Source organism: Paenibacillus sp. M-152 (assembly GCF_003856555.1).
Classification (GTDB): Bacteria; Bacillota; Bacilli; order Paenibacillales; family Paenibacillaceae; genus Paenibacillus; species Paenibacillus polymyxa_C.
In genome coordinates, this window is the sequence record NZ_CP034141.1 from 4,972,844 (window position 1) to 5,088,186 (window position 115,343).

The following is a 115,343-nucleotide window of genomic DNA, read 5'->3' on the forward strand; positions in this document are numbered from 1 at the left end:
CCCACCACCAGCACTGGGATCATGACAATCAGTACGTAGGAGAAGAGCAGCTTATTCCGCATACGCATATTATTCATCAGATGCCGGACTCCACGATACATGCCATCCCTCCCGCGAAATAAGCGCTTACATGTTTTCAGTTTAAAGCTTCACAACATTTATATCCATATTTTCTTGCAAAATAAAAAGGTGGTGAACGGAGTCACCACACTTTACAGATCACGAACTATTTACGTACAAAAGGTTCGATATGCACTCCCTGTGGCAGCTTATGCGGATCTTCCGGGTTGATACGGTCATAAAACATAATGCCATCCAGATGGTCCATTTCATGCTGTACAACAATCGCTGCATAACCCTTAAACGTTAACAACTCCTGAGTCCCGTCCGGCAAATTGGCCTTGATGCGAATCTTCTCGTAACGCGGTACATATCCGGGTATATACCGATCTACAGACAAGCATCCCTCCCCCTGTTCCAAATAAATCATGGATGTAGAGTGGCTGACCAGCTTCGGATTAAACAGGGCATATTCTACCATTTGGTCTCCGTCCTCATAATAAATAGCACACATTCTTTTATTTAACCCAACCTGGTTGGCGGATAGCCCTACACCCGGGCGCAGCTCATAGCGGGTGGCCAGCTCTTCATTTTGGCTATTTTTCAGATAATCCAGCATCCATTGCATCTGTTGAAGATCCTCTTCAGACAGCGGCAGACATACCGGATCAACCTTTTTGCGCAAAATCGGTTCCCCTTCACGCACGATATCCTTCGTGAGAAGCATGTCCATCGATTGATTGCTCATTCGTCAGCCTCGATTCATTTAAATAAATATACGATCATGTGATGTACAGCAAAAGCTGGAGAATTCCGCGCTTTTCTGCAAGTTTTATCCCATAAATTATATCTATTCATGAAATGAATTGTCAAAATAGAGCGAAAATATCCTCTCTTATAGATTAAGTCATTAAAATATTCATTACCTTAATTGTTTATCTAATTAAATTATACTTATGCTCTTTGTAGTACTGAACCAAAAACCTCCTAAACCAATGAAGTGTTCAGGAGGTCTTTAACTAGCTTTTCTTACGATTAAGACGGCTGCTCTAATGCTTCAGGTGTTTCACTGAACAGCTTTGCCTTCGGATTCGGCTGTGTCCAGGTATTATAATATTGCGAATTCTTGCCGTAAGAATTATCGATGACAACATGCGGCATATCAAGCAGACAGGCCAGAATGTGACCGTGCAACCGTGAAGTGCGAACCTCACGGTAAGAACTGAACAGCGTAACCGCCTTGTTCATGAGATGGTCAGTGTACTTGTACCAGAATGTACGGGTAGGCAACGGGCCGCCAATTTTCTTATTCAGACGGTAAAACTTTTGGAAATAGACGATCCCCTTCACTTCCAGCGGAGTGAATAAAGTATCCCAGTCCAGACGGTGAGAGGCATCAGCCTCGTCATCGAATTTCTTTTGCCCCCCCACCGTTTCAATATCCGTACGCAGGAAGTACAGTACATCCTTCACGGTTTCCGTAGTTGGCTTCAATGGCCAAAGCTGGTGCGCCATATCAGGACATAATGTGATGCTGCACTGGTTCAGCTTATCCTTAGCCCACTGATAAGAGCGTGTATCCCGCACAAACATATGTAGATCCGGGTGAGCATTAAACAGGGCAGCCACCTCATTAGCCTTCTGTTCAGACTGGAAGTGGATCGTCTGCGGCATGATTACAATTCGGTGGTTAGGGAAATCACGAACGATGCGTTCTCGCAAATTTTGGTGATTTGAATATAAGTCGCCAAAGTTGCCACCACCGTGGCATACGATAATCCAGTCGCCCGGAATATGAAGCTGATCGGGAATATCCATGGCGCTATAACGGGCACGGACACGAATATCATTATCCTTAAAGAACGCTTCGGTGCCTTTCATGATCAGTACATCCCCACCGTTATTATAGACGGGATAATCGACATAAATAATATTCGAACCTTGAGGGACTACGTCGAGAATGACGCTTAGCTTATTTTTTAGTTTAGCCATGGGATGCGAATTCGGCATCTTTCAGTTCTCCCTTCCTGCGCTTCTTTTGTATAGTCTGCAAGACAAATGTAATATCACTTTTATCAAAAATGATCCGGGATAGCGGAACATTGAAAAACATGGGGAACGAGAACAGCGAGAACGCCAACCGTACACAAGCACCTACAAGCAAAGCAATAGCAATGCCGTCCAGACCGAAGATCGGTGTACAAATAAAAAACAGACCGACGGTGATCGCATAGGCTACAATTTGCCGGAACAGTACCAGTCCCGGACGACCGAGTGCGTTAAAGGCCGAAGCCAAAATCCATGAGCCACCACCAATAATACATTCCAGTGACAGCAGGTAGAACGTTAGCGATGCTTCCAGAAAAGCGGGACCGTACAGTAATCCCAGCATGTATCGTCCAATGAAGAGAGCCGGTACAATGACGATTAGCATCGCAGCCATAGAGATGCGAAAAGCACGACCCACCGTTTCGACAATTTTGCTGTGTTCCATCCCTGTCACCTTCGGGAAGGTTACATTAGTGACAGCATTTTGCACCACATTGAACACACGGGACAAGGCGTAGACAACAGAGTACAGACCGAACGCTTTGGGCGACAGCAGCGCCACAATGACGATTTTGTCCGTTTGTGTGGACAGCGTCCCCATCAACTCCATCCCGTACACCCGCGCTCCATAGCTATAATAAGGGCGCAGCACTTGGCGGCTGGTCAACGGACGAAATGCGCGCAAATTCATATGCTTGCGCAAACGGAGGAACGCCCACATGAGCGCAAGGAAACTCGCAGCAAAATTCACTGCCCCCGCCAGTTGCACATTGAGTAAGCCCATCAGCCACAGGGTCACTAGACCGATGAAATTCAGTAACGGATAGTAAAACAACAGGCCGTTATATACGCTAAATCGATCCAGTCCTTGCGATAATGCCGTCGTGAGTGCTGTAAGTACCGCTAGCGGTACTGCTGCCGCACAATAAATCTGCGACAGTTGGATGATGTCTGCACCATAGCCATTCAGCCACAACGGCATACATATCCAGGCCACCGCTCCCGCCAACAGACTGGAAGGCAACTGAATCCAGAGCGACAACGCCAGCAGTTCTTCCGTCGTGCCTGTTTTCTTCTTGAGGTTATAAATTAACGATGTTGGCAAGCCGAAGCTCAATACACTGCCGATCAGCGTAGGCCAGAACAGAACAGCCGCCAGTTCACCTTTCCCCTCTACTCCGAGCATACGTGCGGTCAGGATGGAAGTCAGGGTCGTGACGATTAGCACAAAAAAATTATTAAAGCTCGTGCGCATGATCGTTTTGGCGAGACTGTCACCCGTGAATACTTTCCTTGCTGCTGTCCATGTGCTCATGTTACGTCCAACTCCTGTTCCTTATTAAGCCTCTCGTCTCTATGCTCACATCGCGTCTTTTGACGCACCTCCATCAGCCCACCGTTTTTTTGGAATTGCGCTCAGACAACTGTCCTCCGCTAACAGGCTCCTTCGTACTTGAGAAAATTTCTTTCAGTGCTCTTCTATAGCCTTGAATGGCTTTATGATTTTTTTTGGGTCTTTCCCTCAAAATCTGATACAACGTCGTCCAATATAGTGCTGCATAACCGATCGGCCCAGACCCCTCGTCACGTAGTAGATGAATATGATTCATCACCCGCATATAAGTAACCTGTTCCATATTGTCGCGCGAGGACGGCGATTCGTGATGAAGCAGCGTAAGCGCCGGATTAATATACAATGGACCGCTTTTCATGGCGATACGGGAAAGTAATAAATCCTCGCCGACGCTATAGCTTTGCAACCAAGGTACCGGCTCCAGACTTAGAATCGCATCACGGCGAAATGACATATTACAACCATGAAAAAACTGGGTCTTAAACGTCTTCTTGGCCTTATGCCAGTTGTACATCGAGCCGGACTGACCGCTGAGGGACAATCTCCCTTTGGACAAGGATTGCTGGAACGAAAGCAAGCAGCGAATCGTACCCATGAAACTGTTACTCATTCCCTGTGCTATGCCTCCAACACCAGCTGCCTGCGGATACGCCTCATAGGTGCGCATTAACTCATTCAAGTAGTTGCCCGGCAGCTCAACATCATCGTCAAGGAACAAAATGATGTCACCTTGGGCAAGCTCCACCGTTTTTACACGTGATAACCATAGTCCGGGTTGCTCCTTACGATGATATCGGTAGGCAATTCCCGCTCTGCCCAACTGACGCTCATAACGTTCCAGCACATGCTTTGGCAGTTTTCCGTCATCAATAATCCACAGCTCGGTTTCACATGCCTCTGGTGCTCCCCCCATGGCAATTGAATTGATGCATCGGGTCAGATCGTCAACCCGATTGCGGGTGCACAGAGCAATGGACAAGCTTAACATCATACTCCCCCTTTATCCTGTCAATGTGTTTAAAGCAGATTACTGAACCGCCGGGCCTAAATATTCGTTATATTTTTGCTTACGCGGGTTCAGAATGAACAACACCCCCTGCTTGTATCCATCTGCTGCGTTAAAATTACGGCGCAGCGTTTCTTTGAGCATCAAGTAGGTTAAGGTCCATAAAAGAGCTCCATACTGGATAAATCCCGCCTTTTTCAGGGCAAGAAAATAATAGTGGTTAATTGCTGTCGCCTTGGCTACTTTGCCCGCCTTATCGCGCGAGCTTGGAGATTCATGATGGATGATTTTTAAGTCAGGATTAATCACCAGTTTGCCGTAACGGCTCGCTAACTGGCACATGTACAAGTCGTCAGCCACCGCATAGCTGGTCATCCACGGATACGGCTTCATGTCCCGAAGCGCATCCCTCCGAAATGACATATTGCAGCCATGGAAAAATTCAGTGTCAAAAGTCTCAGTTGCTTCGCTCCAACGCAGCAAAGAACCTGCCAGACTACTGGGTGAGAGCTTGCCAAGGGAAGAAGACATCTGAAAAGTCAAAACGCCAAGCAGCTTTCCTGCCCGGCTTGAATGTAGTCCCTTTGCAATCCCTCCAACACCTACAATCGTTTCATCCTGTTCGTAGGTATCGAGCAAGCGCCGGATATAGAGTTTATCGTCCAGTTCAGCATCATCGTCAAAATACAGCACAATATCATACCGTACGAGAGACAAGGCCTCATAGCGGGATAACCAAACGCCGGGACGACTTTTTTTATAATATTTGAGAACACCTTGAGGCAATCCGGATACCATGTGACGGTACTGTTCAATCTGTTGGTCGGAAATATCGCCGTCATCAACAATCAGCAGTTCTACAGCTGTATGCTCCAATTGCTGTTGTGCAGCAATAGATTGTATACAGCGTGTCAGGTCTTCGATCCGGTTGCGGGTACAAATGATGATGGAGACATCGGACATGCCATTACCTCCTGTGTGTGTATCCAGATGCTTTGGAAGAGATATTCAAAGTTTTTCCAATTGCTGGATTATATATGTTTATTGTATCTTTGACAGCGTTTGAGTGTATATACCTCTTTTGTATACTTTTTCAGTCTCCAAAAGGGTAGACAATCCTCAAAAAAGAGCAAAAAAAATAGGATCGGCCTCTTGCGCCAATCCTAATCTATCCTTGAAAATCCAAAAATAATGTCGCATTCACATACCGACGCGCCATCGACAAAAAATAACTATTTTGCACCGATACCGCTGCTACCAGCAAAGTATTACGCACTGCTTCACACTGGTTGGGGGTCAAGTGCTGTAAACGACAAGTATATTGATCTGCAGCCTGTACCAGCAGTTCTTCTGTCGCAGCTTCCTGCCGCTTCTGTCCTGTAGCAGAATTTCCGTTGTCTTTGGCATACCCTGCTCCTGTCACATCAAGCAGTTGGTCTCCGTTCGCATCCAGTTCTTCAAATAAAGTTGAATATGCAGCGTACAAATCGACCGGCTGAATCAGATCATCCGTATCATCTTCAGGCTGTTGGAACAGGATATAAAATAGCTGACGGATGGACTCAAAATCAAGACATGATTTTAAATCTTCCACGATAAGCAATATGGCTGCCTGGTTGACTGAGTATTTTTTGCCGATCTTCGGAGCGCCGAGAAACTCCTTAAAATCACGTTTGACCCAATTTTGCATAGAGGCGAGTGAGACATGACTATATTCCACCAGTTGGCCTAGAGAAACAATTTCCTGCAGCGAAAAGGCTGCGCTGTGCTTGCCCTTGATGATTTTGTCCAGCACAGGCGTCACTTCGGTATATAGAAATGTCGGCATGGTGCTACCGGAACGGGCAAGATGGCTATGAGTGCGCCTCCAAGCGTCTTGGAGAACAGCCAAAGGCTGCAAATCGCTGCGACCTTCCATGGCCAGCAGCAAATGGGCCATATCACGGCGAGTGAGGGTAAAAGACTCCATCTGCTTTCCTCCCTTTGTTACATTTCAAGTTCATTCGAACTCATCATACGCCCTTAAACTAGGCTTGTAAAGTGAAGCAATGAGCCGTGCGGGTTCTATTATGCCTTATTTTTCGTGTAAATTAGAGGTAGGTGACCTGCTACGATTCCATATGAACCTTGTATATTTTCTTTTAAGTTCTTAAAATAAGTTCAAGTGAACTCAAAATAGAGTTTCTTAAAAAATTGAACGAAAAAGGGATGAGTGAAAATTATATGGGTATAGGTGTCAGTCTATTTTTGTTTGCGGTGTTGATTTTATTTAGTGCTTTCTTCGTGGCTACCGAGTTTGCGATTATTAAAATCCGTTCCAGCCGGGTAGATCAGCTGGTCGTGGAGAACCGTAAAAACGCACTGGCGCTACAAAAAGTCGTCAATAATCTGGACGGCTACCTGTCCGCCTGTCAGCTTGGTATTACGATTACAGCGTTAGGACTCGGTTGGCTCGGTGAACCGACTGTAGTCAAATTGCTGGAGCCTCTCTTTCAACAGCTCAACATCAATGGGGAGTTTTCACATATCCTGGCCTTTATTATTTCATTTGTCATTGTAACTTACCTGCACGTGGTAATCGGGGAACTGGCTCCCAAAACATTGGCGATCCGCAAAGCGGAAGCTGTCAGCTTGTTAACCTCTCCAGTCATCGTGTGGTTTAACCGGATTATGTATCCGTTTATCTGGCTCCTTAACGGCTCGGCCAATCGCCTGGTTCGTCTGTTTGGTCTTCAACCGGCTAGTGAGCATGAAGAAGCGCACTCTCAGGAAGAAATTCAGATCATTTTGTCCGAAAGCGTGGAAAGTGGTAAGATCAATAACACCGAATATGGCTACGTGAATCGTATCTTCGCTTTTGACGAGACCGTTGCCAAAGAAATTATGGTGCCACGTACAGATATGGTATGCTTGTTTACGAATCGCTCGCTCAAAGAAAACATGCAGACTATTCACGAAGAACAGTATACCCGTTTTCCGGTAGCGACAGACAGCAAGGATCAGATCATTGGTATGATTAATACCAAGCAGCTATTCCTTGAGTATGATCGCAATCCCGAGCTTGTTTTCGATAGCCTGATTCAACCGATCCTGACCGTTCCGGAAGTTATTCCCGTCAACACGCTACTGAAACGTATGCAGAAGGAGCAGGTTCATATCGCTCTCCTGGTCGATGAATATGGTGGAACCTCTGGTCTGATTACCATTGAGGACATTTTGGAGGAGATTGTTGGCGAAATCCGGGACGAATTTGATAAGGATGAACGGAAGGAAATCGAGAAACTGACGGAGAACAGTTATTTGATGGATGGTAAAGTGATGCTTTCCGATCTGAGTGATCTGACGGGCTTGGCATTGGACGATGAAGACGTGGATACTGTCGGAGGGTGGGTGTATAGCCGGGTTCCGGAACCGAGACAGGGCAAGGAATTCATAGAAGATGATGTGAAATTTATCATTCGTGAAATGGGTAAAAATCGTATTCGTCGGGTGGAAATTATTTTACACCACAAATCCCCGACCTCGGAAATGGAGTCGGAATCGGACACTTCTTCCCAGGAGTGAACCTTTGTGATCTGAGCGACCAGCATACTGCACTTGGCACTTGCGTTCACTCCTACTGAAATGACATATTTTTAGGGCAAACGACTCAGGTTGTTTGCCCTACATGCGTGTAAGGAGGAGCTAGTAAATTGGATATTTTATCATCTATTATTATGGGAATTATTGAAGGGCTGACAGAGTTTTTGCCGGTCTCTTCGACGGGTCACATGATCCTTACGGCTGATCTTCTAGGGTTGAACACCGAGAATGATACGGTCAAAACATTTGAGGTTATCGTACAATTAGGTGCTGTGATGGCGGTCGTTGTATTATACTGGCGCAGATTCCTCAGCCTGTTTGATTTCAGACGCAAAATCTCATCCCAGCCACGTCTAAACCTGTTACATATTATTTTAGCCATGATCCCTGCGGGATTAATTGGTGTACTGTTCCGTGATGTAATCAAGCAATACTTGTTTGGTCCTGAAACGGTTTTGTACAGTTTGGTCATCGGGGGCTTGCTCATGATCGCGGCTGAAAAATTCCATCCGCCTATTAGATCACATACGTTGGATGAGATCACGTACAAACAAGCCTTTACCATCGGTGTGTTCCAAGTCCTAGCTCTATGGCCAGGCTTCTCTCGTTCAGGCTCAACTATGTCTGGGGGCCTATTCGCACGTGTAAGCCATACGGCAGCCGCAGAATTTACATTCCTCGTATCTGTTCCGGTCATGCTGGGTGCATCAGGGATTGATATGATTAAAAGTATGGATCATCTGTCTATGAGTGATTTCCCGGTGTTCGCAGCCGGCTTTATTACTGCATTTATCGTCGGTATGCTGGCAATCAAAACGTTCCTCGGTCTGCTCAAACGCTTGAGCTTGACTACGTTTGCCATCTATCGTTTCGTGCTGGCAGCTGTGTTCTTTTTCATTATTTTGTAATCATTGTTTGGTATCCTACAACCAAAAAGGGATATCCAAGTGGCCTTAAGGTCAGCCTTGGATATCCCTTTTGCTATTTCGCGGGCTTCAATAGATCATCCCGATCTAGATCTACCATGCGAACTAATTACTGTTTGGATTCCAGCGTAGTCAGATATTCCGAAACTTGAGCTGGCGTTTTGGCGTATTTGCTGTGCAAATGAGCAATTTTCTCGCCATTACGGAACACGAGCAGGCTCGGAATGCCGCGTACTTGATTTTGTTCAGCAATCGGCTGAAACTTCTCGGCATCCAGCGCAAAGAAACGCTTATCCGCGTTCTCCTTCATAATGCCGTCCATAAATTTATCCAGCGTCTTGCAATCTGGACACCAGCTGGTATCAAATTTCACGACGGTTAGACCGTCACCGTTAATTAAATCCTGATATTGCTGCTCAGATTCGATGCGTTCCATTTATTGGTCCCTCCTAGAGTGAATTGATAATATCTTCACATTCACATATGAATGATAAATCAGTCTTATTCCTATATTGTAATGATTCTTGTATATATTGCAACTGGGATGAGTACATGTTCGAGTGTGTACTTCACTTATTCTATTATGCTCGGATCAGCGGTATTGCGCGTCATAACGATTGGCTCGGCTGATTTGCTGTAGCGTCTCTCGATCATGCTCAGTTAGCGGTGCAATATCTGCTGCAGAAATATTATGCTCCAATTGTCCCAAAGAGCTTGCACCCGGAATCACAGCAGCGACAGCCGGATGAGACAGGCTATAACGGATTGCCGTCTGCTCCATACTACGCTCCAGTCCTGCAAATGCCTTTAATTGCTTGCGCACGTCCAGTAGCTCTGCCTCTTCGTAGTCTAGGTATCCCTTGGCCGCCTTTTCTTCCCCCTTGTCAGCCAATACACCGCTCGCCACGGGTCCACGTGCAATCACGCTAATTCCCCGCTCCTGCAGCAAAGACAATACTTCTTCCTCTGCACGCCGGTCTAGTAAACTATACTGATTCATAACACTAACGATATTCGAGCGTTCCACATATTCACGGATGACATGCGGACGAATGGAGGAAATACCATAGTAACGGATAACGCCCTCCTGTTGCAGTTGTTCGAAAGCCTCAATCGTTTCGTCTATCGGATCGTTAATCGTCCCTCCGTGCAACTGATACAGGTCGATATAGTCCGTTCCCAGGCGGCGCAGACTCTCTTTAACGGCTGACAGGATATATTTCTTGGATGGGTCCCATTCCCATCCCTCCTGCCCTGGTATACGCCGATTGCCGACCTTGGTCGCCAGGATGACATCCTGCCGCCGTCCACGGATTGCTGACCCTACAATTTCTTCATTGCGCCCATGCTGGTACAAATCGGCCGTATCCAACAGATTTACACCCCTGTCTAACGCTTCATGAATCAAGTAAACGGCTTGCTGCTCCTCCGTACCGACCGACATACATCCCAAGCCAATCTCACCTACCAGCAAATCCGAAGATCCCAGGCGGTTTTTCTTCATTGTTGTCCCCCCTCACTTCCATGACGCATAACTTAAAATTTTAACATTTCTCTATTATACGAAAAATACATACAAAAAAAACAACCCCAAGGACATAGAGACTCCATGCTCTCCAATCCGTTGAAGTTGTTGTATGAAATCTGTATTCCATTTTATGCTATCCGAACAGCCACTGTATGGCCTTAGGAAACTGACGCTGAAAACAATCCACACGATGTACCGCATCTTGATCCAGCTCAAGCAGCACTTCTTTGGCATCCAATCCCTGTGTCAGCAGCACCTCGTATGCCTGGAGGGTCAACGGAACCATATCTTTTTGTACATTCGTCTTCCCTTCACCTTCACGGGTCCCAACAGATATATATATACGGTGTGTCCCAGCCATTACAGTGGCAAATGATGCAGATTGCATATAATTGATCATACCGGGAAACCAATACGAACCCGAGATCGAACCAATACGTCCAAATATATGCTGATAACGGAAGGCTGCATACATGGAAATCAGTCCACCCAACGAAGCACCAATCATCCCAGTATGCTCTAGCCCAGTTTGCACTGGATATTTTGCCTCGACGTATGGCATTACTTTTGTAACCACAAACGCCAGATACGCATCTCCTTCACCGCCAAAAGCAGGTCTTCCCTCTACTAAAGCAACTGCCTCCCAAGGCGTATAATCGTCCAGCCGATTCACAGGCTGAATGCCCACCAGCATTACACGGGGCAGCTCTCCCGTAGAAAAACCTCTTTCCAGCTCATCCAACCCGCTTAGAAATAAAGAGCTGCCATCCTGTACATACAGCACAGGATACAGCTCATTATGATTCACAGATACGGGAGGTGTATAGATGTGCACAAGATACCCATCTAATGAAATTTCATCTACATGACCCTTCATCCTACATAGTCCCCCATGATGTGAATGTATGCATTACAGTGCAGCATCTATTTCCTTGATCATTTCAGATACGGATTCCAGACCATTACCTGACAGGTACCAGTAGTTAGGATCCAGGTATACAATATGACCGTTTTTATATGCATTCGTTTTCTTCACCAGTTCATTCTCAATGGTTTGTTTACCTGTAACCTGTTCCTTGCCTTCCTCGACCACCACAGCCCCACGGTCAACGACAAAAATATAATCTGGATTTTTTTGCTGTACATATTCAAAAGAAACCTTTTGTCCATGCGTCGATACTTTAATGCCAGGATCTACAGGAGTTACGCCAAAAGCATCATGAATGATACCGAAGCGGGATTGTGAGCCGTATGCACTCAGGCTTCCTTCATTTGTCAGTACGATCAATCCTTTAGCCTTGCTCGCTACAGCCTTGTCATGTACAGCCTTAATGGAGCTATCAATCGCAGCCAGTTCCTGTTTGGCAGCTTCCTCTTTGTCGAAGATTTGCCCCAGGGTTACAACGTTTTTCTTAAAGGAATTGATATAATCCTTGGTGTCTACAGCCATCGAAATCGTGGGTGCAATTTTGCTCAATTCTTTATATGCATCAGCTTGTCTGCCACCAATGATGATCAGTTCAGGAGAGAGATCACTGATTTTCTCGTAATCCGGCTCAAACAGCGTGCCCGCACTTGCATATTTGGAATCTTTATATTTGTTCAAATACGTAGGAAGATCCTGCTGCGCTACCGCCGCAACGTCTACGCCCAGCTTATCGAGCGTATCCAATGAACCAAAATCAAAAACAACGACATTCTTCGGATTGACTTTGACTTGGACCGGGTTTTCATCCAGTGCGTGTTTGACCGATACAGTTTTGGATTCCGTTGTTGCAGTTGAGGAGACATCGCCAGTCGCTTCCTGTGTTGCCGGAGCCGCTTTGCCACAGGCCGATACGATCAGTACCAGTGCAAGCATCAGTGTTAAAAACATCAAATTTTTCTTCATTTTACATTCCCCCTAAGTGAAGTACACACAAATTTTATGATCACCGATCTGTTGAATCGGAATATCCATATCGTACAAATCCTTTAATACCTGACTATCGATCATCTCGTCAGCCGTTCCTTGTTTCAGCAATCTGCCATTCTTCATCCCGACAATATGGTCCGAATAGCAGGAAGCAAAGTTAATGTCGTGAAGCACCACCAGAATCGTTTTGCCCAGATCATCCACTAAATTGCGTAGCGTCTTCATAATCTGAACCGAATGCTTCATATCCAAATTGTTCAGCGGCTCATCCAGCAGTATGTATTCCGTGTCCTGTGCCAGAATCATAGCAATAAACGCCCGCTGCCGCTGTCCCCCACTGAGCAAATCAATATGTTTGTCCTTCATATCCTCCAGTCCCATGTAGGCCATAGACTGCTCTACCATTTTGCGATCCTCGCTGTTCAATCTGCCCTTGGAATACGGAAAACGGCCGAAGCTGACCAGTTCCTTCACGGTTAAGCGGATGTTGACATCATTAGTCTGTTTTAAAATGGATATCTTCCGGGCTAGCTCCTCACTTTTGGTCAGGCTCACGGCCTGTCCGTCAATGAGGATTTCTCCCTCATCACTATCTGTTAGGCGACTGATCATCGACAACAGGGTGCTTTTCCCAGCGCCGTTAGGTCCAATAAAGGAGGTAATGGTGCCTTTAGGTATAGTGACGGACACCTGCTCCACCACATTTTTATTCCCGTAGCGTTTGGTTACGTTTTTGACTTCTACCATGATTTATTCTCCCGTAGCAAAAGGTACAGGAAGTACACCCCCCCGATAAAGTTAATAATGACGCTGACTGTTGTCGATAAATCGAATACTCTTTCCGCCAGCAGTTGGCACCCTGCCAAAGCAATGACACTAACACAGATGGAGGCCGGAATAATATAACGGTGCTGATAGGTCTTCATTACCTGATAAGCCACATTGGCCACAATTAATCCGAGAAACGTGATCGGTCCAACAAGTGCCGTAGATATGGAGATGAGAATCGCTACAATAATCAGCAATCTTTTGATGATATAACTGTAAGGGAGACCTAAATTAATCGCATGCTCCCGTCCGAGCGACAGCACGTCCAGGTACTTAATAAATCTCCACGCATAAGCAAATACGAGCACAAGCACGAATACAGAAAGCCATAACAGTTCGGTGTTTACATTACTAAAGCTGGCGAAGCTCTTGTCCTGAATTTTCGCAAATTCGTTCGGATCAATCAGTACCTCCATAAAGGTAGACAGACTGTTAAACAGCGTCCCGAACACCAGACCGATCAGCAGAAGTACATAAATACCCCGTCCATCCTTGCGGAAAATTAACTTGTATAGCAATCCCGCGAACAACACCATCATCCCCACTGACAGCAAAAAGTTTAATTCTTTGCTGGTCGAAATCAATGGGACGGAACCAAATGCAAAAATAATCGTCGTCTGAATCAGCATATACAGTGAATCCAGCCCGATAATACCCGGAGTCAAAATCTTATTATTCGTAACCGTCTGGAAAATAACGGTCGCAAAAGCAATGGAGCCACCTGTCAGAATGAAAGCTGCGACCTTTTTCAATCGTCGCGGCAACGCGTAATGCCAGGTGTGCGGAAGATCGATAAACACAAAAGCAGCAATCAACACAAGCGCGGCAGCGGCTAATATTCCGATTTTTAATTTAGGATTCATAAGCCCTTCTCCTCAGCAGCAAATACAAGAACAACGCGCTCCCGATCACACCAACCGTAAGCCCTACAGAAATTTCATATGGGTAAATGATCACCCGTCCCAAAATATCGCAAAACAGCACAAAAACGGCGCCCAAGATCGCTGTATGAGCCAGGCTTTTTTTCAGATTATCCCCCATATACATACTGACCAGATTGGGTACAACCAGCCCCAAAAAGGGAATCGTACCAACGGTTAAGATGACAACAGAGGACACCAAAGCCACGATCACCAAACCCACATTGACGGTGCGCTTGTAATGTACGCCCAAGTTGGCTGCAAAATCCTCACCCATACCTGCAATTGTAAAACGATTCGCATATATATACGCCAACGCAACCAAAGGAACACTAAGATACAGCATCTCGTAGCGGCCACTCATGATTAGAGAAAAATCCCCCTGCATCCACGAAGAAATGCCCTGGATCAGATTATATTTGTAGGCAAAAAAAGTCGTCACCGAATTTAAAATGCCCCCAAACATCAGACCAACAAGCGGGATAAATACCGGGTCCTTGAAACGGATTTTATCCAATATCTTCATGAAAATCAGCGTTCCCCCTAGAGCAAATCCAAAAGCCGTCAGCATCTTCGTCCAAAATCCCGCCGCTCCAAACACCATAATGGCCATCAGCACACCTAATCGTGCCGCATCCATCGTCCCTGCGGTGGTGGGCGATACAAATCGGTTTCGGGTAAGCTGCTGCATAATCAGCCCGCAGATACTCATACTCGCCCCTGCGATAATGATGCTGATCAAACGTGGGAATCTGCTAATCAGGAGCACCTGCGCTTGATCGTTGGTTAAGTGGAACAAATCAAGTGGAGTCACATCATGAACACCGATGAACACCGAGGCGAAGGCCAGTACCAGAAAAGCTAATATTAAATAGCGCAATTTCATCTCTAACTAAGGGAGCCTGTCCAATAACTCGTGCCAAGCTTCGGCCCTCTCCTCCCCTCCAATAATGATAATCATTATCAAAACAACTAGGATAAATTATAGCAGTGATATTGTATCTGTCAAATTCTTTGAATTGTTTTAAGCATGACCAAACAGCCGTGCGATAACCAGTGAGCAAATACGAGCAAAATCCAGTAAACTAGAAAGAGAGCCCGTGAGTCCAGCTATATTTAGTTGTGAAAGCATATAGGAGGAAAAAGATGAACCGCATATTAATCGTTGAAGATGATTTAGCTTTGAGTAATGGCATTATTCTCGCTCTTAAAGGACCTAACAACGAATTTGTGCAAACACATGACCTTAGTACTTCAAAAGAACAATTGGCAAGCGCTGCTTTTGACCTAGTGATTCTTGATCTAAATTTGCCAGATGGAAACGGACTAGATTTTTTAACCGATATTCGTAAAACAACAACTTTGCCGGTCATTATTTTAACTGCACATGATATGGAAACAGATATTGTAACTGGTTTGGAATTGGGCGCCGATGACTATATCACTAAGCCCTTCAGTCTGATGGTATTAAGGGCACGAGTAGACGTCCAGTTAAAAAAGAACAAGCGTATTCTTGCAGAAACCATTCAGATAGATGCTTTTTCTTTTTCATTTGATAAGATGGCGTTTGCTAAAAAGGGTACACCTGTGGAGCTAAGCAAAACGGAGCAGAAATTGCTTCGCCTCTTAATTGATCATCGTGGGAAGATCATTACCCGTGATCATTTGGTAGACAGCATCTGGACAGATGGCGCTGAGTATGTGGGCGAAAATGCCTTGTCAGTCACCATAAAAAGGCTACGTGACAAGCTGGAGGACCTTCCTTCCTCTCCTCAGTACATTAAGACTGTGTACGGTATCGGATACACTTGGGCGGTGAAATGAATGACGACCCTGAATTATGCGTGTTTTGGAATTGCTATTACTGCTCTTTTCATAGCCGGGGTTACCATTCTTCTCTATCGTAAGAACGTACATAAAACAATGAAGACTATGGATCATATGATTGAAACTGCAATTAGTGGCGAGTTTTCAGAGCGTGTTTTTGACGAATCCGTCTTATCAGCAGTAGAGGCCAAGCTTGCGCAATTTCTTTCCATTTGCTCCGTTTCCTCGAAAAATTTGTTGGCAGAAAAAAATAAAATAAACGAGCTCATTTCTGACATCTCGCATCAAACGAAAACACCTATTGCTAACATCATCCTCTACTCACAACTGCTTAATGAATATGATTTGCCACCGGAAGGCTCCACTTGTGTAAAGGCTTTATCCACACAAGCCGAAAAGCTTCATTTCCTGATCCATTCCTTAGTAAAAACATCACGGCTTGAAACAGGGATTATTAAATTGTCGTCAAGGCAGGAGTCAGTTCAGAAGCTACTAACTACTGCACTGGAACAAATTATGCCGAAGGCAAACGCTAAAGGGATTTCGATTACTATGGAGAGTAAAGAAGAAATCCAGGCCTGTTTTGATTTAAAATGGACGGTTGAGGCGATCTATAATATTTTGGACAACGCCGTCAAATATACAGAAATTAGCGGGAATATATTCATTAAAGTGAGTGCTTATGATTTATTCTGCCGAATTGATATTACTGATAATGGCATTGGGATTGCTGAGGAAGAACACAGTAAGATTTTCAAGCGCTTCTATCGGTCACAAACTGTAATCTCGCAAGAAGGTGTCGGGATTGGACTATTTTTAGCAAGAGAAATTGTTTCGGCTGGGGGCGGATACATCAAACTATGGTCACGCCGAGGCCGTGGTTCCACCTTCTCGATTTTTCTCCCCATAGACAAGTAATTCTTACAACACTGTTAGATTTCAGAAAGATTGTAGAAAGATTGATATGGTAAAGTCTGTATTGCGAAGTATTGGTGTACAGACTATTTTTCATGGAGGAGAAATGAATGACTCTGTTAAAAACTCAGGAGTTGAAGAAGTATTATGGTAACGGGGATACCGCTGTTCATGCCCTAGATGGAGTGAACCTGGAGGTGGAAAGCGGAGAATTTGTGGCCATTGTCGGTACGTCCGGGAGCGGCAAATCTACCCTTCTCCATATGCTGGGTGGACTTGATCGTCCGACAAGTGGAAACGTTACGATTGACGGTAAAGATATTTTCACATTGAAAGATGAAGAATTGACTATATTTCGCAGACGAAAAATTGGCTTCGTATTTCAAAATTACAACCTAGTGCCTGTTTTAAATGTCTACGAAAATATTGTGCTTCCGATTGAACTGGATGGTAAAGAACCGGACAAAACCCACATAGATAAAATTGTACATACCTTGGGTCTGGACCAAAAGTTGAATAACCTGCCCAACAATCTATCGGGGGGCCAGCAGCAACGCGTAGCTATCGCCAGAGCATTGGCAGCAAAACCTGCAATTGTTTTAGCAGACGAACCCACCGGGAACCTGGACAGTAAAACCAGTCTGGATGTGATGGGGCTGATCAAAGTATCCAGTCAACAGTTCCGCCAAACGATGGTGATGATTACGCACAACGAGGAAATTGCCCAAATGGCAGACCGGATTATTCGGATTGAGGACGGTAAAATGGTCGGTGGTGAAGGCAAATGATTCAGGTTAGAAATAAAAAAACGATCCGTAATCTGGCAGATAAGAGCTTTAAAGTAAACAAAGCCCGTAACCTCATTGCTATTGTTGCTATAGCACTAACCTCATTGCTATTTACAACACTGTTCACTATGGGGATTGGCGCTGGGGAAAGCTTACAACGGGCGACCATGCGTCAGGCAGGTGGAGATGGGCATGCCGTACTTAAATATATAACGGATGACGAATTTAATCATGTCAAGAATCATCCGTTGATCAAAGAAATAGCTTATAACCGTATATTAAGCGACGAAGTTAAAAACGATAAATTTCTAAAACGTCACACAGAGTTCTGGTATTACGATGATGTAGGGATGAAGCTCGGTTTTATTGAGCTTAAAGAGGGGCACAAGCCTGTCGCAGAAAATGAAGTGATCGCAGACTCCAAGACGTTACAGCTATTGGGTGTTCCTTTGGAGGTTGGAGCACCTTTGAGGCTAAAGCTTGACATACGAGGTAAAGAAGTGCAGCGTGATTTTATCCTTTCCGGCTGGTGGAAAAGCGATCCTGTGTTTAACACAGGACAAATATTCGCCTCCAGATCCTATGTCGATGCTCATGCAAAGGAATTACAAAGCACCTATAAAAAAGATCATTTCTATACAGGAACCATTAGTGCATATATGATGTTCGACAATAGCTTTGATTCGCGAGGAAAGCTCAATAAAGTGATTACCGAAAGTGGATATTCGCTTGACGAAGATGCACCGAACTATATCGCGAGTAATGTAAATTGGGCATACATCTCAACCAATTTTAGTCTAGATACAGAGACCATCATAGCGTTAACTTCTGCCCTGTTACTGATCATGTTTACCGGTTATTTGATCATATATAATATATTCCAAATATCAGTGATGCGAGATATCCGTTTCTATGGTCTTTTAAAGACGATTGGTACAAGCGGCAACCAGATTCGTCGGATCATTCGCAGACAGGCGTTAGTTCTTTCAGGGATAGGAATCCCGATTGGATTAATAGCAGGTTTTTTTATCGGTAAATCACTCGTGCCTTTTATTATAAATATGAGTGTATATAACGGTACTGAGATATCGGTATCCCCTAACCCTTGGATTTTTGTCGGATCTGCTCTGTTCGCGCTCATTACTGTAATGATCAGCACTTTCAAGCCAGGCAGAATTGCGGCAGCTGTCTCGCCAGTTGAGGCAGTAAGATACACAGACGGAAATACCAAGGGCGGCCGTAAGCTGAAAAAATCCACTGAAGGCGCTAAAATGATCCACATGGCTCTCTCCAACTTGGGGCGCAATAAAAAACGCACCGTGTTGGTAGTCATCAGTCTTTCGTTAAGCCTTGTACTTCTTAACACGGCCTTCACCCTGTCTCAGAGCATTGATATGGATAAGTTTGTATCCAAATTCAATGACACTGACTTTCTCATTGCTCATGCTGAATATTTTCATCGCCCCTATTTTAGCGGCCCTAAAAATGGGACCTCCGAGAGTTTTATTCAGGCTGTACAGACACAGCCCGGCTTTGAAGAGGGCGGTCGCTTGTACGGCGGCAGATTAGTGCTTACTGTCGAGAATGGAAAATACACCAATGAGGACGATGAGACAGATTCTCGCGGCAACTTCATCGCGGCAGTATATGGGCTGGAAGATTTACCACTGCACCGGTTGCGATTACTAGACGGTGAGCTTAATTTTGAGAAGCTGGCTTCCGGTAAGTATATATTGGAAGGGGTAGATTTAGATGACCATGACATCCCCCAGATGGAAAAGGCTCTGTATAAGGTGGGTGAAAAGGTCACGCTTCACAGTTATATGGGAGCAGCAGAAGCTCCGCTGGATAAAGAGTATACTACGCATGCATTCACAGTACTTGGTCATGTTGCAATTAAATATAGTACCAATTCTGATCGCCGTTCAAGTAAGTATAACTTCTATCTTCCGGCGAATATTTACAAGCCGCTTGCGGAGCAGCCTGCTGTGATGAGCTACGCCTTTAATGTATCCCCTGATCAGGAAGATGCCATGGAGAGCTTTTTAAAAAGTTACACCGAAACTACAGAGCCAGTAATGAACTACACATCCAAGTTTACTTCAATGAATGAGTTTTCAGGTATGCAAAACACCATCATGATGATCGGAGGCACGCTCAGTCTGATTATCGGCCTGATTGGTATCCTCAACTTTGTAAACGCAATTCTGACGAGTATATTGACACGGCGTCAGGAGTTTGCCATGCTGCAAAGTATCGGCATGACCAAAAAGCAATTGCGGGGTATGCTGATTTATGAAGGGCTATATTATGTTCTCGGCACCGCCCTATCCTCCATTTTATTAGGGATCATATTCTCTATTTCAATTGTGAAACCCCTAAGCAGTATGATGTGGTTTTTGAGCTATCACTTTATAATCTGGCCACTTCTAGTCTTGTTGCCTTTACTGTTCTTGCTTGGGATACTTATACCAATAGCAGTCTATTCTATGAATAACAAACAAAGTATTGTGGAGCGACTTCGAGAATCAGAGTAGATGCACTTAAAATATGAAAGTAAAATACCCATGAGCGCCAAAAAAGATGACTCCTGATCCATTCAGAGGTCATCTTTTTATGCTTAGAAAGGTTCTTATTTGCAGAACAACTATCCCCTCCACTCTTCCCGTAAAAGCCCCATTCGGATCGAATCATAATACTTTCCATTATAATATCTGCATTTGCGAAGCCTGGCTTCGAGGGTCATGCCCAGCTTCTCCCCGACCTTCATCATCCGATGGTTTCCTGACCAGGTTGTAAAGCCTACTCTTACTAGAGGCAATGTATTAAACAAATGGTCGATCCACAATCGAAGTGCTCTCGTACCATAGCCACCACTCCAATACCCCGAATCATAGATACCTATCCCCATTTCAAGCCACTGAGACGGCTTATGCTCCCAGTAGTAACTCACGGATCCAATGACCTTGCCTTCCACTTCAATGAGCCAAAAGTCATCTTGTCCGATTCGCTTTTCCTTCTCTTTTAAATACTCCTCCAAAGAAAGCTTCTTATGTTCATAGTAGGGTGCATCCCACTGCTTCCATTCCGGTGCTTCTTCCTTAAAAGTTAACGTCCAAAGGGCATGTAGGTTTTCTTCTCTAACGGGCCTAATCGTTAAATCCTTATCCGTATACATTTAGTAAACTCCTTTTATAATAAAATTCATTCTATCTACTTTGGGCTATATTGAGCCTTATTGTATCTGCTTTTGCATTATTTCGAATTTCAATTTTTGTCCGTCACGAAACTGTATTGTAGGAAGATCGTAATTCATGTTGACAAACAATCAAAAATAATATATCTTAATATCAAGATAATAAATATAAAGAAAAGTTTACGACGACGGTTTATTTTACTTTGAAAAACCTAATCATATAAAAACCAAGGAGGGCAAATAACATGAAATTGTTAGGATTGCATCACGTTTCGGCGATTACAGCAGCAGCGGCTAAAAATGTTGAATTTTATACTCAGGTATTAGGACTTCGGCTGATCAAGAAAACGGTGAACCAGGACGATGTTAGTGTGTATCACCTCTTTTACGGAGATGAGCGCGGAACCGCGGGTACGGAAGTCACTTTCTTTGAAATTCCACATGCTGGACAAACGCGTACAGGGAATAACAGTATTTCGGCGCTCTCCCTACGGGTACCGAACGACAAGGCTCTGAATTATTGGAAAAACCGCTTCGAGCAGCTGGATGTGAAGCATGGCGAAATTATAGATCAAGCAGGACGCTTGGCGCTTTCGTTCGAGGATTTTGAAGGACAACGCTTCTTCCTCGTTTCAGATGAGCATGATCACGGAATGCGCGGCGGCACGCCTTGGGAGAAGAGCCCTGTTCCTGCGGAATACGGCATCGTTGGACTTGGTCCGGTTCATCTGACCATTCCCAAAGCGGAGAATACCATTCTTATTCTTGAACAGGTTATGGGCTTCCGCAAAAAGGGCTCCTACCCTTCCCCTGTTGCCGGACAACCGGATGTGGTTATCTACGAAACAGGTGAAGGCGGTACAGGAACTGAAGTTCATCTGGAAGAGCGCAACGATCTGCCACAAGAGCGACCAGGACGCGGCAGTGTGCATCACGTCGCTTTCCGTGTTGAAACCGAGGAAGAGCTCAAACAGTGGGTAGAGCGTATTGGTCAGCTGCAAATTTCCAACTCTGGTTTTGTAGATCGCTTTTACTTCCGTTCCTTGTACTTCCGTGAGCCGAACGGCATTCTGTTTGAATTGGCTACCGATGGACCTGGCTTTGACACCGACGAGGAACTGGAGTTTCTGGGCGAATCTCTGGCACTGCCTCCATTCTTGGAGCCGCGCCGTGCATCAATTGAAGCCAATCTCAAACCACTCAACACCAAACATGAATAAAGTTATATTTACTCTAAAATAAACACAAAGCCGGGGCTTCTACATCATGTAGGGTTCCCGGCTTTTTTCGTGCAACTGCTCTGCTTTCATTAAAAAAAGCATCTCATCTACAAGCTTTTAGCTAGACAGGTAAGTGAAATACCCTTTTTGGCTATGCTTATAGCTTTTTATCATCCACGCTGGTCAGCCATGCTTCGATTTCTCCGATTACAGAGGCGATGCAGCCGTCTTGGAACGGCGAGATCAATCCAGCCAGCTCAACCAATCCGGTAAAGGATCGGCTTCCTCCGGCACGACACAGCTTCAAATAATCTTTCCATGCTGCTGCGCGGTCTTCACCCATGCGTTTCCAAAACTGGAATGCACACAATTGTGCCAGTGTATAGTCAATATAATAGAACGGAGATTGAAAAATATGTCCCTGCTTGTGCCAGAATCCACCCTTTTCGAGGTACTCGTTGCCTTCATAATCCAGATGCGGTTTATACTTGCGTTCAATGGAACGCCATGCACTTTTACGTTCGGCCGGTGTCCAATCCGGGTGTTCATATACGGCATGCTGGAATTCGTCTACGGCTACGCCGTAAGGCACGAACAGCAACGATGAAGATAGGTGTTCAAAGTGATATTTGTCCGTGTCTTCCTCGAAGAACAGCTTCATCCAAGGCCATGCGAAAAACTCCATACTCATCGAATGAATTTCAGCCGCCTCCATGGTTGGCCAGTGGTACTCGGGAATTTCAAAATGTCGGCTTTCATAGACCTGGAAGGCATGACCTGCCTCATGAGTCAATACGTCGATATCACCGGATGTCCCATTAAAATTGGAGAAAATAAATGGCGTGCCATATTCGCTCAAAAATGTACAGTAGCCTCCGCTTTGCTTGCCTTTTTTACTGATTAAATCCATCAGTCCACGCTCGACCATAAAACTGAAAAATTCATGTGTTTCCGGTGATAGCTCTTCATACATACGCGCTCCATTACGAAGAATCCAGTCCGGGTCACCTTTTGGCGTAGGATTGCCTGACAAGAAGTTGAAGCCCTCGTCGTAATAACGGAGCTGATCTACTCCGATCCGCTCGCGTTGGCGCTCTTTCAGCTTGGTTGCCAGAGGAACAATGTGCTTCAGCACCTGCTCGCGGAAATTGGCTACCATTTCTGCGTTGTAATCTGTACGTCCCAAGCGGGCATAGCCCAATTCTACGAAGTTGTCATAGCCCAGCTTGTGTGCCATGCGCGTACGTACCTTGACCAATTCATTATAAATTCGATCCAGCTCGTCCTCATGCTCACTCATAAATTGATACTTGGCCTCGGAGGCCTGTTTGCGTGTCTCGCGGTTGGTTGCCATTTCAAATGGCAGGAGCTGTGACAATGTGCGTTCTTCTCCCTCGAACGGGATCTTCGCTGAGGCAATTAATTGGGCATATTCCGAAGTCAACTTATTTTCCTGCTGCAAATCCTCAATGATATCCGGGTGGAACGACTTGAGCGCCACCTCGGCAATACTGAAAAGCTGGCTGCCCCATTGGCTCTCCAACTCAGCTCTAAATGGAGAATCTACCAATGCGCGGTAGTAATCGGTTACATACTCCTGAATAACCGGCATGAAATCATCAGCGTACTCTTGCTCCGCTTTGTAAAAAGCATCTTCCGTATCAATGGAGTGCCGAACTTCCACCAATTGCAATTGCGTTTCCACGTTACTGCGCAGCTTGTTAATGGCATGAATAACTTCATTTTGACGTTCTACACTGTCCGCTTCACGAAACTGCTGTAACAGTGTTTTAAACCGCTGTTCAATTTCAGGCTGCTCTGGTCGGCTGTAAGCCATTTCGCTGAATAATGTCATTGCTTCGTTTCCCCCTTTAATGTAATAAATCTGATGCCTATTATACAGTACGATTAGACCAAACTGGAAGCTGGAATTCCAAAATAATACAACCTCAAAAGCCGCAATACCATGTATTGCGGCTTTTGAGCCTAATCTAACGCTATATAACGAAGACATAGTTGGCTATACCAACCTGATATATATACAGTCTAATGGAGATTTATAAGTCCTCTTTATTGATTTTGCAAACGGTGTGCCACATGCAGGGTCGGACCGACAAATTCATTTAGCTTGAAGCCACCTTCAATGGCCTGTGTAATGAATTTCTTGGCCTGATCCACAGCTTCACGTACAGTCAGCCCTTGTGCCAAACCAGCCGTTACCGCAGCCGAAGTGGTACAGCCTGCACCGTGGGTAAAGTTGGTTTGTACAACATCCGCTTCAAACCAGTCAAAAGTGATTCCGTCATACAGCAGATCCATCGCTTTACCTGCGCGAATTTTGCCACGGTCCTTGATCAGCACATGCTTAGCACCACGCTCGTGGATAATAGCAGCCGCTTCCTGCATCTGCTCCAGTGTCGTGATCGGTCCTTTCTTCGCCAGCTGCGAAGCCTCGAACAAGTTCGGTGTTACCAGATCAGCGCCAGGAATCAACAATTCCAGCATGGCCTCTGTATTTTCCGGCTGAAGCACTTCATCCGTGCCTTTGCAGACCATCACTGGGTCAATCACAATCCGTTTCAGATCATGCTTTTTCAAATGGCTGGCAACCAGTTCGATGATATCTACAGAACCCAGCATCCCGGTCTTCATTGCATCAAAACCGATACCTTCCAATACAGTACGCAGCTGCGCCTCAACCACGTCCAACGCAACAGGATATACAAGATGGTTCCAAGTTTTAGGTTCCATCGCAACTACGGTAGTCAGTACAGTCATGCCATATACACCAAGCTCCTGAAAGGTTTTCAGGTCCGCCTGAATACCTGCTCCGCCGCTTGTGTCGGAGCCGGCTATCGTTAGTGTTTTGGGAATCGTCATTAGTATATGCTCTCCTTCACTTTCTGTGCTGCATTTATCCTAATCCTGCATGCGAAACTTGTCAACGCGCAAAACAGTCCTTTCCATACGAAAAGTCACAAGAACCAGCAACAGCTAAAAAACGAGAATATCCCCCTTTGAAATGAGAACATCCTCGTAAGTACGTGTTATATGAAGAATTTGAATGAATTTTAGACTTATAAATACCCACCCGTACTGTGATCATAGGCATGATTTTTTTCATTTGCCCGTACGCCGAGGCAAAAACTCTGATACAACTGCTGCTGTCTTGGGGTAGCAAAATTCCGGTGCTGCTCAAATAAAGCCATACAACCAATGATATGCTCGGTATAGCTGTTATCGACAGACAGTTGCAGGCAATGTAGTGTTTGTTCCAACCCTTCGGGGTAATCGCCTTTTCGAAAATAATATTCCGCATACACCTTACAAAAGGAGGCAAAGCGAAATGCATTAAAGTGCTTGCGATAATGTGTGTCCCATTGTTCCGGTGCAAGCTCCCAGAAACTCTTGAGTTGCTGGCTGAACAGCTCCAGCTCGGCATCCACGAAATAACCAAACCGATTCGCTGATTCGAGCAACGTATTCAAGCCTTCCAATGTCTCATCCGGATGCTCGCGCAGGTAAGTAATATATTCATAGATTGCAGAAGTGTTGCCCATTTTGATTTCAATACAAAGTCTGTTGCCCTGTGCATATACACGATGCAGGTTGACTACTTTCCAGCCTTCCTCGTCCAGACCCTCAAACCAGCTCAAATCTGCATAACCTTCAATCCATTGCTTGGATTCCTCATATCTACCCTGAAACTCATAGCAGCTGGCCTTGAGCAGATGCCCTTGAGCATAGTAATAAACGAGCGGCTTAAGCAGCTCCAGGTGCTCATCTCCAAAACGGTTCCGATTGCGATACAATGCCTGCGCCAGCTCTCTTAGCTCGTCCGCATACATTTCCATCTCGGACCATTGCATTTTTAAAGCAAACACTTGAGATAGCATATGTAAGCCTTCCAGTGCATAAATTTCCGGTAGACGACTACGGTATAAATGGAATTGTACAGCAGCCTTCAAGTTCCGTTGGTTATCCTTAATCTGAATCTGGAATATGCGAAAATAGCTAATCGCCAACCGTTCGGAGTGGGTATACTTCTCACTCTCAATAACACAATCATACAAAAGCATGGAGGCTTCATGTCGGCCATCCTCAAACATCGCTTCTGCAGTCTCAAAAATAGCCGGAATATTCGATAAATCGTCCATCAAATAGCCTAGCACACTGCGTATACAGTCCAGCTTGTTCAACTCTGAGCAACGAAGAAGAAATGGACGCAACCTTCTCCAGTGGGGCAAGGAATGAATAAAACACTCATCTACATACATCTCGAACAAAGATCCTTCTTCCAATCCCATCGCCTCAGTAATCAGATCAAGCTGATTAACTGAAATAGGCCGTGGTGGGTTTCGGTTAAGTATACCGCTAAGTGTACCCGGATTTACCTTGGAAGCATCTGCAAAACATTGCATCGAAATACCTTCACTTTGAATATACTTTTCTATCTGTGCGCGGATCGTGGTGTTTTTTTCCAAAGGGACACCCCCTCAAACGAATGATGGTGACTTTTTCATTACCTTTTAAACCAAAATTTGTTTAATCAAAGTATATGTCTAATTATACGAGAGGTCAATAACTTTAAACACGACTCAGGACATACAAAATCACGAGTTTCGTACGATTTTAAATCTGTTTTATGAAAAAAGACCGTCCTCTGAGAGACAGTCTTTCTCTATTATTTTGATGCTGTGGGCTTAGAAGATCACAACTTGCAAAATGATTTAGAATCACCGAAAATCAAGAGCAAACTTAGCGTATCCTTCTACCGTCAGCCCTTCATAAAGCAACTCAGAATAAGCATTGGCGACATGCGTTGCTTGCGGCGAGGTTAGGAACGTCACATGTGGACGACCCGACCATGGGGCGAGGGACCAGTGACCGTCAGCCTTTGGCGTCAACGTCTTCATATGCCGCACATACTCAGTCAGCACATGCCGGTTCTCATCCGGTGAAGCCAGTACAATTCGCTCCCCACCTGGATTAACCAACGCAGAGGAGAACGCGCGATAGTTATTCGTAACAACCAGATAACTCCGCTGCATATCCATCGGTTCCCCTTCAAAAGACATATGAATGATTCTGTGCGCATCTAGGTCCTTTAGTTCCCCGGCAGCATCATATCTGGCTGGCTGTGTTACATCAATCTGGTACTCGATGCCATCGATGATATCAAAATTAAAGCTTGGAAACTCAGAATTAATCAGCTCTTGCTCCTCCTCTGCCGAAGGATCAATTTGCCGGAATTGACCGGCAGACCACTCAAGCCATTCCCGAATTTCTGCCCCACTCAGTCGAACGACATGCAGCGTATTCGGAAAATTGTACAGATCGGCGATATGTTTGATCGCTATCGTCCCTGCGGGAATATCGGTATAATACGCCGGACCATATCTGCCCCCTGTTTTAAAAGGAGCTGCTGCCGACAGAACGGGCAACCCCTCATACTCGCTCCCTTGTAGCTGCTGTTTCACATACCAAATTTGTGCATCATTCACAAGCTGAACCGAAGCATCATCCATCACCTGGGCAAAAAAGCTGTTCACTGCTACCGTCGTTCGACCTACAGGTGCACGAATATAATCCAGGGTTCCAGCATGTTCATCTGCTACCGCCTGCTGAATAGCAGTATCTGGTTGGACGAGTGCTTCCTTGCGTATCGGGTCATACACCGGGCGTACCTCGGCAGCAGATGCAGCCACTTGCCACTTTCCTCCAATAAGGGCCAGATCCAGATCAATGATACCCAGATGATCTCCCCAGAAGCCCGGCTCTACTGCTGGAATGCCATGAATGGTGCCCTGCTCTGCATTAACACCTGTCATACCTATAAACGAAGGGCCAGGAAATACTTTATGTGCATGACCAAACACAATGGCATCGATCCCTTCCACCCTGCTCAGATGCAGCACCGCATTTTCCATATTCGGGGTTTCGGGAATATCCTCAAAGCCTGCATGAGGCATAGCAATAATGAGGTCGGCTCCGGCCGACTGCATTTCTGGAATAAACCGTCTGGCGGTTTCCAGCATATCTTTGACGATAAGTTTTCCTTCCAACCATGCCTTGTCCCATTGCATAATTTGCGGAGGCACAAAGCCGATGACTCCCACCTTCAGCAGATGCTTACCGCCTGCTTCATCCTCTACCGTCTTATCCAGCAATAGATAAGGCGTGAAGTAGTTTTGTTCTTCCTCTCCCGCTATATAGATGTTGGCATTCACATAAGGAAACTGTGCTCCTCGAAGGCAAGTCTGCAAATATTCCAACCCATAGTTAAATTCATGATTACCAATACTGCCTGCCTCATACCCCAGCAGATTCATTGCTTTATAGACGGGATGCACCTCGCTTGGGTCCCGTTGGAGCCGCTGTACAGCATAATCTCCCATCGGATTCCCCTGAATCACATCTCCGTTATCCAGCAGCAGGTGATTGGGCACTTCTGCCCGAGCCGTGTGAATCAGACTAGCGGTTTGCGTCAGACCGTAATGCAGTGTTTCCTGATCTGTATAATAATCATAATTCCACAAGCTAACATGCAGATCGGTGGTAACCATAATGCGGAATTTCACCTTCACAGCACCTGCATATTCCCGCCCTGTCTTATCATTAACGTCCAAAATATCCAATCTTGTTCTCTCCCTCAGCTTCGGTCATAGAGCTTGAATAAGTCTAACAAAGCACTGTTAAGAGAATGTTAAAATAAGCAATTCGCTTAAGTACAGTCTACGGCCTCTAGCAAATGATAAATTTTACATCATTTTTACCAAAGTCAGGAGTGCTTTTTACCCTACCTGTGGGACTAGCTGTTAAGATTTGGTTTGTCACTGAATTTACAGGTTTTTTAAATTTTCGTTATTACGATGTTTAGGGGGAAATTATTTTGTTCAAAAAAGCACTGACCTTGTGCATGACCTTCACACTGGCAGCGGGTTTAGCCGCTTGTGGCTCAAATGCAAGCAATAACAACAGCGCCTCCACTCCGGGTACAGATGGCTCTAAAAACGAAAGCACAGCCTATGTTCCTAAGGAGTTAAAGGTACAATTCGTTCCTTCTCAAAATGCAGATACCCTCGAAGCCAAAGCTAAACCGCTCGAAAAACTGCTGGGGGACAAGCTCGGAATCCCGGTGAAAGTAACCGTATCTCCTGACTACAATACGATTGTGGAAGCCATGTCTTCCAAACAGGTAGATGTAGGGTTCCTTCCGCCTAATGCTTATGTACTGGCACATGATAATCGTAAAGCGGCCGACTTGCTCCTGCAAGCTCAACGCTATGGCATTGAAGATGCCACAGGCAAGGACACGACTGAAAAAGTAAACTTTTATAAAGCAATGATCGTGGTGAAAAAGGATTCTCCAATTCAAAGTCTGGCTGATCTGAAAGGCAAGAAGGTTGGCTGGCAAAATGTAACCTCCTCCGCAGGCTATGTGTACCCCGCAGCAGAGCTGAAAAAAGCTGGCGTGGACCCGGACACAGATGTGCAGGGTGTGACGATCAAAGGCCACGACGCTGCTATTCTGGCGCTGCTGAATGGTCAGGTTGATGCTGTCGCTGTCTTCCAGGATGCACGTAACACAGTGAAGAAGGAAATCCCGGACGTATTTGAAAAGACACGTGTCATTCATTACACAGCTAAAATTCCAAATGACACCGTCAGCGTACGTTCCGATATGGATCAAACGTGGAGAGACAAAATCGCCCAAGCCTTTATTGACATTGCCAACGATCCTGAGGGCGGCGAAATCATTAAAGAAATTTACACCCATGTAGGTTATGAAAAGGGCGACGATAAAAACTTCGATTCTGTGCGTGAATACGCCGAAGCTGTCGGCCAAGCGGTAAAGTAACAGGTACGAAACAGGCTTTACGAATGACAGGGCAGCACCGTCCATGTATTCATGGCGGTGTTGTTTTCATTCCACCCCATCAGGGAGAAAGTTGGGAGCATATGATCGAATTTCGAAACGTATCGAAAACATACCCGAACGGCACCAAAGGGTTGAATAATATTAATTTGACGATTCAGGAGGGAGAAATGGTCGTCATTGTCGGCTTATCCGGTGCGGGTAAGTCCACCCTGCTGCGTTCCATTAACCGACTGCATGACATCACGTCTGGCGACATCGTTGTAGGCGGCAGGTCTGTCACATCTGCCGGAGGCAGCGAGCTGCGGCGTATTCGCCGTGATATCGGCATGATCTTTCAAAGCTTTAATCTGGTTAAGCGTTCGACGGTGCTTCGCAACGTACTTTCCGGCCGCGTTGGTTATCATTCGACGCTGCGGACCATTCTCGGTCTCTTCCCGAAGGAAGATATCGAGCTGGCACTAACGGCGCTAGAACGCGTGAATATCCGGGAAAAAGCTTACAGCCGAGCCGATGAGCTGTCCGGTGGCCAACAGCAGCGTGTATCCATCGCGCGTGCTCTGGCGCAGGAGGCTAAAATCATTCTGGCAGACGAGCCTGTCGCGTCGCTTGATCCACTGACCACCCGCCAGGTGATGGACGATCTCCAGCGAATCAACCGTGAAATGCAGATTACGACCATTGTCAATCTGCATTTCATTGATCTGGCGCGCGAATATGCAACACGGATCATCGGATTACGCGCTGGAGAGGTCGTCTTTGACGGCACACCGGAGGAAGCTACGGATGAAGCCTTTGCGGAGATCTACGGCCGGGCCATCAAGCATGATGAACTGCTGGGAGTGGGATCATGAAGCCCGACTCTACTGTCCAGCCGCTCTCTTCGACGCAACCGTCACCATCTGCTGGACCGCCCCAGCCAAGTAAGCCGCCCGCAGGGCCACCTTTGCCAGGACGCTACAAGCGTTACGCCACCTGGATGATTTTTATCGTGGTGCTGGTAGCCTGCTCCATTCATACAGATGCCACGCCTTACCAATTGATCGTTGGATTACCGGAAATGGGCAAATTGCTGGAGGAAATGTTTCCTCCAGACTGGAGTTACCTGCCTACCATCTGGAAACCGATGCTGGAAACGATCCAGATCGCTATTGTCGGCACGACACTGGGAGCCATATTAGCAATCCCTGTCGCGTTGCTGTGCGCCTATAATGTGATGCCGCGCAAGCTGATCTCGCTGCCGATGCGCACGATCCTGAATCTGGTACGGACGATTCCCGATTTGCTGTTTGCCTCGATCTTTGTGGCTGTATTCGGCATCGGACCGTTTGCAGGGATGCTTGCCCTGCTCTTCTTCTCCTTCGGAATCATAGCCAAGCTGACCTTTGAGGCGATTGAAGCCATTGATCCCGGACCACTGGAGGCTATGACTGCTGTTGGTGCAAGCCGCATTCAAGTTATCGCCTTTGGTGTGGTTCCGCAGGCATTGCCTTATTTTGTGTCGTACTTGCTGTATACCTTTGAGGTTAATGTGCGTGCAGCATCTGTTCTGGGGCTCGTTGGCGCTGGCGGCATCGGTCTGCTGCTTGACCGTTCCCTTGGGCTGTTCCGATATGACCGGGCAAGCATTATTATTCTACTGACCCTCGTCATCGTCCTTGCGATTGATTACGGCAGTAACCTGCTACGGAGGAAGTTATTATGAATGATCCTACGCTTCGCAGACCTATTGGCTCCCGCCTGCGCTTTTGGGCGTTAGCTATTCTGCTAATTATCATTTACATTTGGGCTTTTCGCGGGATGCAGTTTGAAGGATTACAGGGGACGGCCAAAAGCGTCTCTGTCGCGATATTGGGCGGTTTCCTTCATCCCGACTGGTCGTTTGTCTACATCCCTGAGGGGGAGGATTTGCTGCGTGGGTTGCTGGATACGCTGGTCATTTCAGTACTCGGAACCTTCGTGTCCGCATTTGTCTGCTTGCCGTTTGCCTTTTGGGCATCCAGCAATATGAGCCGTCTACGCCCTTTATCAGGTAGCGGGAAGTTTGTACTTAGTGTCATCCGGGTATTTCCCGAAATGATCGTCGCCATTCTATTCATTAAAGCCGTAGGTCCCGGCTCGTTTGCAGGTGTGCTTGCCCTCGGCATTCACTCCATTGGCATGCTGGCCAAGCTTTTCTCAGAAACGATTGAAAGTGTGGATCACGGGCCGCAGGAAGCTCTGATCGCGTGCGGTGCCAACCGTTGGCAGGTCATTTTCTTCGCCGTGCTGCCGCAGGTGATTCCACAGTTTCTTTCCTATTCGCTCTATCGTTTTGAAATTAACATCCGGTCCGCAACCACGCTCGGTCTGGTTGGTGCAGGTGGTATTGGTACTCCGCTGCTGTTTGCACTCCAAATGCGCAACTGGAACCGTGTAGGCGTCATTTTACTCGGCATTGTAGTCTTAATCATTTTGACGGATCTGGTATCCGGCTGGTTGCGCAAACGGATCGTGTAATTAAAAGTCTCTAAATCAACAAAAGCCTCTCCGGTGTAAAAGGGACCTGCTATGCTCCCATTCACTCGGAAGAGGCTTTTGCTGTTCAACAACTCCCAGCTAATTCATCTATGACCCGCCGGACTTCCTCTGCCGTATTGTAAAAATGCGGAGCCACACGGATAATATCCTTTCGTGCCGAAACAATCATATTTCGGCTCCGCAAACGCCTCTCTACCGCCGACACATCGGCTACTTCAACAGCGAGCAGACTTGGTAAAGTGCCTCCTCGATCAGGTATACGTATGTGTAGCCCCTTGCTTCGTCCATATTCAACAGAAAAGTCCAACAGTTCATTCATATAGGTCTGAATGTTCATGACCCCAATTTCCAACAGTAGCTTTAAGGCTGCATTAGCGGCAAAAATGCTAATGAAGGAAGGTAATCCTGTCTCAAAGCGGCGGGTTCCCGCCGCCGGAACCGGATGAGCAATATCAAACCGGGAGGCGGGCTCCTGTCCGAGCCAGCCCGTAAGACGGGGCTTGAAGCGTTCTACTCGGTCCTTGCTTATATAAAGAAAAGCCACGCCCGGTATCCCCAGCATATATTTGCGTGCTCCCGCGACCAGAATATCTATGCCCATCGCCTTTACATCCACCGGAATCATTCCTGCAGACTGATAGGCATCCACGAACAGTAACGCCTGATTTCGGTGAGCTATATGTGCAATGGATTTGAGATCTTGCTGAAATCCGTTGGTATAATTCACATGGGACACCATAATAAGCGCAGTATTCTCCGTAACATGCTCCTCATACTGCTCTATGGTTACTTCTCCCTCCGTAGAAGGGATACAGCAAATATGATCACGGAACATCTCCTGTGCCTGCCAGATGTGTCCTACCGTCGGAAAGTCGGTATCTGCATACACAATCCCTTCTTTTCCCGGTACATAAGGAAGGGCAGTAGCCACACCAGCAATCGCCTCAGAGGCTGAGGACATCACCGCAATTTCGTCAGGCTCCGCCCCGATGAGCTTGGCAAAATGCCCTCTGGCTTCTTCCAAACGTGCCATAGATAGGTCGCCGTTAAGACCGTGTTGCAGCAAGCTTCGATGATATTCCTCAATGGCAGCAGAAACCGGTCTCGATATCGCCCCCTGGGAACAGCTCCCTACATGGATATGTGAGGACAGCACCGGAAACAACTGACGGTAGGACTGAAACGGATGTTTCATATTTCCCTTCGCTCCTCTTGGGCACACCAACGTGCCTTGATATGATCATTTTATTATCCATATAAGCCACCTTAGAACAAGGGCCTCTCTTCCCATCTTCTCGCCGTTAACAGACGATAGACACAAAGAGAGGCCCTGTTGGATCATATACACAATTATTAATTAATGCACGCGTTTGCGTCCAAACCAGCTTTTAAGCACCAAGGTTGCCAAAGCAAGTAGCAGCAACAACGAGGCCACTGCAAAAGATGCCGAGAACTGATACTCGTTATACAAAATCTCCACATGCAGCGGAAGTGTATTTGTCTCTCCCCGAATATGTCCCGAGACGACGGACACTGCACCAAACTCGCCCATGGCTCTCGCATTACACAGAATAATGCCATACAGCAAACCCCACTTGATGTTCGGCAGCGTCACTTTCCAGAAAATGCGCCAGCCGCGCGCACCCAGCGTGACCGCCGCTTCCTCCTCCTGCTGCCCCTGATCTTCCATCAGCGGAATAAGCTCACGCGCCACAAAAGGAAATGTAATGAACAGCGTTGCCAAAATAATGCCCGGCAAAGCAAATATAATTTTAATATCATGCTCGTCCAGCCACGGCCCAAGCCAGCCCTGTGCGCCAAACACTAATACATACATCAGACCTCCGACGACAGGCGAGATCGCAAAGGGCAAATCAATCAAGGTGACCAGCACACCTTTGCCGCGAAAATGAAATTTTGTGATCAGCCAGGCGGCCGCTACACCAAATACCGTATTCAGCGGAACCGTTATCGCTGCCACCAGCAGCGTCAACCGTAATGCAGACATGGCATCCGGGTCCCGTAGCGCTTCAACGTATACACTCCATCCCTGCTTGAGCGCTTCGGTAAGCACGACAATTAGCGGCAATACCAACACCCAGAGCAAAGCTAAAAAAGCAGCACCAATTAGCGTCCACTTTACCCAAGGGGCTTCAGTTGTAACCCTATTGGGCGGTGCGGATGAAGGCACTGGTGCAGAAGCAAGCTCTTGCCCAGTTATCGCTTGTGACATGATGTATCCCTCCTTGAACACGGGGTTTAATGCGCAGGCCTCTGCTGTCTGCATGCTAACGTTAGACAGTTACATTAGACAATTACATTAGACTGCACGGCGCCGCGACCAGCGCTGAAAACTGTTAATCACGAATAACAACACGAATGAAATGACCAACAGCATCAACGCCACCGCCGTAGCTCCTGCGTAGTCATTTTGCTCTAACTTGGACATAATGAGCAGCGGAGCAATCTCGGTCTTCATCGGCATATTGCCAGAAATGAAGACGACAGAGCCGTACTCGCCAATGCCGCGGGCAAAGGCAAGCGCAAAACCCGTCAGCAGTGGCGGTACCAGTTCCGGCACAATAACGCTGCGGAAGGTACGCCATCTGCCCGCTCCCAGCGTAGCCGCCACCTCCTCCTCATCCTTGTCCAGCTCCTCCAGCACCGGCTGAACTGTCCGTACGACGAACGGAATGCCAATAAACATCAACGCGAGCGTAATCCCCGTCTGTGAGTATGCCATTTTCCACCCAAGCGGTTCGAATAGTGAGCCGATCCAGCCGTTCTGTGCATATAGAGCGGTCAACGCAACCCCTGCCACCGCCGTGGGCAAAGCAAAGGGCAGATCAATGACCGCATCAAAAACTCGTTTCCCCGGAAATTCATAACGCACCAGTACCCAGGCGATCAATAAACCGAGAAACAGATCGATCAGCGCCGCGGCTGCGGCACACAAAAAGCTCACCTTGTAGGAAGCCAGCACCCTGGCATCAGTCGCCACGTCCCAAAATTTCTCCCACGTCAGCCCGGTTGAATTCAGGAGCAGTGCTGATAATGGCACCAGCACCACCAGACTGAGATACAGTACACTATAACCCATTGTTAACCCGAATCCGGGAAGTACGCGTTTTCGGGTGGCTTGCATTTGACTCATGTTCTGTCCATCCCTCTCTGCATCCTTTGACTATGGCACTCGCGCCTACCGATCCACTCGCCTTTACACTCCACTTATGTTATGAACTACCAGGTACATAAATCTGGTCAAAAATACCCTTGTCACTAAAATGCTTTTGCTGTGTCTCTTTCCATGTCCCAAATACATCCTTCAAGGTTACGAGCTCCAGCTTAGGAAATTGATCCTTGAACTTTGCCGTCACACTCTCCAATGTTGGGCGATAATAATTTTCGGCAGCAATGGTCTGCCCTTCTTCACTGTACAAATATTTCAGGTACGCATCCGCCACCTCGCGTGTACTTTTTTTATCTACCACCTTATCGACTACCGCTACCGGAGGTTCAGCCACAATACTGATCGACGGATATACGATATCGAATTTATCCGCACCTAGCTCCTTCACAGAGAGCAGTGCTTCATTTTCCCAAGCGATCAGCACATCGCCAATTCCACGCTCTACGAAAGTCGTCGTCGCTCCACGTGCTCCGCTATCCAGTACCGGCACATGCTTATACAGCTCCTGTACAAACTGCTGGGCTTTGGCTTCATCGTTATTGTTCTTTTTGAGCGCATAGGCCCAGGCTGCAAGATAGTTCCAGCGGGCTCCGCCCGATGTTTTAGGGTTCGGTGTAATGACCTGCACATCGCCGCGGATCAAATCGTCCCAGTCCTTGATCCCCTTCGGGTTCCCTTTACGTACCAATAACACGATGGTTGATGTGTACGGGGAACTGTTATGCTCATATTTACTTTGCCATCCCTCTTTAACAAGCCCTTTTTCCTGTAACGCATCAATATCATAGCCCAGGGCCAGTGTAACCACATCTGCATCCAGTCCGTCCTGTACAGAGCGGCTTTGCTTGCCAGATCCTCCGTGGGATTGCTTGATCGTGACCTTCTGCCCTTTCTCCTTCTCCCAATGGGCGGCAAACACTTTATTATATGCTTCATACAACTCACGGGTCGGATCATAAGAAACATTGAGCAACTCCACTTCCTTGGAGCCAGAAGCAGAGCTACCATCCGCCTGCGTCCCTTCCTTGCTTGCCCCACAAGCACTTAGCATCATTGTTAAAACCAAAGATAGTCCGAGAATAAGCCGAATTTTGTGTTTCTTCTTCATCAAGACACCCCTCATTCTATGTAATTTGTAAATACACATTCATTTACGCCTGTTATTTACAGACACAATCAAAAAAAAGGGCGGAGAATTCCCTGATGCAGCCCTGATAGGTCAAACCTGTCGCGTGTACAGTGTCTGCCTGCTGTTCCTAGAGGTTCTCCGCCAGAATGGCGAGGTTATACTTTCATACTTTAATTCTTTAATTCCTACCTGTTTAATGAGTTATAGGGATATAATACGAGAGTTTATGAGGGATGTCAAACCTTTTTTTGGTACGGGATGATCTAATAATTTGCTTTCTTCAAGGGGGGGACAGTCAGAAACATTGTATACGTTTCCGACCGCCTAGAGGGCATGGGTACACGTGGAATACGACTTAGTTGGCTACCGTTTCAAGATTAATCGAAAAAACTCCAAATTGCTTCGGATTGTCCGTAGCTCTTCTCAGCCACAGCTCACCCGATCCCACCATAACTCCCTGGTAATTAACAAACAAATCATCTGTCTTTTGGTTCACTAGCGCCTCACGAATCGCGTCCGTAAAGATCTGATCATATTTAGCCAGAAAATCTTTCTTGTTCGGAATCGTTAGCGACTTTTCACTATCATTGACACGCAGAGGGTACAAAATATAATTGGCTACCTTTTCCTTGTCATTGTCGGCAACAGCCTTCTGCAACGCTTTGAATGTGTCCAAAAACGCTTTAGGATCTTGAATACCTGCTACCTCAAAAGGATTTTGAGATGCTTTGGGCGCTGCAGGAGAAGATGTATCTGATGAAGTAGCTGGGGCGGAAGGAGCTGACTTTTGCGCATTAGTACCGCTGTTTTCTGCACTCTTGCTCTCTTTAACTGCTTTGTCACTTTGGGCTGAACCGTTCTGATTGCCTCCAGCACTGTTCTCGATCATGCTTGTACTGCTTCCAGCATCACTCGGTTCAGCATTATTATCCTGGCCGCAGCCTGTAAGAGCTACAAATGTAAGTGTAAGTAAAATGGCTGTAAGTGACAGCCTCCGTGACATTTTGTGATTATCGGATTCATGTTTTTTGGGCACAACGGGTCATCCTTTCTGCTTTCTACTCTGACCTATTCTGTTCATTAAGTCTTCAACCGTTCTATTGTAACATAAGTAGACTAATGACCGCATGTCGTGCCCATTCCGGAAGTAGCTTACAGTGTAATATATGCGAAGGTTTTAACGCTTCCTCGTGATCCATCGTCCGTACTTACTTTCAAAATCAGCTCTTTCAAGGAGCCATTTGCAGCTTCATTCTACCCCTCTGGCTTGATAAACAGCAGATCGTGGCGTTCTCCCGGCTGCAACGTTCGGCTAGAAAACCCGCTCGTTGTGCCTTGCAAGTCTGATCCATTCGAACTGTTGAGCTTGTATCGTACGGGTTGCTTTCCTGTATTCTTGATACTGATGTACAGCTTACGCCCCTCTTCAAATCTAAATTCTGTTTGTCCTTGTCCTCCAAATTTCATCTCCTGATCATGTACGATACGCTTCGCTGCTTCTCCTTGCTTATTCTGCATGCTAAGCAGACCTGTCTGGTGCGTTACACCCGCCGTTGTTGTAGTATACGTGTTCGTCGAAACGCTCATATTGGCAAAAGCGACATAACCTACGATCACCCCCGCCACACCCATCCAAACCCATTTTTCCACCATTTCATATCCCTCCTACACAAAATATGCTGAAGCTACGTCGTATGAATTCAGTCGTCACCATGATTGCACAGATGGAACGGCTTATCTTCTATAAGAAAGCGATCCAGCCAGGTCATGGTATATATAAATTCGGGTGCCGATTCAATCAATCCGTTCACAATGTCCAAGGAACGCAGATTCCTCAGGTTTTGTATCTCAGGGGGAGTGTACGGATTCCACTATACGAGATATCCAGATACTCCAGTTGATGCAGCTCTCCGATTGCAGGAGGTACATTTCGGAATGCCAGTTCCTCCTTGGGGATCACCTTGTAGTCCGGTGCCGGGCGATCATAGCATCCACAACTGACTCTTAGGCTTTTGAGTCGGGATAACTTGGAAATGTCAGCAGGTAGCTCTTCCAAATCTGCTACTTGAATCGTCAGTGACTCCAATGATTCCAATTCAAACAATGCAGACGGTAGTGTTCGTATATCCTGTTCAAGGATAGTCAAATGCTTCAGAGAACGCAATTCTCTAATCCGTTCCGGGATCTCCGTCAAGCCAAACCGCATGAGCTCCACTCGATCCGGTTGATGCCGAATAGCATCGTTCAAAAACATATCTATATTGCCATAATGTTCAGGTTTGTGAATAAACACACCGGGGATAAGCTTTTCTAATTCATCTGCATCTTCTTTATCCATGTTCAATCTACCGATTCGTTCGTGAGCTATGTTAATGATCCAATCCTCTCCATCGGCATTCTGGAAACACAAATCTTCTGGTAGTTTCGGATGTACCCAGGAAAACAGACTGGACGCCGCTTGTTTTAATACTTTTCCAGCCTCAGGCGTGCATTGGTACCGGTAAAATGTTCCCGGTGTGTAGGCAATCGAATGATTCTCCCTTATTGGTGACTCCATTCTCATCCTCAGTTACCCACTTATGTACGCCTAGCATAAACGTATCTGCCCGTTCCATAGCATAATCAATCAGTCTTTCATAAGCTGTCCCACGAACATCGCTGTATAATCGGAACATGTCTCTCCTCCTCTGTGCTGTCCTGCGCCCTGACAATAAAAAAAAGCCAAACTCATAATCTATTATGAGTTTGGCTGTCATATTTTTCAAACTTGTTCAAAGGAATCCATACGATGGCTCTCTATCTAGATAAGCCGCAAATACAGCTTACATATTATTCTGTCACCGTTCCGTAGATCAGCACGGGGGCTTCCGCATGATCCGCAATACGGATGTTCGCGTAGATTTTCTCTATTACTTGGTCCACGTCTTCACGGTTCGCATGGATTGTAACCAGCGAATCGCCTTTTTGAACCGCATCGCCGACTTTTTTGTTCAGCATCAAGCCGACAGCCAAATCAATCTCGGATTCTTTGGTCGCACGACCTGCCCCTAGCAGCATCGCGGCAGTACCGATTTCGTCAGCTACGATTTCAGCTACCACGCCGTCCTGCTTTGCAGGTACTTCAATAAGATACTGCGCTTGTGGCAAGCGTTCTGGATGATCCACTACAGAAGCGTCGCCACCCTGGTTCGCAATAAACTCTTTGAATTTCTCCAGTGCTTTGCCGTTACGAATGACCTCTTTAAGCTTCTCTTCGGCGTTTTCGAGGGAGTCTGCTTTTCCGGCCAAAAATACCATCTGACTGCCCAAAGCCATACACAGCTCTTCCAGATCTTTGGGTCCTTCGCCGCGCAATGTATCGATCGCTTCTTTAACTTCCAGTGAGTTCCCGATAGCCAGCCCCAACGGTTGACTCATGTCGGAAATAACTGCCATGGTCTTGCGACCCACATTGTTCCCGATACTTACCATGGCATGTGCCAGCTCTTTGGCATCTTCTACTGTTTTCATGAATGCGCCCGCACCTGTCTTGACATCCAGTACGATGGCATCAGAGCCGGCAGCGATTTTCTTACTCATAATCGAGCTGGCAATCAACGGAATCGAATTTACCGTTGCTGTAACGTCACGCAAGGCATACAATTTTTTATCCGCAGGTGTCAGGTTGCCGCTTTGTCCGACGACCGCAATTTTGCTGCGATTCACCAAATCCACGAATTCATCCTTGGTGATTTCTACGTGAAAGCCTGCAATGGCCTCCAGCTTGTCGATCGTTCCGCCCGTATGACCGAGGCCGCGACCTGACATTTTCGCTACCGGAATGTCTAAGGCGGCTACAAGCGGAGCCAGTACCAGTGTTGTCGTATCACCCACACCGCCAGTGGAGTGCTTATCGACCTTTACACCTTCAATCGCGGACAAGTCAATCGTATCTCCTGAATGAACCATTGCCATGGTCAAATCAGCACGTTCCCGTTCGTTCATATCTTTGAAGAAGATAGACATCGCCAATGCACTGACCTGATAATCAGGAATTTCACCCTGAGTATAGCCTTGGATAATAAAGTTAATTTCCTCAGTGCTCAGTTCTTTTCCGTCACGTTTTTTTTCAATCAAGTCTACCATTCTCATATGTCATTTCTCCTCACTGTGCGTATGATCGTTTACAGAGATACTGCTGTATCCAGTGCAACTTCCATCATTTCTTTAAACGTGGTTTGCCGTTCCTCTGCTGTCGTTTCTTCGCCTGTCAGCAAGTGATCACTTACCGTCAGAATGGTCAGTGCGTTTACGCCAAACTTGGCTGCCAGCGTGTATAAAGCCGAAGTCTCCATCTCCACACCCAACACACCGTATTCCATCAACTTTTGTACCACTGATTTGTCATCACGGTAGAAGCTGTCTGAGCTGAATACGTTGCCGACATGCATGTTCAATCCTTTGGCAACCCCGCGATCATAAGCGCCCTTCAAGAGAGGGAAGCTGGCAATCGGGGAGAAATCGTAGCCGCCAAAGATATGGCGGTTCATGCCAGAATCTGTACAGGATGCCTGTGCCAAAATGACGTCACGAACGTGCACATGCTCCTTCATTCCGCCACATGTACCCACGCGGAACAAGTTTTTCACCCCATACTCGCTAATCAGTTCGTTGACATAAATACTGATGGAAGGCAACCCCATCCCGGTTCCCTGTACAGACAGGCGTTTGCCTTGGTACGTTCCCGTGAATCCGAGCATTCCGCGCACCTCGTTGTAGCAGGTCACGTCCTCCAGATATGTTTCAGCGATAAATTTCGCCCGTAGCGGATCTCCTGGCAGCAAAATTGTTTCTGCAATCTCTCCAGGTTTGGCTCCAATGTGTACACTCATGTTTTTATTCCTCCGTCCCATTTGTCCATGCTGATATCGTTACTCATTTCGTTATCAATAATCTTGACTGCCTTCGTTGCTGGCGTCTAGATTACTGAAGCTCTGCCAAAAAGCTAGTTCCATGCTCAGGTAGTTTTACACCAAAGTTATCCGCTACTGTCGCTCCAATATCCGCAAACGTCTTGCGAACTGCCAGTTCCTTGCCTCCAGCTGCAAAACGAGGGGAATAAGCCAGCAAAGGCACATATTCGCGGGTATGATCCGTTCCGCGATAGGTTGGGTCATTCCCATGATCCGCGGTGATGATCAACAGATCGTCATCGGTCATTTTGGCGAATACCTCGGGCAGACGGGCATCGTAATCGTCCAAGGCTTGACCATATCCCTGCGGATCACGACGATGACCGTATACAGCATCAAAGTCCACCAAATTCAAGAAGCTTAATCCGGTGAATTCCTCGTCCAGCGTAGCCACCAGCTTATCCATGCCATCCATGTTGGACACTGTGCGCACTGCCTTCGTTACACCCTCGCCGTCATAAATGTCAGAGATTTTACCCAAGGCGATTACATCCAGGCCTGCATCCTTCAGTTCATTCATTGTGGTGCGACCAAATGGCTTGAGCGCATAGTCATGTCGATTGGAGGTACGAGAGAAGTTCCCTGCCTCACCTATGAACGGACGGGCAATAATGCGACCCAGCATGTACGGATCTTCCAGCGTGATTTTACGGCAGAACTCACAGATCTCATAGAGCTCCTTCAAAGGTACAACTTCCTCATGCGCTGCAATTTGCAGTACTGAATCCGCTGAGGTATAGATGATGAGTGCGCCGGTTTTTACATGTTCTTCGCCCAGCTCATCAATGATTTCCGTGCCGCTGGCTGGCTTGTTGCCAATAACTTTGCGGCCTGTATGCTCCTCAATGCGCTGAATCAGTTCATCTGGAAACCCATCCGGGAATACGCGGAAAGGAACTGCAATATTTAAGCCCATGATTTCCCAATGACCTGTCATCGTATCTTTGCCATTGGAGGCTTCCTGCATTTTGGTGTAATACGCGAGTGGCTTATCGACCGCTGGTACACCTTCTATGGAACGAATGTTGGACAGACCGAGCTTACCCATATTCGGCATGTTCAGACCGCCGCGTTCGCGTGCAATATGACCAAGTGTATCTACATCATAATCATCAAACTGGGCAGCATCCGGTGCTTCGCCGATACCAACCGAGTCCATAACGACCAAGTGAATCCGTTTAAATTTAGACATTATAAAAATCCTTTCCTGACTCGCTGTTTTTTTTACAAAAACAACCCTGCAATCGTTGCCGACAGCACGCTAACCAGCGTCGCCCCGTACAACAGCTTCAGACCAAAACGGGCCACTACGTTTCCCTGTTTTTCATGTAGACCCTTCACAGCCCCGGAAATGATACCGATGGACGAGAAGTTTGCAAAGGATACGAGGAATACCGATACGATCCCGATCGTACGCTCGGACAAGCCTGTTTGCTTGGTCAGATCCAGCATGGCCACAAATTCGTTGGATACGAGCTTGGTAGCCATAATGCTGCCTGCCTGCACTGCCTCGTTCCACGGAATCCCCATAACAAAGGCAAACGGTGCAAACACATAGCCAAGCAGCGCCTGAAAGCTGATACCAAACAACCAGGAGAAAATACCGTTAACCATGGCAATCAGCGCCACAAAACCGATCAGCATCGCGGCTACCGTAATAGCAACCTTGAAACCATCCATAATATATTCCCCGAGCATTTCGAAGAAGGACTGCTTCTCTTCCTCTTGAACCTCCAGTAAATCGTCTTCCTTCTCAATCTTGTACGGATTAATAATGGAAGCGATAATAAAGCCGCCAAACAGGTTCAGCACCAATGCGGTAACCACATATTTGGGGTTCAACATTTGCATGTAGGCTCCCACAATCGACATGGACACCGTAGACATCGCAGATGCACACAATGTATACAGCCGGTGTTTTGGCAGCAGACCAATTTGTTTCTTAACGGAAATAAACACCTCGGATTGACCCAAGATAGCCGAAGCTACAGCGTTGTAGGATTCCAGTTTACCCATTCCGTTTACTTTGCTCAAGACAAGCCCGATATATTTAATAATAAAAGGAAGCACTTTTACATATTGTAAAATCCCAATCAGCGCGGATATGAACACGATTGGCAGCAGTACACCGATAAAGAACGGTGCTGCTCCTTCATTCGCAATTCCGCCAAAAACGAAGTTAATCCCTTCCATAGCATAACCAATCAGACTATTAAAACCTTTTGCAAAACCTTTAACTAGAATTTCACCAATCTCTGTATTCAGCAATACGAAAGCAAGCGCTGCTTGCAGAACAACCATAACTATCAGCGGACGATACCTGATTTTACGCTTGTCACTGCTGGCAACGTAAGTAAGTGCAAATACAACAAGCAATCCCACCAAAGCGATTACATATTTCATTTCAATTCCCCCTCATTACATTAAGCGCTTACATTGCCCACAAAAAGAATGCGCCCCAAAGAGGCATTCTTTTTTTATTTCCCCAGATCCGCAGGTCGAAAGGCACCCGGCAGTAATTGATCCACCGTCCACTCTTCCGTATTGCCATGAAGGTTTGTCAGATAAATTTTGGTATCTTGATGAGCAAATTCGGAAATGACCTGACGACAGGCCCCACATGGAGACACAGGCCCTTCCGTATCAGCTGCAACCGCAATCGAATCAATTTTTCGGCAGCCTTCGGATACCATTTTAAAAATCGCTGTCCGCTCTGCACAATTGCATAAGCCGTAGGAGGCATTTTCCACATTGCATCCGTGATAAATCGTGCCATCGCTTCCGAGAACCGCAGCACCCACTTGAAAATTCGAATACGGAACATATGCCTGATTACGCGCCTCAAGCGCTTTCTGAATCAATTGATCCTTCATTGCGAATCCCTCCATGACTTTAAAATAAACTTAATAGGAAGATGTAGATTGCTCGCCCTCGATGATTTTCACACCGGAACTTGCACCGATCCGACTTGCGCCAGCTTCTACTAATTTTTGCACATCCTCCAGGCTGCGTACGCCACCAGAAGCTTTGACACCAATATCAGGTCCTACTGTTTTGCGCATCAAGGCTACGTCTTCCACAGTAGCTCCACCTGTAGAGAAACCCGTCGAAGTTTTCACAAAATTCGCTCCAGCTTTGACGGACAGCTCACACGCCAGCACCTTCTCTTCGTCTGTCAGCAGGCAGGTTTCGATAATCACTTTGACCAGTGTACCCGCAGCCGCTTCCACAACCGCACGGATATCCTGCTCGACGAGCTGTACATCGCGCGCCTTCAAAGCGCCTATGTTAATAACCATATCAATTTCAGTTGCACCGTTAGCAATAGCATCTTTCGTTTCAAACGCTTTCGTTGCCGATGTATTGGCTCCCAGTGGAAACCCGATAACCGTACAGATAGCCACGTTTGTGCCTGCAAGCTGTTCAGCTGCATAAGCTACCCACGCCGGATTCACACATACGGAAGCAAACTGGTATTTTTTTGCCTCAGCAGTCAGTTTTGTAATTTCATCCTTCATCGCATCTGCTCGCAACAATGTATGGTCGATTAATGCTGCAATGTTCATATCTAAAAGCTCCTTCATTTAATAAATAGTGTGAAGAAAATGAATCGTTTATTTCTCTGTGATGAGATCATCATAGCACGGCTCTGAACATATGTAAAACACATTTTGAAATTATGTTCACGCTTGTACACAGGCCGTTCACCTACAATTCATGTTACCCTGTAGGCACACGCCGTAACCATGTTTAATTGAATTGAGACCAACATGTTCTATTGCAAAAGTGCTTGTGCCGTAAACTGGTCCGTCACCAAGATATTCGCATACTTGCCACGCAGTGATGCCCGAATGGCCTCTACTTTGCGCTGACCTCCAGCTACAAGGATGGACTTCTCCTTCTTTCGCAGCTCAGGTAAATCAATTCCAACGGTACGGCTGTTGATTTCCTGACTGCATATGTTGCCCTCATCGTCAAAAAAGCGCGAGCAAATATCGCCCTTGCCTATTTTTTGCAGCAGCTTCTGCTCTTCATGGTTAAAGTATCCTAATCGGAACAGCAGCGCATCCTCCTTGACCGTACCCACCGTAAACACCGCAATGTTCGCCTGCTTGCCAAGTTGAATGATACGCTGGATATGCCGATCCTTCTCGACCATTCTCTTAACAGCTTGACTGTCGAAAATCACAGGTAGTGGCAAATACCGAGCTATGGTGTTAAAGGCTTCTGCGAACAAATTTACGGTTTCCACGGCATAAGTGTTGACATGTGAATGGCTTACGCCTCCTTTGAGTTGAACCACCTCAACTCCCTTGACCTGCTTTTGCTGAAGATGAAGCGCCACCGCATGCATGGTTGTTCCCCATGTCACACCAATAATATCAGCATCCTGTACCGTTTCATGCAAATAATCGGCTGCTTTTTTGCTAATATGCTTCTTGATCTCCTGGTATTCATTTAATGGCGAATAACAGACCAGCACGGTATCCAGCCCGTATTTCTTTTTCACCTGCTCTCCGAGCGCGTCCATATCCTCCATCGGGTCCACAATACTGATCCGCACGTATCCCTGTTCCTTGGCAGCCTGAAGTAACCGCGATACTGTAGGACGTGAAACCCCAAGTCTGACCGCAATATCTTGCTGACTGTAATCGTTCAGATAGTATAATCTGGCTGCCTCGATACTTAATCGCTGCTTTTCATGATCCATTCTACCTCAACCCGCTTATCTTAAAATGTAGTGCCGTCGGACATAGCCTTAGCCCCAACACTATATATGTAGGGAAACTCGAAGCCACGCTTTGTCCGTTAGGCTGTTATTTTGGAAGATTTAACTGCTCGTTTGTGATATTCTGTGATTAACTAAAACCATTTTACCGCATCCTCCACTTTATCGTTCCATCTGTCAAAACGCAATAGTTAACCCAATTTACTGCTAGTTCACAACTTGTGATGGACTTATCTAAATATGTAAGGAGAATTGCTATGTCTGAATTTATTGTGTGCAGTCTGGCGGACAAGAAGTTCGCGTTAAACTTTCTGGAAGTAGAAGAAGTCATGAATGCCAAAAAAGGGACGCCGCTCCCCTTTTCCGAAGCATGGCATGAAGGAATGGTGACCATTCGTGGCGACGTATTTACAATCCTTAATCTACGCAAAAAACTGCTTCTTCCCGCATCAAGCGACTCCTCCGAGGACAAAATGATTTTGCTCAGTCGTGCGAAGATTGCACTGCTTGTCGATCAGGTGGAGGATACGGCATCTGCTGAAGACAGTCAGCTACAAAGCAACGAGGAAGAATGGCAACGCGAATTGTTTCCTACTGTGATGGAGCATCGGGGTGCTCTCATTCCGGTGATTGATATGGACGCTTTTCTCGCATCCACCAAAACGAACTAAATAAATACTCCCGAACCTTGAGCCAGCTTACCTCATCGTTCGGGAGTATTTTTCTTTATTGGAGTCCTTGCCCCTCTTTCATATGAACTAACGTGTTTAGCTGCTCCAGCAGCGTATTTCCGCCAGTCAGCGATATCGTACCAATCTTCTCGCAGATTTTTTCCATGAATTCCAGCTCTTTGAGACGATAGAGGGTGGCGTTTTCGTCCATCAGCTTGGCCGTATTGAGCAGACTACGAGTGGATGCCGTCTCTTCACGTCGTGTGATGAGGTTAGCTTGTGCCTTCTTCTCTGCCAATAGCACCGTATTCAGAATATCCTTGATATCCCCCGGCAAAATAATATCCTTCACCCCTGCTGACGTAAAAGTCACTCCATATTCGTCGCTCTGCTCATTTAGTCGAGTCAAGACATATTCCGCAATTTCCTGCTTCATTTTGAGCAAATCATCCAGCTTCATTGTGCCTACATATTCACGCAGCAGCAGTTGAAGCATAATGTACATTTGCTCCTCGTATGCTCTGAATTCCAACGCCCGCAGCGGGTCGATGATACGGTACTGACAGACGAAGTTAAGGCGCAGCGTGATTTTGTCCTCTGTCATGATTTCCTGACCCATCAGGTCCATCTGCTGCTGTCGCATATCTAGTGTTTTGATCTCTGTATTCACAGTGGACAACCAAAAATAATATTTGCCCGGTTTTAGTTCACCTTGCAGCACATTATCGTAATACAAAAAGCCCAATTCATGACTGGCCACCTGAAGGGCTTTCCAGAAGCCCGGTGTCTTGGACAAGAAGGCTTGCCCCAAAGCCTTATCAATTGCAGGCTGCCGTGTATCTGCACGAACAAAACGATGCTCCTTGAGCATGTTCCAAAATGCATATTTCCCTGCTGTCAGCAGTTCCACAAACCGATTGTCCTCATAATGCAACACATATTCATGGTCCTCTACATCAATGACAGTCAATTGCTCCAGCAATAGAGGATCTGTCAAAAACAAACGAATATCATGATCTGGTACAAAAAAGGAGTCGGATACATTTAAAATTTCAACGGCTTCCTGCTGAAATGTCTTCAATAGGTATGTCCCTGGGTGCAGCAACTTGTGATAGCTTCCTTTTTTGAACAGCAGTCCGCGCTCATCGGCTTTAATTGTTATCTTCTTAAACATCGTATCACTCCTAGTGTTAAAAATCCTCAACTTAAAAATGTACATTTTCCGCGTGTAGCGGCTCCACGTTCCATTTGATCTTCCGATCGCTGTTGCCCCTGAATTTTTGGATTTGATGAACCCCTTATAGGGTTAAAATTCAGGGACAAAGGCGAACGCTTCGCTTCTCCAGATTCAAACGGACCGCTCCGCTTATTCGCACGTTGAGTCAAAACACATTTTTAAAATGAGGATTTATTTTTATTTGTTGTAGCAGGGGGTGGACCCTTACAGAGCATCCCTCCGGTTGGAGGGCGGGGCCAAGCTTAAGGAAAAAGAAAGGGGCCGCCTGTTCCCGTGTTCCGGGGATGGAATTCACCAGCCCAACATCGACTGTGAATCCGTATTCCCGAAGCCTCGGGTCCTGTCGGCGCTTACTCTCTCCGGTATCCGCTGGCCGCATAGCCATCGCCCCGGTATCTGTCATCAAGACCAGACATGGGATGCTCTTATTGGGGTCTTTTCATTGTTTTATTCGATCATTCGAATACTCTACCAGAAGTCGCGTGGAAGGCGATTGGGAATCGAACCCTTAATGTTGGTGGATGCATCAGATTTACAGGATACCTGACCCGATCAGGGCAGGCACTGCGGGACCATTGGAAATCCTCGCCTCGGTAATATCTTCCTGCATCAGCCTTTATCATTATTACGCACCCTTGCATTCACGAACATGGCGAAAGTATTACGACCCCATAAAAAACAAAAAAAGACACGGAGGAAGCATAACTGCTTCCCTCGTGTCGTTCTCTTACCATTCACCTTATAGCTCTTTTTGACATTTTACCATGATAAATTTGAATGGAGGTTTACTTTCCATATTTTTATGTGGCTCAACAATTTCGGAAATTTCTATTAGTCCATATTTTCCGAATTCTTGTTTTATTGAGTCAAAATCATAAAAAAACATTTTTACCCCTTCCATGATCTCGAAATAGTCTTTATCCAGTTGCTTTCCCTTTCCATACATTGGAGCTTCTTTTGAAATCGTAGTAAAAATCATATATCCGTTTGGCTTTAGTTGACGATAGCAATCTCTAATAAACTTATCTCTCTCACGCTTATTCAACAAATGAATAAGTGCATAACAAAATATACCGTCATAAAGCTTGTTATCAAAAGGCATATCCGTTACGGAGCCATGAAAAACACTAATATTAAGCTCTTTTTGTCTCGCCAAATCAATCGCTGTTTTTGAAATCTCAATACCTGTTACATCTATTCCGTTATCAACAAAAACCTTGGCATTTCTACCATATCCAATACCAGGTATCAATATATCCTTAACGTTCTTTGCAAGAAAAAAGTCCTTTGTCAGGATTGCTGAGTCTGAAGGTTCAAAGCCCCACATCATTTGATTTTCTATAAAACTGGATTCCCAAAACTCTGTCATACCTGTATCTCCTTTGTATTCATTAAACCACGTACAGAATTGGGCGTATAGCTCAGCAGGGACTGCGATGATTTTTTTCACTGATGCGGGTATCAGTTTCACCCCATTAGACATTCACCCTATGAGTTATTCATCCCATTAACCATACTTTTGCTTTATTAAATCGGTATGCTTGCCTAAACCAATTGGTGTCGCTGCAATATAAGAAACGTCTTTCAGTTGAAGTCGATTCGCTTCGGCAGACGACGTTATCCACTTGATAGTAGAACGTGCTTCTTGTGATTTGCAGGACGTCGCACATGGCTGATACCGAGTATATATTCCGATTATTCTGGATGATAGCTACCTTCGTCCCATGATCAGCGCGGCTTTCTTTAAAATATCGTTCTCCATCCTCAGGCACTGAAGTTCTTTGCGTAAAGCTATGAGACCGTTTTCTTCTGATGAGCGATTGTCCTTCTCTTTGAACGAACCTGTCGCTTGAGCTTGCTTGATCCATCGATCTAAAGCCGAGGCCATGAGGTCACTCCTCCACAATCGTTGCTCTGGATTTTCCGTTTTCATATTAAAGAAAAAACCTAATATTCCGGGATGTTCTACGATGGAGGCAGCCGGGAGAACGTGACAGCCCCTGGAGATAAACCCCGTAGTAAAAACAGTTCTTCCACTGACCATGTTTGAGCTGGTTGAGGCGTTGACCTCGTATTACAAGCGAAGCTGTGGAGGAGAGCTGAACCCTCATCTTAGGGAGTATTACGATAGGAAAAAGAGCGAAGGGAAGCCTCATAAAGTAGCCGTGATTGCTTGCGCAACAAGTTACTACATCACGTCTACACTATGCTCAAGGGGCAACCCTACACTCTTTAGTTAAATAATTATCCATAAATTCTTATTTCGTTGAAAGTTATTTGGTATACTTTTTTCAGTATAGCAAAACTCAGGGCAATCCAGAAGTCTGACTTGACATACCATTAACTGTTCTTTAGCTAATGCCATCATCGTTACATTGGTGTCGCTAGCTTGTGCAACTTCTTCGGAAATGGAATTATTTGCAGAGCATCCTGCAACAAGAACAGGTCCTTAACAACATAACTATAGTCATTTTCTCCCTTTCCAGTATCAAAAAATGCTATATAGAGAACCATGGTAGTATTAAATTTTGCATCCCTCTGCTAGAGATTATCAATCGCTTCATTTCTTCAAAGGTTGTTTCTCTTTTGCAAAAATTTCACCTTTTAAAATTGCTTTAATTGTGTACAGCAAAAGTATTAAAACAAGAAGTGTTAAGAGACTTATAAGAATAAAAAATAATGGTTTAAAAAAGATTATCGTTGTTTGCTTAAAAATTAGAGCAGTTGCTATAGTGACCGAAGCGATAGGAAAAGAATAAGCCCACCATGAAAGATAAAATTTTATTTTATAAAACATTTTATACTGTGAGATTAAAAGAATGATAAGGAAAAGAGCAAAATAATATAATATCCTGGAAAAGTTATCAACAGTACCATTTAGGTTAACATATGATATAAAACCGACTGCAGGAGGCGCTATAAGTATAAAAAATGTTGGCAGTAGCTTTTCTGGTATTGGATGATGAAATATTATTCTGTATAAGAAAATAGTTAATAGTACAATCCAAAAAATAATCCCAATGCTAAAAAAGAACCAAGATAACTCAGGTGCAAAATGTCGAACTCCAGCTATTGGGACAATAATATTACCTACAATAGGTATGAACCATGAAGGGTTAAAATGATGTATTTCAAATTTACTTTGTTTAATCCATATAGATAAGACTGCAATGGTTGCAATAAAATGGAGTAGTGTTCCGATCATCCATAAATATTTTGATATTTCCATGTTTACTTCAAGAAATGCAATACTTAGAAGCAGAAAACTAATGCTTACGGTTGGAAAAAAGCTTAGCTGAACAGGATTGTTAAATTCCTCATTAACAGATGGCAGGAAGTAAACCAACTTAGTAAAATAGAGTAACAAAATACATAAAAAAATAAACGTAACAATAAACAGTATATACGTACTAAACGTATTCGTAACATCAAGAATACTTTCCGCACGCTGGAAGGCTATTGTAAGCCCTGTAAGGCCCATTACTATTGAAAAAAAAGAAATTGGAAATTCTCGAAGGAATGAATGCTTAACCACTGTTTAATACCCCCAAAGAATATTTAAGTCCTACGATTCACCATTGTCTAATAAAAATTCTTTATAAAGAATGAGCCAGACTGTAGGTGCAAAGCACTAGCTACGATAGATTGGCATGCTCCAAGTGCACACAGCAAGGTTTCAACTGGATTGATTCCTTTGTCAGTTCCACCCATATCCTCTGGCTCATCAATAAGAATTTTAAAACCTCTAGAATTAGTTTCTACTTGAAGACCTTCTGGTAATTTTTTTGCACTCGCTTTGAATGTAGTAAGCATTAATAAATCAATCTCCTTTTAATCTTGTGAAAATAATAACATTCTCTTTAAGAATAATCAATACTTAGCTAAGTAATTTTATTTACACATTTTTTATAACTCAACTTTCGCAACAAGAAATCGGCAAATAAGCCCTGATATAGTTGGGTAGAGCAGAGATCCAGTGTTGGAGTTGACTTTTAATCATGGCAGATAGTTTCTTACCGACTTGGTTGAAAATTTCATCCATCAATTCCATGAGATGTTGTAGATCGACTGCCCCGTCCAAGTTGCCGACTTCATCGCAAAGCAAATAAAACAGCCCGCCGAGCGTCCGTTAATCGGTACTTTGCCGATGCTGCCAAGCCAGTAGAATATAGCGGGAAAAGACGATCATTGTAGACTAATGAGCAGATCAAAAGAGCGGCCTTGAAACTCTTTTTGCAGACGCAGCAAGGACTTAGCGCATTTGAAAAAGACTTCAATGTCCCAACGAAGTGCGTAAATTTGAATGATTTCCGCTGCTTTTCCTGAACGCGCGGGGCAGCTTGGTAAAGGTCTTTGAGACAGAGCGGCTTGCCATGAACGAGATACCGCTTGTTATCGTTTTTTACCATGCCAATGACATAAAGGCCTCATTCTACAATTCTACCGATTAGTGGGGCATGCGTGACCAGCTATCCATAAGTACGTAGAGCGCAGAAACTCTGGAAGCAAGGGCCCGCTCTCTCTCAACACTTAGCGATTTTTTGTCTCCCTCCGGAGCTTCGCAGCGGTTTTCGATGAAAGATTTCCCTAAAGTGACTCCAGTAGTGAAACTTCATGGCTTTGAGAAGTCGGCCGACTTCACATAGGGACTTCGTGGTTGAAAGCTCCATCTTCATGAGTAGCAACAAGGCATACGCAATCAAGCAGATCCAGATTTGGTTCCAGACCGCCCGCTCCTGTTGACCATAAAAGCGAGTGAGCTTCAAATGCTGCTTGATCCAGCGGAAAAAGGTTTCGATTTTCCACCGATTGCGATACAGATCACTGAGTTCTTCGGCGGACAAATCAAACCGATTCGACAGAATACGGGTGTGTTTACCGCTTCCATCCGTCGTTTCGAGGAGTCTGAACAACACCTTCGTCTGCTTGTTGCCTTGACCGAGCTTGACTATGCGAGCCCTCTGTAACCTCAAACTCGTCCACGGATTCAACGATGGCATTGTCCCTAAGTCGGGTGACGAAAAAGATGCCGTCCATGCTGTATTGATTATATTTTCCTTAATCGAGATAACGAATAACGACCATTAACATTTATGGTATGTTTTACTAATATACATTGTGAATATTTGTTATGCAACGCTATTGAAATTTAATTGATCTTTGTGTTGCACAACGCCTTAAACTACTGAATGTACAATTGACTCAAGCACTTCTTAATTGTTATAGTCACTATAAAAATATATAGTGGACTGGTGATTATTACATGAAATATGAACCAAAAATCAAAAGAGAAACAATGTGTCCAATTGAATATGGGTTAGAAAAATTTGGTGGAAGGTGGAAATCAAGAATAATTTGCGTTTTATCGTCCACGAGTGTAATGCGCTACAATGAAATTAGAAAAGAACTCGGCAATATTACCGATGCTGTACTGGCCGCTATGCTAAAAGAGTTGCTAGCTGATGAGCTTATTAGTCGTAAGCAGTACAATGAAATCCCGCCAAAAGTAGAATATGCACTAACTGAAAAAGGGAAATCTGTTATTCCAACTTTACAAAGTATCTGTCGTTGGTCTCAGCAACAGACAAAAGGTGAATTGGATAAAAAATTGACACCCTGTAAAAGCTGCGACAGCTTAAACTCTGATTTTTATTAGTGACTCATAAATTTAATAATATATTTACCTAGCTAATTAACCTTTGATATGCTGCACTCGTGGAAGATATCCATCTAATAATATATTGGAGGTATAAAAAATGAGTGTAAAAGCTTATCTTGAAATCACAATGGTGATTGACAACAACAACCGTCCAGCAGCAGCAAAGGTTTATGCTGACTATCGTAGCCCATTCCTTAATGAGATTAAGGGGGCTGTATCAAAAGACTTGCTTATCCGCGATGAAGACGTTCAGGTACTGCATGGCTTCGATAGTGTGGAAAATGCAAGAGCCTATCTTGATAGTGAAATGTTCAAAAACGATGTGTTTGTCGGTCTGAAGCCATTATGGAGTGCTGATCCTGATGTTAAAATTTATTCCGTAGCTTAGATCATTTTGAAACAATAGAGTATAGCTAAAAGATGGCTCAGATGAGCAATGTCATGGACAATCATTTGTCATTCAGCTTCGCGACAATATTTCATTAAATAAGTTACTTATTTTAGTTATTCAACAGGCATGATTTAGTATATAAAAAAAGAGTTCTCCAGGCCTTTTAGCCCTTCAGATCCTCTGTTCTTTAAGTATTCGAAACTGAGTGACTTTACGGTGGGAAGTTGCGGAGCGGAGAGGTTGAATCTGGAGAAGCGGTAGCGTTCGCCTTTGCAGTGGGATTCTTACCTTTAAATATCTTATACAATCCGATGAATCCCACGGCAACAGCGATCGGAAGATCAACCCCTTCGCGGAGCCTTCTTCCCCCTCAATTGACTCATTTTCCTCGCTCAAAATACCCTTCTATTTTCCAGTCCACGCCAACCTGCGTCACGCTCAAGTCCTGCAATGCCACCGCGTCGCTCATCGCAGACACGCCCTCTCCCCCGAGAAAGCCCGGGGCGGAGCGCCCTCCAACCAGCTTCGGCGCTATATACAACACCAGCTTGTCTGCCAATCCTTGCTGCACGATCGAAGCGTTCACCTCGGCCCCGCCTTCCACGAATACCGATGACACCTCTGCCGCTCCCAGAATGTCCAGCATTTGCGGTAGGTTGACCCGATCACTATATTCATCCTGTGTCGGATATACCTTCACACCAAGCTGTTCCAGCTGGCTTCGCTTGCCTTCATCGTAAGTCCGCCCTGTGAATATCCAGGTAGGCGCCTCTCCATCTGTAATAACACGAGCATCCAATGGAATACGAAGCTTACTATCCAGAATGATACGAATCGGATTCCGTCCTTCTGGTAGACGAGTCGTAAGCTGAGGATTATCATGAATCACGGTCTGTACACCGACCAGGATGCCTACATGCTCGTGACGAAGACGATGCACATCCTCCCGTGCAGCCTCAGATGTGATCCACTTGCTTTCAGAGGTTCGCGTTGCAATTTTACCGTCCAGCGTTACTGCCGATTTGATCGTAATAAAAGGACGCTTGTTCACGATATACTGATTGAACACTTCATTCATACGGATGGATTCCTGCTCACATACTCCGACAATGACCTCAATGCCTGCATCTTTCAAAATCTGTACCCCTCTGCCGGAAACCAGCGGGTTCGGGTCCAGTGCTGCAATCACCACCCGACGAATGCCAGCCTTTACAATCGCTTCCGCGCACGGGCCTGTCCGGCCGTGATGGGAACATGGCTCCAGCGTTACATAGATCGTCGCTCCCTGAGCATGTTCCCCTGCCATACGCAATGCATGAATCTCGGCATGGGGCTCGCCAGGCTTCAAATGAGCGCCGATTCCAACGATACGGCCATTATTGACAATGACTGATCCAACGAGCGGATTCGGCTCTGTTTGCCCTTTGGCACTTCTGGCATTTTCCAGTGCCAGACGCATATATTTTTCGTGAGCGTTCATAGAACCTCCCTGAGATCGGAATCCCGCAAATGGCCGGATCGTTCTACTTTTGTATTCAAATACCGTTCATTATATTGCGACACATCGCCCCAGAGCGGCATACGCCCCGCCACATTCATACCTGACTTCTTCAAGGCATCCAGCTTTTTAGGGTTATTTGTAATCAGAGTTACTGGTTTTTGTCTCAAGTGCTGAAGCACACTAATGGCATCCGCATAATTGCGTGTATCATCTTCAAAACCCAACTGATGGTTGGCTTCGACGGTATCCATGCCTTCTTCTTGCAGAATATAAGCCATGGCTTTACTAAACAAACCGATCCCGCGACCTTCATGATTTGCTAGATAGAACAATGCACCTGTTCCATGTTCCACAATCATTTTCATCGACTGGTGGAGTTGAAATCCGCAGTCACAGCGCTTGCTACCAAAAATATCTCCAGTATGGCAAATACTATGCATGCGAACTAATGCATTATCTGACTGCTCAAGGTCACCGTACACCAATACACTTGATTGTTGTCCCTCCGCCAAATTCAGTGTGGACAATCGCTTCACAATCGTCTCAGCATTGGCATTCAGTAAGTCCTGACGATCTTCCTCATCCCGTACAGGCAACCAGCAATACCATTGAAAAACAATCGTTTCCCCTTCCAAATTAACTGGCAGCTTGATCGGTCCTACCAAAATCGTCGAAGATTGCTTTCCACGAATAGTTTGAATTTTATCGTTAAGTAGCGTAGCTACATCTTTTTGGTTCATCTCTCTGCACCATCCTTTATATAAACTTTATATATGAAATGTCCTGTATTTCTCAGGCTAATCGTTGTTGTCAGGGTGTTACATCATTGAACTATGTGTAAGAAATGTTCATGAAACGTGGATTCCATGGTCAGTTGACGCTCCTGAAGCTCGGTGACAGCCTGCCGTCGTCCGTCTGCGAAAGCCTTTAGATCTTCTGCGGTATATATCTGCTGGCGTAAACGAAGAAGCTCACTGGCCAGCACATCGGCATCCTTCAAAGCGGCGTTCAAGCCAAAAGCTCCCGTGGGTGTCATGGTATGCGCCGCATCTCCAATCAGGACCAGTCCGTTCTGTGCCCATGTGTCACTGCGGCTGCTGAAAATATCCAACGGTACGAAGTCCTTCCATGAACGAATGTGATCATGCACACTATGCTTCAAATCCGGAAAAGCCTCCGTAAACAATTGTATAAATGGTTCAAAAGATTGCTTAAACAGGGTGAGAAAACTGCCCTCCTCCACATTCCAGCCAATTTGAATATAGCCCTCAGCCTGTGAAAATAAAGCCAACTGGCCTCCGTTGACCAGTGCCAGACGAGTGACGGGCTCCCACCCGGCAGGTGCCGCGATTTTAGCCCATAGCAGATCATAGCCGTGGCGAATGTTCGTCACAGGCATCTGCGCCAGCTTGCGTACAGTCGAATAGCGTCCGTCTGCCCCCACAATCAAAGAACTGTGAATCGTAATCTCATGACCGTTCTTATCGCAGGCGGTCAAGCCCGTGTATCCCTGCTCGCTGTCACCTTCCAACGCAGTCACAGTTGTACCTGCTAGGCAACGGAAGGACTCGTAGGTGGACGCCTGTTTGAGCAGCGCCTCTAAAAATCGAGGTTGTGGAATATGCACTCCCACATTACCATGGATTGAAGCTGGCTCGACCGTTTTGATCTGCTGCTGATGCTGCCAATATTCGATTCTTGTGGAGGCGAGAATATGATCCTCATGAATTTGTTCGAGCAGCTTATGCTTTTGGATCACTTCCTGACCCTCATCGTTTAAAATTTCACCGCGGAAAGCCTTTCCGGGCACGCTCTGCCGCTCAATCAATATCGTCGAAACACCCTGCTCCGCCAGTAGACAGGATAACAAAGTCCCTGCGGGCCCCCCTCCAACTACGCACACTTCACATTCCAGCTTCATCCGACTTCCCCCTGCGCCCAAACCATAACCTCAACGATTAGTTCGTATCTGTTCATTTAATTACGTCATTAATAATATCAAATTATGTTCAAATTTTAAGTATTAATATCTTAAGCTCCGTAGCAAAGCTAACAAGTTACTTTATGTAACAAAGTATATTTATATCACACCATTTCGTCAAGTAATAAATTTATGTAAAGTAAAATCATTTACTTTTAACAGTGAATCGTTAATAATAGGAGCATGAGGTGATCACATGAACATTCCGCAGATGTGCCCACGGTTTGAAAAGGCTATGGAGCTACTGAGCAAGCGTTGGACGGTGTTGATCGTATTTCAACTAACGAATGGTCCGCAACGTTTCGTCGCTATTGAGAATTCAATTCCTAATTTAAGTGGAAAGGTCCTTTCGGACCGTTTGAAAGAGCTGGAGGAAGAAGGAATCATACAACGTATGGTTTATCCTGAGAAGCCTGTACGGATTGAATACTCCCTTACGGATAAGGGACGCGATTTAGCTCCTTTATTTGACCATATCGGTACTTGGGCTACACGCTGGATTGAGGTTCTACCAGCACTTGAACAGCAATGATTCATATTGAAGCAAAGAACGCCTTTGCCCTAGGTACAATTCGTACTTATCGTGCAAGGCGTTCTATTTTTCATATGACGGAGCGTTAAAGGTCCTTCTTAGATCGCATTCAGAATTTAAACGTTTCCCTCACTGCTGCGTTGCATTTCCTCACGGATCGATTGCACCCGTTTTTTCCCCCACTCATACATCATTTCCACAATCGGTAAAATCGTCATCCCCAGCGCAGTCATCGAATACTCCACCTTTGGGGGCACTTCGGGATACACTTCCCGGTGCACAATACCGTCCTCCATCAACTCCCGCAGTTGGTTGGTCAGCACTTTATGCGACAGCTTCGGAAACAACCTTTGCAGGTCACTGAACCGGTGCGGCCCTTCCACACCCAAATGCCATAAAATAACGACCTTCCATTTCCCGCTTAGCACAGATAGCGTTAGTTCCTTTTCGCAGTTGTAGTCTCCGTTTACAATTTTCTCCCGTATTTCGTCTCTCAGCGTATCAGACATATATCAATTAACTCCTTCTAAATCATCATGATCTTGCACATTAATAGTAACCTGCAGGTAACCTCCGTACTTGAAAGTGCATTCTTCACAGCCTGACGAAGCCACCCTACAATAGTAAATAACGTTACACATTCAAGGAGGAATAGAGTATGAGTAAAAAGGCTCTTTTTATTATACCCCCAGAGCGCTTTAATGAGGATGAATTGTTTAAACCAAAGGAAGCGCTAGAGCAAGCAGGTGTTACCGTGACACTAGCCAGTACAAAAACAGGCGAAATCGTGGGTGACTACAATGGTAAAGCGACGGCTGATCTTGTTTTTACAGACGCTGTACTGGCTGACTATGATCTGGTATCTGTAATCGGCGGATCAGGAACGAATGATCATCTGTGGAATAATGCAGATCTCCAAGCTCTGCTGAAACAAGCTCATAAGCAAAAGACTTTAGTGGGCGGCATCTGTGCAGGCTCTGTGGCCGTGGCTCAAACCGGACTGCTCTCTGGCAGAACAGCTACATGCTATCCAGTGGATGTACAAAAGGATCAACTCCAAGCGCATCAAGCCGAATATGTCGCTCAGCATGTCGTTGCGCATAGCGATATTATTACAGCCGATGGCCCAGATGGAGCTCAGGAGTTTGGTAGAGCCCTCGTTCAAGCTCTGCAATAAGCACATTCTCGAAGTTCAGATGGCACTTTAAACAGCACTCCAACAAGCCGCATCACGTCCTTTCTATTGTATGGGACCTGATGTGGCTTCTTTGTGTCATTTTCATGCTTAAGTGATTAATTTAATTGTATGGTCCTGGATTTTCGTGTTAGCTTTAAAGAATCGACGTTTAGCATAGGAGGCTTATATGCCGTGTTTATGAAAGGCAAAATCCATTTACATCAGGTAACGTCCGAATCGTTGCGACTGGGCGCCTTACTATCATTAGTAGGGGGCTTTTTGGACACATATACCTTTGTTGGAAGAGGCGGTGTTTTCGCCAACGCACAGACAGGCAATATCGTGCTGCTGGCTGTCAAGGTCATTCAGGGGCACTGGATTCAGGCGTTATCCTATATCCCGCCCCTGATCGCCTTTTCACTGGGCGTTTTTGTTGCTGAAGGGATTAAACGAAAATCAACCCACCGTTTAACTCCGGACTGGACCCGCGCTATTCTTTTACTGGAAATCGCAATTTTTTTCATCGTGGGACTGATTCCGCAAGGAGTTCCCAATACGGTAGTGGTGGTGATCGTCTCGTTCGTCGCTTCCGTACAAATGACTTCCTTCCGCAAGCTCATTGATGTGCCGTACACCTCCACGGTCAGCACCGGTAATCTCCGATCAGCTACAGAGGCTATGTATGTCGCCATAACGACCAAGGACACGAACGCTGCCATTCGAGCGATGCGCTATGGTGTCATCCTGGCAGCCTTCTTGCTAGGAGCTTTGCTGGGGGGATTTCTGACTTTGACGATTGGGGATAAAGCCATTTGGGGCGCTGTTGTTGCACTTATTTTTTCTTTCATTTTATTTACAGAAGAGGAAAAGTGGAAGCTGCCGCTTCGTCACTAATCCTCCATTACATTAGCCCTGAATGAACTGCCGCTGGGCCGTTTCAAAGAAATTCAAGAGGTTCTCGCGGGACGAAAATGCTGCCTGAGCAGACTGGTTGCTACCGCCCCCCTTGCCCTGAAACGCGCCCAGATTTTCCTTTAAATACGCTCCGCAGCTAACAGATTGGGTACCGTTATGTGCCAGAATGATTTTATTTTCGGCCGTTGTGGCAAATAAAACAAGCAAATCATGCTCAGCGGTCAACTTGGCAGCCAATTGCTGCATCTCCTGAATGGATTTTTGTTCAAACACATGAGCAAGAACATGCCCTTGTACAGCAGACAGCAACTCTTTCGCCTGGTACGATGCATTTTCCTCTTGTAGGAGCTCTACTTGCGCCTTGAGCTGCTTATGCTCCTGCTCCCACTTTTCGAATCGAGTCAAAATATCCTTTCGCCCAGTATTGAACTTCGCAGATAACACGTCCAAAATCCGAACACTATCATTAAAGTCGTGGAGTGCGCGAGCACCACATTTGAAATGGATTCTCGCCATCCCTTTTTGCTTTTCCCATTTCAAGCATTTAATCATTCCAATTTCCCCGGTCTGAGCCACATGTGTACCACCGCAAGCATTATATTCAATGCCTTCGATCTCAACAATCCGAATATTTTCCGTCACTTTAGGCATTTTCACAAGCGGAATGTCCTTCAATTGCTCATGGGTTACAAAATAGCTTTTTATGCTGCGGTTATTATAGATTTGCTGATTTACTTCCTGTTCGATTGCCGATAGCTGCGCAGATGTTACTTCCGAACAGTTGACATCGATTGTGGCGTACTCTTGTCCCAAATGAAAGCTTTCTGTACGCGCACCCAACAGCTCCAGGCAAACCGCTGACAGCAAATGCTGTCCGCTATGCTGCTGCATATGATCAAATCTGCGCTCCCAATCCAATTGGCAGGCCACTTTTCCCTCGTTCGGCAAACGTTCTACCTGATGCCAAATGTCCCCATCCTCCAGAACAACATCTAATACACGGATGCCCTGAATCGTTCCTGTATCACACGGCTGACCTCCGCCATGCGGATAAAAGGCCGTTTCCTCAAGCATAACAAAAAATGCCCCGTCTCTTTCCATGCTCTGTGTAATATGAGTGTCCCACTCCGTCAAATTTGGAGCGGTGTAATATAATTTTGTCGCCATTTCAGGTCCCTCACTTTTGGGTATCTTTGTCTTGTCTCGTCCGATAATCACTTATTATCAAGCACATCATTCTAAATATCAATGTAGTGAATAGCTCATTATGAAATGATTAACCATAGGTATAAGCCCAGCAGGGTAATAAAAAGTGTAGGAATAGTTAAGACGATGCCTGTTTTGAAATAAGTGCCCCAAGAAATTTTTACGTTTTTGGAACGAAGTACATGTAGCCACAACAATGTGGCTAATGAACCGATTGGAGTTATTTTTGGTCCAAGATCCGACCCAATGACGTTAGCATAAATCAGTGCCTCTTTGACCATACTGGTTGCATGAGTGGCATTAATGGCAAGTGCATCAATCATGACCGTGGGCAAGTTATTCATACTCGACGAGATAATCGCCGCAATAAAACCCATGGCCATGGTGGCTACAAACATACCTTGATCAGCAGCCGCTTGAATCACATGGGACAGCAGATCCGTCAAACCGGCATTACGCAGACCATACACCACCACATACATCCCGATAGAGAAAAATACGATGGCCCATGGAGCTCCCTTGATGACTTCTTTCATGGGTACCACAGGGCTTCTTCTAGCCATCAGCAAGAAAAGGATGGCAATGATACCAGCCACCACCGAGACGGGAATGTCAAAAAATTCGCATGCAAAGTAGCCAACCAACAATATTGTGAGAACGACCCAGGACATACGGAACATCTTTGGATCTTTTATCGCATTTGCAGGCGTGATTAACTGTGTCGCATCAAACGTTTTAGGAATTTTTTTGCGAAAAAAGAGATACAGTACCACGATACTAGCTGCTAAGGAAAACAGATTTGGTACAATCATACGACTCGCATATTCCATAAAACTGATTCCAAAGAAATCGGCTGACACAATATTAACGAGGTTGCTGACTACAAGCGGAAGCGATGTCGTATCTGCAATAAATCCGCTCGCTATGATAAAAGGAAATACCATTTTCTCATCCAATTTCAGTGCCCGAACCATCGCCAGTACAATTGGTGTCAAAATTAAAGCCGCGCCGTCATTGGCAAAAAAGGCAGCAACTACGGCACCCAGCAGGCTCACATAGACAAACATCCGGGTTCCGCTTCCACGGGCTAGCCGTGCCATGTGAAGTGCTGCCCATTCGAAGAAACCAATTTTATCAAGGACTAATGAAATCAGTATAATGGCGACAAAAGCTAGTGTTGCATTCCAGACCATTCGAGTAACTTCCCAAACATCATGCAAATCCACTACCCCCACCAGCAAGGCGAGTATGGCACCGCCGCACGCAGACCACCCAATGGACAGATGTTTAGGCTGCCAGATGACCAATACTAAAGTGACTAAGAATATAATGCATGCCAAAAAAATCAATGTTCTAAAAACCTCCATTACATTACCTTATAAATATATACTTATATAAAAACCGTTTATCCCTTGAGAAAGATAAACGGAACAGTCTTTAGCATGAACAGGCTGAGGAATCCGGCCCACAAAATGCAATCGGCTACAAACCTAGTTGATCCAAGGTGTGACCCCTTTCGATTATATAACTAATGCTTACATACTAATAGTGCTCAATTTTAATATCAAGAACGCTCAATCCTTATTTGTTCACCAATTGCAGAATCCAATCTTTTATATCTACAATTCGCAGAGTTTTGGGCCGTGTATTCGTTCCAGAAATAATTAGTGGAACAAGGGAATCTTTTTCGTGCAGCGATCCATGGGCTCCCCCTCCGATGTGAGTAGGGGAACTTTCGCTGACGAGTTCGTATCCCGGTTGGACCGTGACGACAACATATCTTCCCTCATGCGAATTCATTGCCCCGTGTAGCCTCGCCAAAATATCTGGATATTTTCCATATTTGATCCGGTTATTATTTACCGTAATATCCACAAGGTCCTCTTCGCCCGATAATGTCCACGATTGTCCATATTCATCCATATACTTTCCACCGGGACGATAAGAAAACAATTTACCCTTTTTGCCTTTTGTAACATGAATATGGTTTGTACCATCTTTCATAGCAATAATGTCGAGCTTGTTCTCCTTTTGTAAAGACTTCACCACATCGGATAACTCTACGTTATCGTTTATTGCATAGATATAGGCCATCCGTTCATTAGCGGCAATCACGATCTGGTCATCACTTCTTACGGGTTGATTTAATTTTGCAATACGGTAATGGCTTAAAAGAGACCTTAAATCAACAGTCGCTGCCTGTCGATCATCATATACAGCGCTTTGCGCACTGTCGCCCATGACAATCCATATCGCACTGTTTACAGCCTCTTCCCACGAACCGTATGCGTTCAACACAGTTTGCAGTGCTTGGTCCGCTTTTTCAATTCCCTTTAGTTGAGTTGGACCCTTTCTATGCGCCAAATTATCATTCTCTGGGAAGTAGGCGATAGTTACATCTGGAAGTTTTTTCTGGCTGATTAAAAAAGCGGTATCCTTTGCGGAAAATTCGTTGTTCATCCCAAATTTTTTCCACACAGGAGTGTTCCAGCTATTTTTCGGATTCAATTGTGCCAGAGCTGCATAGGATAACCATTTAGGTCCTGTGACTATCATTTTTTCTGGTACTCTACTGCTATTCGCTATGAAGTCAGGCACTTTGAGGGCATGTTTCGTTCTTCCTCTAAAAACAATAGCATTGATGGACGCGGATTCTTTCCCTTTGTCAGCCAATTCCTCATGGATGGTTTTCGTTTTTTTGTTCAGGTGAACTTGGTTTAATTGGTAAATGGCATCTAAAAAAACTTGCAGTTGGTCTATCTTTATGGCTTCCTTGGCACCATTTCCGTAGAAAATCATACGTTTCCTTGAGTCGCTGTACCACACAAGTCCGGGCACATGATGTTGGTCTGCATACGTCCCCGTTAATAAGGTACTGTCGATGGTCACAGACATCGTGGGAAATGAACTCACTACATGTGGGAAATATTGCCCTTGATGAAGGAGATATTGCATTGCCGGAGCACGGCCTTCTTGAATCGCATCCTGCAAAGGCTTATCCATTAAAGAATCAATCATGATGAATATGACCGGTTTGGCCTTATTATTCACTGGGATATGGGACTTGATGCTTTGTTGATTTAGCTGTTGACTGGAGTCCGCCCTGCAACCGACGATTAGTAAACTTAAACTTAGCACTAGTACAATCGTGATTTTATACTTTATTCCCATTTGTGTATCCCTTTCTTTGAAAAACACAATTCCCTTGATTTTTTTATTTTTGCTTACACTAAAAAAAATTATTCCGAAATGAATTTTTTTAATCTAATATGCCAAATTACTTCTAGTGACTCGAATAATTAGAAAGCTGGTGAACTCCCATTAACATCCCGTTCTCACCTAGACTGTATCATTGGTTTGTCCGTCCAAAGTGGTTTACTAAAAAATATATCCATGATCATGTGCATTCCCATTTTTCCTTTGATAGCCAAACTGTACTGGATTTTGGCTGTGGTACTGGGGCAAATTGCTCCATGTTTAACCCGTTGTATTATGTTGGAATTGATCCTGACGCCCAACGAATTGATTATGCAAAGCGATTATATAGCCACCATGCATTTCAAGTATTTAATAGTAATAATTTACCATTTGATAATGAGTCGTTCGACTACATACTTATTATCGCTGTATTACACCACATTTCTTCGGATGAAATATCTAGCTACATGAAGGAATTCCAAAGAATCCTAAAGCCTAACGGAACCATTGTCATTATGGAACCATGTTTATCCAAGAAAAAACCGCTATGTAACTGGTTTATGAAATGGTACGACAACGGAGAGTATATTCGTAATGAAAAAGAATATATTCAATTGTTTAGAGATCAGGATTATGATTGTAGGGTCTTAAAACGATTCCGAAAATGTTTTTTATATCACGAGTTGTTTTTTTCAGTAAAACCAAAATCTTTAATGGGAGGGGAAAATAACAATGACTACTACAAGCATAAACGGATACTCGATGCACTATATTGATTCCGGTGAAGGAATGACCATCCTATTTATCCACCCTCCAGTACTCACAAGTTTAAATTTCACATACCAAATCCAAGGACTATCGCCCGATTTTCGAACTGTAGCTTTTGATATCAGAGGACACGGTAAAAGTCAGCCTTCCGAACAAACGGTTACTTACCCTCTCATCGCCCAGGATATTAAGCATTTGATGGATCGGTTGAGCTTAGATAAAGTATTTTTGTGTGGATATTCTACCGGTGGCTCGATAGTACTTGAATTCCTCCTGACTTATCCAGATCGGGCATGGGGAGGCATTGTTATTAGTGGAATGTCGGAAGTAAACGATTGGCGCCTAAGAAACAAAATTTCTTGGGGCACTGCTCTTTCCAAAATCGGCGCAGTCGGTACGATTGCGCTTTCGATTGCTTGGTCACAAACGAAACAGCTATCTTTGTTCCGTAAGTTATTCAACGATGCGAAGCAGAGCCATCCCGGGAATGTCGAACAATATTATCGTTACAGCTTGAAGTATAACTGTACCTCACGGCTCGGGGAAATCCATCTTCCTGTCCTGCTCGTTTATGGTGAAGAGGATAAACACTTTCATCCTTATGCCAACATATTGCATCAGCAATTACCGAAGAGTGAGCTTGTTTTCATTAAAAAAGCCGATCACCGCCTCCCTACGAAGGCCGCTGGAACATTGAATGAACTGATCAAGCAGTTCATAGATCGCTTTAGTGAAAATAACTTATAATATTTTATACAATGTAAATATACAAATTATGCTAAAGTCATATATAGTTTTGGTTGGATAGGTATGTAAGTTCTGCTTCTAAATCTAAAGGGGTGTAAAAATGAAATGCTAAAGCGTATTCAAAATCTTTTCTTTATCCCTAACTACCCGCTATTTATGATCTGTATGTTATTGCAAGGTATGGCTATTTCTATAAGCGCACCTTTTTTAGCTGTATATTTTACAAGTACACTTGGCGTATCTGTGGGAACCTTTGGTGTGTTTACAGCAGTAACTTTGATTTGTGGTATATGGATAAGCTCCCTTATTGCCAAACGCTCCGATACCGGATTAGATCGCAAACAAATTTTAGTGATTTGTACGTTATTTAATGCTGTAGCCTTTGCTGGATATCTTGTAATCCAAAATTTTTATGTACTTTTTATTTATATGACTGTCTTTACGGCAATTGGCGCCCCTGGGATGCCGCAGTTATTTGCCAGTGCACGTGAAGCGGTAGATCGCAGTAAATCTGCGGATCATGCCTTCGCGAATTCAACGCTTCGTTCTATGTTTTCTCTTGGCTTTATTACCGGGCCGCTCTTTGGTTCCTTCTTGATTGCACATACGGGCTTTAAAGGTATTTTTGTCGGTACGACCTCTATTTTTGTACTTATTGCCGTTCTTCTATTCTTTTTTATCAAGCAGCCTCCTGTTCAAGCTAAAAATAAGGATCAACTTTCACTTCATCACATTACATTACATAAAAATATTAAAATTCTGATTCCTTTTCTAGTTCTTACTCTGCTTTATACGTCTCACTGGATGAATAGTTTGAACATTTCCTTGTTCATCATCCACAATTTAAAAGGTGACACGAATGACGTTGCCCTAGTATCCAGTATTTGCGCAATCTTAGAGATACCCTTGATGCTCATGCTGGGCGTACTAGCGGCCAAATACTCCAACCGTTTGCTTATATTTTTAGGGGCTCTAACAGGCGTTGTCTATTATCTCCTCGTCCTTATGTCTACGGAGATGTGGCAGCTATTCGTGGGACAGCTTCTTCTAGCCTTCTTTGTTGCAGTGATATCAGCCATTGGTATCAGCTACATGCAGGATTTATTGCCATCTCTGCCCGGATATGCCTCGACACTGTATTCCAATGCGACAACAATCGGAAGACTGGCGGGGAGCTTGATGGGCGGATTGTTCGCTCAATGGATGGGTTATCGAAACTCCTATTGGGTATGCTTATTCCTGATCCTCTGTTGCCTTGGTCTGCTCGCGATTTCAAAAAAATTAGAGTTTCACAACTCGGCTGCTCTACAAGAAAGAAATCACAGTCTATAGGACAGCACCAATACAAAAAGCAGCACGTAATCTGGACGAGAACCTGAAGTCCGTTTACGTGCTGCTTTGTTATGCTATCATGCCATGCATGGTCCAGATTGGTTACATCAATAAGCCTCCGCACACGCACCCTATTTTTCTCGCATCCTATTTTCTTATAGTAGAGAAACGACTCATAATTGCATCAGCCGCATACGTATAGCCGCCAGCCTGACGTAGTGATTGGCCAATTACATGCGCCTGTTGTTTATAGATGGCTTGATTTAAAACCTCTACCAAAGCAGCTTTTAAGATAGCGGCTGTAAGCTCATTTTTATTCACAGCAATACCCGCTCCCAGCTCTTGTACCCGATTGGCCACGATCGGTTGATCCGATGTCATGGGAACCAGAACCATTGGCACGTTGTAATACAAGGCTTCGCTTGCACTGTTCATTCCCCCATGTGTAATAAAGGCATCTACACGCTGAAGCATTTCCAGCTGCGGAATATAGGGCTTGATCATAAAATTGTCCGGGATATTGTCTGCCAATAACTCCATCTCCGCATATTGGCCTGATGAAAGTACAAATTGCACAGGCAAATCGCGAAATGCTTCAAAGCAAAGCTTGTAAAACTCCAAATCTCTATTAAGAATAGTTCCCAATGATATATAAACAACCTGCGGATACAAAGCACGAAGCTGTTCGAACGGAAAAGAGGGTGCATCTTTACGAGGTACAATAGATGGACCTGCAAAAATATAACTATCATCCAGCTTTTCAGCTTGCGGTTGAAAATAACGGCTTGTATACACGACCTTTAGGATGTGGGAATGTGAATCGAGTTCATCAATAGCGGGGACGGAAACCTGAAACTCCTCAGCTAATTGATGTACTACTTTCATGGTGTCATCATAAAGCTCTCTCACTTTTATGTTATTATCATCCCAGCCTTGATCAGATCCCAGAGGCTCTACGAAAGCAAACGAACAGATCGTGCATACCGCAGGTATTCCCAGCCTCTCTGCTATAATTTTGCCTCCCCAACCCATCAAATAGTCATAAATTAAATAATCATACTCCTTATTTTCAATTTCTTTCATAACCTTTGGAATAATCGGTTGAATCAAACCTTTAACGATCATATTCACGAATTGATAATGATGTTTATATTCAGCCGGCTTTAATACAGGATTGTGAATAAATGCATCCGCACTAAATGGATAGGTGATCAGGTTTGCTCCCGTTTGTTGAATTCTCGTACCAAATTCCTCTGAACACACATAATCCACTTCTTCACCTCTGTCAACCAGCTGCTTCACTAATCCTAAGGACGGATTAACATGGCCTTCAGCAGGCGTGATCATAACCAACACACGTGCCATCCTACACCTCCAACATAATAATATGTTCAACTAAAAATAATTGTAGGTTTTTTCATGATGATTACGAACAAGATGTACATTAGCCTCGAGTTTATTACCACCTGTTATGCGTCTAAAAATACATCTCCTCTTCAATATATAAAATATTTACCATAAAAACAAATAGTTTCAATTTTAGATTATGTATGTACCACATCCAAGTTTGCTCACAAACACGACAGAAGCGGAGGAAACGCTTGAAGCGCATCCCCCGCTTATCTATTGAACATCAAATTTATAGACGCCAATTCCAATGATCTGTCCCGCTCAGAACAGCTTCAACAGTGTACTGGTTTGCTTCGTCAGCTGTAAGCTGTTTGGCCCAAGGTACACGCCCGCTACTTCCTGCACCTGGCCCAAAGTTGTCGAACTCTCCAAATCTTGCGGTCTGCTCATTGGATTCCTTACCCCAATTGTTCCAACCACCCGGCTTGATATGGTCATCCATATAGGTCTTCAAAAAAGTAACATGAGCGTAAGGACGCCATGGTCGCCCAAGATCCACCTTGCCTGTCAAGCCAGCTTCGGTTGTCAAACGACACTGAGTAAATACAAAACCTGGCTGGTTCTCTTCTGTTGAAGCTGCGGTTACGTATCCGGCACGCAGGCTGTGTATGATCGAATTATCAAACACAGCAGGTGCATTGCCAAATATAAAATCCACACTGCCACTGATGTAGCTGTCCTTAAAATACTGTCTGCCACGGTTTACGAGCAAAGTATCCTGTAGGCCGGTAATTTTGACATTATGATACTTGCCACGATCACCTTCGGCATATAACGCTACAGCCTGCACCTGCCCGGTCCCTTCTGTGTTGGCGACCGTCACATTTTCCATCACAAAATCAGGACTTTGCACACGCATGGTATAGCTGTTGCTCGTTCCTAATTCTTTCCCGTCCACTATGGTCTTGGCTGTATCATCAAAAGCAATGATCGTTTTGTCCCGATCTTCTCCGATAATGCTCAGATTTTTTTTGGAGGAATTCACCTTTATTTTTTCACGGTAGGTACCGTTTTTGAGATGGATAATAGTCCTTGTGTTGCTGTTGTCAGGGACTGCATCAATAGCTGCCTGGAGAGATGTATAGTCAGCAGGGCCATAGGTCGATACAACCACACTAGTGGGAGAGGTTCCTCCTGAGTCTGTTAGCTTGCGGACCTTAACATTGCTGAATTCCGACGTATTGTAATTCCATACATCGTTTTGTTGTTTGGATGCATCGGTAGCTAGCCCGAACAGTAAGGGTTGATTCTCTGGAAAGTCCACGACTGCTTCACCCACTTTCTCCCAATTTGTTAGACCATCGGCGGATATCCATCCGGTCAGCTTTTGCCCTTGTCTCACCAGACGAACCGAATATGGCGTTGTAATAAATGTTTCCATTGACGCGCGCTTGGTTTTACCATCTGTTTGATCACGACTAATAAGAGTCCCCTGTTTACCATATTTAACAAATGCTAAAGACATAAAGGCCATTTTTGATCCAGGCTTCAGTGATTCACGGATCATTACACCTGCTTCGGCATTATCGTCCACAGGAGTAATCTTCTCCACACGGGCTGTAATTTCACCGTCTCCCTCCCATTTCTGATAAGCATAATGGAAAAGATCAGCCTGACCGTCAATGTCTCCCGCCGATTTCAGTCGTATGCTGCTGCCGTTTGCATCTTCTTTTAATACCTGAGTATGCCCTTTGATATAGCCATCGTTGCCCTCAGAGCCAACCTCTTCGCTGAGCCAGCTTCCCGTTGCTACAGTCGTGTTGACGTGGATGGTAACAGGATTGGAAAATGTAGCAGTTCCCTTGCGGTCTGTCACCCGTGCAATAATGTAATGGGTGCCGTCCGTCACATGATTCCAACTGATTTGATAAGGCGCATTCTCTACTTTTCCAGCAAGTTTGCCGTCAATGATAAATTCAACGTGGGCAATGCCATCTTGGTCCTTGGCCGTTACAGTTATGGTCGCATCACGTCCGGCTTCCAAAATATCGTTATGCTTCAGCGAACGTCCGCCTTCATCCGACACCTGAACGACGGCCTCCGGATTATCTACCTCACTTCCATTGGACAGCTTCTCAATGAGATCATTTAAATAGACTTCCAGATTCGTATAGCCCTTGGCAAAATGAGCATACTCGCCTGTGCCGGCAAGCTCCTGACCGTTGCGGTCGTCTGCATTTTTGGGGTCCAGCCCATGTGCACGTTCCCATTCATCCGGCATGCCATCATGATCACTGTCAGTAAGCTCCGTGTTGGTTACGCTATAATCATCGTAAATCCATCCTGCCTCACGCGGGGAGTTGATAAACGCACCCGTTCCATTCTTCACATCATTCATAATGCGGGCGTCCACCGCATCTCTTCTTGGCAGCGTGGCTCCTGAACCAGCAAGCACCTCAGTGTATGCGGTCTGTGCATCTGTCGCTTGATATGGACCATACGCATCCGGTGAAATCCCGTTGTCGTATTCCCCTCTGACTTCAATCGGTTCTGCCAAACGAGTGGAAGGGTCAATAATCGATCCAATGGATGTTCCAAGCTGCCAGTTGTCCTTAGTAACCGATTCGTTGCCGTACATGTAGTTGCCACCAATAAACATGCGTGTTTTATATTTTTTACTTCCCACGTCTACAAAGATTTGACCGCGAACGTCCTTATATGTGTTGGGGCCATACTTATAATAGTTATTCAGCACATTATACGATCCTTCACCACCACCGTATGAAGAGAAAAATCCCCAGTTATAAATGACATTATTGGTCATTTCCACAGCGTCGATTTGTTTTTTATCGGTTGGGAAACGCGGGTTGCGGCTTGCATTGTGTGCCAACAAGTTATGATGATAGGTGGAATTTCGACCACCCCATATGCCGCCATAGCCGTGGCGACCTTTTTGGTGCGTGGTCATTAGCATACTTTCGGACGCAATGGACCATTGTACCGTCGTATTTACGTTATCGTACAGACTCAGCACCTCATCCACAGACCAGCTAAAGGAACAGTGATCAATCATAATGTTTTTATGATATCTGGATCCTAATGCGTCATCCTCGCTGGGGTAACGGTCGGTTAATCGAAAACGCAGGTAACGGAGAATGACGTTATCTGCATCAATCCCTGTCGTGTAATCGCTTACAGTTATACCATCGCCAGGAGCTGTCTGACCCGCAAGCGTCAGGTTGTTGCCCAGGATTTTAAGTGGCTCCTTAAGATGAATGGTTCCGCCCACCCGGAATACGACCGTCCGATTATCGGAGCTGACCGCTGCACGAAGAGATCCGGGGATCATCTGCTCACCTTTGCCGTAATCCTCCAGCGTGGTAACTTCGTAAACTTCACCTCCGCGTCCACCGGTAACATATTTACCGCCACCTTCAGCCCCCGGAAACGCCGGAATATTCGTCGCTATTTTTTCGACTTTTGCCATCTCTGTCCCGACCGCAGTCTCTGCTTGAATCAGTGGTGGGCACAAGGTCAACAACAATGAACCCACAACCACATTACATAGCACCTTTCTCCATGTACGCTGCTTGCTCATATTCTGTTTCCTCCCTAAGATTTTCTTTCACACCAGCGCATACTTTTATAAAAGAATGATCCGAGACGTTCAGAAGTGTTTTCACCTCCTTTCATCAATCTTTTCTGCTTTTACCGTTGGCAGGTGTCATATATACTATGGATATATGAATGCGCTTACTTATCTTAATTTGCAAAGGAAGAAGCACATGAATGAAATGAAGGAAGACAAATATGTCATCGGAGAACAACAATTCTCCATTCATCACATCTACCGTACCGGCTTCACAGTTATGCCCAGACCTCATGTTCATGAGAACTATGAGCTGTATTTTTTGCTGCAGGGCGAACGCATCTACTTTATGAACGGCAAGGTATACACCGCTCGCAAGGGCGATCTGATATTCATCCTCCCCCATGACTTGCACTCTACCGCCAGCACGCAATTGGAGGAAACAGAACGCATTTTGATTCATTTTTCTCCGACGTTTCTCCCACTGCAGGATCGTGACATTCTGGATCTACCGCCGTATCAGCAATCCGCGTTGCTTCGCTTACCGGCTAGAGAACAAGTCGAAGTTGAACGACTGTTCCTGCAAATGAATAGCGAATGTAGGAACAAGCAGCCTCTGCATGACCGTTGTGTACAGCATTTGCTGCTGGAAATGCTTATCCTGGTACACCGATCGGAAGCAGCCGAGCGTAGTGAACTTATTTCATCTCATCCCATGCATCAGAAAATCACAGAAATTTCGTCTTTTATTCAGGATCATTTCAATGAGCCGTTAACTCTCGAACAAGTGGCCGCCTGCTTTTTTATTAGTCCAGCTTACCTAAGCCGCATCTTTCTAAAATTGACTGGCTTTCATTTCAGCGAATACATCCGCGTCGTGAGGGTTAGGGCCGCTCAAACCAGACTGCGAACCACCAAAGACAAAATCCAGAGCATTGCGGAGGATGTCGGCTTCGGTCATGCCTCCCATTTTAATAAAATCTTTAAAAAAATAACCGGGCTCTCCCCTCTTCAATACCGTAAACAGGTTCGATAGGTATTCAGTGTAAATAATTAGGCGCTAATTTTATACATTCGCTCTTGTCTTGTTTTTCCATTTTTATATCTGCTTGCTCTTTCATGGAACTAAAGACGAGCCGCCTGGATTAGGTAATTTACACGACAAAAAAGCCATACTTCGCTGCAATGTGTGCAACGAGGTATGGCCTATTCCATCATTCATTTTACCTCTTCAAGATGATACTCATCGTTTATCCGTGACCTTTATTGTAATGCTTTGATATCCTGAAGCAGCATTTCAATATTTTCTTTCTTTGTGGCCCAACTGGTGCAGAATCGAACAGCAGTATGTGTATCATCAACCTTTTCCCAAAAGGAGTAAGTATATTTTTCACTCAACGCCTGTAATATACGATCCGATATAATCGGAAACTGCTGATTGGTTGTAGAATGATATAGGAAAGAAAATCCTTGCTCGGATAATCCTTTTTGCAGCAACATGGCCATATCTATGGCGTGTTTGGAAATCTCAAAGTATAAACCGTCCTCAAACAGCGTTTCAAACTGAATGCCCAGCATTCTGCCCTTAGCCAGCAGTCCTCCTTTTTGCTTGATCATATATCTAAAGTCTTTTTTCAAAGCATCATTTAGGATAACGACGGCTTCTCCCATCATTGCTCCAATTTTAGTGCCGCCAATATAAAACACATCGCACAGCTTTGCTATATCTGCTAATGATACATCGCTATCCTCTGCAACCAAACCATAGCCTAAGCGGGCTCCATCTATAAACAGCGGTAAACCATATTCACGACAGACTTTACTTAACACTTCCAGCTCCGATCGGCTATAGATCGTTCCATTCTCGGTCGGTTGAGAAATATAAACCATCCCGGGTTGTACACAGTGCTCAGGTGCAGAATCACTCCAGTGAGCGTCGTATAGTTCCTTTACCTGCTCACCCCGGATTTTCCCATCCTCGCTTGGCAAGGTCAGTACTTTATGTCCAATAGCCTCAATTGCTCCGGTCTCATGCACAGCAATATGTCCAGAAGTTGCCGCAATCACACCTTGATGCGGACGCAAAATCGAAGAAATGACCGTTGTATTGGTCTGTGTACCTCCAACCAAAAAGTGTACATCCACATTTTCGGAGTCACACGCCTTTTTAATATAAGCTCTGGCTTTTTCACAATGATCGTCCATACCATAGCCTGGCGTTTGTTCCTCATTCGTTTCCAGTAGTCGCTGTAATATACGTTCATGGGCACCTTCGGTATAGTCGCATTCAAATCGTATCATTCTGTATCCTCTCCGAAATATCCAATTTCTTCTGAATTAACAACATAGAAGCATGTAATTCTTCAATCTCTATTTCTGAAAGTCCTTGAACTAATCTTAGAATTTGCTCATCAGACCTTTCATTCAATTGGTTGTAGAACGTTTTTCCTTTAGGTGTCAGACGAATTAGATTTGTTCTATTATCCACCGTTGAATTTTCCTTAACAAGAAAGCCCTCTTTGCAAAATTTAGCAATGATCCTGCTCATATAGCTGCGATCAATTTTAAGAGATTCGACCAGCGTATTCGCAATACATGGCTCGATCAACCCGATCTCTATAATGACACGTGCCTCGGTAAAGGAATATCCGCTATCCAGCACATGTCTATCTAAAACACCAAGTAAATTCGTATAGAACCGATTAAAACGCCTCATATCCGCTATGATATTAGCATCTATATTGACCATAACTCCCCCTATTTAGTGGACTTTTGCAACAATTATAGTAATGATATTTGTTGACTATGTCAACAAATAAAAAGATCGTACATGAAGACCTTCGCCTCATGTACGATCCGTATTCTAAAAGAAATATTGAAGTATATTGTTTTCTGTATTTACCTACAAGGTCAATGAGCTATCGGTGTTTATAGACTTTTCCTGCTTCTGCTTCCGCTTCAGCTTCAGATGAGCTACGACCATATACAGCGTCGGAACGACAAACAAGGTTAAAATGGTCGAAAAGATCAGGCCAAAGATAATCGTCGTTGCCAACGGTTTGAAGAGAATTTCTCCTATGGTGGCGATAGGGATCATCCCCACAATCGCAGTTAGCGAAGTAAGCAAGATCGGACGGAAACGGGCAGAACATGCCATAAGGATCGCGTCTGTCAGTTCAGCTCCTTCACGCCGCGCATCTTCAATAAACTCTATCAACACAATACCGTTACGCACAACGATACCAGCCAGTGAAATGATCCCCATAATACTCATGAATCCAATTGGCATGCCTGAAATAAAGCTTCCAAGAATTCCGCCTGCCGCTGCCAGATACACAGTGGTCATAATAATAAGCGGTGTGGAGACGGAGTAAAACTGCATCGTGATCAAGAGCAGGATGAGAAAAACAACGATAATGGCTAGTTTGCCCAAATCTGTAAAAATATCAGATTGCGCGGATGTTTCTCCTCCCATCTCCCAGGTGTAGCCTGGTTCAAACTGTGTATGGGTTAGTTGGCTACGGATGTCATTAGTGAGTTCTGTAGCTGTACGCCCATTCGCATTGGCTGAAATCGTTACCGTCCGTTCCAAATCATAGCGGTGGATTTGCTGAATGGAAAAGTCCGGTTTCATCGTGACTAACTGGGATAATGGAATTTGCTCTTTTGCCGCATTGGTTACACTTAATTGTTGGAACAATACCTCAGGATCATCGTTTGGTTTATTCATGTAGATATTTATATCCAGCAATTCCTTACCTGTATCAAAATTCGTTACATTGACCCCGTCACCCATTAACAGCAGAGTACGCGTCAAATTGGAATAGCTAACCCGATATTTATCCAAGGCTTGTGGGTAGACTTGGAAATTCAGATTATAGCTTTGCATCCCCATATTATCGGTCACGTCTACAGCTCCGGGGGTACCCGCAACCATTTCTTTGACTTTAGCTGTCATGTTTTGCAGTTTATCAATGTCTTCTCCCTTCATCCGGATAGACACCGCACTGCCGACCGGGATACCTAATTGAGGAACCCGAATGCTGATCAATGCAGATGGATATTTGGCTTGCAACGTATGAGTCCAGCTATCCACTGTTTTCTGGAGATCGAATAGCCCCTCTTTTCCAACGACAGCAAGTTGACCATTGACCGCTCCCCCGGAGCCGTGACCGCCTGCAACATCGCTGTACATCTGAGGCGCTCCTCCACCTGCCGTTGCCGACAGCCGCTCTGTTTCTGGTTGTTTTTTGACCCACATCCCAATCTCGTTAATTACCTGATTGGTTGCCTGTAACGATGTTCCTTCCGGCATCGTTACGCTGATCGTGGCATCCGCCTGATCGGATTCTGGGAATAATTGAATGGGAACAACCGCAAGTAATCCATAAGCTGCCGTACCAATCATAAGACCAATCATCGCTGTTAAAAGCGGGCGTTGTAGTATTCTTGGCATCCAGTTTTTAGAGTACACATTGGATAGAGACTGGATTTGATGACCCAGAAGCCCGGGCGGCTTAACTGCTTGGTTACTCTGTTTCCCTTTACGGCGTTGATCATACCATTGGCGGAAAATAGGAATAATTGTTAACGACATAATCATGGAAGCTAGCATCGTTAACGAAATAACGGTAGGGATCGGTTTAATAAAGTCTCCGATATTACCCGGCAGAAATAACAACGGAGCAAATGCTGCAACCGTAGCTAGCGTAGCTGTAATGATCGATAAGGATACCTCTTTGGTTCCTTTAATAGCTGCCTCCGTAGCATTTTCCCCAAATTCAGAGCGTCGGCGTTCAATGTTGTCATTGACCACGACGGCATCATCAACCAATATCCCTAGCACGATAATGAGTCCGATGACTGAAATTTGATTCAGCGTAGTTCCTGTCATGGGCAAGAAAATAAAGCCGATGGCGATGGAAACAGGAATGGCCAACGCCACAAATGCAGAAGTTAGCAAATTCAAGCCTAAAGTACATATCACAATGACCGATAAAATAGCGATAATCATCTCTTTGGTCAGGTTTCCAAATATTTCACTCACTCGATCATTTTGTGCAAAAAGCAGCTCAAAATGTACATTCTTCGGCAAACTGCTCGCAAGTTGATTGATTTTGGCTGTTGTTGCTTTGGATACCGTTGGCACATCTGTTCCTATATCTCCGCTTACACTGATCGAAATAGCAGGCTTGGTATTCACATACGTATAACTAGCTGCTTTTTTAAAAACAAGTGAGGCAGTACCTATATCCTTCAGAGATATCGGAAATCCATCGTCATTGCTTGAAATCTGGACGTTATTTAGAATCGATGGATCCGTTGAGGCATTCACCGTCAGCTGATAAGTACGCTCATTGAAATCCATACTTCCTGTAGGCACTCTATCATTCTCATCCTTGATCGCTTGAACAACCTGCTCCCAGGAGATGTTATATTGTTGCATCTTTTGCGTGTCTAAGCTAACTCGTACCTCTTGCTCAGGTATTCCTTGAATATTAACCTGCGAAATACCGGGGACTGTTTTTAATTGATCTTTCCATTTGTTCATTAATTCATTTAATGAGTATAAATCCTCAACCTTATCAGAGGTGATCGCATATGAACCAATGAAAGAGCTAGTCATGCTATCATTGATTATAGGCTGCATCGCATCGTCTGGAAGCTCGGATTGTGCATCCTGCACCTTCGTACGAAGATCAGCCCATACTTTTGTCGGATCCGCATCATTCAAAGCTTCTATGATAATACTGGATTGGCCTTTCGATGAAGTAGAGGAAATCGTTTTGACACCTTGTACAGCTTTAATTTTCTGTTCCATGACCTTAGTAATGGTTTGCTCGATTCTTTCAGGTGAGGCACCCGGATAGATGGTTGTAACACTGGCTGACATAGGAATAACATCAGGCTGCTCCTGTTTGGGCAACGATGTAAAATTAAAGAGCCCTAGCAGTATGCACATACCAAAGAAAATGAGCGTAATTTTCTGTTTTTTAACGATATATTTAATCATTCGGATGACTCCTCCGATTTCCCAAGCACATCATTCCCAATTAAATCGCCATTAAACAAGGTTCCTGCTCCTTGTGTAACAATTTGATCGCCTGCCTGTAGTCCGGAGAGAACTTCGAATTGATTATTCGTTACTTTTCCCACTTTAATTGTGGTTTTAACGGCCTTACCATTCACAGCTTTAAAAATATAAGGATCACTTCCCGTGCTAATCACGGATTCTACAGGCACTAACAGGGCTTCCGCTTGATTCACACTTTTAGATGCGCTGATGACTTGTCCAGGTTTCCAATCCAGTTCAGGGTTAGGCAGGCTGACTTCCACATTAATACTGCCCGTTTTCGCATTCGTTGATGGGTAGATCTGAGTAACGGTCCCTGTTCTAATCTCATTGTAGAGTGATATATTTACTTTTTGGTTTTTCTTCCATGATAAGATTTCGCTATCCGGTACGGGAAGAAGTACTTTTAAGGTCTTGATATTCCCGACAATGAATGCCTCACTTCCACTGGAGCCCAGTTGACCATCGGCTACTTTTTTTTCAATGACTACGCCAGCGATCGGGGAGGTTAAAGTAGCTTTTTTAAGTGACAAGGATGACTGTTCATAAGCAGCCAATGCATCCTCGTAGGTAGCCTGCGCCTGAGCTTTACTGGCTAGCCCTTGCTGTTTCGTAGCCATAGCGGTCTCCAGCCCTGCTCTGGCCTGCTCTACACCAGCTGAAGCCTGGGCACGTTGTTCCTGTGAGGCTCCCGCAAGCAAGAGAGACAACTGCTCTTGTGCGTCACTTAAACTTTTTTGTGCATTCGTTAATTCCAGCTGTGCATTCTCATTTTCCGACAATGATGCTGCACCTGCCTGGAACAGACTTTGCGTCCGTGCGGCATCCGCTTTTTTCTTATTGTAAGCATTGGTGGCCGCAGTAACCGCATTTTGTGACTGTGCAATTTCCTGCTTTTTGGCGCCATTGTTCAATTCCTGCAATTTCGATTGGGCCGCATCGACCTGGGATTGTGAACTATGAATACCCGCCTGTGCCGATTGAACAGAAGCCTCCGCTTGGCTAAGACCGGCTTTTGCCTTTTCCATGGTTGCCTTGGCCCGATCCAGCTGCAGCTGGTAGGCAGATGTATCTAACTTCGCAAGGACGCTCCCTTTTTCTACGGAGTCCCCTACCTCAACCATAGTGTTCAATATACGTCCATCCGCTTCAAAGGAAACACTAGCTTCATTACTTGCCTGCAATGTTCCCGCCAGATTAAAATCATTGGCCAAAGGTTTCATTACAAGCTTCTCTACTTTTACCGGATGACTTGCTTGTGTTACAGAGTTCTCCGTTGCACTGGAGCAACCGGAAGCTACTATAGCTAATGCAATCCCCGTAATCATGATCCTGATTCCTTTTTTCTTCAACTTCATGTCATCCTCCCTGATTCTCTCTTCTAAAGGTGCTATCAGCAACCCGTGGGTCATGTAAACTTTTTTCATTTCTTTTTTTATGTTATAACAATGAACAAACAAAAAAATCGTACAAAGGGGCAAGCACCTTATGTACGACTGGGCAATGAAAAACATCTATTCAGTTAACATCTCTAAAGCTGTAAAATCCCACGTTCCAACGAAACAGCAACGGCTTCAGATCTGGAATCAACACCAAGCTTGTTATAAATATTCGTTAAATGCGCTTTGACGGTACGCTCGGAAATCCCCATATCAAATGCTATTTCCTTGCTTTTAAAACCGTGTGCAACAGACTTTAATATATGCCTTTCCTTATCAGTAAGAACTAAGCTGCTCTCGCGGGATTCTAGCTTGGCTTCTTTCTTATTCGTTGCAGCGAACACCCTTGCTGTTATTTCTGGCTGAAGCAACGTTTCACCCCTTAGCGCTGACTCAATCGTGCGAAACAGGTTTTCCCGGCTGGTATCTTTCAATAAATATCCTTTTGCCCCCAAAGAAAGTCCCTTAATCATTAAATCATCTTCGTTATAGGTAGTCAGGATAATGACAGGTGTTTCATTTTGTTTTTCTCTGAGGGCTTTCATTGTTTCCAAACCACTCATTTGTGGCATATATAAATCTAGCAATATGACATCCGGTTGAAGCTCCTCGATCAGTTTAAGAGCAGTTGCACCTTCTCCGGCCTCACCAATAACTTCATAGCTGTCATTGGTCTCCAACACCAGCTTTAACCCTTCTCTAACGACCCAATGATCGTCGACGATTAAAATCTTGTATTTCATGATAGGTCTCCTTTAGTAAGAGGCGCCTCTATTTTTATAGCTGTACCTGCTTGCAATATACTGTTGATATTTATGTTTCCACCCAGCATCCGTACACGTTCATGGATCCCTATTATTCCGTAATGTCCTGTTTGCTTGGCAATAATATCTGTATCAAATCCTTTTCCATCATCACGAATCTCAATTTCAATCTTACCTTCGTTATCCAAAATATTAATCCATACGGTATTCGCGTGTGAATGCTTGGCTACATTGGTTAAACATTCGCTTATAATAAATAGTCCATGCTCGAACAGCAGTCTGGGGACTGAAGCTTTAATTTTGATGTTGCGTATGACACGAATGCTCGTAGCCATTGTAAATCGCTGTATTTCTTCCTCCACTGCTTCTGCAAAATCAACTTCCGAGATCGTTTTCGAACGCAGATTGTCTATGGCTCGCCTTGAATCAGACAATGTCCTCCGTACTTGTGACATCGATTGTTGGACAATCTCTTGGGCTCTTTGCGTACTTCCTTTGCTCAGATGAGCGTCAATGGCTTCCAGCTGCATGATTAGCCCAGCAAGCCCTTGAGCCAGCGTATCATGCAGATCACGGGCCATGCGTTGTCGTTCATTGGCAATTGTAAGTTCTTCCACCTTTTGATGTGCGATTTCAAGCTCTTTCAGAACATTTTGTGTGCGGATTCGTGCCTTGACTTGTTTGAGAAAAAGAACCGCATAAGCAACTATAACAACGACAATTAGAAAAAATAGCGGGATGAACAGCACAAATTGCCTGCCGTCATTGTGAGAGACCACAGCCACACAAAAAAGAACGTAGGAGATCAAAAATACAAGAATGACCTTGAGCGGCTTATAATAAATACCTATACTCTGACCCACCAAAACGGGCATTAAACCCACTAGTACTATGGAGAAACTTTCAGGTAGAAGAAATGCACTTGCAAAGATCAAGCCCCCTTGTATCACAAAATAAGCCCATGAAAAATATTTTGCCACTCGATGAGCATGCAGGTACAAGAGGATGTGCAATATGATAATTATAGTGAACAAAGAACTTTGCAGCAGATTTAAACCACCGAACAAATGTTGAAGAATGACAGACTCACTATAAATTATAAAAACCCATATGATCGTTAATATTTTTGAAATATCCTTGTTCTCAACTTCACCTTCACTTTTACTCTCACTTGTTTCCGGATTTAGATTTTGAACCTGAACATTAGATGCATCGTTCATAATTCCCTCCTACAATTCTGAATTCAGCTTTTCAACTTATTAAGATATGCCGCTATGACGGCCTGGTCCATTTCGTTTGAACAAAAATCATTTATATATCATTTTACAAAAAAACGAAAGGAAAAAAACGTACACATGGGCAGTTTCACTTGTACGTTTGGGCATTGAGTACTTTTTGTTCGATACTATCCATTATGGCGTCATATAAAAAGCACGCAGCAGGTTATCCTGTGCGCGCTTGACCACTCTCTATTCTTCTTCCAACTCATCTGGCACATCATATTTATTGATATGTGAAGTCATTGCTGCAACAGCTTCGCTGGCATCCGTGGTGGCCGGTACTTCTCTGACCACATCATCCGTCTGATCCCGAAAATTCAAACGATCTGCCTCGATCTCTTTCTGTTGATTCGGTTTCATTTTTCATGTCGCTCCTTTCTATTCAAGGGTCTGATCTCGTTCTGTTAACGCGTACAAAGGCACTTCCCGTTCCTCTTCCGGGTTATTCAGCGCATAGATTCGTGCCGTCTCACGCTGTTCATTCACATGCTGAATATAGATGGGTAACCCATCGCACAACACATTTGCCATGATGGGAGAGGACGCTATTTCTTGTGCTCTTTGAACATTCATTTTAGAAAAAACCTCCCTTGCTAAATAGCGTTCGTCTTTACTATGCACGAGGTAAATATTTGTTATACACATTTCATGTCAACAAGCCCTTGTCCTTATTGTTTAGAATTGTGTTGGCGAATTTTTATGAAAGGATATCATTTGAAAAAATAAATATTATTGTTATTATGGATTGAGAGATTCAGTTAAAACTGCATCTTAAATGAAAGAGAAGGAAAGGAGCAAGGATGGATGTTAAACGTATTAATGGTTAATTTTCCGGCAGAAGGACATGTAAACCCCACGCTTGGGATCACGCAAGCCTTTGCAGCACGAGGGGACCAGGTTCATTACATTACAACTGAGAAATACAAGAATAGACTCGAAGCAGTTGGAGCGAAGGTTCACCTGCATCCTGATCTGGTCAGGACTGCTTCCATTGATACCAACACTCCGGCAGGACTGAACGCATTTTTGAATATTCATATCCAGACTTCGATGGACATCTTAGCCATCACCCAGGAGCTGTCCGAGCGTATTCAATTTGACTTGGTGTTCTATGATCGATTCGGAGCTGGTGAATTAGTAAGAGATTATTTGAATATTCCAGGCATTTCTTCATCCCCATCTTTTCTCATTTCAAATCATCTGATGGCTGCCAATCTCTTCCGCTCCGACGCTAAAGTACCGTTTCAGCCTGATGAACAAGTCACGACTTCACTGCATCTCATGAAAGAAAGATTCGGTGTTGCTCCCAAAGAAATGGTTCAATTTATGAACAATTCAGGGGCTTTGAATGTTGTGTATACGAGCAGATATTTTCAACCGAATGGTGAACAATTTGGGGATGAGCATCTTTTTATTGGTCCCAGCTTTCCGGAGCGTAAAGGAGAAAATTCATTCCCGCTGGACAGACTACAGGATAAAAAGGTTTTGTATATTTCGATGGGAACTGTTCTGGACCACACTGAAGACTTTTTTAACACCTGCATTGAGGCTTTTTCCGATTTTGAAGGCATCGTCGTGATTGCAGCTGGCGAGAAAGCTGACTTTACGAAAATTAACCCGGCCCCTGAGCACTTTATGATCTCGTCTTATGTTCCTCAATTGGAGGTATTACGTCATTCAGATGTATTTATTACTCATGGTGGAATGAACAGCGTGAATGAAGGAATTCACTTTAATGTACCCTTGGTCGTGCTGCCTCAGGACAAGGATCAGCCCATGGTCGCGCAACGGTTAACGGAACTTCAAGCTGGCTATCGAATAACTAAGGATCAAATCAATACACAAACGTTAAGAGATGGCGTACATGAGGTCATGTCAAACGCAGCGTATAAAGAGGGCGTACAAAAAATAAATGACAGCTTCCAGCAATCCGGCGGTACCAAAGAAGCTCTCGCAAAAATTGATGCTTATCTTGATGCTTATCTGCAACATAAGCGCGCCTAAAATCACACGAGCAAAATGGCCACAAAAAACAGGAATCTGACCATCCACGGTCAGGTTCCTGTTTGTGGTGCGATTCTATGCGAGGATATCCCACTTCTGGAACGAGACAATCGTACATTTTCCGCTCGCAAACGCATGAATACCTGTTGATTCCTTTCCGGGATACACTCTTCCGGTGAGAACATATTCACCGTCGCCGATGAATATTTCCACAGAGCTCTTATCGACGAAGATCCGCAGCTCTAGACGTCCCTCTTGTAAGCCTAAGGGCACTCTTCTCTCTCCGCCCGGTCCGATACCTGCACGCTCACGGTTAAAACGGAACAGACCGTCATCGGGACGATACGAGAGTACAGTCTCCTCTTCGCCGCCCACCCGCAGCTTCAAGCCGAATTCATCAGTGTTACCAGCCTCGAACTCAAATACCGCCTTCAGTTCGTAGCTATCTCCGAACGTCTCCATGATCTGCTCGCCTGTCAGCAAGATATCCCGCTGTTCGAACAGATTGGATCGGTAATTTTCCACCTCTTCAAGCGGACGGAACAGCAATCTGTCGTGGTTGATCACCGCTTCCCGCGGAAGACTCATCGCACCAGCCCAGTGGTGTCCCTGCTGGGTTGGCATCTCCGACTCCCACATATCCATCCATCCGATGATGATACGCCGCCCTTTATCGTCCAAGGTTGACTGCGGGGCATAGAAATCGAATCCGTGATCTACCTGAGCATACTGCTCTGCCCTAAATGTTCCAGCCTCCGCATTGAAATCACCTATACCGTACATGGTGGAATGCAGATTACGGTATGCTTCTCCCTGAGCAGGCATGCGCTGTGGAGACAGCATGAATACGTGCCGACCGCCAAGCGGGAACAAATCCGGACACTCCCAATTATCGCCGTAGCGTCCGTCACTCACAGCCAGCACATTGACATACGTCCAGTTTCTCAGGTCTTCAGATCTGTAAAGCAGTACAAGCCCGTTCCCTTGGGCATCATTAGAGCCAAGAACGACGTAGTATTGATCTTCGTGCCTGAACACCTTAGGATCACGGAAATCTTTGCGGCTGACCCTGTCCGGTATGGCGTCATAACCGATGACCGGATTGCCCTCCCACTTTTCGAATGTCACCCCGTCTTCCGATACTGCAATTCCCTGTGACTGCTTGTAATCCTGATCCTTGTCAGGCCCGGTTACAACATGTCCGGTATACATCAGGACAAGCTTACCGTCCTGCTCAACCGCACTGCCGGAGAAGCAGCCGTCCCGGTCGAACTCACCGTCCGGAGCCAAAGCGACCGGCAGATAGTCCCACTTCATAAGATCGCGGCTGACTGCGTGTCCCCAGTGCATCGGTCCCCACACCGATTTATACGGGTAATGTTGATAGAACAAGTGATACTGCCCGTTATATTGAATGAAACCGTTCGGGTCATTCATCCAGCCAAATTCAGCCATTAAATGGTAGTTCAGCCGATAATCCGGCCGCAGCCTATGCCTGGATTGGGAAATAAATTGATCTGCATTCTCTCTCGTATACACTCTAGTATGTTTGATAAGGCATCCTACTCCTACAGTTATTTAATCGAACCTTGCATAACACCCTGAATAATATATTTTTGGGCGAACAAATAGATGATAATGATCGGAAGTATCGTCAGTACCAAACTTGCCATCAATGGACCATAGTCCACTGTATAGGTCCCATAAAAGTTGTACGTGGACAACGGAAGTGTCCTCTGCTCAGGATCAACCAGAATGAGGGAAGGCAGCAGAAAATCATTCCAGATCCACAGTACATTGAGAATAGAAATAGTGGCCGTCGTGGGCATCAATACCGGAAACACGATCCTGAAGAATGTCTGAATCCGTGTGCAGCCGTCAATTAGCGCCGCTTCCTCCAGTTCCTTCGGAATACTCTTTACGAATCCATGATAAATGAAAACAGCCAGCGAGCTGCCAAAACCGATATACATGTAAATCAGCGACCACTTGCTGTTCAGTAGATCAAGTGAGCCGTAAATTTTCACCAATGGAATCATGATGGCCTGGAATGGGATGATCATGGAAGCTACCATCAGCATAAATGTATATTGGTTGAACTTGGTGTTGTTTCTGACAAAATAATGAGCCGTCATCGCCGCGAACAGTGAGATGAACAAGACACTTAACACCGTTATAACCAATGAGTTGGTGAAGGCAGCGATATAATTCATTTTATCGAATGCATTCATATAGTTGCTCATATCAAAACTCTCTGGAAGCGATAACGGATTCGAAGTGATGGCCATATTTTCCTTGAACGAATTGATCAGCAGAAAGACGAACGGTACGATGAACAATATGAGTATAACGGTCAGCACAATGAATTTGATCATGGAGGAAGCGATTCTTTTGCTTGCCATTACGCCTCCACCTCCAACTTCTTGCTAAAATAAACCTGAAGCAGAGTGATGAGAGCAACCATCAGGAACAGCACGAATGCTTCTGCCTGTCCCACACCATAATCACGGGAAAGGAATGCCTTTTCATACACATGCATCGACACCATTTGAGTACTACTGAACGGTCCGCCTTTCGTGAGCGCGAGGTTGACGTCATAGACCATAAACCCACGCTGCAGGGACAAAAATATACATACGATGAAAGAAGGAACCATCAAGGGCAGCACCATTTTCCGCAGTCTGGTCCAGCTGTTCGCCCCATCAATGCTTGCAGCCTCCATAATATCATTCGGTACACCCGTCAATCCTGCAATATAAATGACCATCATGTAACCCGCGTTCTGCCACACGGTTACAATCACGAGTGTCCAGAACGCTTTGTCAGGATCAGCCAGCCAAGTCGTGCTGAGCGCCTGAATGTCGGCATGTTGTCCCAAATAGACAAGCACGTTGTTGAAGATAAACTGCCATATAAAACCGAGTACAATGCCGCCGACAAGGTTGGGCAGGAAAAATCCTGCCCGGAAAATGCTCTGTCCTTTTAACCCTTTAGTCAGCACATAAGCCAGCATAAAAGCGATAACATTGATAAGAACAACGGTATAAAATACATATTTGAGCGTCAAGGCGAACGATTTCCAAAACTCAATATCCCGAAAAACGGCCAGATAGTTTTGGATGCCAACCAGCGATAGTGTCGTGGAAATACCATCCCAGTTTGTGAACGTCAAATAAATGCCGTACAAGAATGGAATGATCATTACCGTTATGAAGGCAAACAAGGTTGGCCCGGTGAACAGCAGCCGTGTCCGTAGCCGGTTCCATACTCCTTTTTCCGCAATCATGGTGATCCCTCTCTTTGTTTCGGATTTCTCTCTCTATTTCCGGGTAATTTGACAATAAGCCTTATTTTACGGTTTTCCAGTAGTCTTCGATTTCCTTAGCCAGTGTTGCGCGATCGCCCTGTTTCGCCAGATATTTTTGCATGGAAGATCCTAGCTTAGACCAGTGGTCGGCAGGCAGCAAGCTCATCGACTGCTCTGACTTGCCTTTTGCAATATAATCCTGGATGGATTTGCCAAGTGGATCGGCCGCAGGCAGTGTAATATTTTTGAACGCCGGGATAATGTTCGCTTTGTTTACGAGGAAATCCTGACCTTTCGCATCATAAACGATCCAGTTCAGGAACTTCTTCGCTGCCTCTTGTTGTTCCGGCGTACTCTTCTCCTTGTCAATGACAATACGTTTGGAAACAGCGGATGAAATCTCCTGATTGCCGTAGTCATCGGCATTGTTGCTGATGGGTACAGGCAAGAAACCATATTCTTTGTTAGCGGTATCAAAACCGCTGATTTGCGGCCATGCCCAGTTGCCCATGAACCAAATGCCAACCTCGCCTTTGCCGAGCAACTCCGGTCCACGCTCATAAGCACCTGCCAGTGGGGAAGCCTGATCGATATTGTATTTCATCATGACGTCGAATGTATCCATAAGTCCGTTAAATACTGGATTGGTAGCCAAGTTAGCCTGGCCCGCTTTCAGTGATGCTATGAATTTGTCCACTTCAGCCATGTCTTTGTTCTGGCCTGCATAAGCAAGTGGCAAATAATGAGCACCTAGGGACCAGTCCATTGGCGAAATCACCAATGCTTTCTTCCCGGATGCCTCGATTTGTTGAAACAGTTTTTCAAGGTCATTTCGAGTTTTAATTGTGGTGGGATCGAAGCTTCCGCCTACCGCTTTATCAACAACCGCTTTGTTATAAATGAATCCGTAGCCTTCAACAGCCAGCGGAAACGCGTAATTTTTACCGTCAACCGTCGTAGCTGTGGTAGCGTTTTCAACAATGTCCTTATTCCACTTCTCTCCGCTTAAGTCGAGGATACGGTCCTTGAATTTCTCCACATCACCTGTATCTAGCATGGTCATGGTTGGCGGGTTTCCGGATGCATACAATGCAGAGGCACGCTCAAAAGGCGAGCCACCGGTCGGAACCGGCTGGATTTCAACAGTGATGCCGGGATTATCTTTCTGGAACGCCTTGGCGGCATCCTCCAGTTGTGAAAGGATTTCACCTTTAGAGTTCAAAAGTGTAATTTTCACATTTCCCGCATCCGCTGATCCCCCTCCAGAAGCCGAATTACTTCCTCCTCCGGAGCCGCCACATGCAGACACCACCATAACCAAAAGAAGCAGCATTACCATCCATTGAACTCTTTTGAATTTCCTCACTGTTGTCATCCCCCTATTTCTATAATGGCTGCTGTACTCTTAAATAAAACGCTTACAAACGGATTATATGTCAAAGATTCAATCTCTGTCAATCGTTTGACATGTTAAACCTTTAACATTCTTTTAAAAAAAATCTGTTCCCCTTGTTAGAGGAACAGATTTCATTCAGGTCGTTGCACGTTCAATCAGTTCAACAGGCAGCCGATTAACAGGCTGTACCTGCTCTCCCTCTGCCTGTCTACGAATCAGCTCGACCGCCAGTCTACCGATCTCTGCAATTGGCTGTCTTACCGATGTAAGTTCAGGCGTCAGCCAGGAAGCAGCGCTTACGTCATCAAAGCCTACAATACGCACATTCTCCGGCACATGCCGTCCGGCGCGGATATATTCTTTCAATGCAAAAGCGGCAATAATATCGCTTGTAGCAAACACCCCATCCACATCCGGATGTTCATGAACGAGTTTGGAGATCATTCGCTCGTACTCCTTTTGGTCGAACACATTCAAGTCCGTTTGAACGATCACATGCTCGATACTATGCCTGTCCACAACATCTTTGAATGCTTTAGTCCGCTCATTGGACAGCATGTTCAGCTCCAGATTTCCACATATATGTGCAATTTTCCGGCACCCTTTGCGAATGAGCAGCTCCGTGGCCAGCTCGCCTCCGCGATAATTGTCCGAAGATATGTACGGAATATACGGGTCAATCTGCCTGTCAAATGTCACAATCGGTGAATTCAAATGTCGGTACTCTTCTACCTCCAGGGTATGACTCCCCATAATGATGCCGTCTACCCGGTTTCGTTTCAACATATCGATATACACTTTTTCCTTCACGGGATCCATATGTGAATTGCAGAGTAGAACCTTGCACCCCTGCTGATAGGCATAGTACTCCACCTGATTAGCAAGCTCACTAAAGAAAGGATGCGAGACATTGGGAATAATAAGGCCGATAATATTGGACTGCTTGCGTAGCAGGGATCGTGCTATTTCATTCGGTTGATAATTAAGCTCTTCCATTGCATCGAACACTTTTTTGCGTGTAGTTTCGCTGATATAGCCCCGGTTATTCATTACACGGGATACTGTAGTGACCGACACGCCCGCTTTTAACGCCACATCGTGAATTGTTGCCATATGAACCTCTTCCCGAACAAAATACATACATATAAACTATACCCTCTCCTCACCATTTCGACAACCTTGGGTATTATGTTAACTCATACATAAAACAGCGACAGCCGTGGACGAGAACTCGTCCTCAACTGTCGCTGTTTCATTAACTACCGTATCCCTTTAGTCTCCGTAACAATCCCAACACCATTCCCTTACATTGCCAGACATATCGCAAATTCCTAACTCGTTGGGTTTTCGTATACAGTTTCCAGATAAGTATTTGTCTCCGGCGTTATTTCCTTGTTTATGTTGTAATACGGTTTTAAGCCCTCATCCTGCTTTCCCCGTGAAGAAATGCCAATCGCTCCCGTTCGTTGAACAGTTTGCAGTTGAGTGGTTACCACACCGTTACGTTAGAGCTCCCACTACTCTGATATCCTTCTGTTGCTAACACCTGGTAAGACCAGTTGTTCCCCAGATGCATTCCTTTGCTCGCCCATGCCTTCACGTGATTGCTGAAAGTGATCGTGGAGTTGCCCCCGGTCGGTCTCTTCGTCTGTCGAACACTCCAGTACTGAATAAACGTCGTTTTTTGGCCTTCAATGGAAGGTGCGTCGTATCGCATTGTTGTGTAGATGTCATATGTGCCCCCATCACTGGTCACTGTACCTTTATACGTTCCGGTAGGTCGATAAGTACCCCAACTATCAACGACGTAATATTCGATGAGTGCGTTTCTCGTCCATCCGTAGAGAGCCAAATATCCATTACCGGACGGCGCCCAGACACCGGCATTGTAGTTAATCGTTCTGTTGGGCGATCCAGTAGTCCAGCCTTTGCCGACAACAAAATTCCCGGTATCCTTCCATGTTACGCTGTAATTACCGCCTGATCCATTAACAGCATTGACCGTCCCGCCGCCATCGGTCCAATTTTGCCAGTAGTCTGTCGCTGCACTTGAGGTTGTTGCAAACACTCCAAAACTCATGGAAGCTGCAAGAACTACCGTTAACATTTTCTTACTAAACTTAAACATACTTTACCTCCTACAATTTTTATATTTGCATTCTACACCTGCTTGTCGGTCGATTCTCTGTTGCAGTGCATCACTCATGTGAACCATATTCCGTGTTTCCTTACTTTCACCTCCTTTATATGTAAAATTATATAATAATAGTGATCACACAACCACTTGGCAAATTAAATATTAAACTTTACTATGTTTAGATTTCCCTAAGTTTTAAAATAGTGCAGCGCCAGCGTAGCGGCTCATGATGTGTGCATGCCATCTTGGATTTGGCCCACAGTTCTTTCGCTCCGTGGGCTACATGAAGCGAACGACAGGAATATAGAGTTCTTTGGCCGCGGGCCCTCACTCTGCGTAAACGCTCTAGTTATCTGCGCGAGTAGCAGTGCATTTTAAACCACAACTTGAAAAAATTTAGGTTTTTAAAAATTATATTTAGAGCTTTAAGTTTGCTATAGCGTACGCCTTTTTCCCTTTCATTTGGAAAAAAACACCCGGCAGGATGTGTACCGAGGGAAATACGGCATACACCCAAACCGGGTAAGGGATTAGAAAATAATATCAATGGCCTCTAGCACATCTTGCTCCTGTTCGGATTGCCCGTTCAGGGAAATATCCTTCAACAGCACCGAAGGCTGTTCGCAAATTTGGGTGATGATCACGAGCAGGTCCTGAGCGAAATTGTCGATCAGATTGCACGTAAACAACTTGGTTGCATATTCAAACTGCCCGTTCATTCCCTCATCCAGCAACGAAATGACCAAGGTAAGATCAAATTGGGAAACCGTATGAGTTTCCGGATAAGATTCGATCTTGATATCCCCAAAGCTTTGAACGTTATCTTCCTTGGTTTCCAGAACAAACATGACATCGAATACAGGATTACGGCTTTGATCTCGCGGCGCATGCAGCTTTTTCACAAGCTCCTCGAACGGATAATCCTGGTGGTCGTAGGCCCCCAGCATCGTTTCTTTGACTTCGTTCAAGTAAGCGAGGAACGTCTTCTCCCCGGACGGATAATGGCGAATCGCCAAAGTGTTGACAAACATTCCGATGAGCGGCTCCAGGTCGGCATGTGTGCGGCCCGAAGCCGGCGTGCCTACAATGAAGTCTTCTTGTCCCGAGTACTTGCTGAGCAGGATTGAATAGGCCGCCAATAACACCATATAAAGGGTGGCACCGTTCTCATCGGCGATGCGCTGCAAGCTGTCGGTCATCTGCTTGTCGATGCTGAAAGGCAGCACATCTCCCTCAAAGCTACGAGCGGCAGGTCTGACAAAATCCGTAGGCAGTTCAAGCGTCGGCAGTTCGCCTTCCAGCACGTCCAGCCAGTAGGCTTCCTGACGTTTCAGCCGCTCTTTTACAGGTTCGGACTGCTGCCAAGCGGCGAATTCCTTGTATTGAATCCGAAGCGGTTCCAGAGTCTCGCCGTTATACAGGCGCAGCAGCTCTTCGACGAAGATGCCCATCGACATGCCATCCGTGACGATATGATGAATGTCCAGCATGAGCAGATGCCGTTCCGCTTCCCATTCGACTAAGCCCACACGTAGCAGCGGCGGCCGCTCCAAATCAAAGACGCGCACAAAGCCGTCTACGATGCTCTTCGTTTCACTTTCCGTCGCTTTCGTATACTCGACGGCAAACTTCAAGTCCGGATAAATCCGTTGTACCGGTTCGCCGTCGACCATTTCGAAGCCGGTTCGCAAAATTTCGTGACGAGCTATCAATCCTTTGAGCGCCGCCTCGAATTGATTCCGTTCCAAGCGCCCGACGAGAACCGTCATGCCGGACATGTTGTAGCTAAGCTCGGCGCCTTCCATCTGCTGCTGGATGTACAGCCGTTTTTGCACGGAGGAAAGCGGATAGTAATCCCTCTTATCCAGAACCGGAATGGAGAGGTGTTCCTGCCGCTCCAATTGGCTGATCGCTTCGGCCATCGCTTCGATGGTCGAGTGCCGGAACACATCGCGCAGCGGCAGGTCCACGCTCAGCTCCTTGTGCACCTTGCTGACCAGCGTCGTCGCCCGCAGGGAGTGCCCGCCGAGGTCGAAGAAGTTGTCCGTCACGCCAATCGTGACCGACCCGAGCACGTCCTGCCAGATGGCGACCAGTTTCGCCTCCAGTTCGGTGCGCGGCGCCACATATTCGCGGCCTGCGCTTGCTCCCCCTTCCGGCGCCGGCAGCACCTTCCGGTCGATCTTTCCGTTCGGCGTCAGAGGCAGGCGCTCCATCTCCACGAAGTACGACGGGATCATGTACCCCGGCAGCTCGCTGGCAATCGCCCGCTTCAGGTCCAACGCCGTCAAGCCTTCTTCCGCTGTATAATAAGCGCACAAAGCTTTCTGACCTTGTTGATCTTCCCTGACGACGACGACCGCTTCCTTCACGCCACCTACACTCAGCAGCTTCGCCTCGACTTCGCCCGTCTCAATCCGGTACCCCCGGATTTTCGCCTGGTTGTCGATCCGGCCGATGAAGTCCACGTTCCCGTCCTCCATCCACCGCGCCAAGTCTCCCGTGCGGTACAGCCGCTCGCCCGCGGCGAACGGACTGTCTACGAACTTCTCTTCCGTCAGCTCCGGACGGTTCAAGTACCCGCGCGCCACCCCGACTCCGCCGATGACCAGCTCGCCCAGCACCCCGACCGGCACCGGATTCAGGTGCGCGTCCACGATGTAGAATCTCGCATTCAGCCACGCTTTGCCGATCGGCACATTGCCTGTCTGCGGCAGCTTCGTCAGTTCCTCGTCGTAGAAGCTGGAGTCGATCGCCGCTTCCGTCACGCCGTATGCGTTGATGATCCGGAACAACGAGCCGAAGCGTTCCTGCAAGGTCCGGTAATCCGCCACGCTGCAGCTGTCCGAGCTCGTGATTAACAGCTCCATCCAGCTCATATCCAGTTGCTGCTCGTGCACGTACTCCAGGAACGGCACGATCAGCGCCGGCGTCGATTCGAAGATGGTGACCCGCTCCCGCTCAATCCAGTGGTGCAGACGAGACGGATCGATCCGGTCGTCCTTCGGCACAATCACCATCGTGCCTCCGTTGTACAGCGTCCGCGCGATATCTCCCACGAACACGTCAAACGAGAAGCTTGCGAGCTGCAGCAGCCGCACCGGGAACTGATCCAACCGGTATTCCCGCCGGTAGCCCGCCGCCGTGTTCACCAGGCTGTGGTGCTCGATCATCACGCCCTTCGGCTTGCCCGTCGTTCCCGACGTATAAATCACGTACGCCAGATCCTCCGGACGGGCTTCATGGAAGCTGTCGGTGCCGACATGCTGATGGCTCTCATCGCCGTCGTCCACAGCATCCGTCAGCTTGCTGGAGACCATGCCCGAGCCAATCGGCGCATTCGCCCGCTCCTCGCTGTACGACGCTTCGTCGTCCAGGTACAGCACCGCCGCCAGCGCCAGCTCCTCTTCGCCAAGCCAGGCTTCAGCACGCTCTCGCAGCACCGTTTGCGTCAGCAGTACCTTCGCTCCGCTGTCTTCGAGCATGAACCGCACGCGCTCCGCCGGATAATCCGGGTCCAGCGGCACATACGCCCCGCCCGCTTTCCACACGGCCAGCACGGCCACCAGCAAGTCCACCGAACGCTCGGCGAGAATGCCGACGATCTTCTCCCGGCCGATGCCGCTTGCGCGCAGCGTAGCCGCCAAGCGGTTCGCCCGCTCGTTCAGCTCCGCATACGTCAGCCGGTCGTTCTCGTACACGACGGCTGCCTCTTCCGGCGTGCGCTCCACCTGTTCCTCGAACAGCCGGTGGAACGCGGCCGCAGGAGTCGCTTCCGGCTGCGCCGGGTTAAACGCGCCGAGAATCTGCTCTTTTTCCGCCGGTGTCAAAATGCCCAGCTCGGCAATAGTCGCGGACGGGTTGCGGAGAATGGATTCGAGCAGCTGCAAGTAGTGAGCGGCCAATTTCTCCACCGTTTCGGTTTTATAAAGAGCAGTGGCGTATTCAAACAGATATTCCAAGCCTTCCTCGATCTCCGTGACGTCCAAGCTGAGATCGAATTTAGAAACAATTTCTTCGCTGGCATACGTCGACAAATGGAGTCCGGAAAGCTGGATTTCCAAATTCTCTGTATTCTGCAAAGCAAACATTGTATCGAACAACGGATTGCGGCTTAAATCGCGAGCTACGTTTACCTTATCCACCAGTTCCTCAAACGGATAATTCTGATGTTCAAAAGCGCCCAGCGTCGTCTCCTTGATTTCCTTCAAGTAGTCAAGGAACGTTTTACCGGCAGCCGGATAACTGCGGATGGCCAGAGTATTGACGAACATCCCGATCAGCGGCTGAACATCGCTGTGATTTCTTCCCGCAATCGGCGTACCGACCACCACGTCTTCTTGCCCTGTATACTTATGCAATAATATTGTATAACCAGCAAGCAGAACCATGTAAAGCGTTGCGCCGTTCTCGGCTGCAAGCCGTTTCAGACCCTCGCTTTTCTCGCTATCCATAAACAATTGCAGCGTGCGGCCCTCGTAGCTCTGCATAGACGGGCGCGGATAGTCCGTCGGCAATTCCAAAACCGGCAGCTCTCCGCGGAACATGTCGAGCCAGTAGGCTTCCTGCTTGGCAAGCTGAGCTTTCTGCTCGTCCGATTGCTGCCATACCGCATAATCTTTGTATTGAATGCGGAGCGGCTCCAACTGTTCCCCGCTGTACAAGCGGACGAACTCTTCGATCAGTACGTCAATCGAAACGCCGTCGGATACGATATGATGCGTATCGAACATTAGAATGTGCCGGTCCGGCGCCAGTTCGGCAAGGCCTACCCGCAGAAGTGGCGGCTTCGCTAGATCAAACGGACGAACGAATTGGCGCACCGTTTCTTCCGCCTGCTCCCCGCTGATCTGCACATATTCCACCTGGAAGGCGGCTTCTTCGTAAATTCGCTGAACCGCTTCGCCTTTTACCATCTCAAAGCCGGTACGCAGCGTTTCATGACGAGCTACGAGCCCGCGGAACGCTTCTTCAAACCGCTGCCGGTCGAGCTCTCCTTCGAGCAACATAGCTCCCGGTATGTTGTAGCTCAGCTCGGCTCCTTCCAGCTGGTTCAAGATATAGAGACGTTTCTGAGCGGAAGAGAGCGGATAATACTCGCTAGGTTCCGCAGCCGGAATAGCCGTGAACGAGCCGATCTCCAGCTGCTCCATAGCCGCGGCCATTTCCTCAACCGTCGAGTAGCGGAATACGTCGCGAAGCGGGAATTCAACGCCTAGCTCCTTATGCATTTTGCTGACAAGCGTCGTCGCCCGCAGGGAGTGTCCGCCGAGGTCGAAGAAGTTGTCCGTTACGCCTACCGCCTTCTCCCGAACAAGCACATCCTGCCAAATGGCGGCCAGCTTCGCCTCCAGTTCGGTGCGCGGCGCCACGTATTCGCGGCTTCCGCCTGCTCCCCCTTCCGGTGCCGGCAGCGCCTTCCGGTCGATCTTTCCGTTCGGCGTCAGAGGCAGGTGCTCCAGCTCCACGAAGTACGACGGGATCATGTACCCCGGCAGCTCGCTGGCAATCGCCCGCTTCAGGTCCGCCGCCGTCAAGCCTTCTTCCGCTGTATAATAAGCGCACAAAGCTTTCTGACCTTCTTGATCTTCCCTGACGACGACGACCGCTTCCTTCACGCCACCTACACTCAGCAGCTTCGCCTCGACTTCGCCCGTCTCGATCCGGTACCCCCGGATTTTCGCCTGGTTGTCGATCCGGCCGATGAAGTCCACGTTGCCGTCTTCCATCCACCGCGCCAAGTCTCCCGTGCGGTACAGCCGCTCGCCCGCGGCGAACGGGCTATCTACGAACTTCTCTTCCGTCAGCTCCGGACGGTTCAAGTACCCGCGCGCTACCCCGACTCCGCCGATGACCAGCTCGCCTAGCACCCCAATCGGCACCGGGTTCAGATGCGCGTCCACGATGTAGAATTTCGCATTCAGCCACGCTTTGCCGATCGGCACATTACCTGTCTGCGGTAGCTTCGTCAGCGGCTCGTCGTAGAAGCTGGAGTCGATCGCCGCTTCCGTCACTCCGTATGCGTTGATGATCCGGAACAACGAGCCGAAGCGTTCCTGCAAGGTCCGGTAATCCGCCACGCTGCAGCTGTCCGAACTCGTGATCAACAGCTCCATCCAGCTCATATCCAGTTGCTGCTCGTGCACGTACTCTAAGAACGGCACGATCAGCGCCGGCGTTGATTCGAAAATGGTGACCCGCTCTCGCTCCATCCAGTAGTGCAGACGAGACGGATCGATCCGGTCGTCCTTCGGCACAATCACCATCGTGCCTCCGTTGTACAGCGTCCGCGCGATATCTCCCACGAACACGTCGAACGAGAAGCTTGCGAGCTGCAGCAGCCGCACCGGGAACTGATCCAACTGGTATTCCCGCCGGTAGCCCGCCGCTGTGTTCACCAGGCTACAGTGCTCGATCATCACGCCCTTCGGCTTGCCCGTCGTTCCCGACGTATAGATCACGTACGCCAGATCCTCCGGACGGGCTTCATGGAAGCTGTCGGTGCCAACATCCTGATGGCTCTCATCGCCGTCGTCCACAGCATCCGTCAGCTTGCCGGAGACCATGCCCGAGCCAATCGGCGCATTCGCCCGCTCCTCACTGTACGACGCTTCGTCGTCCAGGTACAGCACCGCCGCCAGCGCCAGCTCCTCTTCGCCGAGCCAGGCTTCGGCGCGCTCTCGCAGCGGCGTTTGCGTCAGCAGCACCTTCGCTCCGCTGTCTTCGAGCATGAACCGCACGCGCTCCGCCGGATAATCCGGGTCGAGCGGCACATACGCCCCGCCCGCTTTCCAGACGGCCAGCACGGCCACCAGCAAGTCCACCGAACGCTCGGCGAGAATGCCGACGATCGACTCCCGGCCGATGCCGCTTGCGCGCAGCGTAGCCGCCAAGCGGTTTGCCCGCTCGTTCAGCTCCGCATACGTCAGCCGGTCGTTCTCGTACACGACGGCCGCCTCTTCCGGCGTGCGCTCCGCCTGTTCCTCAAACAGCCGGTGGAACGCGGCCGCAGGAGCCGCTTCCGGCTGCGCCGGATTAAACGCGCCAAGAATTTCCTCTTTTTCCGCCGGTGTCAAAAGCTCCAACTGATTCACGCGGATGTTCGGGTTAGCCGCAACCTTCTCCAGTGCTTGGGCAAAATGACCGTGGATCAGCCTGATGTCTTCCTCTCTGAACGTCAGCGCATTGTACGTAAACCGCAGCAAAATATGCTCTTCCGGAATGACGGTAATGTCCAGGTCGTAGTTCGTTTGCTCCGGCGACTGGATATTAGCGATTTTCAGCGCTTCTTGGTCTCCGCCGACGACCTGCTCAATCTGTTCTTCCATCGGATAATTTTCAAAGACCATGATATGGTTGATCAAGTCTCGCTTTTGCTCGCTCAGCGACTGAATTTCGAACAGCGGGAACGTTTCGTAAGCTCCCGATGCCAGCGCTTGATCCTGGGTTTTTCTCAAGATATCGGCTACCGTCTCCTCGGCTTTGCCTTGAATACGGACCGGGATCGTATTAATAAACAGGCCGATCATGCTTTCGATGCCCGGAATTTCCGCTGGACGCCCGGATACGACGGAGCCGAATACGACATCCTCGCTGTTGTTGTATACCTGCAAAACCAGTCCCCATACGGTCTGCATGAACGTATTGAGCGTCACCTGCTGCTGGCGCGCCACCCGCTCGATTTGCCCGGTCAGTTCCTTGCTGAGTTCCACATCGATTTCAGCCGCTTCAAAATGGCCCTGCTTCAGCTGCGTTTTCTTCTGGGGCAGCTTGGTCTGCTGATCGTAACCCGCCAAATACTCGGACCAGTAACGCGAAGCTTTCGCGGCATCTTGAGCTTCCAGCCATTCGATATACCGGGAGTACGAGGTAACCGGAGGAAGCTCCAGCGTCTGCTTCTCCTGGAACGCGAAGTAGGTGTCGAACACTTCCTTGATCATGAAGGACATGCACCAGCCGTCCATCAAAATGTGATGGTGACTCCAGATCACATGGTAGGACTCGTCGCCCGTGCGCAAAACTGTCACGCGCATAAGAGAGCCTCGGGCCAAATCGAACCTGTTCGCTTTATCCGCGCTGACGTAATCGGCTATCGTCTTCTCCGGGTCTTCATCGCTTACCGAGCGAATATCTTCGAAGTACACTTCACACTTCCGCTCGCGAAATACCACTTGAATCGGCTCGTCTCTCCAGCCGGTAATAAAGTTGGTCCGCAGCGCCTCATTCCGCTGCACCAGCGTATCCAATCCTTGGGTGAAGGCTTCGACATTCAGGCTTCCGTACAGATCGAAGGTCACCTGTTCGAAGTAAGCTTCCGAATCGGCATCCAGCAGACTGTGGAACAACATCCCTTTTTGCAGCGGAGTCAGGGTGTATACATTCTCCAGTTCGCCGAGCGCCGCCGTATGTTCGGCCAGCCGCTCCAGTTCCTCCACTGTCACATCTTGAAGCAGTACGTCGCTAGGCGTAAGCTCCGGCCGCTCTTTCGATACGCAATGGCTGATGACTTCACGCAAGCTCGAATGAAGCAGGGTGCCCAGGCGCTCTACCGTTTCCCGTTTATATTGGGTTTCCCCATAACGGATCGTGAGTTCCTGCACTCCTTCCGACACCATACCGTTGATATCGAGGACATAATCCATCACTGCATTCGGACTTGAATCGGAGCCCGGGCTGAACGGAGACGGCCGCGAGCCGCTGCTTTCGTAATCCTGGTCGAACTGACCCAAATAGTTAAAGCTGATCTCCGGCTCCAAAGCGAAGCGCTCGCCGTCACGCGGCGCCGACAAATAACGCAGGATGCCGTAGCCGATTCCTTTGTTCGGAATGCGGCGCAAGCTTTCTTTAACGTGTTTCACCTGATGACCGAGCGCCTGGGCGTGACCCGGCTCTAGAACGACAGGGAATTGGCTTGTAAACCAGCCTACCGTGCGCGTAATGTCCACATCCGGCAAAATATCTTCCCGGCCGTGGCCTTCGAGATTCACCAGCACGCGTTCCCGGCCGCTCCAAGCTTGTATCGCGAGGCCAAGCGCGGCAAGCAGCAAATCGTTCATTTCCGTATGGTAAGCACGGTGTGCCTGCTTCAGCAGCTGTTCGGTTTCCTCCGCCGTCCAGCGAACGGTCACGAGCCCGCTGTCCTTCAGCTTGGATCTGCCTTGTTCAAAATCTTTCGGAAGCGGCTCATAGGTCAATTGCTCGATATGCTGCCAATACTCTCTCTCGCTTTCCATCGCCGGACCGTTCGCATAATCAGCGATCTGTTTCGCCCACGTTTGGAATGAATCCGTTTTGAGCGGCAGACGGATCGGCTGCCCTTGCAGCGCCTGCTCATAGCCGGCAGCAAAATCCTCAAGCAGAATCCGCCAGGATACGCCGTCTACGACCAAGTGATGGATCGCGATGAGTAGGTGGTCGCCGTCGTCGCAGCGGAACAAGCCGAGCTTCACCAGCGGACCGTTTTCCAGATCGATGCTCGCTTGAATGTCATTTGCCTTAGCCTCTACCGCTTCTTTCACGTCGCCGACTCCCTTGAAATCGACAACTTCCAGATCGAACAGCGCTTCGTTCTCCCCGGCGCCGCGGTTCCAGGCGGTATAGCCGTTCTCGGTTTGGCGGTAAACCGTACGGAGAGCATCGTGATGCACGACAAGCTGACGCACCGCTTGGCGTAAAGCTTCTTCATCAAAGCCTTGCTTGGAGAACTGCATGAACGCCTGGTTGCTGTGATGCACGTCGGCCGGATTTTGTTCAAAGAACCAGCGCTGAATCGGGGTCAAGATGACCTCTCCCGTCACTTCGGCCTGGCTTGCCGTTCTCTCCGCCGTTTGCAGCTGCAAACTAAGGGCGGAAATCGTCGGGTAATGGAACAAATCTTTCATGACCAGCTTGTACCCCGTTTGCAAAAGACGGGACGATACCTGCAAGGCCTTGATCGAATCGCCGCCGAGCGCAAAGAAATTGTCCATCGTGCCGACCTGATCTACGCCCAGCACCGACTGCCAGACCAACGCAAGTGCTTGCTCGGCAGGAGTACGAGGCGCCGTGTATGCAGCCTCGGCACGAATGCTTCCTTCCGGTACAGGCAGCGCTTTACGGTCGATCTTCCCGTTCGGCGTAAGCGGCAATTGATCCAGGCTCATGATGCGCGAAGGCACCATATGGGAAGGCAGCGCGGCGTCCAGATGGGCCACAAGCCCTTCCAGATCGAAGCTGGAATCCGCTACGACATACCCGCACAAATATTTCTGCCCCCGCTCGTCTGTCCGGTCGATGACAAGCGCTTGACGCACGCCGGCAAAGTTTTTCATGGCCGCTTCAATTTCACCAAGCTCGATCCGATAGCCGCGAATTTTCACCTGGTTGTCGATCCGGCCGATGAAGTCCACGTTGCCGTCCGGCATCCAGCGCGCCAGGTCGCCCGTCCGGTACAGCCGCTCCCCAGCGGCGAACGGGCTGTCTACGAATTTCTCCGCCGTCAAATCCGGGCGGTTCAAGTAACCGCGGGCCACACCCGCTCCGCCGATAACCAGCTCGCCCAACACCCCGATCGGCACCGGCTTCAGATTCGCATCCACGATGTAGAACTTGGCGTTCAGCCACGCTTTGCCGATCGGCACGCTACCCGTCTTCGGCAGCTTCTTCAGCGGCTCGTCATAGAAGCTGGAGTCAATCGCCGCTTCCGTTACGCCGTAGCTGTTAATAATACGGAACTGCGAGCCGAAGCGCTCCTGCAAGGTGCGGTAATCCGCTACGCTGCACGCATCCGAGCTTGTGATCAGCAGCTGCATCGAGCTGAGGTCCAGACCCTCGGCATGCACATGCTCCATGAACGGCACGATCAGCGCCGGAGTCGATTCGAACACCGTCACGGCGTAGTCACGAATCCAGCCGTAGAGGCGGGTTGGATCAATCCGGTCGTCCTTCGGCACGATGACCATGGTGCCCCCGTTGTACAGCGTCCGCGCAATGTCGCCGACGAACACGTCGAACGAGAAGCTGGCGAGCTGCAGCAGCCGGATCGGGAACTGATCCAGGCGGTATTCCCGCCGGTAGCCCGCCGCCGTGTTCACCAGGCTGCGGTGCTCGATCATCACGCCCTTCGGCTTGCCCGTCGTTCCTGACGTATAGATCACGTAAGCCAAATCGCGCGGCTTGTTCACATTCGCCGGATTCGATGCGAGATCCGCCGCTAGTACGTTCTTCTCGGCTTTTGCCGTGGCGGACGTTTCGGCAGAAGCCGTTTCCGCTTGCGCCAAAGCCTCCGCCTCTGCGCCTGCTTCGCCCAAAGCTTGTACGCCCACAGCCGCTTCCGCCGCTCCGAGGCTGTACGTCGCGGCGTCGTCAAGCGCAAGCACCGTTTGCAGCACTAGAGCTCCGTCGTTGCACCAAGCTTCCGCCTGCTCCAGCAGGCGGGTCTGCGTGAGCAGCACCGACGCCCCGCTGTCCGCGAGCATATACTCGATCCGCTCCGCCGGATAGTCCGGGTCGAGCGGCACATAAGCGCCACCCGCTTTCCATACGGCGAGCACCCCGATCAACAGCTCCGCCGAACGGCCGGCCAGAATGCCGACCACCTGCTCCCGCTTCACCCCGCGCTCCCGCAGTGCATACGCCAGACGATTCGCTTTGGCGTTCAGCTCCGCATACGTCAGCTTGCTGTCTTCGTAGACAACCGCCAGCGCTCCCGGAGTGCGCTCCGCCTGCTCCTCGAACAGCTCGTGGAACGTTCTCTCTCTCCACGACTCATCCGCTTCCAAACCTGTACCCTTTGCGGCGGGTTGCTTCGCAAGAGCCGAAGACGACACGTCAAACCCGACCAGCAAATCATGCTTTTCGCTGTCCGTCAAGATATCCAAATCCGAAATCCGCGCATCCGGCTGAGCCAGGATCGACGCCAAAAGCTGCTCGTAATGACCCGCCAGCCGTACCATCGTTTCCTGTCTAAACAACGAGGTAGCGTACTCGATCTTGCAAACCAGCTCGTTATCGGCTTCCACGATATCAAGGCTAAGATCAAACTTTGCCGTCTTTTCCTCGATGTCGAACAGCGACCATTGCAAGCCTTCCAGGGTTAAATCCAAGCTTTCGTGCTTTTGCAAAGAAAACATGGTGTCAAACAGAGGATTCCGGCTTAAATCCCGGCTCACCTGAAGAGCTTCCACCAGCTCCTCGAACGGATAGTCCTGGTGCTCGTAAGCTCCAAGCGTCGTTTCCTTCACTTCCTGCAAGTAATCCAGGAACGTCCGCTCCGCCGCCGGACCAAAGCGAAGGGCCAGCGTATTGACGAACATGCCGATAATCGGCTGCAGGTCGGCGTGAGAACGGGCGGCAATCGGAGTGCCGACCACTATATCTTCCTGTCCCGCGTATTTATGAAGCAATACGGAGTACGCAGCCAGCAGAAGCATGTAGAGCGTCGCTCCAGAATCGCCGGCAAGCCGTTTCAGAGCTTCGCTTTTCTCCGCATCCAGCGTAAACGTGAGCGTTTGACCGTCAAACTGCTGAACGGCTGGGCGGGAGAAGTCGAGAGGCAGCTCAAGAACCGGAAGCTCGGAGCTGAATACCCCACGCCAGTATTCCTCCTGCCGTTTGATGCGCTGGCGCTGCTCCTCGGATTGCTGCCAAACGGCGTAATCCTTGTATTGAATCCGCAGCTCCGGCAATTCCTCCCCATTGTAAAGCCGCACGAATTCGCGCAGCAGCACGTCCATGGAAAGGCCGTCGGAACCAATATGATGAATATCCAGCGCGAGCAGAAATTTCTCTTTCTCCAGTTCGATCAGCAGGGCGCGCAGCAAAGGCGGCTGGGTCAAATCAAAAGGCTGAATGAAGCCTTCAAGAATGGCCGCAACCTGATCTTCGCTTGCTTGAAGCTTCTCGACTTTGAAAGCTACGAGCGGATGAATACGCTGAACCGGCTCCCCATTCACGATTTCAAAACCGGTGCGCAGCATATCGTGCCGGGCCACCAAAGTAGTCAGCGCCTTTTCCACTTTGGCCTCGTTCAAAGCCCCTTCCAATTGCAAGGCGCTTGGGAGGTTGTAATTCAGCTCCGAGCCATCCAGCTGGTGCAGGACGTACAGCCTTTTTTGCGCGGAGGAAACCGGATAGTACGCTTTCTCTTCCGCTTTCGGAATCGAGCTGTGCCGCGTTTCTTCCAAGCTGGCAATAGCCCCGGCCATCGACTCTACCGTCATACAGCGGAACACATCGCGCAACGGAAGTTCGACGTTCATTTCCTTCCGAATCTTGCTGACAAGGTTCGTCGCCCGCAAGGAGTGGCCGCCGAGCTCGAAGAAATTGTCCAAGACTCCAATGCCGGAGTAGCCCAGCACTTCCTCCCAGATCTTCACAAGCTGGGACTCCGTCCGGTTACGCGGCGCTACGTATTCGACGCCCGTTTGTAAGCCACCTTGCGGCTCCGGCAGCGCTTTGCGGTCCACTTTGCCGTTGGTCGTCAGCGGCATGCGCTCCAACTGCACGAAGTACGAAGGGATCATGTACCCCGGCATTCCCTGGGCCAGCGAGGTTCTCATTTCACTGACCGTCAGCGTCCGGTCCGCCACAAAGTAGGCGACAAGCGCCTTCTCTCCCCCGCCGTCCTGACGGGCGAGCACCACCGCTTCTTCCACGCCCTCGACGTTCAGAAGCTGCGTCTCGATTTCGTCCAACTCGATCCGATACCCGCGGATTTTCACCTGATGATCGATCCGGCCCAGGTATTCGATGTTGCCGTCCGGCAGCCAAGCTGCCAAGTCGCCCGAGCGGTACAGCTTCTCCCCCTCCGCAAACGGGGAATCGACGAACTTCTCCGCCGTCAGATCCGGACGGTTCAGGTATCCTCTCGCAAGGCCTTCCCCGGCCACGTACATTTCGCCCGCTACACCGATCGGCACAGGGCGGCGGTTTTCATCAAGGACGTACACCCTCAGCGTCGGGATCGGCTTGCCGATATTGCTCTTCGCCGCCTCCATTTCGACCCACGTGATTTCCTTATACGTCACGTGAACCGTCGTCTCGGTAATGCCGTACATATTGATCAGCTTTGTCTCCGGGTACTTCGTCTTGAAGCCCTTGAGCAGCAGCGGACTCAGCGCTTCGCCCCCGAAGATGACGTTGCGAATCCGCAGATCGTACGGATGGTCCGCCAAGACCTCACGCAGCAGCTGGTAGAAGTACGTTGGCGTCTGGTTCAAAATCGTGACCTGTTCGCGGCCCAGCAGCGCCAGGAAATCGGCCGGATTTTTCGCCGTGAGCGGCGGTACGATGACCAGCTTGCCTCCGTACAGCAGCGCTCCGTACATTTCCCAGACGGAGAAATCGAAGCAGAACGAGTGGAACAGCGTCCACGTGTCGGACGGCCCAAAGTCGAACAGGTTCTTGTCGTTGAACAGGAGCCGCACGACGTTCTTATGCTCGATCAGTGTTCCTTTCGGTCTGCCGGTCGTTCCCGACGTGTAGATGACATAGGCCAGGTTGCCCGGCCCGGAAATCGGCTCCAGGTTCGAAGCGTCCAGCGCATCGGCGGAGTCCGCCCCTCTGTCGCCCCAAACGAAATCGTCCAATTCGAGGCGCGTTCCTGCGAAGTCGGTCTTCTCGTGCAGATGCTTTTGAATCAGCAATAACGGCGCGCCCGAATCCTCGATCATGAAGCGGATACGCTCCTCCGGGTAGTCGGGATCGACAGGCACGTATGCTCCGCCCGCTTTGAGAATCGCCAGAATGCCGACGACCATATCGAGCGAGCGTTCGGCCAGAATCGCTACCAGTTGGTCCGCTTCTACTCCCGTCTCCCGCAGCTTCCGCGCAAGGCGGTTGGATCGCTCGTTCAGCTCGCGGTAGGTCAGCTGCCGCTCGTTCATGACGGCGGCTACGTTGTCCGGGTAAAGCTCCGCCTGCTCTTCGAACAAGCCGTGAATCGTCTGCTGCCGCGGGTAGTCCGCCTCCGAATCGTTGAAACCGCCCACCAACTCGCGGATTTCCTCCTCTGTGAGCATTTCCAGCGAGGCAATATCCCCGTCCGGCGCTGCTGCGATGGTTTCCAGCAGCTTGTCATAATGTCTGGCGAACCGCTCCGCGGTCTCCTGTTTATACAAAGCCGTAGCGTAATCCAACCGGCATTCGAGCTGACCGTCCAGCTCCGAAATGTCCAGGAGCAGCTCGAACTTGGATGTTCGGTTTTCCAGCGGATAAAACGATTGCTCCAGCCCCTCGATGACAATTTGCTCGTTTTCCGTATTTTGCAGGGCGAAGAACGTATCAAAGAGCGGATTCCGGCCGGTCGCGCGTGGAATGTGAAGACTTTCCACCAAGTCTTCGAACAAATAATTTGGGTGTTCGAAAGCCCCGAGCGTGATGTCCTTGATTTCTTCCAGGTACGAAAGGTACGGCTTGGAACGCTCCGGACGGCTGCGAATGGCCAGCGTGTTGACAAACATCCCCACGATCGGCTGCACTTCTTCCTGCGTTCTTCCGGCAATCGGCGTTCCGACAATCAGATCTTCCTGACCCGAATATTTATGCATAAGGATGGAGTAAGCCGACAGCAGCACCATATACAGGGTCGTCCCCGTCCGCGCCGCCAGCTCTTTCAGCTTCTCCGTCCGCTCTTTCCCGATATAAAACTTCACGGTCCGGCCGTCAAAGCTTTGTACCGCAGGCCGCGGGAAGTCCGTTGGCAGCTCCAATACCGGCAGCTCGCCCGACAGCTGTTCCAGCCAGTATTCCTTCTGCGGCTGAAGCATCTGCCCGTAAGCTTCGGAATGCTGCCAAACGGCATAATCTTTGTATTGAATGCGTATCGGGGCCAGCTCCTCGCCCCGATACAGGCGGCTGAACTCATCGAAGAGCAGCGCTGTCGAAATGCCGTCCGAGACGATATGGTGCATATCGAACAGCAGAATGTGGCGATCCTCGGCGACTTCGATCAGGCCGATGCGGAGAAGTGGCGGCTTGGTTACATCAAACGGGTGATAGTAAGCTTCCACCACTTGGTCCACTTCCCGCTCGCTCGCCTGGAAATAGTCGACAGCAAACTCAACCTCATCATAGATGCGCTGAACAAGCTCGCCTTGAACCTGCTCGATCCCGGTACGCAGCGTCTCATGGCGCTGAATCAGCGCCCGGAACGCGTGCTCGACGCGCGTGCAGTCCAGCTTGCCTTCGAGAAGAAGCGCCGCCGACATATTGTAGCTGCGCTCGGCCCCGTCAAGCTGGCGCAGGATGTACAGACGCTTTTGCTCGGATGAAACCGGATAGTACTCAGCCTCAGCCGCCTTTGTAATCTCATACGTCTCCTGCTGCCTTAAACCGCCGATTCTTTGGGCCAGCTGTTCGATCGTGGTGTAGCGGAAAACTTCCCGCAGCGGAACCTCGACTTGCAGCTCTTTCCGAATCTTGGAAACCAGCGTGGAGGCCCGCAAGGAATGACCACCTAAGTCAAAGAAATCGTCTTGGACTCCAACTCGCGCAATACCCAGCACCTGCTGCCAAATGAGAGCAAGTCTTGTTTCAAGCGTTGTGCGAGGAGCCACATACTCACGGCCTGCTTCTACCTCCCCGGTCGGTTCAGGCAGCGCTTTACGGTCAATTTTGCCGTTCGGCGTGAGCGGAAGCTTATCAAGAGACACCAACCGGGCCGGGACCATATGGGCCGGCAGCTCTTGCTTCAATTGGGACAGCAGATCGCTCAGCTGCAAGGAAGCATCCGCCACCACGTAGCCGCACAAATACTTTTGCCCCTGCTCATCCGTACGGTCGGTCACCACAGCCTGCTTGACGCCCGGGAAACGCAGCAGGGCCGTTTCAATTTCGCCGAGTTCGATCCGGAACCCGCGAATTTTCACCTGATAGTCGATCCGGCCGATGAAGTCGACGTTGCCGTCTTCCAGCCAGCGGGCCAAATCGCCTGTCCGGTACAGACGTTCGCCCGGCACAAACGGGCTGTCCACAAACTTCTCGGCGGTTAGGTCCGGACGGTTCCAGTACCCGCGCGCCACCCCGGCGCCGCCGATGACAAGCTCGCCCGGAACCCCTACAGGAACCGGCTTTAATGCGGCATCGACAATGTAAAACCGGGCATTCAGCCAAGCTTTGCCGATCGGCACATGACCTGACGGCGGCAGCTTATCCAGAGGCTCACCGTAAAAACTGCTGTCAATGGCCGCTTCGGTAACGCCATAGCTGTTGATGATGCGGAATTGTCCGCCGAATCTTTCCTGCAGCAATCGGTAATCGGTGACACTGCAAGCATCCGAGCTGGTAATCAGCAACTGCATAGAGCTAACGTCCAGCCCTTCTTCATAAATATGCTGCATGAACGGCAGGATGAGCGCAGGCGTCGATTCGAATACCGTAATGTTTTGGTCCCGAATCCAGCCGTATAAGAGGTTCGGATCAAGCCGGTCATCCTTCGGCACAATCACCATCGTGCCTCCGTTATACAGCGTCCGCGCGATGTCTCCGACGAACACGTCAAACGAGAAGCTGGCCAGCTGCAGCAGCCGCACCGGAAACTGATCCAACCGGTACTCGCGACGGTACGCATCCGCCGTATTCACGAGACTACCGTGCTCGATCATGACGCCTTTCGGGCGTCCCGTCGTACCCGAGGTGTAAATCACATAAGCCAAGTCTTGCGGGGCGCTGCCGGCAGATTCAAATTCCACGGCTAAGGCATCCCCGTTATAAATCTGTTCATCGTCCATGGCATAGACAGCTTGAAGCTTCAGCCGGTCATCGGCCAACCAACCTCTGGCCCGCTCCAACAGATGACGCTGCGTAAGCAGCACCGATGCATCGCTATCGCTGAGCATGTACTCAATCCGCTCCGCCGGATAATCGGGGTCCAGCGGTACATAGGCTCCGCCGGCTTTCCAAACGGCGAGCACTCCGACCAGCAGTTCCACCGAACGCTCCGCCCAGATCCCCGTAATCGTCTCCCTTCCCACGCCCTGTTCGCGAAGGAGAGAAGCCAGCCGCTCGGCGCGTTCGTTCAATTCGCCGTAGGTCAGCTGTTTGTCCATGTAGACGACTGCCGGATGATCTGGAATTTCCCGGGCAAACTTTTCAACATACCGATGAAACGCTTCTCCCTCGCTAAGCCCTGCAACCGGCGGGTTAAAAACGTTGAGAATGCGGTGTCTCTCCTCATCGCTCAGCAGAGAAATCTCGCGTACCGGCAGTTCGGGAGTCTGAAGAAACTGGTCCAGAACGGTTACATACTGTTCCATAATCCGATCAATCTCGGCCGTCTCGAACAGGCCGGTACGATAGGAAGCATGGAGAATTACATGGCCTTCATTCAACATATGATCGAAGCGCAGCAGCAAATCGTCCATCTCGTGCCTAGCGAAGTGAGCCTCCAGGCGTACCTTGATTTCTTCGTACTCCACGATTTTCAAAGGCAGATATTCTAGAGACGTACGGAACAGCCCCGAAAGATCGTTGCGGCCGTGTTGTTCGCGTAAATCCTGGATCAATTGGTTATAAGGGTATTTCTGATACCGCAGATCCGCCGTATTTTCCTTGGAAACCGTTTGGATCAAGGAAAGCACGTGCTTGTCTGGATTCAGACGAATCCGCGTAGCCACGGTGCTGACGAACATGCCGATCGTTTCTTTTTCCTTCTTGCTGGTGCGATTGGCGAAAACCGTGCCGACCGGAACATCGGTGCTGTCGGTCAGCTTGTACAATAAGACGTACATAGCGGACAGAAATAACGTATATAAGCTGACCTGATATTGTTCGCTGAAGGCCAGAATGCGTTCATACCGGGAACCGTCCAAAGTGATGGCCAGTTTATTGGATTCGCTGCCGATCGAGAATGGCGGATACGATTTAATGCCGGTTGTTTCAGGCAAAGTGTTGTACTTCGTCAGCCAGTATTCCTTGCCTTTTTGATAACGCTGCGATTGCTCATATTCACGCTCCGCAGAAATATAATCCAGATAGGAAGGGGCCTGGCAACTGCTGTAGGTGCCTTTGCGCAGTTCCAGGTATTTTTCCATCACCGCATGCAGCAAAGCATTGACGGACAAGCCGTCGGCGATAATATGATTTACCGTCAAATTGAGCCATACTTGGCCGTTCGCAAAATGGATAATCGTAAATTGGTGGAGGTGTTCGTCGAACACGCTGACCGGTTTTTCGCTTACTTCTTTCACCCAAGCATAGAATTGTTCGGTTGTGCCTATTTCGAGGCGGCTTATCCTAGCTTGGACATTCTCCGGCTCTTCGAACCACTGCGTTGGATTTTGCAAATCCCCGCTAATGCGGATTCGGAAAACGTCATAGGTTTTGACGATCTCTGCCGCCGCTTGCTCCAGAAGCTGTGCGTTGATCTCGCCCGTAATCTGGTAGGTCGCGGAAAGCATCGTGATGGACGTTCCCGGATTCATAATTTCCATGAACCATATTCGGCGCTGGGCTTGCGTTAATCCATATTTCTCGTTGGTATTCTCTCTCACATCGACACACTCCCGGTTTAGAGATTCTTTATAGATAGGCTTTGTACCTAGATGTCACTTAGTCACTCTTAGAAGAACCGCGCAGGCCACTCCCGGAACGGCTCCTTCGGACTCTTCCTCCTTTTTCGTGTCTACGTTTTCTGGTAACTACCGGTTATAAAGTAATACCTTGGATTACTAAAAGACTCTGTCGCATTCGCAAGCAGGAAGCCGCCCGCCGTAAAGCGGGTCTAGCCGTACAGCCGGGCGTAATAACCCCCGAGCGCCAGCAGGTCCTGATGGCGGCCCCGCTCGACGACCGTCCCTTGGTTCATGACGGTAATTAAATCCGCATGTTCCACGGTGCTGAGGCGGTGGGCGATCAGAATGGTGGTGCGCCCCTTCATCAATACGTTCAGGGCTTGCTGTACCCAATGCTGGGATTCGTTATCCAGTGCGGAAGTCGCTTCGTCCAGAAGCAGAATCGGGGCGTTTTTGAGAATCGCCCGGGCGATCGCAATTCGCTGCCTTTGTCCGCCCGACAACGACGCTCCTCTCTCCCCCACCGGCGTTTTATACTGTTCAGGAAGTTCCTGAATGAAATGGTGAGCGTACGCTGCTTTGGCCGCTTCGATCACTTCTTCATCCGTTGCATCCGGGTTGCCGTAGCGGATGTTTTCCTCAATCGTGCCGGTAAACAAGAACGGCTCCTGCGGAACGTATGCAATCTGCCTGCGGATTTCGTCCAGCGTGTAATGGCCGAACGGTTTGCCTTGGAGCAGGATTTCTCCGCTGTCCACAGGATAAAAGCCGAGCAGCAGCTTGATCAGCGTACTTTTGCCGCTGCCGCTGGCCCCCACGATAGCGGCGACCTGGCCGGGAAACACCTGCATGGAGATGTCGACAAGCACCTTTTTATCCGCCTGATAGGAAAATTCCACATCGCGAAACTCCACCGCAGCCTCCGACACGAGCTCGCTGTGAGGAGATCCCAAACGATCCGGTTCCTCTTCCTCTCTTAGTACCTCTTGAATCCGGTGAGCGCCCGCGAGCGAATTTTGGGTCATCGACAGAACCATCCCCAAGTTCAACAAGGCGTGCGTCAGATTCACTTGCAGAACCGCCAGGGCGGCGACACTTCCCATTCCCATCAGTCCGTAGGCATAAAGAAGACTGCCGATGACGATGATGCCGCAGAACGTGACGTAGCTGATAAAATGATTCACCGCAGCCTGCATACCGTTCTTCTGCGCGGTTTGCCGAAGCGTCTGCGTCATTTGTTCGTTCAACGCCTCGTACTGGCCGTAAATCGTGCGGATGCGGAACAGCTTCACAATTTGAATGCCGCCCATAAAATCTTTGAATTTTTCGGTCATTTTACCGAGCGTTTGCAAGCCTTGTTCGGACAAAGCGCGAATATCCCGCGCAAATTTCAGACTGACCACGGAGGACAGCAGCAGAATGACGCAGGATACGCCGGCAAACCGCCAATCGATCAACACCATGGAGACAATGGAGCCGATGCAAAAGACAACTTGAAGCAGCAAAACGAAGTAAACCTGCGAGAATGTAAACTCAACGGTCGTTACGTCGTTGTTCACCCGCGACAGCAAGTCCCCATGGTGCGTCTGCTCCAGGAATCTCGGCCGCACCCGGCACAGCTTGTCATAAAGACGTTCGCGGATATTCAGCACAGTCAGCTCGACACAGCGCTGGTATAAGTAAATGAACCAGGGAGAAATCACATTTTCCAGGAACAAGGCCGCGCCCAAAATAATAAAGGCTTCCACCATCAGGGACGTATCTCGGGACACGGCGAAATCAACCAAGTTATGTACGACCAAGCTGAAGGCGATCAGGAACAATGTCTGGGTGAGCGCCGTCACGGCCAGGCCAATGGCGTACTGGGTTTTGCGCTTGCGGTTCATAAACATCAACAAGTAGCCGAGTTCTTTCACTTGCGAGAGCCATCCGCCCTTTTTCATGTGTACGCCACCTCCCTGCGTTCGGCAGACTCGGTAAATTCCTGATAGTACGACTGAGCGTACAGTCCCTTCATCTTCAGCAATTGTTCATGAGTGCCCTTTTCAACAATACTCCCCTGTTCCATGACCCAAATTTCATCGGCGTTTTGTACTGTAGAAAGCCGGTGGGCAATAACCATTGTCGTTCTCTGCTTCATCAATACGCCCAGCGCTTCCTGAACCGCGCTTTCCGACTCCGGATCAAGAGCCGACGTTGGCTCGTCCAGCAGCAGAACGGGAGCATCTTTCAGAAAAGCCCGGGCCATTGCAATGCGCTGGCGCTGCCCGCCGGACAAAAAGCCTCCGCGCTCTCCGACATATGTCTGGTAGCCGTCGGGAAGCTGCATAATGAAGGAATGCGCCTGAGCGGCTTTGGCGGCTTCGATAATCTCGTCCATCGACGCTACTTCCCGCCCGTAGCCGATATTTTCAGCGATCGTGCCGCTAAACAAATATGAATCCTGGGTTACCACGGAAAAATGCGACCGAAGCTGCTCCGGATCGGCGCCGTGGATCAGGCTGCCGAACACGCGGATCTCGCCCTGGTCCTCCGGAAGCGGATAAAAGCCGCATACAAGCTTAAACACCGTGCTCTTCCCTCCGCCGCTCGCTCCGACAAGCGCGATCGTCTTCCCTTCCGGCACCGAGAAGCTAACATTCCGTAGGATCGGGGAGCTCTCCTCATACCCGAAGGTTACGTTCTGAAACTCGATGGGGGCGGCGCTCGCTTTCGGAAGCGAACGGCCATTTTCCGTTTCGGTCGGCTGCTCGACGATTTCAGAGACCCTTCTCAGGGCACCAGCCATTTCGAACGTCCGCGTGATGAGCTCGGGAATATGCTCCAGCGGCTCCAGACACAGATTCAGCAAGTACAGGAAGGCGATCAGCTCTCCCGCGCCTAGCTGCCCTTTGTAGATCAAATAGCTTCCGTAACTGACGGCGAAAATGATCGGGCTGATCATCAGCGTCGAAAGCAGCGGGTTGACCCAGGCTTCCCGCTTTTTCACGGCCAGCTTTTTTTGGGCTGTCAATTGCAGCAGCACTTGGTAGGAGCGAGATAACATGCCGGATAGCAGGTAGCTTTTTACAATAGGCATACCCCCAAGCGTATCCTGGAGGTTGACGTTCATTCGCCCCATGTTCGCCTGGGCTTCCTCCGTCAACCGCTCCAACTGCTTGCCGATCCATTGGGAAACCAGCAGCGCTACAGGAAATAACAGCAGGCTGTACAGCATCAGCTCCCATTGGAGGTAGATCAAATAAGCGAAACAGCCGATGAACAACAGCGGATGATAAAACCACTGGGCGAGGTCCCGAATCATAAACTGCTGGATGAGCTGCAGGTCGTTGTTGATCCGCGACAATACGTCGCCAGAGTGCTGCTTTTCCAAATAGGAGACCGGGAGTTTGCCGATATGACGCATGACATGGTTGCGGATATCCTGCACCGCAGAGGCGCTGCTTCGCTCCACGCCGAAGCTCATGAAAAACTTCGCCGGCACACCGATCAAGATGACCACAAAGACCGCGTACACGATTTGCAGAACGATTGGCCCCGCCCCCTTCTCGGCCTGGGTGGTCAGCTGCTCGATCAAACTTCCCGTCCATATCTCAATAACGGCGGCGACAATCGCGGACAAGACACCGACGATCATCCAGCCTTTGTGACGGCTTACATAGGACATCAGCCAGCGGAACGCTTTCCAGGCGGCGTAAGCGGTTTGGCGTTTGGAAGGCGCCGCTGTGCCTTGTTCTAGAACAGACGGCTGGCGGTCAGCTTCCATGCAGTACCCCGGCCTCCGCTTCGATCTGCCGCTTGACTTGCTCTAAGATGTCCCGGATGACGACGGCCGTTTCTTCCACGCGCGCGAGTTCCAGCAATTCCTCGTGCGCGCCCTCCAGCCGGTAATCAGCATAAGCTTGCGTCGTTGCCCCCCGCCAGGAAGGCAATTGGTGCTCCAGGCGGAACGCTTCGCTGTCCTTCGCAATCAGTTCATAAATCCTGGCCGGGATCGTGCCGGAATTAATAAGCTGCGCTTCGTACGCCAAGGTCGCTTTGACCTTCCGATGAACCCGCTCCCGCACGAGCGGGTTGCTCATTAATTCCTTCTCTTCTTCGTCGAAATCCGCAAGCATTTCTTCAAGCTCTTTCTCCGACGTTTCAGAAGGCGTCAGCGCGTCCTTAATCCACGAGTCCACCATGAGCACGTCCGTTACGGAATACCCTCTTTTCTCCATCGTTTTGGCTACCTCGAACGTCAGGTTGCCTCCGAAGCAGTAGCCGAGCAGCACGTAAGGTCCTTCCGACTGGATGCGGACGATCTCGTCCACATAACGGTTCAGCATGGCCTCGTAATCGACGGCATCGTCGATAAAATCAATGCCGTAGAGCACGAACCGGCCGTCGAGCCTGCTTGCGAGCTCTCGGTAACCGATGCCGAAGCCGCTGCCCGGAGGGAAGCAGAACACGTTCAGATCTCCTGCTTTATTCAGCTTAATGAAGGAGTCTCCCCCTTTATCCAGGCCGAGATCCGACTCGCCGAAAGCCATGGCTTCAACTGTTACATTGTGGAATTGGCGGTTCAGAGGTATCTCGATGCCCGTTTCATCGTAAACGGCTTGAACGAGCCTCATCAGACTTAACGAATTGCCACCCAACTCAAAAAAGTTATCCTTTACGCCGACCTGCGGAACGCCAAGCGTA

General features: G+C 47.5%; 88 protein-coding genes and 5 pseudogenes (2 of these 93 running past the window's edge). 24 read left to right on the forward strand and 69 right to left on the reverse strand.

The window, feature by feature from the left end; all coding sequences use genetic code 11:
- From EGM68_RS21850 to EGM68_RS21880, 7 genes are all read right to left on the reverse strand, one after another.
- A protein-coding gene (locus tag EGM68_RS21850) for a cache domain-containing sensor histidine kinase (RefSeq protein ID WP_102163508.1) crosses the window boundary here: on the reverse strand, window positions 1–101 show its start. It extends 1,690 nt beyond the left edge of the window; 101 of the gene's 1,791 nt are visible here — the first part of the coding sequence; its start codon is at window positions 99–101; its stop codon lies off the left edge, out of view.
- Window positions 102–226: 125 nt separating this feature from the next.
- Window positions 227–808, reverse strand: coding sequence for a peptide deformylase (gene def, locus EGM68_RS21855; protein ID WP_129550000.1), 582 nt, complete (start codon window positions 806–808; stop codon window positions 227–229).
- A 287-nt stretch (window positions 809–1,095) separates the two neighbouring features.
- On the reverse strand, window positions 1,096–2,070 hold the full coding sequence (locus tag EGM68_RS21860; RefSeq protein WP_064963580.1) for a polysaccharide pyruvyl transferase family protein: 975 nt from the start codon (window positions 2,068–2,070) through the stop codon (window positions 1,096–1,098).
- Window positions 2,045–3,424, reverse strand: a complete 1,380-nt coding sequence (locus tag EGM68_RS21865; RefSeq protein ID WP_129550001.1) for a lipopolysaccharide biosynthesis protein — start codon at window positions 3,422–3,424, stop codon at window positions 2,045–2,047. Before EGM68_RS21865 ends, EGM68_RS21860 begins: the two co-directional genes overlap by 26 nt.
- A 73-nt stretch (window positions 3,425–3,497) precedes the next feature.
- Window positions 3,498–4,451, reverse strand: coding sequence for a glycosyltransferase family 2 protein (locus EGM68_RS21870; protein ID WP_129550360.1), 954 nt, complete (start codon window positions 4,449–4,451; stop codon window positions 3,498–3,500).
- Between the two features lie 39 nt (window positions 4,452–4,490).
- Window positions 4,491–5,432 carry a glycosyltransferase family 2 protein gene (locus tag EGM68_RS21875; RefSeq protein ID WP_016820344.1) on the reverse strand — a complete coding sequence of 314 codons (942 nt, stop codon included), beginning with the start codon at window positions 5,430–5,432 and terminating at the stop codon, window positions 4,491–4,493.
- 205 nt (window positions 5,433–5,637) lie between these two features.
- Entirely contained in the window at window positions 5,638–6,438 is an 801-nt protein-coding gene (locus EGM68_RS21880) for a DUF1836 domain-containing protein (protein WP_040102844.1), read from the reverse strand.
- 254 nt (window positions 6,439–6,692) lie between these two features.
- Between EGM68_RS21880 and EGM68_RS21885 the strand changes: the two genes are divergently transcribed.
- On the forward strand, window positions 6,693–8,033 hold the full coding sequence (locus tag EGM68_RS21885; protein WP_016324731.1) for a hemolysin family protein: 1,341 nt from the start codon (window positions 6,693–6,695) through the stop codon (window positions 8,031–8,033).
- Window positions 8,034–8,161: 128 nt separating this feature from the next.
- Entirely contained in the window at window positions 8,162–8,959 is a 798-nt protein-coding gene (gene bacA / locus EGM68_RS21890) for an undecaprenyl-diphosphate phosphatase (protein ID WP_013373128.1), read from the forward strand.
- Between the two features lie 127 nt (window positions 8,960–9,086).
- Here bacA and EGM68_RS21895 read toward each other — a convergent pair whose 3' ends face one another.
- From EGM68_RS21895 to EGM68_RS21925, 7 genes are all read right to left on the reverse strand, one after another.
- Entirely contained in the window at window positions 9,087–9,413 is a 327-nt protein-coding gene (locus EGM68_RS21895) for a thioredoxin family protein (RefSeq protein WP_013373129.1), read from the reverse strand.
- A gap of 156 nt (window positions 9,414–9,569) precedes the next feature.
- The gene (locus tag EGM68_RS21900; RefSeq protein ID WP_129550002.1) at window positions 9,570–10,481 is read right to left on the reverse strand and encodes an aldo/keto reductase; all 912 of its coding nucleotides are present in this window, start codon (window positions 10,479–10,481) and stop codon (window positions 9,570–9,572) included.
- Between the two features lie 157 nt (window positions 10,482–10,638).
- Complete coding sequence (locus EGM68_RS21905; RefSeq protein ID WP_129550003.1) at window positions 10,639–11,382, reverse strand: alpha/beta hydrolase; 744 nt, start codon at window positions 11,380–11,382, stop codon at window positions 10,639–10,641.
- A 33-nt stretch (window positions 11,383–11,415) separates the two neighbouring features.
- Window positions 11,416–12,396, reverse strand: a complete 981-nt coding sequence (locus tag EGM68_RS21910; RefSeq protein WP_129550004.1) for a siderophore ABC transporter substrate-binding protein — start codon at window positions 12,394–12,396, stop codon at window positions 11,416–11,418.
- Between the two features lie 12 nt (window positions 12,397–12,408).
- Window positions 12,409–13,167 carry an iron ABC transporter ATP-binding protein gene (locus EGM68_RS21915; RefSeq protein ID WP_013373133.1) on the reverse strand — a complete coding sequence of 253 codons (759 nt, stop codon included), beginning with the start codon at window positions 13,165–13,167 and terminating at the stop codon, window positions 12,409–12,411.
- Complete coding sequence (locus EGM68_RS21920) at window positions 13,161–14,111, reverse strand: iron chelate uptake ABC transporter family permease subunit (RefSeq protein ID WP_017425553.1); 951 nt, start codon at window positions 14,109–14,111, stop codon at window positions 13,161–13,163. The genes EGM68_RS21915 and EGM68_RS21920 overlap by 7 nt, the downstream gene beginning before the upstream one ends.
- Window positions 14,101–15,054 carry an ABC transporter permease gene (locus EGM68_RS21925; RefSeq protein ID WP_129550005.1) on the reverse strand — a complete coding sequence of 318 codons (954 nt, stop codon included), beginning with the start codon at window positions 15,052–15,054 and terminating at the stop codon, window positions 14,101–14,103. The genes EGM68_RS21920 and EGM68_RS21925 overlap by 11 nt, the downstream gene beginning before the upstream one ends.
- Before the next feature lie 260 nt (window positions 15,055–15,314).
- Between EGM68_RS21925 and EGM68_RS21930 the strand changes: the two genes are divergently transcribed.
- The 4 genes from EGM68_RS21930 (at window position 15,315) to EGM68_RS21945 (ending at window position 20,235) form a co-directional block, all read left to right on the forward strand.
- Window positions 15,315–15,992: a response regulator transcription factor gene (locus tag EGM68_RS21930; RefSeq protein WP_129550006.1), complete on the forward strand. Its 678-nt coding sequence runs from the start codon at window positions 15,315–15,317 to the stop codon at window positions 15,990–15,992.
- On the forward strand, window positions 15,993–16,913 hold the full coding sequence (locus EGM68_RS21935; protein WP_058711511.1) for a sensor histidine kinase: 921 nt from the start codon (window positions 15,993–15,995) through the stop codon (window positions 16,911–16,913). It begins immediately after the preceding gene.
- A gap of 107 nt (window positions 16,914–17,020) precedes the next feature.
- Window positions 17,021–17,698 carry an ABC transporter ATP-binding protein gene (locus EGM68_RS21940; protein ID WP_058711512.1) on the forward strand — a complete coding sequence of 226 codons (678 nt, stop codon included), beginning with the start codon at window positions 17,021–17,023 and terminating at the stop codon, window positions 17,696–17,698.
- On the forward strand, window positions 17,695–20,235 hold the full coding sequence (locus EGM68_RS21945; RefSeq protein WP_129550007.1) for an ABC transporter permease: 2,541 nt from the start codon (window positions 17,695–17,697) through the stop codon (window positions 20,233–20,235). The genes EGM68_RS21940 and EGM68_RS21945 overlap by 4 nt, the downstream gene beginning before the upstream one ends.
- Before the next feature lie 110 nt (window positions 20,236–20,345).
- Here EGM68_RS21945 and EGM68_RS21950 read toward each other — a convergent pair whose 3' ends face one another.
- Window positions 20,346–20,876 carry a GNAT family N-acetyltransferase gene (locus EGM68_RS21950; protein ID WP_129550008.1) on the reverse strand — a complete coding sequence of 177 codons (531 nt, stop codon included), beginning with the start codon at window positions 20,874–20,876 and terminating at the stop codon, window positions 20,346–20,348.
- 263 nt (window positions 20,877–21,139) lie between these two features.
- Here EGM68_RS21950 and EGM68_RS21955 point away from each other — a divergent pair, with 263 nt between their 5' ends.
- Entirely contained in the window at window positions 21,140–22,114 is a 975-nt protein-coding gene (locus EGM68_RS21955) for a ring-cleaving dioxygenase (RefSeq protein ID WP_013373156.1), read from the forward strand.
- Between the two features lie 157 nt (window positions 22,115–22,271).
- Here EGM68_RS21955 and EGM68_RS21960 read toward each other — a convergent pair whose 3' ends face one another.
- The 4 genes from EGM68_RS21960 to EGM68_RS21975 all read right to left on the reverse strand — a co-directional run bounded on the left by EGM68_RS21960 (window position 22,272) and on the right by EGM68_RS21975 (window position 28,752).
- Window positions 22,272–23,969: a M3 family oligoendopeptidase gene (locus tag EGM68_RS21960; protein ID WP_129550009.1), complete on the reverse strand. Its 1,698-nt coding sequence runs from the start codon at window positions 23,967–23,969 to the stop codon at window positions 22,272–22,274.
- A gap of 215 nt (window positions 23,970–24,184) precedes the next feature.
- Window positions 24,185–24,994 (reverse strand): bifunctional hydroxymethylpyrimidine kinase/phosphomethylpyrimidine kinase, encoded by an 810-nt coding sequence (gene thiD / locus EGM68_RS21965; protein WP_016820369.1) that lies wholly within the window; start codon window positions 24,992–24,994, stop codon window positions 24,185–24,187.
- Window positions 24,995–25,191: 197 nt separating this feature from the next.
- Window positions 25,192–26,598 carry a hypothetical protein gene (locus tag EGM68_RS21970; RefSeq protein ID WP_013373159.1) on the reverse strand — a complete coding sequence of 469 codons (1,407 nt, stop codon included), beginning with the start codon at window positions 26,596–26,598 and terminating at the stop codon, window positions 25,192–25,194.
- 252 nt (window positions 26,599–26,850) lie between these two features.
- Window positions 26,851–28,752 (reverse strand): bifunctional 2',3'-cyclic-nucleotide 2'-phosphodiesterase/3'-nucleotidase, encoded by a 1,902-nt coding sequence (locus tag EGM68_RS21975; RefSeq protein ID WP_013373160.1) that lies wholly within the window; start codon window positions 28,750–28,752, stop codon window positions 26,851–26,853.
- A gap of 254 nt (window positions 28,753–29,006) precedes the next feature.
- Here EGM68_RS21975 and EGM68_RS21980 point away from each other — a divergent pair, with 254 nt between their 5' ends.
- The 4 genes from EGM68_RS21980 (at window position 29,007) to phnE (EGM68_RS21995) (ending at window position 32,492) form a co-directional block, all read left to right on the forward strand.
- Window positions 29,007–29,975: a phosphate/phosphite/phosphonate ABC transporter substrate-binding protein gene (locus EGM68_RS21980; protein ID WP_013373161.1), complete on the forward strand. Its 969-nt coding sequence runs from the start codon at window positions 29,007–29,009 to the stop codon at window positions 29,973–29,975.
- 101 nt (window positions 29,976–30,076) lie between these two features.
- Window positions 30,077–30,847: a phosphonate ABC transporter ATP-binding protein gene (gene phnC, locus EGM68_RS21985; RefSeq protein WP_025674722.1), complete on the forward strand. Its 771-nt coding sequence runs from the start codon at window positions 30,077–30,079 to the stop codon at window positions 30,845–30,847.
- Window positions 30,844–31,698 carry a phosphonate ABC transporter, permease protein PhnE gene (gene phnE / locus EGM68_RS21990; protein WP_016324733.1) on the forward strand — a complete coding sequence of 285 codons (855 nt, stop codon included), beginning with the start codon at window positions 30,844–30,846 and terminating at the stop codon, window positions 31,696–31,698. The genes phnC and phnE (EGM68_RS21990) overlap by 4 nt, the downstream gene beginning before the upstream one ends.
- A complete protein-coding gene (gene phnE, locus EGM68_RS21995; RefSeq protein WP_013373164.1) occupies window positions 31,695–32,492 on the forward strand; it encodes a phosphonate ABC transporter, permease protein PhnE in 798 nt (265 codons plus the stop codon). The genes phnE (EGM68_RS21990) and phnE (EGM68_RS21995) overlap by 4 nt, the downstream gene beginning before the upstream one ends.
- A gap of 85 nt (window positions 32,493–32,577) precedes the next feature.
- Here the strand turns inward: phnE (EGM68_RS21995) and EGM68_RS22000 are convergent, their stop codons facing one another.
- The 15 genes from EGM68_RS22000 to EGM68_RS22065 form a co-directional block, all read right to left on the reverse strand.
- A complete protein-coding gene (locus tag EGM68_RS22000; RefSeq protein ID WP_013373165.1) occupies window positions 32,578–33,708 on the reverse strand; it encodes an aminotransferase class V-fold PLP-dependent enzyme in 1,131 nt (376 codons plus the stop codon).
- A 162-nt stretch (window positions 33,709–33,870) separates the two neighbouring features.
- The gene (cysW, locus tag EGM68_RS22005) at window positions 33,871–34,746 is read right to left on the reverse strand and encodes a sulfate ABC transporter permease subunit CysW (protein ID WP_013373166.1); all 876 of its coding nucleotides are present in this window, start codon (window positions 34,744–34,746) and stop codon (window positions 33,871–33,873) included.
- Between the two features lie 87 nt (window positions 34,747–34,833).
- Window positions 34,834–35,667 (reverse strand): sulfate ABC transporter permease subunit CysT, encoded by an 834-nt coding sequence (cysT, locus tag EGM68_RS22010; RefSeq protein WP_058711518.1) that lies wholly within the window; start codon window positions 35,665–35,667, stop codon window positions 34,834–34,836.
- Window positions 35,668–35,746: 79 nt separating this feature from the next.
- On the reverse strand, window positions 35,747–36,811 hold the full coding sequence (locus tag EGM68_RS22015; RefSeq protein ID WP_129550010.1) for a sulfate ABC transporter substrate-binding protein: 1,065 nt from the start codon (window positions 36,809–36,811) through the stop codon (window positions 35,747–35,749).
- Between the two features lie 376 nt (window positions 36,812–37,187).
- A complete protein-coding gene (locus EGM68_RS22020; RefSeq protein WP_025674710.1) occupies window positions 37,188–37,868 on the reverse strand; it encodes a hypothetical protein in 681 nt (226 codons plus the stop codon).
- A gap of 218 nt (window positions 37,869–38,086) precedes the next feature.
- Window positions 38,087–38,485 carry a hypothetical protein gene (locus tag EGM68_RS22025; RefSeq protein ID WP_240664093.1) on the reverse strand — a complete coding sequence of 133 codons (399 nt, stop codon included), beginning with the start codon at window positions 38,483–38,485 and terminating at the stop codon, window positions 38,087–38,089.
- Window positions 38,486–38,666: 181 nt separating this feature from the next.
- On the reverse strand, window positions 38,667–39,170 hold the full coding sequence (locus EGM68_RS26250; protein WP_240664094.1) for a leucine-rich repeat domain-containing protein: 504 nt from the start codon (window positions 39,168–39,170) through the stop codon (window positions 38,667–38,669).
- Window positions 39,171–39,312: 142 nt separating this feature from the next.
- Entirely contained in the window at window positions 39,313–39,507 is a 195-nt protein-coding gene (locus EGM68_RS26255; protein ID WP_233902312.1) for a hypothetical protein, read from the reverse strand.
- 154 nt (window positions 39,508–39,661) lie between these two features.
- Window positions 39,662–40,963, reverse strand: coding sequence for a pyrimidine-nucleoside phosphorylase (locus EGM68_RS22035; protein WP_058711521.1), 1,302 nt, complete (start codon window positions 40,961–40,963; stop codon window positions 39,662–39,664).
- A gap of 32 nt (window positions 40,964–40,995) precedes the next feature.
- On the reverse strand, window positions 40,996–41,703 hold the full coding sequence (gene deoD / locus EGM68_RS22040) for a purine-nucleoside phosphorylase (protein ID WP_013373173.1): 708 nt from the start codon (window positions 41,701–41,703) through the stop codon (window positions 40,996–40,998).
- A 91-nt stretch (window positions 41,704–41,794) separates the two neighbouring features.
- Window positions 41,795–42,976 (reverse strand): phosphopentomutase, encoded by a 1,182-nt coding sequence (gene deoB / locus EGM68_RS22045; RefSeq protein WP_129550011.1) that lies wholly within the window; start codon window positions 42,974–42,976, stop codon window positions 41,795–41,797.
- 32 nt (window positions 42,977–43,008) lie between these two features.
- Window positions 43,009–44,187 (reverse strand): NupC/NupG family nucleoside CNT transporter, encoded by a 1,179-nt coding sequence (locus EGM68_RS22050; RefSeq protein WP_013373175.1) that lies wholly within the window; start codon window positions 44,185–44,187, stop codon window positions 43,009–43,011.
- Between the two features lie 74 nt (window positions 44,188–44,261).
- Complete coding sequence (locus EGM68_RS22055) at window positions 44,262–44,657, reverse strand: cytidine deaminase (protein WP_016820386.1); 396 nt, start codon at window positions 44,655–44,657, stop codon at window positions 44,262–44,264.
- A gap of 30 nt (window positions 44,658–44,687) precedes the next feature.
- Entirely contained in the window at window positions 44,688–45,350 is a 663-nt protein-coding gene (gene deoC / locus EGM68_RS22060) for a deoxyribose-phosphate aldolase (RefSeq protein ID WP_013373177.1), read from the reverse strand.
- Window positions 45,351–45,559: 209 nt separating this feature from the next.
- Window positions 45,560–46,495 carry a DNA-binding transcriptional repressor DeoR gene (locus tag EGM68_RS22065; protein WP_013373178.1) on the reverse strand — a complete coding sequence of 312 codons (936 nt, stop codon included), beginning with the start codon at window positions 46,493–46,495 and terminating at the stop codon, window positions 45,560–45,562.
- A gap of 275 nt (window positions 46,496–46,770) precedes the next feature.
- On the opposite strand from EGM68_RS22065, the gene EGM68_RS22070 reads away from it, so the two are divergent.
- Window positions 46,771–47,184 (forward strand): chemotaxis protein CheW, encoded by a 414-nt coding sequence (locus EGM68_RS22070; RefSeq protein WP_129550012.1) that lies wholly within the window; start codon window positions 46,771–46,773, stop codon window positions 47,182–47,184.
- A 55-nt stretch (window positions 47,185–47,239) separates the two neighbouring features.
- Here the strand turns inward: EGM68_RS22070 and EGM68_RS22075 are convergent, their stop codons facing one another.
- Window positions 47,240–48,358: a slipin family protein gene (locus EGM68_RS22075; RefSeq protein ID WP_064963604.1), complete on the reverse strand. Its 1,119-nt coding sequence runs from the start codon at window positions 48,356–48,358 to the stop codon at window positions 47,240–47,242.
- A gap of 259 nt (window positions 48,359–48,617) precedes the next feature.
- On the opposite strand from EGM68_RS22075, the gene EGM68_RS25820 reads away from it, so the two are divergent.
- Window positions 48,618–48,968 (forward strand): hypothetical protein, encoded by a 351-nt coding sequence (locus EGM68_RS25820; RefSeq protein WP_158309132.1) that lies wholly within the window; start codon window positions 48,618–48,620, stop codon window positions 48,966–48,968.
- A 192-nt stretch (window positions 48,969–49,160) separates the two neighbouring features.
- Here EGM68_RS25820 and EGM68_RS22085 read toward each other — a convergent pair whose 3' ends face one another.
- Together EGM68_RS22085 and EGM68_RS26260 are read right to left on the reverse strand one after the other, a co-directional pair.
- On the reverse strand, window positions 49,161–49,790 hold the full coding sequence (locus tag EGM68_RS22085; RefSeq protein ID WP_129550013.1) for a class I SAM-dependent methyltransferase: 630 nt from the start codon (window positions 49,788–49,790) through the stop codon (window positions 49,161–49,163).
- Window positions 49,791–50,046: 256 nt separating this feature from the next.
- Window positions 50,047–50,349 (reverse strand): annotated as a pseudogene (locus EGM68_RS26260) (IS3-like element IS655 family transposase); the annotation flags it as partial.
- Window positions 50,350–50,523: 174 nt separating this feature from the next.
- Here EGM68_RS26260 and EGM68_RS26265 point away from each other — a divergent pair.
- A pseudogene (locus EGM68_RS26265) lies at window positions 50,524–50,657 on the forward strand (IS110 family RNA-guided transposase); the annotation flags it as partial.
- Between the two features lie 324 nt (window positions 50,658–50,981).
- Here the strand turns inward: EGM68_RS26265 and EGM68_RS22095 are convergent.
- From EGM68_RS22095 to EGM68_RS26585, 4 genes and pseudogenes are all read right to left on the reverse strand, one after another.
- Window positions 50,982–51,956, reverse strand: a complete 975-nt coding sequence (locus EGM68_RS22095) for an SLAC1 anion channel family protein (RefSeq protein WP_206099038.1) — start codon at window positions 51,954–51,956, stop codon at window positions 50,982–50,984.
- A gap of 98 nt (window positions 51,957–52,054) precedes the next feature.
- A pseudogene (locus EGM68_RS22100) lies at window positions 52,055–52,234 on the reverse strand (OsmC family protein); the annotation flags it as partial.
- A 100-nt stretch (window positions 52,235–52,334) separates the two neighbouring features.
- A pseudogene (locus EGM68_RS26270) lies at window positions 52,335–52,940 on the reverse strand (transposase); the annotation flags it as partial.
- 4 nt (window positions 52,941–52,944) lie between these two features.
- Window positions 52,945–53,421: a transposase gene (locus EGM68_RS26585; protein ID WP_129550014.1), complete on the reverse strand. Its 477-nt coding sequence runs from the start codon at window positions 53,419–53,421 to the stop codon at window positions 52,945–52,947.
- A 263-nt stretch (window positions 53,422–53,684) separates the two neighbouring features.
- Between EGM68_RS26585 and EGM68_RS22115 the strand changes: the two genes are divergently transcribed.
- Window positions 53,685–54,077 carry a winged helix-turn-helix transcriptional regulator gene (locus tag EGM68_RS22115; protein ID WP_129550015.1) on the forward strand — a complete coding sequence of 131 codons (393 nt, stop codon included), beginning with the start codon at window positions 53,685–53,687 and terminating at the stop codon, window positions 54,075–54,077.
- A 100-nt stretch (window positions 54,078–54,177) separates the two neighbouring features.
- On the forward strand, window positions 54,178–54,468 hold the full coding sequence (locus tag EGM68_RS22120; RefSeq protein ID WP_129550016.1) for a hypothetical protein: 291 nt from the start codon (window positions 54,178–54,180) through the stop codon (window positions 54,466–54,468).
- A gap of 382 nt (window positions 54,469–54,850) precedes the next feature.
- Here the strand turns inward: EGM68_RS22120 and ribD are convergent, their stop codons facing one another.
- From ribD to EGM68_RS22135, 3 genes are all read right to left on the reverse strand, one after another.
- A complete protein-coding gene (ribD, locus tag EGM68_RS22125) occupies window positions 54,851–55,951 on the reverse strand; it encodes a bifunctional diaminohydroxyphosphoribosylaminopyrimidine deaminase/5-amino-6-(5-phosphoribosylamino)uracil reductase RibD (RefSeq protein WP_129550017.1) in 1,101 nt (366 codons plus the stop codon).
- Entirely contained in the window at window positions 55,948–56,712 is a 765-nt protein-coding gene (locus tag EGM68_RS22130; RefSeq protein ID WP_013373185.1) for a GTP cyclohydrolase II, read from the reverse strand. Before EGM68_RS22130 ends, ribD begins: the two co-directional genes overlap by 4 nt.
- A gap of 83 nt (window positions 56,713–56,795) precedes the next feature.
- Window positions 56,796–57,893: an FAD-dependent monooxygenase gene (locus tag EGM68_RS22135; protein ID WP_129550018.1), complete on the reverse strand. Its 1,098-nt coding sequence runs from the start codon at window positions 57,891–57,893 to the stop codon at window positions 56,796–56,798.
- 256 nt (window positions 57,894–58,149) lie between these two features.
- Here EGM68_RS22135 and EGM68_RS22140 point away from each other — a divergent pair, with 256 nt between their 5' ends.
- Window positions 58,150–58,485 carry a winged helix-turn-helix transcriptional regulator gene (locus EGM68_RS22140; RefSeq protein WP_013312049.1) on the forward strand — a complete coding sequence of 112 codons (336 nt, stop codon included), beginning with the start codon at window positions 58,150–58,152 and terminating at the stop codon, window positions 58,483–58,485.
- A gap of 116 nt (window positions 58,486–58,601) precedes the next feature.
- Here the strand turns inward: EGM68_RS22140 and EGM68_RS22145 are convergent, their stop codons facing one another.
- Complete coding sequence (locus tag EGM68_RS22145) at window positions 58,602–58,994, reverse strand: winged helix-turn-helix transcriptional regulator (RefSeq protein WP_013373187.1); 393 nt, start codon at window positions 58,992–58,994, stop codon at window positions 58,602–58,604.
- A 149-nt stretch (window positions 58,995–59,143) separates the two neighbouring features.
- Here EGM68_RS22145 and EGM68_RS22150 point away from each other — a divergent pair, with 149 nt between their 5' ends.
- A complete protein-coding gene (locus EGM68_RS22150) occupies window positions 59,144–59,662 on the forward strand; it encodes a DJ-1/PfpI family protein (RefSeq protein WP_129550019.1) in 519 nt (172 codons plus the stop codon).
- A 192-nt stretch (window positions 59,663–59,854) separates the two neighbouring features.
- Window positions 59,855–60,556 carry a YoaK family protein gene (locus EGM68_RS22155; RefSeq protein ID WP_040102818.1) on the forward strand — a complete coding sequence of 234 codons (702 nt, stop codon included), beginning with the start codon at window positions 59,855–59,857 and terminating at the stop codon, window positions 60,554–60,556.
- A gap of 12 nt (window positions 60,557–60,568) precedes the next feature.
- Here EGM68_RS22155 and EGM68_RS22160 read toward each other — a convergent pair whose 3' ends face one another.
- From EGM68_RS22160 to EGM68_RS22170, 3 genes are all read right to left on the reverse strand, one after another.
- A complete protein-coding gene (locus tag EGM68_RS22160) occupies window positions 60,569–61,744 on the reverse strand; it encodes an alanyl-tRNA editing protein (RefSeq protein WP_129550020.1) in 1,176 nt (391 codons plus the stop codon).
- 98 nt (window positions 61,745–61,842) lie between these two features.
- Complete coding sequence (locus EGM68_RS22165) at window positions 61,843–63,132, reverse strand: arsenical efflux pump membrane protein ArsB (RefSeq protein WP_043886059.1); 1,290 nt, start codon at window positions 63,130–63,132, stop codon at window positions 61,843–61,845.
- 232 nt (window positions 63,133–63,364) lie between these two features.
- Complete coding sequence (locus EGM68_RS22170; protein ID WP_129550362.1) at window positions 63,365–64,954, reverse strand: alkaline phosphatase family protein; 1,590 nt, start codon at window positions 64,952–64,954, stop codon at window positions 63,365–63,367.
- Window positions 64,955–65,127: 173 nt separating this feature from the next.
- On the opposite strand from EGM68_RS22170, the gene EGM68_RS22175 reads away from it, so the two are divergent.
- From EGM68_RS22175 to EGM68_RS22185, 3 genes are all read left to right on the forward strand, one after another.
- Window positions 65,128–65,757, forward strand: coding sequence for a class I SAM-dependent methyltransferase (locus EGM68_RS22175; RefSeq protein ID WP_080567883.1), 630 nt, complete (start codon window positions 65,128–65,130; stop codon window positions 65,755–65,757).
- Entirely contained in the window at window positions 65,714–66,496 is a 783-nt protein-coding gene (locus EGM68_RS22180) for an alpha/beta fold hydrolase (protein ID WP_013373197.1), read from the forward strand. The genes EGM68_RS22175 and EGM68_RS22180 overlap by 44 nt, the downstream gene beginning before the upstream one ends.
- A gap of 105 nt (window positions 66,497–66,601) precedes the next feature.
- The gene (locus EGM68_RS22185; RefSeq protein ID WP_025674666.1) at window positions 66,602–67,828 is read left to right on the forward strand and encodes a sugar efflux transporter; all 1,227 of its coding nucleotides are present in this window, start codon (window positions 66,602–66,604) and stop codon (window positions 67,826–67,828) included.
- A gap of 147 nt (window positions 67,829–67,975) precedes the next feature.
- On the opposite strand, the gene EGM68_RS22190 is transcribed toward EGM68_RS22185, so the two are convergent.
- Together EGM68_RS22190 and EGM68_RS22195 are read right to left on the reverse strand one after the other, a co-directional pair.
- The gene (locus tag EGM68_RS22190) at window positions 67,976–69,193 is read right to left on the reverse strand and encodes a macrolide family glycosyltransferase (RefSeq protein WP_129550021.1); all 1,218 of its coding nucleotides are present in this window, start codon (window positions 69,191–69,193) and stop codon (window positions 67,976–67,978) included.
- A 274-nt stretch (window positions 69,194–69,467) separates the two neighbouring features.
- Window positions 69,468–72,776, reverse strand: a complete 3,309-nt coding sequence (locus EGM68_RS22195; RefSeq protein WP_129550022.1) for a pectinesterase family protein — start codon at window positions 72,774–72,776, stop codon at window positions 69,468–69,470.
- Window positions 72,777–72,963: 187 nt separating this feature from the next.
- Here EGM68_RS22195 and EGM68_RS22200 point away from each other — a divergent pair, with 187 nt between their 5' ends.
- On the forward strand, window positions 72,964–73,803 hold the full coding sequence (locus EGM68_RS22200) for a helix-turn-helix transcriptional regulator (RefSeq protein ID WP_025674664.1): 840 nt from the start codon (window positions 72,964–72,966) through the stop codon (window positions 73,801–73,803).
- A gap of 227 nt (window positions 73,804–74,030) precedes the next feature.
- Here the strand turns inward: EGM68_RS22200 and EGM68_RS22205 are convergent, their stop codons facing one another.
- The 8 genes from EGM68_RS22205 to EGM68_RS22235 all read right to left on the reverse strand — a co-directional run bounded on the left by EGM68_RS22205 (window position 74,031) and on the right by EGM68_RS22235 (window position 82,896).
- The gene (locus tag EGM68_RS22205; RefSeq protein ID WP_129550023.1) at window positions 74,031–75,068 is read right to left on the reverse strand and encodes a threonine aldolase family protein; all 1,038 of its coding nucleotides are present in this window, start codon (window positions 75,066–75,068) and stop codon (window positions 74,031–74,033) included.
- On the reverse strand, window positions 75,055–75,516 hold the full coding sequence (locus tag EGM68_RS22210; RefSeq protein ID WP_013373204.1) for a MarR family winged helix-turn-helix transcriptional regulator: 462 nt from the start codon (window positions 75,514–75,516) through the stop codon (window positions 75,055–75,057). The genes EGM68_RS22205 and EGM68_RS22210 overlap by 14 nt, the downstream gene beginning before the upstream one ends.
- A 153-nt stretch (window positions 75,517–75,669) precedes the next feature.
- On the reverse strand, window positions 75,670–78,780 hold the full coding sequence (locus tag EGM68_RS22215; protein ID WP_129550024.1) for an efflux RND transporter permease subunit: 3,111 nt from the start codon (window positions 78,778–78,780) through the stop codon (window positions 75,670–75,672).
- Window positions 78,777–80,198, reverse strand: coding sequence for an efflux RND transporter periplasmic adaptor subunit (locus EGM68_RS22220; RefSeq protein ID WP_129550025.1), 1,422 nt, complete (start codon window positions 80,196–80,198; stop codon window positions 78,777–78,779). Before EGM68_RS22220 ends, EGM68_RS22215 begins: the two co-directional genes overlap by 4 nt.
- A 173-nt stretch (window positions 80,199–80,371) precedes the next feature.
- Window positions 80,372–81,022: a response regulator gene (locus EGM68_RS22225; RefSeq protein ID WP_025674660.1), complete on the reverse strand. Its 651-nt coding sequence runs from the start codon at window positions 81,020–81,022 to the stop codon at window positions 80,372–80,374.
- Window positions 81,019–82,263 (reverse strand): sensor histidine kinase, encoded by a 1,245-nt coding sequence (locus tag EGM68_RS22230; protein WP_058831019.1) that lies wholly within the window; start codon window positions 82,261–82,263, stop codon window positions 81,019–81,021. Before EGM68_RS22230 ends, EGM68_RS22225 begins: the two co-directional genes overlap by 4 nt.
- Before the next feature lie 249 nt (window positions 82,264–82,512).
- On the reverse strand, window positions 82,513–82,683 hold the full coding sequence (locus tag EGM68_RS25830; RefSeq protein WP_013373210.1) for a hypothetical protein: 171 nt from the start codon (window positions 82,681–82,683) through the stop codon (window positions 82,513–82,515).
- 18 nt (window positions 82,684–82,701) lie between these two features.
- The gene (locus EGM68_RS22235) at window positions 82,702–82,896 is read right to left on the reverse strand and encodes an H-type small acid-soluble spore protein (RefSeq protein ID WP_013373211.1); all 195 of its coding nucleotides are present in this window, start codon (window positions 82,894–82,896) and stop codon (window positions 82,702–82,704) included.
- Window positions 82,897–83,127: 231 nt separating this feature from the next.
- Between EGM68_RS22235 and EGM68_RS22240 the strand changes: the two genes are divergently transcribed.
- Complete coding sequence (locus EGM68_RS22240) at window positions 83,128–84,327, forward strand: macrolide family glycosyltransferase (protein WP_025674656.1); 1,200 nt, start codon at window positions 83,128–83,130, stop codon at window positions 84,325–84,327.
- A gap of 75 nt (window positions 84,328–84,402) precedes the next feature.
- On the opposite strand, the gene EGM68_RS22245 is transcribed toward EGM68_RS22240, so the two are convergent.
- The 11 genes and pseudogenes from EGM68_RS22245 to EGM68_RS22295 form a co-directional block, all read right to left on the reverse strand.
- Window positions 84,403–85,866, reverse strand: coding sequence for a glycoside hydrolase family 32 protein (locus EGM68_RS22245; RefSeq protein ID WP_129550026.1), 1,464 nt, complete (start codon window positions 85,864–85,866; stop codon window positions 84,403–84,405).
- 35 nt (window positions 85,867–85,901) lie between these two features.
- Window positions 85,902–86,729 (reverse strand): carbohydrate ABC transporter permease, encoded by an 828-nt coding sequence (locus EGM68_RS22250; RefSeq protein ID WP_129550027.1) that lies wholly within the window; start codon window positions 86,727–86,729, stop codon window positions 85,902–85,904.
- Entirely contained in the window at window positions 86,729–87,613 is an 885-nt protein-coding gene (locus EGM68_RS22255) for a carbohydrate ABC transporter permease (RefSeq protein ID WP_013373216.1), read from the reverse strand. The genes EGM68_RS22250 and EGM68_RS22255 overlap by 1 nt, the downstream gene beginning before the upstream one ends.
- Before the next feature lie 61 nt (window positions 87,614–87,674).
- A complete protein-coding gene (locus tag EGM68_RS22260) occupies window positions 87,675–89,000 on the reverse strand; it encodes an ABC transporter substrate-binding protein (protein ID WP_013373217.1) in 1,326 nt (441 codons plus the stop codon).
- A gap of 165 nt (window positions 89,001–89,165) precedes the next feature.
- A complete protein-coding gene (locus EGM68_RS22265) occupies window positions 89,166–90,170 on the reverse strand; it encodes a LacI family DNA-binding transcriptional regulator (protein WP_025674643.1) in 1,005 nt (334 codons plus the stop codon).
- Between the two features lie 135 nt (window positions 90,171–90,305).
- A pseudogene (locus EGM68_RS22270) lies at window positions 90,306–90,416 on the reverse strand (SUMF1/EgtB/PvdO family nonheme iron enzyme); the annotation flags it as partial.
- 103 nt (window positions 90,417–90,519) lie between these two features.
- A complete protein-coding gene (locus tag EGM68_RS22275) occupies window positions 90,520–91,158 on the reverse strand; it encodes a glycoside hydrolase family 11 protein (RefSeq protein ID WP_013373220.1) in 639 nt (212 codons plus the stop codon).
- A 539-nt stretch (window positions 91,159–91,697) separates the two neighbouring features.
- On the reverse strand, window positions 91,698–110,636 hold the full coding sequence (locus EGM68_RS22280) for a non-ribosomal peptide synthetase (RefSeq protein WP_129550028.1): 18,939 nt from the start codon (window positions 110,634–110,636) through the stop codon (window positions 91,698–91,700).
- Between the two features lie 230 nt (window positions 110,637–110,866).
- Window positions 110,867–112,600 (reverse strand): ABC transporter ATP-binding protein, encoded by a 1,734-nt coding sequence (locus EGM68_RS22285; protein WP_129550029.1) that lies wholly within the window; start codon window positions 112,598–112,600, stop codon window positions 110,867–110,869.
- Window positions 112,597–114,423: an ABC transporter ATP-binding protein gene (locus tag EGM68_RS22290; RefSeq protein ID WP_129550030.1), complete on the reverse strand. Its 1,827-nt coding sequence runs from the start codon at window positions 114,421–114,423 to the stop codon at window positions 112,597–112,599. Before EGM68_RS22290 ends, EGM68_RS22285 begins: the two co-directional genes overlap by 4 nt.
- Window positions 114,413–115,343: the 3' portion of a non-ribosomal peptide synthetase gene (locus EGM68_RS22295; RefSeq protein ID WP_129550031.1), read on the reverse strand. The gene runs 2,378 nt beyond the window's last position; 931 of the gene's 3,309 nt are visible here — the last part of the coding sequence; its start codon lies beyond the right edge, outside the window — the gene reads right to left on this strand; its stop codon occupies window positions 114,413–114,415. The genes EGM68_RS22290 and EGM68_RS22295 overlap by 11 nt, the downstream gene beginning before the upstream one ends.

Excerpts from the sequence above, each read along its gene's own strand:
- thiD (WP_016820369.1), bottom strand. The coding sequence starts at position 24,994 with ATGACGATTCCCAAAACACTAACGATAGCCGGCTCCGACACAAGCGGC.
- EGM68_RS21875 (WP_016820344.1), bottom strand. The coding sequence starts at position 5,432 with ATGTCCGATGTCTCCATCATCATTTGTACCCGCAACCGGATCGAAGAC.
- EGM68_RS22255 (WP_013373216.1), bottom strand. The coding sequence starts at position 87,613 with ATGATTGCGGAAAAAGGAGTATGGAACCGGCTACGGACACGGCTGCTG.
- EGM68_RS26250 (WP_240664094.1), bottom strand. The coding sequence starts at position 39,170 with ATGGATAAAGAAGATGCAGATGAATTAGAAAAGCTTATCCCCGGTGTG.
- cysT (WP_058711518.1), bottom strand. The coding sequence starts at position 35,667 with ATGAGTCAAATGCAAGCCACCCGAAAACGCGTACTTCCCGGATTCGGG.
- EGM68_RS22230 (WP_058831019.1), bottom strand. The coding sequence starts at position 82,263 with ATGAACGATGCATCTAATGTTCAGGTTCAAAATCTAAATCCGGAAACA.
- EGM68_RS21870 (WP_129550360.1), bottom strand. The coding sequence starts at position 4,451 with ATGTTAAGCTTGTCCATTGCTCTGTGCACCCGCAATCGGGTTGACGAT.
- EGM68_RS22135 (WP_129550018.1), bottom strand. The coding sequence starts at position 57,893 with ATGAAGCTGGAATGTGAAGTGTGCGTAGTTGGAGGGGGGCCCGCAGGG.
- EGM68_RS26585 (WP_129550014.1), bottom strand. The coding sequence starts at position 53,421 with ATGCCATCGTTGAATCCGTGGACGAGTTTGAGGTTACAGAGGGCTCGC.
- EGM68_RS21925 (WP_129550005.1), bottom strand. The coding sequence starts at position 15,054 with ATGAAATTGCGCTATTTAATATTAGCTTTTCTGGTACTGGCCTTCGCC.
- EGM68_RS22195 (WP_129550022.1), bottom strand. The coding sequence starts at position 72,776 with ATGAGCAAGCAGCGTACATGGAGAAAGGTGCTATGTAATGTGGTTGTG.
- EGM68_RS21910 (WP_129550004.1), bottom strand. The coding sequence starts at position 12,396 with ATGAAGAAAAATTTGATGTTTTTAACACTGATGCTTGCACTGGTACTG.
- EGM68_RS22130 (WP_013373185.1), bottom strand. The coding sequence starts at position 56,712 with ATGAACCAAAAAGATGTAGCTACGCTACTTAACGATAAAATTCAAACT.
- cysW (WP_013373166.1), bottom strand. The coding sequence starts at position 34,746 with ATGTCACAAGCGATAACTGGGCAAGAGCTTGCTTCTGCACCAGTGCCT.
- EGM68_RS22055 (WP_016820386.1), bottom strand. The coding sequence starts at position 44,657 with ATGAAGGATCAATTGATTCAGAAAGCGCTTGAGGCGCGTAATCAGGCA.
- phnC (WP_025674722.1), top strand. The coding sequence starts at position 30,077 with ATGATCGAATTTCGAAACGTATCGAAAACATACCCGAACGGCACCAAA.
- EGM68_RS22145 (WP_013373187.1), bottom strand. The coding sequence starts at position 58,994 with ATGTCTGATACGCTGAGAGACGAAATACGGGAGAAAATTGTAAACGGA.
- EGM68_RS21865 (WP_129550001.1), bottom strand. The coding sequence starts at position 3,424 with ATGAGCACATGGACAGCAGCAAGGAAAGTATTCACGGGTGACAGTCTC.
- EGM68_RS26255 (WP_233902312.1), bottom strand. The coding sequence starts at position 39,507 with ATGTTCCGATTATACAGCGATGTTCGTGGGACAGCTTATGAAAGACTG.
- EGM68_RS22115 (WP_129550015.1), top strand. The coding sequence starts at position 53,685 with ATGAAATATGAACCAAAAATCAAAAGAGAAACAATGTGTCCAATTGAA.
- EGM68_RS21955 (WP_013373156.1), top strand. The coding sequence starts at position 21,140 with ATGAAATTGTTAGGATTGCATCACGTTTCGGCGATTACAGCAGCAGCG.
- EGM68_RS22150 (WP_129550019.1), top strand. The coding sequence starts at position 59,144 with ATGAGTAAAAAGGCTCTTTTTATTATACCCCCAGAGCGCTTTAATGAG.
- EGM68_RS21930 (WP_129550006.1), top strand. The coding sequence starts at position 15,315 with ATGAACCGCATATTAATCGTTGAAGATGATTTAGCTTTGAGTAATGGC.
- EGM68_RS21935 (WP_058711511.1), top strand. The coding sequence starts at position 15,993 with ATGACGACCCTGAATTATGCGTGTTTTGGAATTGCTATTACTGCTCTT.
- EGM68_RS22235 (WP_013373211.1), bottom strand. The coding sequence starts at position 82,896 with ATGAATGTTCAAAGAGCACAAGAAATAGCGTCCTCTCCCATCATGGCA.
- phnE (WP_016324733.1), top strand. The coding sequence starts at position 30,844 with ATGAAGCCCGACTCTACTGTCCAGCCGCTCTCTTCGACGCAACCGTCA.
- EGM68_RS22025 (WP_240664093.1), bottom strand. The coding sequence starts at position 38,485 with ATGGTGGAAAAATGGGTTTGGATGGGTGTGGCGGGGGTGATCGTAGGT.
- EGM68_RS21950 (WP_129550008.1), bottom strand. The coding sequence starts at position 20,876 with ATGTATACGGATAAGGATTTAACGATTAGGCCCGTTAGAGAAGAAAAC.
- EGM68_RS21920 (WP_017425553.1), bottom strand. The coding sequence starts at position 14,111 with ATGAATCCTAAATTAAAAATCGGAATATTAGCCGCTGCCGCGCTTGTG.
- EGM68_RS21900 (WP_129550002.1), bottom strand. The coding sequence starts at position 10,481 with ATGAAGAAAAACCGCCTGGGATCTTCGGATTTGCTGGTAGGTGAGATT.
- EGM68_RS21885 (WP_016324731.1), top strand. The coding sequence starts at position 6,693 with ATGGGTATAGGTGTCAGTCTATTTTTGTTTGCGGTGTTGATTTTATTT.
- EGM68_RS21895 (WP_013373129.1), bottom strand. The coding sequence starts at position 9,413 with ATGGAACGCATCGAATCTGAGCAGCAATATCAGGATTTAATTAACGGT.
- EGM68_RS22120 (WP_129550016.1), top strand. The coding sequence starts at position 54,178 with ATGAGTGTAAAAGCTTATCTTGAAATCACAATGGTGATTGACAACAAC.
- phnE (WP_013373164.1), top strand. The coding sequence starts at position 31,695 with ATGAATGATCCTACGCTTCGCAGACCTATTGGCTCCCGCCTGCGCTTT.
- EGM68_RS22050 (WP_013373175.1), bottom strand. The coding sequence starts at position 44,187 with ATGAAATATGTAATCGCTTTGGTGGGATTGCTTGTTGTATTTGCACTT.
- EGM68_RS21960 (WP_129550009.1), bottom strand. The coding sequence starts at position 23,969 with ATGACATTATTCAGCGAAATGGCTTACAGCCGACCAGAGCAGCCTGAA.
- EGM68_RS22070 (WP_129550012.1), top strand. The coding sequence starts at position 46,771 with ATGTCTGAATTTATTGTGTGCAGTCTGGCGGACAAGAAGTTCGCGTTA.
- EGM68_RS21945 (WP_129550007.1), top strand. The coding sequence starts at position 17,695 with ATGATTCAGGTTAGAAATAAAAAAACGATCCGTAATCTGGCAGATAAG.
- deoB (WP_129550011.1), bottom strand. The coding sequence starts at position 42,976 with ATGTCTAAATTTAAACGGATTCACTTGGTCGTTATGGACTCGGTTGGT.
- EGM68_RS22180 (WP_013373197.1), top strand. The coding sequence starts at position 65,714 with ATGACTACTACAAGCATAAACGGATACTCGATGCACTATATTGATTCC.
- EGM68_RS22085 (WP_129550013.1), bottom strand. The coding sequence starts at position 49,790 with ATGACAGAGTTTTGGGAATCCAGTTTTATAGAAAATCAAATGATGTGG.
- EGM68_RS21915 (WP_013373133.1), bottom strand. The coding sequence starts at position 13,167 with ATGGTAGAAGTCAAAAACGTAACCAAACGCTACGGGAATAAAAATGTG.
- EGM68_RS21905 (WP_129550003.1), bottom strand. The coding sequence starts at position 11,382 with ATGAAGGGTCATGTAGATGAAATTTCATTAGATGGGTATCTTGTGCAC.
- EGM68_RS21860 (WP_064963580.1), bottom strand. The coding sequence starts at position 2,070 with ATGCCGAATTCGCATCCCATGGCTAAACTAAAAAATAAGCTAAGCGTC.
- EGM68_RS22285 (WP_129550029.1), bottom strand. The coding sequence starts at position 112,600 with ATGAAAAAGGGCGGATGGCTCTCGCAAGTGAAAGAACTCGGCTACTTG.
- EGM68_RS22170 (WP_129550362.1), bottom strand. The coding sequence starts at position 64,954 with ATGGGAATAAAGTATAAAATCACGATTGTACTAGTGCTAAGTTTAAGT.
- EGM68_RS22265 (WP_025674643.1), bottom strand. The coding sequence starts at position 90,170 with ATGTATTTTGTTCGGGAAGAGGTTCATATGGCAACAATTCACGATGTG.
- deoC (WP_013373177.1), bottom strand. The coding sequence starts at position 45,350 with ATGAACATTGCAGCATTAATCGACCATACATTGTTGCGAGCAGATGCG.
- ribD (WP_129550017.1), bottom strand. The coding sequence starts at position 55,951 with ATGAACGCTCACGAAAAATATATGCGTCTGGCACTGGAAAATGCCAGA.
- EGM68_RS22075 (WP_064963604.1), bottom strand. The coding sequence starts at position 48,358 with ATGTTTAAGAAGATAACAATTAAAGCCGATGAGCGCGGACTGCTGTTC.
- EGM68_RS22225 (WP_025674660.1), bottom strand. The coding sequence starts at position 81,022 with ATGAAATACAAGATTTTAATCGTCGACGATCATTGGGTCGTTAGAGAA.
- EGM68_RS22205 (WP_129550023.1), bottom strand. The coding sequence starts at position 75,068 with ATGATACGATTTGAATGCGACTATACCGAAGGTGCCCATGAACGTATA.
- EGM68_RS22200 (WP_025674664.1), top strand. The coding sequence starts at position 72,964 with ATGAATGAAATGAAGGAAGACAAATATGTCATCGGAGAACAACAATTC.
- EGM68_RS22160 (WP_129550020.1), bottom strand. The coding sequence starts at position 61,744 with ATGGCGACAAAATTATATTACACCGCTCCAAATTTGACGGAGTGGGAC.
- EGM68_RS25830 (WP_013373210.1), bottom strand. The coding sequence starts at position 82,683 with ATGAAACCGAATCAACAGAAAGAGATCGAGGCAGATCGTTTGAATTTT.
- EGM68_RS22000 (WP_013373165.1), bottom strand. The coding sequence starts at position 33,708 with ATGAAACATCCGTTTCAGTCCTACCGTCAGTTGTTTCCGGTGCTGTCC.
- EGM68_RS22210 (WP_013373204.1), bottom strand. The coding sequence starts at position 75,516 with ATGGTCAATATAGATGCTAATATCATAGCGGATATGAGGCGTTTTAAT.
- EGM68_RS22250 (WP_129550027.1), bottom strand. The coding sequence starts at position 86,729 with ATGGCAAGCAAAAGAATCGCTTCCTCCATGATCAAATTCATTGTGCTG.
- EGM68_RS21880 (WP_040102844.1), bottom strand. The coding sequence starts at position 6,438 with ATGGAGTCTTTTACCCTCACTCGCCGTGATATGGCCCATTTGCTGCTG.
- EGM68_RS22240 (WP_025674656.1), top strand. The coding sequence starts at position 83,128 with ATGTTAAACGTATTAATGGTTAATTTTCCGGCAGAAGGACATGTAAAC.
- EGM68_RS22275 (WP_013373220.1), bottom strand. The coding sequence starts at position 91,158 with ATGTTTAAGTTTAGTAAGAAAATGTTAACGGTAGTTCTTGCAGCTTCC.
- def (WP_129550000.1), bottom strand. The coding sequence starts at position 808 with ATGAGCAATCAATCGATGGACATGCTTCTCACGAAGGATATCGTGCGT.
- deoD (WP_013373173.1), bottom strand. The coding sequence starts at position 41,703 with ATGAGTGTACACATTGGAGCCAAACCTGGAGAGATTGCAGAAACAATT.
- EGM68_RS22015 (WP_129550010.1), bottom strand. The coding sequence starts at position 36,811 with ATGAAGAAGAAACACAAAATTCGGCTTATTCTCGGACTATCTTTGGTT.
- EGM68_RS22290 (WP_129550030.1), bottom strand. The coding sequence starts at position 114,423 with ATGGAAGCTGACCGCCAGCCGTCTGTTCTAGAACAAGGCACAGCGGCG.
- EGM68_RS22220 (WP_129550025.1), bottom strand. The coding sequence starts at position 80,198 with ATGAAGTTGAAGAAAAAAGGAATCAGGATCATGATTACGGGGATTGCA.
- EGM68_RS21940 (WP_058711512.1), top strand. The coding sequence starts at position 17,021 with ATGACTCTGTTAAAAACTCAGGAGTTGAAGAAGTATTATGGTAACGGG.
- EGM68_RS22185 (WP_025674666.1), top strand. The coding sequence starts at position 66,602 with ATGCTAAAGCGTATTCAAAATCTTTTCTTTATCCCTAACTACCCGCTA.
- EGM68_RS22190 (WP_129550021.1), bottom strand. The coding sequence starts at position 69,193 with ATGGCACGTGTGTTGGTTATGATCACGCCTGCTGAAGGCCATGTTAAT.
- EGM68_RS22140 (WP_013312049.1), top strand. The coding sequence starts at position 58,150 with ATGAACATTCCGCAGATGTGCCCACGGTTTGAAAAGGCTATGGAGCTA.
- EGM68_RS22215 (WP_129550024.1), bottom strand. The coding sequence starts at position 78,780 with ATGATTAAATATATCGTTAAAAAACAGAAAATTACGCTCATTTTCTTT.
- EGM68_RS22035 (WP_058711521.1), bottom strand. The coding sequence starts at position 40,963 with ATGAGAATGGTAGACTTGATTGAAAAAAAACGTGACGGAAAAGAACTG.
- EGM68_RS22065 (WP_013373178.1), bottom strand. The coding sequence starts at position 46,495 with ATGGATCATGAAAAGCAGCGATTAAGTATCGAGGCAGCCAGATTATAC.